A 113,912-nucleotide genomic window follows, 5' to 3' on the forward strand; every position below is an offset into this window, starting at 1 on the left:
CGGTCTCTTCGTCGTTCATCGCCATCCGGGCGAAGGTCTCGCGGATGTCCTTGGCGGCGGCGACCGGATCAGGATTGCCGTTCGGGCCTTCCGGGTTGACGTAGATCAGGCCCATCTGCACCGCGCCGAGCGCGTCGTGCAGCTGGCGCTCGCCGGAATAGCGCTCATCGCCGAGCCAGGAGCCTTCCGGACCCCAGAACAGCTCTTCGGGCTCCCAGGTGTCGGCACGGCCGCCGGCGAAGCCGAAGGTCTTGAAGCCCATCGATTCCAGCGCGACGTTGCCGGTCAGCACGTACAGGTCGGCCCACGAGATCTTGTTGCCGTATTTCTGCTTGATCGGCCACAGCAGCCGGCGCGCCTTGTCGAGATTGGCGTTGTCCGGCCACGAGTTCAGCGGCGCGAAGCGCTGCTGTCCGGCGCCGGCGCCGCCGCGGCCGTCGGTGGTGCGATAGGTGCCGGCCGAATGCCAGGCCATGCGGATCATCAGACCGCCGTAGTGGCCGAAATCCGCCGGCCACCAGTCCTGCGAATCGGTCATCAGCGCGTGCAGATCCTTGATCACCGCGTCGAGATCGAGGCTTTCGAATTCCTTGGCGTAGTCGAACGCCTTGCCCAGCGGGTCGGACAGGGTCGAATTACGATGGAGCATGTTGATGTCGAGCTGCTCCGGCCACCAGTCGCGATTCCTGTGCCCCCGCGAGCCGCCGCCGTGCGGAAACGGGCATTTGCCGCCCTGATCGTCTGTCTTTGCGTCCATGTTTCTCTCCGTCGTCGCCTGTCAGTGTCGTCGCGTCGTTCAAAAGTATGATGACAATCTGAATGGATGATCCAGAACGCCGCGGACGGGGGGGCGTCCGCGGCATCTCTTCCTGGGGTGATGTTGTTGTGTTGGCCGATATGACCGCGCGACCTGCGGGCCCCGGCGATCGCAGACTGGAACAGTTCTTCGATAAGGTCCAGTCGAATTGATTTTACGCATTGATCAGTTTATCTGATCGGCGATGGTGACCCTCCGACAGCTCCGCTACCTTTCCGCCCTCGCCCGCCACGGCCATTTCGGCCGCGCCGCCGAATCCTGCGCGGTGACCCAGCCGGCGCTGTCGATGCAGATCGCCGAATTGGAGCGGACGCTGGGGGTGAAAGTGGTCGAACGCCGCCCCGGCGAGGTGTTTTTGACCGAAATCGGCCGGGAAATCGCCCGCCGCGGCGACGATCTGCTGACCGCGTCGCGCGATCTGGTCGATTTCGCCCGCCACCGCGCCCAGCCGCTGACCGGCCGACTGACGCTCGGCGTGATCCCGTCGCTGGCGCCCTATCTGCTGCCGAAGGTGCTGCCGCTGCTGCAGCGGCGTTTTCCCGAGCTGCGACTGGAGCTGCGCGAGAGCCAGACGCGGCAACTGGTCACGGATATCGGCAGCGGCGCGCTCGACGCCGCGCTGCTGGCGCTGCCGGCCGGCAACCGCGACCTCGACGCGATCGCGCTGTTCGACGACGTCTTCCTGCTGGCGGTGCCGGCCGACGATCCGCGGCCGGAGAGCGCGACGGTGACGGTCGACGAGATCGACCAGTCGCGGCTGATCCTGCTCGAGGACGGCCATTGCCTGCGCGACCAGGCGCTGGCGTTCTGCGCCACCGGGCGCAATCGCGCGATCAATCTGGGCGGCGCCGGCACCGCGACGTTCGGCGCCTCGAGTCTCACCACGGTGATCCAGATGGTCGCCGCCGGCTACGGCGTGACGTTGATCCCGCAGATCGCCGCCGAGATCGAACGACGCGATGCGAGAGTGAAGTTCCTGCAACTGCGACGGCCGCAACCCGGCCGCAGCATCGGTCTGGCGTTCCGCAAGACCTCGCCACGCCGCCAGGATTTCGAGGCGCTCGGCGACGTCGTGACGGAAGGAGTGAGCGGCAAGGCGGCCAGGGAGGAAGCGCCGGCGTGAGCGCAGTGCTGGAGCAGGCTCGACGCTGTTTCCACACGCGAAGCCGGTGTGTACCCGCGAGCCGCTCTCCACTTCGCGCGACAGCGCCCGGTCAGGAGGCCGCGATCGCCGCGGCCTCGGTGGCGGCGCGCTGCATCCCCGACGACATCTCGCCGGTCACCGTGCTCTGCTCCTCGACCGCCGCGGCCGTCGAGGTGACGTATTCGCTGACGTTCTGAATCGCCGCCTTGATCTTGCCCAGCGCGCCGACCACGTCGCCGGAAATGCCGTTGAGGTTCTCGATCTCCGCGCCGATCCGGTCGGTCGCCTGCTTGGCCTGATTGGCGAGATTCTTCACTTCGCCGGCGACCACCGCGAAGCCGCGGCCGGCTTCTCCGGCGCGGGCCGATTCGATGGTGGCGTTGAGCGCCAGCAGATTGATCTGCCCGGTGATGTTGCTGATCAGTTCGACGATCCCGCTCATCGCCTGGGCGGCTTCATTCAGCCGGTGGGCCTGACCGTCGGCGGCATCGACCTCGCTGACGGCGGTCAGCGCCGTCTCCCGCGACTTCGTCATCGCCTCGGAAATTTCCCGCACCGACGCATTCAATTCCTCGGCGCCGGCTGCGACCGATTCCATCATCGCGCGGACTCGTTCGTTGCCGATCCGCACCAGCACCTGACGCGTGGTGTCGGTGGCGTATTTCACCACCTTGAATGGCTTGCCGTTGAGATCCAGGATCGGGTTGTAGGAGGCCTGGATCCAGACTTCCCGGCCGCCCTTGCCGATCCGCTTGTACTCCGCGGCCTGATACTTGCCGGCCGCAAGCTCTGCCCAGAACGTGCTATAGGCCGCGGCGTCGCGCTCGGCGGGCTCGACGAACATGCTGTGATGTTTGCCCTTGATGTCGGCGAGGTTGTAACCCAGCACTTTCAGGAAATTGGCGTTGGCGTCCAGAATGGTGCCGTCGATCCCGAACTCGATCACCGCCTGAGACTTGCCGATCGCGTCGATCTGGCCGGCGAGGTCCGCGGTCTTGAGCTTCTGCCCGGTGACGTCGGTGGCGAATTTGACGACCTTGAACGGCTTGCCCTTGTCGTCGAGGATCGGGTTGTAGGAGGCGAGAATCCAGATTTCGCGTCCGCCTTTCCCGATCCGCTTGTATTCGGCCGCGAGGTAGTCACCGCGATTGAGGCTCGCCCAGAATTCGCGATAGGCGGGACTGTCGCAGAAGGCCGACTCGACGAACATGCTGTGATGCTTGCCCGTGATCTCGTCGAGCTCGTAGCCGAGCGCCTGCAGGAAGTTTTTGTTCGCCGTCAGGATCGTGCCGTCCATCGCGAATTCGATCACCGCCTGGGAACGGCCGATCGCCTGCATCTTGCCGAAATCCTCCATGCTGCGGCGCTTCGCTGCGGTGATGTCGGTGGCATACTTCACCACGCAGAGGGGCTTTCCGTCGTTACCGAGCACCGGATTATACGATGCCTGAATCCAGATCTCGCGGGCGCCTTTGGCAATCCGCTTGAACTCTCCAGCCTGATACGTCCCGGCCTGGAGATCGGCCCAAAACCGGCGATAGGCATCGGTCCGGGTCTCTTCCGGATCGACGAACATGCGGTGATGCTTGCCCTTGATCTCGGCGAGGGAGTAGCCCAGCGCTTCGAGAAACTTCTCGTTCGCGCCCAGCACCGTGCCGTCGAGATTGAATTCGATCATCGCCTGCGAGCGGTTCATCGCCTCCATGATCGCCGTGGAAGAAGGAGAACTGCCGGCGCGCCTGAAGAACGAAAACATCGAAGAAAAAACCCTTGTTGAGGACGACGGCCAGGCGGCGAGCGCACCGGCTGCAGCCAATGGTGATATCGAACTGCGATGTTCACCGTGGCAATCAAGCGTTAATGTTCGACTAGCTCCGCACAGTCAGACAACGATCAATTCTCGCAAGCGCATCTCGACGATAGATGTCATCGCTTGTGGCCGGATGATCGACGCAATCGACAACTCAACTCATGGATGCAGCCTGACCGACAAGTCGCTGCGATGACGCAGGATCGAATCAGCAAGCTGGATCCAATGGATCAATCGCCGATCCCGCGACGACTGCGAGTAGTATGTTGTACTTTCGCCAGCCGCGTTAATTCGAAAGCAAACTCCGCACTCGTTTTACGAGCGTCGGCGCCGACGCGCGGCCGACGGGACTCCATCCGACTGGTGCGGGAAAGTGACGCACCCGAAAAGCAAATGTGAAGACTCGGGCCGCTCGGCTCCGATCTCGCTGAACGGTTCGGCGCGGAGATCTTCCGAGCGAGCGCGATCCATTCGAACTGCTGCGGCGGCGAGTTGCAAAGAAAAGGGGCGACCTTTCGGCCGCCCCCTCCAACACATATCAGCGACAGGGCCCGTTCGGGCCGCAGCCGTCGAACTACTCGCCGGCGGCCTGCGCCGGGGCTTCGTCTTCGGCCTTCGCTTCGGCCTTCTGCTTGGCCTCGAGGTCTTCGCCGGTGTCCTGATCGACGACCTTCATCGACAGCCGGGTCTTGCCGCGATCGTCGAAGCCGAGCAGCTTGACCTTGACCTTGTCGCCTTCCTTGACGACGTCGGAGGTCTTCTGCACGCGGCCGGCGGCGAGCTGGCTGATGTGCACGAGGCCGTCCTTGGCGCCGAAGAAGTTCACGAAGGCGCCGAACTCCATCACCTTGACGACGGTGCCTTCGTAGATCTCGCCGACTTCCGGATCGGAAGCGATCGACTTGATCCACTTGATCGCGGCCTTGATCGACTCGCCGTCCGACGAGGCGACCTTGACGGTGCCGTCGTCCTCGATGTTGACCTTGGCGCCGGTCTTCTCGACGATCTCGCGGATCACCTTGCCGCCGGTGCCGATCACTTCACGGATCTTGTCGGTCGGGATCTTGAAGGTCTCGATCCGCGGCGCGTGTTCGCCGAGCTCGGCGCGGGCGCGGTCGAGCGCCTTGGACATCTCACCCAGGATGTGGATGCGGCCGTCCTTGGCCTGGCCGAGCGCCACCTTCATGATCTCTTCGGTGATGCCGGCGATCTTGATGTCCATCTGCAGCGAGGTGACGCCCTGCTCGGTGCCGGCCACCTTGAAGTCCATGTCGCCGAGATGATCCTCGTCGCCGAGGATGTCGGACAGCACCGCGAAGCGCTCACCCTCGAGAATCAGGCCCATCGCGATGCCCGCGGTCGGCCGCTTCAGCGGCACGCCGGCATCCATCAGCGCCAGCGAGGCGCCGCACACCGACGCCATCGAGGACGAACCGTTCGACTCGGTGATCTCGGAGACGACGCGGATGGTGTAGGGGAACTCGTGATGCGGCGGCAGCACCGGACGGATCGCACGCCACGCCAGCTTGCCGTGGCCGATCTCGCGGCGCTTGGTACCACCGAGGCGGCCGGTCTCGCCGACCGAGTAAGGAGGGAAGTTGTAATGCAGCAGGAACGTCTCTTTGTACGTTCCGGCCAGCGAGTCGACATACTGCTCGTCCTCGCCGGTGCCGAGCGTGGTGACCACCAGCGCCTGGGTCTCACCGCGGGTGAACAGCGCCGAACCGTGGGCGCGCGGCAGCACGCCGGCTTCGGCGATGATGCTGCGGACCGTCTTGGAATCGCGGCCGTCGATGCGCTTGCCGGTGTCGAGGATGTTCCAGCGAACGATCTTGGCCTCGAGCTCCTTGAACACGCCGGCGATGCGGAGCTTGTCGTATTTCGGCTCCTGGCCTTCCGGGAAGAAGTGCGCGATCGCCTTCTCCTTGACCTTGCCGACCGCAGCGTAGCGCTCCTGCTTGACCGCAATCGCGTAGGCGGCGCGCAGCTCCTGCTCGACCAGGCCGAGCATTTCCTTCTCGATCGCCGAATCATCGACGACGTTGAGTTCGCGCGGCTCCTTGGCGGCCTTCTCGGCGAGCGCGATGATCGCGTCGATCACCGGCTGGAAGTGACGGTGACCGAACATCACCGCACCGAGCATGATCTCTTCCGACAGCTCCTTGGCTTCGGATTCGACCATCAACACCGCGTCCGACGTGCCGGCGACGACCAGATCGAGCTGGGTCTCGGGCATCTCGTCGAGCACCGGGTTGAGCACATATTCATCATTGATGAAGCCGACGCGGGCGGCGCCGATCGGGCCCTTGAACGGCGCGCCGGACAGCGTCAGCGCGGCCGAGGAGGCGACCAGCGCCAGAATGTCCGGATCGTTCTCCATGTCGTGGGACAGGACGGTGACGATCACCTGGGTCTCGTTGCGCCAGCCATCGGCGAACAACGGACGGATCGGACGGTCGATCAGGCGGGAGACCAGCGTCTCCTTCTCGGTCGGGCGCCCCTCGCGCTTGAAGTAACCGCCGGGGATGCGGCCGGCCGCGTAGGTCTTTTCCTGATAGTCGACGGTCAGTGGCAGGAAGTCGACGCCTTCGCGCGGCGTCTTGGCGGCGACCACGGTGGCGAGCACGACGGTCTCGCCATAGGTGGCGACGACGGCGCCGTCAGCCTGGCGGGCGACCTTGCCGGTCTCGAGCTTGAGCGGACGCCCACCCCAATCGATTTCGACGGAATGCTTATTGAACATCGGGTGTTTCTTTCATCGGTTTCCGAGAAGACCGGACGCCAAATACCAAAAGACCATGCGCAAGATTGCGGGACGCTGGCGACCAAACGGTGCGAGCAGCGTCCTGCGATCCTGCCATGGTCTTGTGGTGGAGAATGGCGCTCGGTCCTCCCGGGTGCGGGATCGAGACCTCTTGGTCTCCGACCCGCGGGCGGGCCACACGGCCCGTTTACGGCCCAGCCGCCGGATGCGGCTGAGCAAACACACAGGCGAACTCACTGCGCCTGTGTGGACGGTTCGGCCGGACGCGTCGGTTGGAAGCGGCGATCCGCTCCCCGACCGCGCCGGCGGGACGCGACTGCGATCAGCGACGGATGTTGTGCTTCTCGAGCAGCGCCTTGTAACGCGCCTCGTCCTTCTTCTTGACGTAGTCAAGCAGCGAACGGCGCGTCGACACCAGCTTCAACAGCCCGCGACGCGAGTGGTTGTCCTTGGTGTGGGTTTTGAAATGCGCGGTGAGGTTGACGATGCGTTCCGACAGGATCGCGACCTGAACCTCGGGCGAGCCGGTATCGCCGGCCTTGTTGGCATTACCTTGGATGACTTCCGCTTTGCGTTCTGCGGTAATCGACATCGTCAGAGACTTTCCTTGCGAGCCGAACTGGCTGTCAGTCCGGAGAGGTTGAACACACGCTTGGGGATGAGTTCGCCATTGCCGAGCTCGGCGAGGGCCAGAAGCCGGCCTGCCACCGTGACATAGACAGTGCCGCTAGAAATGGGCGCATCCCGTCCGCGCAACAAAACGGCCTGGCCCCGATGGAGCCTTGCCGCATCAGCCCGTGTGACGGCCAGTGCCGGGATGTCGTCCAGCGCGGTCTCAACGGGCAAAAGCGCGTCGGCGAGGCTACCCTCGCCTGACGCGGCTCTATCGCACAAAGCCTGCAGTTGTTCCAGCGGAATCATGTCCGCCTCGTCGAACGGCCCGACCAGGGTCCGGCGCAGCGCGCAGATATGGCCGTAGCAGCCGAGCAACCGGCCCATGTCGCGCGCCAGCGCCCGCACATAGGTTCCCTTGCCGCATTCCGCCTCGAACACCGACTTGCCGCTATCATCATGTTTGACAAGGCTTAATTCGTGAATCTCGACCGGCCGCGGAACCAGCGGCACAATTTCGCCGTCGCGCGCCATGTCGTAGGCGCGCTCGCCCGCGATCTTGATTGCGGAATATTGCGGCGGGGTCTGCTCGATCAGGCCGGTGAACTGCGGCAGCAGCGCCCGGATCGCCTCCGGGGTCGGGCGGAGGTCGCTCGCCTGCGTCACCTTGCCCTCGGTGTCGTCGGTGTCGCGCTCCTCACCCCACGCCACGGTGAAGCGGTAGCGCTTGCGGCCGTCCATCACGAACGGCACCGTCTTGGTGGCTTCGCCCATCGCGATCGGCAGCCCGCCGGAGGCGAGCGGATCGAGGGTGCCGGCATGGCCGGCGCGCTTGGCCGAGAACAGCCGCTTCACCACGGCGACCGCATGGGTCGAGGTCATGCCGATCGGCTTGTCGAGCACCACCCAGCCGTGGACGTCGCGCTTGTCGCGGCGCGGCTGCTTCTTGTTGCCGTCCTTGCCGCGGGCGGTGTTGCGCGGATCGTTGTTGTCACGCGGCTTGCGGAGTTGCGCGGAAGAGGGAGCGTCGTCGCCGGCGTGCTGCACGTCTTGCGGAGCGAGCGTGTCGGCGGAGGTGGTCATCGTCATCAGTCCTGGTCCGAATCGGGTTCGAGGTCTTTCTGCACCGCAGGCGTGCGCAGCAGCTTTTCGATCCGCTCGGCCTCGGCGAAACGTTCGTCGATGCGGAAGCGGATCTCGGGGGCGTATTTCAGATTGACGCGCCGCGCGACCTCGCCGCGCAGGAAGCGCTTGTGCTGCTCGAGCGCGGCGATCACCAGCTTCTCGTCGCGGCCGCCGAGCGGCATCACATAGACGGTGGCGAGTTTCAGGTCGGGCGACATCCGCACTTCGGGCACGGTGATCAGATGGGTTTCCAGCACCGGATCGTGCACGCCGCCCTGGGCGAGGATCTCGGCCACCGCGTGACGGACCAATTCGCCGACGCGAAGCTTGCGCGGCGACTCGCTCTGGCCGGTGGGTTTCTGATGGCGCGACATGATCGTCTCTCAAAACTGTCGTCATGCCCGCGCGGGTCGCGGGCATTCACGTCTTTGATACGGAAAAGCAAGGCGTGGATGGCCGGGCAAACGACGCCGTTCTTCAAACGGCGATGCCCGGCCATGACGCCTCATTTCTAGAAGCTCAGAGCTCGGCTGTAAGAATTGGACTTACAGCGAGCGCTGGATGGTCTCGACGCGGTAGCATTCGATGACGTCGCCGGCGCGCATGTCGGTGTAGTTCTCGAACGCCATGCCGCATTCCTGACCCGACTGCACTTCCTTCACTTCGTCCTTGAAGCGCTTCAGGGTCGACAGCTTGCCTTCGTGCACCACGACGTTGTCGCGGATCAGGCGGACATTGGCGCCGCGCTCGACGGTGCCGTCGGTGACGCGGCAACCGGCGACCTTGCCGACCTTGGAGATGTTGAAGATCTCCAGGATCTGCGCGTTGCCGAGCATGGTTTCGCGCAGGGTCGGCGCGAGCAGGCCGCTCATCGCCTTCTTCACGTCATCCACGAGGTCGTAGATGATGTTGTAGTAGCGGATCTCGATGCCGTTGCGCTTGGCGGCCGCGGCCGCCTCCTTGTTGGCGCGGACCGAGAAGCCGAGGATGACGGCGCTGAAGCCTTCGGCCAGCGTGACGTCGCTCTCCGAGATGCCGCCGACGCCGGCATGCAGGATACGCGCGGCGACCTCGTCGGTGCCGAGCTTCTCCAGCGAGCCGAGGATCGCTTCGAGCGAGCCCTGCACGTCCGCCTTGACGATCAGCGGGAAGTCCTTGCGGCCGGTGGTCTTGAGCTGGCTCATCATCTGCTCGAGCGAACCGCGCATTCCGACGATGGAGGCGGCCTTCTCGCGCTTCTGATGCGCACGATAGCTGGTGACCTGGCGGGCGCGGGCTTCGTTCTCGACCACGGCGAGACGATCGCCGGCTTCCGGCGGACCGTTGAAGCCGAGCACCTCGACCGGGACCGAGGGACCGGCAAAGTCCACGTTGTCGCCCTGATCGGAGATCAGCGCGCGGACGCGGCCCATCTCGGCGCCGGCGACGATGATGTCGCCGACCTTCAGCGTGCCGCGCTGGACCAGCACGGTCGCGACCGGACCACGGCCGCGATCGAGCTTGGCTTCGATCACGGTGCCTTCGGCCGGACGGGATTCGTTGGTCTTGAGGTCGAGCAGTTCGGCCTGCAGCGCGATCATCTCAAGCAGCTTGTCGAGATTGGTCTTGTTCTTGGCCGAGACCTCGACGTCGACGACGTCGCCGCCGAGCGATTCCACCTGCACGTTGTACTGTAGCAGCTCGGTGCGGACGCGCTCCGGCTTGGCGTCGGGCTTGTCGATCTTGTTGATCGCCACGATGATCGGCACGCCGGCCGCCTTGGCGTGATTGATCGCCTCGACGGTCTGCGGCATCACGCCGTCGTCGGCGGCGACCACCAGGATCACGATGTCGGTGACCTTGGCGCCGCGGGCGCGCATCGCGGTGAACGCGGCGTGGCCGGGGGTGTCGATGAAGGTGATCTTGGTGCCGGTCTCCGGCGAGGTCACCTGATAGGCGCCGATATGCTGCGTGATGCCGCCGGCTTCGCCGGACACCACATTGGCGTGGCGCAACGCGTCGAGCAGCGAGGTCTTGCCGTGGTCGACGTGGCCCATCACGGTCACCACCGGCGAACGCGGCTCGGTGTCGGTGGAATTGTCGACCACATCGAACAGGCCCTCTTCGACGTCGGACGCGGCGACGCGCTTGACGGTGTGGCCCAGTTCTTCGGCGATCAGCTGCGCAGTGTCGGCGTCGATCACGTCGTTGATCTTGTGCATCGCGCCCTGCTTCATCAGCATGCGGATGACGTCCACCGCCCGCTCCGACATGCGGTTGGCGAGCTCCTGGATCGAGATGGCTTCCGGGACGATGACTTCACGCACCAGTTTTTCTTTCGGCTCGTTCGAGGCGTGGCCCTTCAGGCGCTGGGTGCGGCGGCGGAACGAGGCGATCGAACGCTCGCGGACGTCGTCGGCGGTCAGCGCCGTGACCAGCGTGAGGCGGCCGCGCTGTTTCGACGCGCCGGGCTTGGCGGCGGGCTGCTTCGGCGGGGGCGCCGGACGGGCGGGGCCGCCGCCGGGGCCACGGCGGACCATGCGCGGCGCCTCGTCGTCGTCGCCGGCTTCGGCGGCGACCGCCGGCGGGCGCGTCGTCGTGGTCACCGGCGCGCGCGGCGCGGTGGTGGTGCTGGTGGAGGCGGGCCGGCCGTCAGCCGGCTTCTTGGCAGGCTCGGTCTCGCCGAAACGCTTCTTGGCCTCGGTCTCGGCCTTGCGCTTGGTTTCTTCTTCGTGGCGGTGACGCTCTTCCTCGGCCTTGCGGCGCACTTCGGCGGCTTCGCGTTCGGCCTTGTCGATCAGTTCCTGGGCGGCGCGGCGCTGCGCCTCGATCTCGGCTAGACGACGTTCCTCGACCTCGCGCACCCGCGCGTCGGCGAGCGCGGTGGCGCGGGCGCTGCGCTCGTCCTCGGTCAGGGTCCTGAGCACCATGCCGCTGCGCGCCTGCTGCTGCGGCGACGGGCGGGGCTGCTGCCGCGCGGGCGCGGCGGGCGCAGGCGTCGGCTTCTTGACGACCTCGGGCGCGGCCGCCGCCGGCTCGGCCGGGCCATCGCCGCCGGCGCGACGCTTGCCGCGTTTTTCGACCACCACCTGCTTGCTACGGCCGTGGCTGAAGCTCTGGCGCACGACGCCCTGCTCGACGCGCGGCTTCAGCGTCAAGGTCTTGGTCGGCATCGACAGAGTCTTGTCGCCAGGAGTTTTCGTATCAACCATTCAGTCGTCCCAATCTCTCAACGTTGTGCGCGTTCGCACAGACTTCGTCAGCAGCTTCTTCGTCAGCAGCGTCTACGTCAGCAGCGTCTTTCGGCGTGTTGATCGGCGTTCCAGCAATAGCCTCAGCGGCATCGCCGTCGTCCACCAGCCGGTATCGGACCAGAATCTGGCAGCGCGACAGGAATGTTTGTCCGGCCGGGCCCGCAAGCACGGCAGCATGTATCACATTTGACCGCCCCAATGCCAAATCCAATTCTTCGGAGTTGAGCACTGTGATGACGGGAAAATCACGCAACCCGGTCTCATTCCCGTCAATTTGGCGGGAAACCGCGTCGAGCTTGCGAATTCCATCGGCGGCGCCGTCGGCGGCATGGATCATCGCCACCGCCTCGCGACTTTTCAGTGCAGAGCTGACCTTGCCGAAACCAGAGACCACCTGGCGGGCCTTGGCGGCGATCGCCAACGCGTCGCAGGCCGATTGCACCAGCAGCCGCTCGATGTCGGCGGCCAGGGTCGGCCCGGCCTTGACGTCGCGCTTGAAGCCTCGGGCGAACAGCTTGCGGCGCACCGCCTGCTCGACCATCGCCCGCGATGCCGTGATCCAGAGACCGCGGCCGGGCAGTTTGCGCTTCAGGTCGGCGACCACCTCGCCGGTCGGCGCGACGACGAACCGGATCAGCTCGCCGGTCGGCCGCACCTGCCGCGAAACTGCGCACATCCGCTCGGTCGCGGACTTTTTGGTCCGCGGTCCGTCGTCGAGATCTGCAGCATCGGCGGCAGCAAACATATGGTCGACAGGCCTTTCACGGCTCTGGAGCAGAATGACTTATCTTCAAATCGTCATCCTGCTCTCGCTTGTTCGTTTGAGCATGGTCTTGTCCGAAAACCGGCGTCCATTTTCGGGATCATGCTCTAGACACATCGGCCCGGATCGCAAGGCGCGGGCGGTTTACTCCGCCGCGCCTTCGGTCTCCGCACCGGCGTCCTCGCCCTTGTCGGCAGTCTGGGCGAGTTCTTCCTCGGTGATCCAGCCGGCCTTGACGCGGGCCTGCATGATCAGATGTTCGGCGTCGTCGCGCGTCATCTCGACGCCGTCGAGAATGCCAGCATACTTCACCGGCTCGGCGCCTTCCTTGCGCTCGGTCCAGCCGACCAGATCGTCGGTGGCGCAGCCGGCCAGATCCTCGACCGTCTTGACGTCGCCCTCGCCGAGCTTGACCAGCATCTTCGAGGTAACGCCGGGGACGTCCTTGAGCGCGTCCTCGACGCCGAGTTCCTGCCGCCGCGCTTCCAGCTCGGTCTCGACGCGGTCGAGATATTCGGCGGCGCGGGCCTGCAATTCGGTCGCGGTTTCCTCGTCGAAACCTTCGATCGAGGCCAGTTCGCGGATATCGACCATCGCCAGTTCCTCGACCGAGGTGAAGCCTTCGGAGGCGAGCAGCTGGCCGACCACTTCGTCGACGTTCAACGCTTCCATGAACACCCGGGTCGAATTCTCGAAATCGGCCTGGCGGCGCTCGGATTCCTCGGTCTCGGTCAGAATGTCGATGTCCCAGCCGGTGAGCTGCGACGCCAGACGGACGTTCTGGCCGCGACGACCGATCGCAAGGGATAGTTGGTTATTGGTGTCCGGAACGACAACCTCGATCCGCTCGCGGTCTTCGTCGATCACGACTTTCGAGACTTCCGCCGGGGCCAGCGCGTTGACCACGAAGGTTGCGATGTCGGGCGACCACGGGATGATGTCGATCTTCTCGCCCTGCAGCTCGTTGACCACCGCCTGGACGCGCGAACCGCGCATACCGACGCAGGCGCCGACCGGATCGACCGAGCTGTCGCGCGACACCACGCCGATTTTGGCGCGCGAGCCGGGATCGCGGGCGACCGCCTTGATCTCGACGATGCCGTCGTAGATTTCCGGCACTTCCTGCTGAAACAGCTTCGCCATGAATTGCGGGTGGGTGCGCGACAGGAAGATCTGCGGGCCGCGGGTCTCGCGGCGGACGTCGAAGATGTAGGCGCGGACGCGGTCGCCGTTGCGGAACGATTCGCGCGGCAGCATCTCGTCGCGGCGCACGATCGCCTCGCCGCGGCCGAGATCGACGATCACGCTGCCGTATTCGACGCGCTTGACGACACCGTTGACGACGTCGCCGATGCGGTCCTTGAACTCCATGTATTGCCGGTCGCGCTCGGCCTCGCGCACCTTCTGCACGATCACCTGCTTGGCCGACTGCGCGGCGATGCGGCCGTATTCCAGCGGCGGCAGCGTGTCGGCGATGGTGTCGCCGATCTGCGCGCCGGGATTGGCGCGCTGCGCGTCCTTCAGCGAAATCTGGTTGGCGGCGTTCTCGACCTTATCGACGACCAGCATGTGGCGCGACAGCCGCAGCTCGCCCTTCTTGGCGTCGATCTCGGCGTGAACGTCGGTCTCCGAGCCGTAGCGGGCGCGCGCGGCCTTGGCGATCGCGTCTTCCATCGCCGCGATCACGATGCCGCGGTCGATCGATTTCTCCCGCGCTACCGCGTCGGCGATCTGCAGCAATTCAAGCTTGTTGGCGCTGACGGCCATGGTCAGTCTCCCTCGGACAGGTCGGTGTCGCCACGCCGCAACCTGTCGGCGGCGAGACGGTGTTGCTTGGTGTTCTTCGGCTTGGGCTTGGCGTCCGGCTTGACCACCGGCTTTGTCAGCGGCTTGGGCTTCGGCGCGCTGCTCTTTTTCGGATCGCTGCGCTTGGCGTGCGGCGGCGGCGGCGGCGCGAGCCCGAGGCTCTGCTTCAGCTCGCGTTCGGCCTGCTTGCCGCGGCGCATCGATTCCGCGACCAATTCGTCGGTCAGCACCAGCCGCGCGTCGCCGATGTCGTGCATCGGCAGCAGCACCAGCGGGTCTTCGTCCTTGGTCACACCCTCGCGCTGGATGCGGATCGCATCGCCCTCGACGCCGTCCAGCAGGCCGCGATAGCGCTTGCGGCCCTGATGCGGAACCGCCATCTCGATCTTGACCAGATGGCCGCTGTAGCGGGCGAAATCCGAGCTGCGGACCAGCGGCCGGTCGATCCCGGGCGACGAAATCTCCAGCCGATAGGCGCGGTCGATCGGATCGGTGACGTCGAGCACCGGCGACAGCGCCCGCGAGACTGCCTCGCAATCGTCGATCAGCATGGTGCCGTCGGGCCGCTCGGCCATGATCTGCACGGTGCAGCCGGCCTCGCCCGATACTTTGATGCGCACCAGCCGGTAGCCCATCGCCTGCAGCACGGGCTCTGCGACCGCGGCGAAACGCGCAGCAACGCCGGGCTCGACCACCAGGCGCGGCTCGGCAAGCGTATCGGGGACGACGGGATCTGCGATCGGATCGGTCATAGGCGGTCGGGTGAGCTTTCGCGATCGGGTAACAAAAAAGAGCGGGTCCCGGGGGGCCCACTCTCGATACGCGGTCGTATGAGAATTTCTTGAGTGGCCTTGATATAGCGGTTTTCCGGCCAAGCGGCAAGGGCCGCCCGCCGCCGCCGCACCAGGCGCGATCCGCGGGGCTCGCCGCCGGCCGGGCGCGAAGGGAACCCGTTGCTGCCTAACTGTTCGTTCATGCGACAGATTTAGGGTGTCGTCGACCGCCGAATGCGGTCTCGTCAAGGAACAGGATGTCCGCCGCCCTTCTGCTCGCACCCGAACTGGACGACGTCGTCGGCCATGGCGATGCCGCGCGGCGCGCCGATGCCGTGCGGCGGATCGCCGACCTGTTCGTGCAAGGCGCGATGAATTTCAACGCCGAACATGTCGCGGTGTTCGACGGCGTCCTGGTGCGACTGATACCCGACACCGACGGCGATCTGCGCGGCGAGCTGGCGCGGCGGTTCTGCTCGCTCAGCAACGCGCCGCCGACGCTGATTGAGCAATTGGCGCAGGATGAGGACATCGGCGTTGCCGGGCCGCTGTTGCGACGCTCGACGCAGATCACCGACGACGCGCTGGTGGAGCTCGCCGAAGTGCGCGGCCAGACCCATCTGATGGCGATCTCCGAGCGGCCGGCGATCTCGCCGCCGGTCACCGACGTGATCGTCCGCCGTGGCGATCGCGACGTGTTGCGGATGGTCGCGGTGAATGCCGGCGCGGCGTTTTCAGCCTTTGGCTTCAGCGGCCTGATCCGCCGCGCGGCACAGGACGGCGTGCTGGCCGTCGCCGTCGGCGTGCGTGACGACCTGTCGTTGCCGCGGTTGAAAGATCTGCTGGCGTCCTCGAGCGAACCGGTGCGCCGGAAGCTGTTCGAAACGGCGTCGCCGAGCGCCCGAATCGCGATCAACCGCGCGCTGCGCGAACTCACCGGCGAGCCGATGCAGCCGTCGGTGAAGCGCGACTTTGCGCCGGCGCAACGCGCGATCGTGGCGCTGCATAATGCCGGCGGCCTCACCGAGCAGGCGCTGCTCAGCTTCGCCCGGGCATTCCAATACGAGGAAACGGTGGCGGCGCTGTCGGCGATGTCCGGCGTGCGGATCACGACGCTCGACCCGTTGATGGCGGGCGAACGCCACGACCCGATGCTGATGCTCGGCAAGGCGCTCGGCCTCGACTGGACCACGGTGCGCGCGATGATCGGGCTGCGGCGTGGGCCGGACCGGATGCCGTCCTCGCCCGACGTCGAGGAGGCGCGGCAGAATTTCGAACGGCTGGCGCCCTCGACCGCACATCAGGTGGTCGGCTTCTGGAAAATGCGACAGGCGATGAACTGAGCCCGTGATCATGCCGCGTCGCGCGGCGCGACCAGAGCATGATTATTTCCGAAAACCGGCATCCACTTTCGGGATGATGCGCGTCTCCGAACCAAAACACTCATTCGGCGCCGGCATTACGCGAAAAGCGCATCAGGCGGCGATGCGGCGGAAGCGCAGATAGCTGGCGCGTCGGCCCTCGCGCTCGGCTTTGCGACCGTAGCGCGTCATCGTGTAGCCCGACCACGGCTTGCGCCAATCGTCGGCGCGCTCGGCGGTCCAATCGAATTCAGGCGCGCGCAGCAGATGCGCCAGCGTCCATGCATTGTAGCTGTCGATGTCGCTGACGAATCGAAACTCGCCGCCATCGATCAACGCCCGCGCCATCGCGCCGATCATCGAATCCTGCACGAAACGCCGCTTCCAGTGCCGACGCTTCGGCCACGGGTCCGGGTGTATCAAATCGATACGCTTCAACGCGCGCGCCGGAAGCCACGCCATCAGTTCCGCGGCGTCGCCGGCGAATAATCTGATATTGCGAATATTCTGATCTTCGATGCGGGCCAGAATCTTGGCCATGCCGTTGACGTAAGGCTCGGCGCCGATGAAGCCGATCTCCGGATGCGCCAGCGCCTCGGCGATCAGATGCTCGCCGCCGCCGAAACCGATTTCGAAACGCACGGCTTCGACCGGCGTATCGAACAGCTCTGCGAGCGTCTCGGGTGCGGGCAGCTCGATATCGAGCGCGAGATGCGGCAGCAGATTGTCGACCAGATCGGCCTGATGCGCGCGAAGCTTGTGACCCTTGCGCCGCCCAAAGAACGAGCCCTGATGATGAACCGTTTCATTCATGTCGATGAACACTTGTTTATGTCGGCCCAGAACGGAACACTTGGTCTGAACGCGACGATCAATAGTGATCATATATCAGCCAGCTTAGCGTGCAGGGCCGGAATTTACTCAACCTACAAAATATGATCGCCGCGAGCCAAGGCGCTGAACTACTCAGCACGGCATCGCGGCGTTAGGGATTTACCGAGCCTATCGGTCGTCGGCCGGCTCACGCGCGGCGATCTGCTCGACCAGATCGACGATGCTGCGGCGAAGCTTGGCATCGGAAATCTTGGTGAAGGCGCGCGTCAGCGCCAGTCCTTCGGAAGTCGCGAGAAAGTCCGAAACATACGACGGAGACGGCGCTTCGCTGAAACCGTTAGCGTTGGCGAGGCCGCCGCTCGGGCCGCCTTCGAACAGAAACGACACCGGCACCTGGAGAATTTCCGAGATCTGCTGAATCCGGCTGGCGCCGACGCGATTGGTGCCCTTCTCGTATTTCTGAACTTGCTGGAAGGTCAGCCCCAATGCTTCGCCGAGTTTTTCCTGACTCATGCCAAGCATGATGCGCCGCATGCGCACGCGGCTGCCGACGTATTTGTCAACAGGATTGGGCGCTTTGGTCGACATCTCAGTTACTCCTCAAGGCACGTGCATACGCGAACGGCAAGCGAATGCGGATTGGAATACGCCTTAAATATCGGAGCCGTCAAATGTCTTCGGATGCCGGCGTTAATATACGCCAATAGATGAACGCAATTTACGTACGTGCGAATTTCGTCGAACTTAATCTCTGGTTGCGCGGCCGTTTTGCGTACTATCACCGGGGTGGTGCTCGTCTTCGTAATAGTACAAGCGTCATGGAAAGCGCAACAAGAACAGCAGCAGGAACATCGCCCACGCGCGCGTAAACGGTCGGCGCGATTTGTGACGGCAGACTCGCGTCGAGCACGCCTTCGACGCCGAGATCGAGCCGTCCGACGATCCGTCCCACCGGATCGATCACCGCAGATATCCCGGTATTCGCGGCCCTCACCAGCGGCAGCCCCTGTTCGACAGCGCGCATTCGCGCCTGCTGCAGATGCTGATAGGGACCGGTGGAGACGCCGAACCAGCCGTCATTGGTGAGATTTAGAATCCACCCGGGACGCGAGCCGCGAATCTCGATCTCATCGGGGAAGATCGCTTCGTAACAAATCAGCGGCAACAGCGGCGGCGCCTTCGGTAGGTCGATATTCTGCCGCTTCACGCCGGGGAGAAATCCGCCCTGCACCTTGGTGAGTTGCACGAAGCCGATCTTCTCCATGAGATTCTGAAACGGCAGAAACTCGCCGAACGGCACCAGATGAAGCTTGTCGTAGACGGCGAGAATCGAACCGTCGTGATCGATCGCATAGATCGAGTTGTAGGCGCGGGTGATGCGGCGGCCCGGCGGCATCTCCGGGGGCCTCACCGCGCCGGTCAGCAGAATGGTGCCTTTCGGCAACAGTTCGGCGATTTGCGCCATCGCATCGGCTTCGCGCGTGAGGAAAAACGGAAAAGCTGATTCCGGCCAGATCAACAGCGTGGCATCGCGCACGCCGGTGGAACCGGGCCCGGTGGAGCGATCCGACAACGTGAGGTATTTCTGCATCACTTCAGCCTTAGCGGCGTAGTTGAAGCGCCGATCCTGTTGCACATCGGGCTGCATGATCCGCAACCGCACCCCTTCGACCAGCCGCGTCGGCGTGATCTGCAACCGGACGCTACCGTACACCGCCATCGCGATCAGCAGGCCGAGCGCGGCGGTGGGCGCGAGCCAGCGGCGGCGAGTATCGGCGCCGTCGTCGAACAGCGTCGCGGGGCTGGCGAAGATCGCCACCGCCAGCAGGGTCAGGCCCCAGATTCCGATCAGCGAGACGCTCTGCGCCAGCGCCAGCGGTTCGGTGAGCGCATAGCCGAACGCATTCCACGGAAAGCCGGTCAGCAGGTGTCCGCGCAGCCATTCGCCGATCGTCAGACTGACCGCGAGCGCGAGCACACGGACCGCGCCCCGCCCCCATAACAGCCGCGCCAGCGCGAAGCCGAGCGCGGTGAACAGCGCCAGATAGGCCGGTAGTCCGCAGATCGCGACCGGCAGCAGCCACGCGAAGGTCTGGGCGTCGACCAGGAAGGCGTAGCCGATCCAGTACAGTCCCGGGACGAAGTAACCGAAACCGAACCACCAGCCGCTCAGCGCCGCGGCGGGCACACCGCGCCATCTGCCGGCGCCGGCGCCGTCGATCAGCCACACCGCCACCGGGAAAGTGACGAACAGGATCGGCCAGGCGTTGAACGGCGCCATCGCCAGCGACGACAGCGCACCGGCGACGAAGGCGATGGCTGCACGCTTCCAGCCCCATGCGAGGATGATGCTCGACGCGACCAGGCTCGGCAGATTCGGCAATTTCACGTCGTGCTCGCTCACTCGCCGGGCGGCGAAGGATTCGGATTGGTCGTATCGGTGGGCGCAGTTGCAGGCTGATCGGACGCCGGTTCGCGCCGGCGCGTCTCACGCGGCCGCGCGACGGCGCGTTCCTTGCGGATGCCGATGCGCAGCCGCTTGACGCGGCGCGGGTCGGCGTCCAGCACCTCGATCTCGAAATTACCGGGGCCGGAAATCACTTCGCCGCGCACCGGCAGGCGGCCGACGTGATTGACCAGATAGCCGCCGAGCGTCTCGACGTCCTCGCCGGCCTCGCCGGTCACAAAGTCGTCACCGATCATCACGCTCGCATCCTCGAGGCTGGTGCGCGCATCGGCGATGAACGAGCCGTCGGGCTGCCGCACGATCGAGGGTGGCTCGGCGCTGTCGTGCTCATCATCGATCTCGCCGACGATCTGTTCGACGATGTCCTCGATCGACACCAGGCCGTCGGTGCCGCCATATTCGTCGACCACCAGCGCGAGATGGATCCGCGCCGCCTGCATCTGCGCGAGCAGATCGATCGCCCGCATCGACGGCGGCACGTACAACAATTTGCGGATGATGCCGGTCTCGGTGAGCGGCATCTTCAGATCGATCGCGCGCAGATCGAGCCCGGCCGGCAGCGTCTTCTTACGCTTGGCCACGGTCTGCGGCGCGACCTTGGCCTTCGCGGTCATGAACGCGACGAGATCGCGGATGTGGACCAGGCCGACCGGATCGTCGAGCGTCTCGTTGTAGACCACGAGGCGGGAATGCGCCGCGCCCTCGAACAGACTCATTAGTTCGCCGAGCGGAATCTCCTGCTTGATCGCGACGATGTCGGCGCGATGCACCATCACGTCGGCGATCCGGCGCTCGTGCAGCCCGAGGATGTTGCGCAGCATGGTGCGCTCGAGCGCGGTGAAGCCGGTGTCGTCGGGCGGGCTGGTATCGAGCACGACCTGCAGATCGTCGCGCACCGAGCCGGGCTTCCACCCGAACAGCGAGCGGATCGCGCGGATCAGCCAGGCGCCGGCCACCGGCCGGAGTACCTCGCCCTGATGCACCACCGCCGGCAATTGCTGCCGGCTTAAGTCCTGCTCCGCTGGTTGCGCTGCGTTCTGCGTACTGTCGCCGTCCGGCATGTCAGCTCACCCGATCCTGATCAGCATAGGGATCCGGAATACCCAGACCCGCGAGAATGCTGCGCTCGGTGGATTCCATCGTTTCGGCCTCGGCGTCGGTCTCGTGATCGTAGCCGACCAGATGCAGAAAGCCATGGACCGCGAGATGGCTGAGATGATCAGCGAACGGCTTGCCCTCGTCGTCGGCTTCGCGGCGCACCGTCTGATACGCGATCGCGATGTCGCCGAGCATCTGCGGCGCACCGCCGGAGTCCTGACAGGCATCCTGATAGTCGGGCTGCGGCGCCGGAAACGACAAGACGTTGGTCGGCTTGTCGATGCCGCGATAGGACGCGTTGAGCGCGCGGACGCCGTCGTCGTCGGTGAGCATGACCGCAAGCTCGGCGTCGCCGGTGTCGGCGTCGATCATCGTCGCCGCGGCTTCGATCGCGCGCAGCACGACGGATTCGGCGGAGGCCTCGGCTTGCCAGCAATCGGCGGCAATCACGACCTCGGTGGCGGGAATGGCTGAACTACTCATCGGCTCGAAACTACTGTCCCGAGCCGCCCCGATGCAATCGGAACGGCCCCCGGCGTTGGATTGTGGCATCAGGCTGCGCCGCCCGCCGGCTTCGGCGGGGCCCCCTCATAGGCGGCGACGATCCGCGCCACCAATTCGTGGCGAATGACGTCCTCCGCGGTGAACTTCACCTGGGCGATGCCCTCGACGCCCGACAACAGCCGCACCGCCTCGGACAAACCCGAGGTCTGGCCGTTCGGCAGATCGACCTGGCTCGGATCGCCGGTGACGATCATACGACTGTTCTCGCCGAGCCGGGTGAGAAACATCTTCATCTGCATCGAGGTGGTATTCTGAGCCTCGTCGAGGATGATCGCGGCGTTGGTCAGGGTGCGGCCGCGCATGAAAGCCAGCGGCGCGATCTCGATCTCGTTGGTCTGCAGCGCGCGCTCGACGATGCGCGAATCCATCAGATCGTACAGCGCGTCGTAGATCGGGCGTAAGTAAGGATCGACCTTCTCGCGCAGATCGCCCGGCAGAAAGCCGAGCCGCTCGCCGGCCTCGACCGCCGGGCGGGTCAGGATGATCTTGTCGACCTCCTTGCGCTCGAACAATTGCGCGGCATGGGCGACCGCCAGCCAGGTCTTGCCGGTGCCGGCTGGCCCGACGCCGAACACCAGCTCGTGGCGCTTCAGCGCGCGGATGTAGGAATCCTGCGCCGCGGTGCGCGCCCGAACCGGGCGCTTGCGCAGGTTGATCGCCTCGAACGCGCCCGCCGCCGGCTTGCTGTCGAACTCGAACAGCGAGCCCTGCGCGATCACCGCGCGGATCGCGCCGTCGACATCGCCCTGGCTGAGATCACTGCCCGACACCGCCTGGGCGTACAGCGTCTCCAGCACCCGTCGCGCGGCGTCGCAGCTCTCGCGCGCGCCCGCGATGGTGATGTGGTTGCCACGCGAATCCACCACCACGGCGAGCCTGCGCTCGATCTGGGCGAGGTTCTGGCCATACGGCCCGACCAGCGCCGAGGCGGCGCGGTTGTCGTCGAAGGCGACGACCACTTGGGTCTCGGGCGGGGTCTGGCTGTCGCGTTCGAGCTTGCGGCGGGAAATCAGCGAGGACGAATCCGATGCGCTTTTTGCCAAGGGGCTCAGGCTCCAGTGGCGGCCAAAGGACGAGCATGCTGCGGCGGCTTGGCCGCCAGTTCGCCGAGCAGGCTGTAACGCTCGAGGCTATCGACCCGGACCGGAAGGATCTGCCCGACGAGGCTGTCGGGCGCCATCCCGGGACCTAGAAACATCGGGCCTGGAAACACATGGGCGGGCTGCAGATAGGCGGTGCGGCCGACGATCTGGCCCGGCTTGCGGCCGGCGCGCTCGAACAGCACATCCACGGTCTGGCCGATCGCCGCCTTGTTGAAGGCCGATTGCTGACTGTCGATCAATTGCTGGAGCCGCTCCAAACGCTCATCCATCACCGCTGCGGGCACCATCTCCTGCATGTCCGCCGCGGGCGTGCCGGGCCGCGGCGAATATTTGAACGAATATGCGCCAGCGTAACCGATTTGTGTGACCAGTGCGAGGGTGGCGACGAAATCCGCCTCGGTCTCGCCCGGGAACCCAACGATAAAATCCGATGAGAAGGCGATCTGCGGCCGCGCCGCACGGAACCGGTCGATCACCCGGCGATAATCGGCGGCGGTGTGCTTGCGGTTCATGGCGGCCAGAATCGGGTCCGATCCGGACTGCACCGGCAGATGCACGAACGGCATCAGCGCGTCGAGGTCGCGATGCGCTTCGATCAGCTCGTCATCGACGTCGTTGGGATGGCTGGTGGAATAACGCAGCCGGACGATGCCCGGCACGGCGGCGAGCCGGCTCAGCAGGCGGCCGAGCGTCCAGGCGCGGCCGTCCGGCCCCTCGCCATGATAGGCGTTGACGTTCTGGCCGATCAGCGTGATCTCGCGGACGCCGTTGTCGGCGAGGCGCTTGACGTCGTCGATGATCGCCGACACCGGGCGCGAGACTTCGGCGCCGCGGGTGTAGGGCACCACGCAGAAGGTGCAAAACTTGTCGCAGCCCTCCTGCACGGTGACGAAAGCCGAAATGCCGCGGGCACGGATGGTTTCCGGCCGCGGCTGCGGCAGGAAACCGAATTTGTCCTCGACCGGAAATTCGGTTTCGAGCGCGCGGCCGGTCTCTTCGGCGCGCGCCAGAAGCTGCGGCAGATGGTGATAGCTCTGCGGCCCGACCACGACGTCGACCACGGGGGCGCGGCGGACGATCTCCTCGCCCTCCGCCTGCGCAACGCAGCCGGCGACCGCGATCTGCATCCGGCGGCCGGAACTTGCCGCCTCGTCGCGCGCCAGACGCAGCCGGCCGAGCTCCGAATACACCTTCTCGGAGGCCTTCTCGCGAATGTGGCAGGTGTTGAGGATCACCAGATCGGCGTCGTCCACCGTCGCGGTCTCGACAAAGCCCTCGGGCGCCAGCACGTCCACCATGCGCTGGGCATCGTAGACATTCATCTGACAACCATAGGACTTGATGTGCAGCTTGCGCGGCGGGGCCATGACAACCGTGGTTTGAGGATGAGGATCGCCCTGCCTTACAGGCGAAAGCCGGCGAAATCCAGCCGGCGGCGCCGACGCGACCAACAAATGAGTAATTTTATATAATAAAATCAGATAATTGCCGCATATCATCAAAGATCACGGAAGCCCCCGCCGCGCGCAGGCGGGCGTCCATCCCCGGCAGGCAATGGCTGCCGCCGACGAAGCCCAGCGCCGTCATCCCGGCCGCCCTGGCGCCGAGGATGCCCGGGACGCTGTCCTCGATCACCACGCAGCGCGACGGCGGCACGCCCATCTGCCGCGCCGCATGAAGAAACAGATCCGGCGCCGGCTTGCCGTGGGCGACCTGCTCGGCAGAAAACAAGTTCGGCGCAAAGCGCCGATACAGGCCGGTGCGGTTCAGTGCGAAAGCGATGCGCTCCAGCGTGCCGCTGGAGGCGACGCAGACCGGCTGCGTGAGCGCGTCGAGCGCGGCGGTGATATGCGGAATCGGTTCAAGGCTCTCGGCGAAGCTGCGCAGGACGTCGGCGACTAACTGGGCTTCGAGGTCGTCGCTGAAGACGCGGCCGAGTTCGGCCTCGATCTCGCGCCGGGCCTCACGGCTGGACCGGCCGAGAAAGCGTTCGGCGACCTGTTCGGTGGTGATCGGATAGCCGTGGCGGGTCAGCGTCTCGGCGTGAACGCGGCAGGAAATCACTTCGCTATCGACCAGGACGCCGTCGCAATCGAAGATAACGAGGTCGGGCCTCATGCGGGTCCGCAAAATATCAGCGCGCGACGCGACAAGGCTGCGCGGCGATGACGCCCCGCAGCCGATCGTTTCGAGATGAAGGGATGGGACCGGCTCAGGTCTTGTCGTCGTCGAGCGGGACGCAATACAGTTCGAGCCGATGGTCGACCAGCCTGTAGCCGAGCTTGCGGGCGATCTCGGCCTGCAGCTTCTCGATCTCTTCGTTGGTGAACTCGATCACTTTGCCGTCGCGCAGATTGATCAGATGATCATGATGGCTGTCGCGCATCTGCTCGTAGCGGGCACGGCCTTCGCGGAAATCGTGCCGCTCGATGATGCCGGCGTCCTCGAACAGCTTGACGGTGCGGTACACGGTCGAGATCGAGATCTTGTCGTCGACGGCGACGCAGCGGGTGTAGAGTTCCTCCACGTCCGGATGATCGACCGCCTCTGCGAGGACCCGTGCAATCACGCGACGCTGTTCCGTCATGCGCATACCGGTGGCGGCGCAGCGGGCTTCGATTTCAGTAGCCTTCAATTCGGACATCGGGCGTCAACGCTTGTTGGAATTGGACGGAGCGACGAGCACTTGTGCCATCGCGCGGAAACTAGGACAAGTCGCGACGCATTATCAATGCGTTCAATTGCTCGCCGTCGGGCTGCCGGTAGTAGCGCTCGCGGCGCCCGACAATTTCGAAACCGGAGCGCTGATAGAGACGCCGCGCCGGCTGGTTGTTTTCCTCGACCTCGAGAAACACTTTGGCGACACCGCGGCCGGCGAGATGACCGAGATGCGTCAGTAACAGCTCTCGCGACAAACCCCGACCCCGGTAACCGGAGGCCACCGCGACGGAGAGTATCTCGGCTTCATCCGCCCCGAATCGGGAGGCGATGAAACCGATGATCCTACGTCCCATACGCAATCGGTGCACCAGCGTGTTGCGCTGGCTCAAAAGGTCGGCGAACTCCTCTTCGCTCCAGCCGCTGTGGAACGACGCGGCGTGGAGCTGCGCCAGCTTCGGGCTGTCGCTCAGCGTCGCGGGTTCGACCAGGGCGTCGGCGTAACCCCAGAATTCGGCCAACCATGTCATCATCGGCTCAGTGTCATGCGGCGGGCTGTTGCGACCGCGCCAGCGCATCGGCCTGCGGCCTGGCGTCCGGCGCGCGCAGATAGAACGGCCGCGCAGGCGCGGTTTCGGGATTCGCGGCGGCGCCGAGCCAGGCGACCCACAGGATATCCGGGGCCGGCTGCTGATCGATCAGCGGCGCCGGCGGAGTCAGCGCCGGCCAGCGCGCGGCGAGCAGCCCCGCCGCATTGCCGACCAGCCGTGGCGCGCCATGGCGGACCGCCTCCAGCGCCTCGGCGATCGGTGCAACGCGCGGCCGCACCAGGCGGGTGCCGTTGCCGCTGACGAGTTGATAGTAGACCTGATCGTGCCGCGCATCGATCGCCGACAGGATCGGCGTGTCGTCGCGCTCGCTGACCAGCGGCGCCGCAAAAGCCGACAAGGTGGTGAGCCCGACCACCGGCTTGCCGGCGGCGAGTGCGATGCCACGCGCCGCTGACAGCCCGACCCGCAGCCCGGTAAAACTACCAGGTCCGGTGGTAACCGCGATGCGATCGAGATCGGCAAAGCCGATTCCGGAGGACTGCATCACGCGGCCGAGCAAAGGCATCAGCGCCTCGGCATGGCCGCGCTGCATCGGCTGCGACTCGCGCGCGAGCAGCCGATTGACATCGGTGTCAAGCACCGCTGCGGCGCAGGCGTCGAGCGCAGTATCGATGGCGAGGATCAACATTTGCCTAGTATATCAGCAATGCGACCGGCGCGTCATGGCCTGGCGGACACGATCGACAGAGATTCGCTGGCAACGTCACGCATGGCGCGATGCACCATGCGGTCCGTCAGGCAGCGCGCGGAGATCAGGTCAGACCGGTCGGACTTCGACCACTTCCGGCACGAAGTGCTTCAGCAGGTTCTGGATGCCGTGCTGCAGCGTCGCTGTCGACGACGGACAGCCCGAACATGCGCCCTTCATGGCCAGATAGACGACGCCGTCCTTGAAGCCGCGGAAGGTGATGTCGCCGCCGTCATTGGCGACCGCGGGGCGCACCCTTGTTTCGATCAGATCCTTGATGATCTCGACCGTCTCGGCGTCGCGCTCGGCGAAGAATTCGTCCTCATCGGTCTCGTCGCCGTCGACCCGTCCGTCCGCCATGATCGGCGCGCCGGACATGTAGTGCTCCATGATCGCGCCGAGGATCGCCGGCTTGAGGTGCTGCCAGTCGCCGGCGCCGTCCTTGGTGACGGTGACGAAATCGCTGCCGTAGAATACCCCGCTGACGCCTTCGACCTCGAACAGCCGTTCGGCCAGAGGCGAGCGCGCCGCCTGCTTGCGGTCGGTGAATTCCATCGTGCCGCTGTCGAGCACGACGCGGCCGGGAATGAACTTCAGGGTGGCGGGATTCGGCGTGGGTTCGGTCTGGATGAACATGCAAGGTCTCCGTCGTCGCCGGTTCAAGGCCGGTGCGTGGGTTGTGTGTAGCAGATGGCGTCGCGGAACGCACGATCAAGCCGATGAGCCAAAAGTGGAACAGGCTTTCAGCCTGAAACAATTCAATTTTTCGAGTTGGCCGGCCGCTCCTTCAGCTCAGCGCGTCGATGTCGTCGTCGGTCAGGCCGGACGCCACCATCACCACCGGAACCGGGAACGAGCCGAGATGGCGGACCATCGCGGTGACGATCGGGCCCGGGCCTTCCGGGCCGTCGCCGGCCGCGAGCACGAGCGTGGTGATGTCGACGTCGCTCTCGATCACCTTGCGGACCTGCGCGATGGTGTCGCCCTCGCGGATCACCCGTTCGGGGGTGATCCCGGCGACGCCGTTGGCGCGGCCGGAGGCGCGGTCGAGCGCCTGCTCGGCGATCTCGATCGCCTCGGCGCGCATCACATCGGCAACCCCGAGCCATTGCTGGTTCTGGTCGAGGATCTCGATCACCCGCAGCATCACCACGCCGCCGCCGACCCGCACCGCCCAGCGGCTGGCATAGTACACCGCGCGATCCCATTCGGCGGTGTCGTCGACGATCACCAGACATTTCGGCCGGTGATCCGGCCGGTAGCTTTGTCGCTGCGTTGACATGAGCCCCCATGATCAAGCGCGCGCCCGCGCGGCGCGTCCATGCTGCCACGGCGGCGCGGCAATGGACAAGCGGCAGCGTCAATGCGCTCAACGACGTACGCCAGCGCACGGCGCAGTCATCCCGAGGCGAGCGCAGCGCGCCTCAAGGATGACGCAGCAAGCCCGGCGAATGCCGCGTTAGCGCTTCCGCACCATGCCCATGATGTCTTTCACGCCCACCATGGTCTCGGCGGCGATCACACGGGCGCGGTCGCTACCCGAAGCCAGCACGCTATCGACATAGCCGTGGTCGGCCGACAGCCGCTTCATCTCGCCGGCGATCGGCGACAGTTTCTCGACCGCGAGATCGACCAGGCTCGATTTGAACGCCGAGAACTGCGCGCCGCCGAATTCGGCGAGCACGTCGGTCTTCGGCTTGCCGGCCAGCGCCGCGTAGATACCGACCAGATTGTCGGCCTCGGGCCGGGTCTCCAGCCCCTTCTCCTCGGACGGCAGCGGCTCCGGATCGGTCTTCGCTTTCCGGATCTTCTGCGCGATCGCGTCGGCGTCGTCGGTGAGGTTGATACGCGAATAGTCGGACGGGTCGGACTTCGACATCTTCTTGGTGCCGTCGCGCAGGCTCATCACCCGCGTCGCGGGGCCGGTGATCACCGGCTCCGGCATCGGGAAGTAACTGTCGCCGAGCCCCTGCGCCGCGATCGACTCCGCGAAGTCGTTGTTGAACTTCTGGGCGATGTCGCGGGTCAGTTCCAGATGCTGCTTCTGGTCCTCGCCGACCGGCACATGGGTGGCGCGGTAGACCAGAATGTCGGACGCCATCAGCACCGGGTAGTCATATAGTCCAATGGAGGCGTTCTCACGGTCCTTGCCGGCCTTCTCCTTGAACTGGGTCATGCGGTTGAGCCAGCCGAGACGGGCGACGCAGTTGAACACCCAGGCGAGTTCGGCGTGCTCGGCGACCTGGCTCTGGTTGAAGATGATGTGCTTGTTCGGGTCGATGCCGGCCGCGATGAACGCCGCGGTGACTTCGCGGGTGTTGCGGCGCAGCTCGTCGGGTCCGCCCCAGACCGTCACCGGAACGGTGATCGCGTGCAGATCGACCACGCAATAGATGCAGTTGTGAGTCTCCTGCAGCTTCACGAAATTCACGATCGCACCGAGGTAGTTGCCGAGATGCAGATTGCCGGTCGGCTGGACCCCGGAGAAAACCCGTTGAGTGGTCATGTTCAGTTCCTGCGCGTGATCGAACGGCGCCGCTCCGATCGCGGAATTCGGCGCGCCGTCCATTGACACGGGCAGGCTAGCCACGCAAGCCGCGCGGCCGCCGCAGCGCCCCCAGCGCCGCGGCCGGGCGCACCACCCCGAACAGGATCAGCAGCGCGGCGTAGATGATCAGGCCGCCGGCGATCAGGACGCCGAGCACGGCGGCCTGCGCCAGCGTCGAGGCCTCGGCGACCAGCGGGAGCACGAAACCGGCCTTCAGCCATAGCAGACCGCCCATCGCGCCGGCCGCAAGCACGATCAGCGCGACGCGGCGGCGCGCGGCCGGATCGATCGCGACGCCGAAGCGGGCGAGGCCACGCCCGAGCAGCAGGGCAGCATTGCTCCAGGCGCCGAGCGCGATCGCGGCGGCGACGCCGCTTGCGCCATACAGCCGCCCGAGCAGCAGCGCGGCGGCGAGCGCGACGCCGAGCGCGACAAGCGTGGCGAACAGCGGCGTGCTGGTGTCCTCGCGGGCGAAGAACGCCGCCGACCAGGTCTTGGCGAGCACCTGCGCCGGCAGGCCGAGCGCCAGCAGCCCCAGCGCCAGCGCGGTCGCCGCGGTGTCGGAGGCCGTGAACGCGCCATGCTCGAACAGCACGCGCACGATCGGCTCGCGCAGCACGATCAGCCCGAGCATCGCCGGCAGCGCCACGCCGATCGCAAGCTCGAGCCCGCGCGAAGCCGCGTCCGACAACGCGGCGCGATCGTTGCCGCGCACCGCGCGCGCCAGTTCCGGCACCAGCACAGCGCCCATCGCCACGCCGACAATGCCGAGCGGCAGCTCGATCAGCCGGTTGGCGAAATACAGCCACGACACCGCAGACGGTTTCGACGACGCCACGATCGCGCCGACCACGATCAAGAGCTGCGGCCCGGAATTGGCGATCATGCCGGGGATCGCCTTGGCGAAGAACGCCCGCATCGACGGATCGAACGACGCTCGCAACGGCGTCGCCAGCCGTTCGCCGCGGCCGTTGAAGACAACAATACCGAGCTGCATCAGTCCGGCGACGCCGATGGTGGCGGACAGGATCAGCGCGGCCTGGGTGTCATTGGCGTGCCAGAGTAACAGCGCCGCGGTGACGACGATCAGCGCGACGTTGAACAGCAGCGGCGAGAACGCGGTCAGGCCGACTTTGCCCTGCGCGTTGAACAGCCCCATCATCACCGCGACCGGACCGGCGAACGCCAGATAAGGCAGCATCAGCCGCGCATCGCGCGTCGCCATCAGCAGCGTCGGATGGCCGACGAAACCCGGCGCCAGCAGCGCGATCAGCAGCGGCATGAACACGCCGAGCAACAGCGCCAGCAGCAGCGTCGCCAGCGCCACGGTGCCGAGCAGCCTTCCGGCATAGGCCGCAGCCGCCACCGCGCCATTGTGCTCGCGCACCCGCAACCACGCCGGCACCAGCGCCGCATTGAGCGCGCCTTCGGTGAGCAGCCGCCGCGCCACATTGACGAGCTGAAACGCCAGCAGGAATGCGTCGGCGACGACGCCCGCGCCGAGCAGCGCCGCGACCAGCGCATCGCGAACGAATCCCAACAGGCGCGACGACAGCGTTCCGGCGGAGACGGTGAGGATGGGACGGATCATGCGAAGCTTATAGCTTGATTGGCGCGCGCGGGGGCTTTGTCCGGCCTGGTCTCGTGGTTGATTGTAAAGGCGGTGGTCATGTTGGCCGGCGAAGCCTCCAACGCCCACCGTCATGGCCGGGCTCGACCATCTGGGAATGTCCCGCGCTTGCCGCCTCAGGGCCGAACGTGATAGGCCGGCGCGCCTTCGCGCAGCCGGCGATGCACCGGTTTTGTCCCGCAATATTGCGGATTCCCCGTCCCTCGCCGCAACGGAATCGATCTCGATGAGCTCAGCCCAATACGACGTCCTCGGCATCGGCAATGCGATCTTCGACGTGCTGGTGCGCACCGAGGACGACTTCCTGGTCCGTCACGGCATGGCCAAAGGCGGCATGGCGCTGATCGACGAGGCCCGCGCCGCGGCGATCTACGCCGACATGGGGATGGCCACCGAGATTTCCGGCGGCTCCGCCGCCAACACCATCGTCGGCCTCGCCTCGTTCGGCGCGCGCGCCGTCTATGTCGGCAAGGTCAAGGACGACCAGATCGGCAAGCTCTACAGTCACGACATCCGCGCCGCCGGCGTGACGTTCGACACCAGGCCGGCGTCGGACGGCCCCGCCACCGGCTGCTCCTACATTCTGGTGACGCCGGACGGCGAGCGCACCATGAACACCTATCTCGGCGCGGCGCAGGATCTGGGACCGGCCGACATCGACGAAGCGCAGATCGCGGCGGCGGCGATTACCTATCTGGAAGGCTATCTGTGGGACCCGCCGCAGGCCAAGGAGGCCTTCCTCAAGGCGTCGAAGATCGCGCACGGCGCCGGCCGCAAGGTGGCGCTGACGCTGTCGGATTCGTTCTGCGTCGACCGCTATCGCGGCGAATTCATCGAACTGATGCGCTCCCGCACCGTCGACCTGATCTTCGCCAACGAGTCCGAGCTGCACTCGCTGTATCAGACTTCGGATTTCGACACTGCGCTGAAGCAGCTCGCGCTGGATGTTCCGCTCGGCGTCGTCACCCGCAGCGAGAAAGGCTGCGCGGTGGTCGAGGAAAACAACATCACGCTGGTGCCGGCGGCGAAGATCGACACGCTGGTCGACACCACCGGCGCGGGCGATCTGTTCGCCGCGGGCTTCCTGTTCGGACTGGTCCGTAACGCCGGCTACGAGAACGCCGGCCGGCTCGCCGCGCTGGCCGCCGCCGAAGTGATCCAGCACATCGGCGCCCGGCCGCAGGTGTCGCTGAAGGAGCTGGCGCAGCAGCACGGGCTGCCGGTGTAAGCAACAACTCTCCCCCGAGTCGTTCCGGGGCGCGGGCGCAAGCTCGCGACCCCGGACTCTCTCTCCGCAGAACAGTTCGGGATTCCGTGTTCGCGCTTCGCGCGCCCCGGAATGACGTCGAAACTCTTTACGACGTGCGAAGACAGATCACGCCGTCTTCGCCGCCACCAGCCCGAGCTTGGACTCGACCTTCTCGCGCATCACGAATTTCTGGATCTTGCCGGTCACCGTCATCGGAAACTCGTCGACGAATTCGATGTAGCGCGGGATCTTGTTGTGGGCGATCTGGCCCTGACAAAAGGCGCGGATTTCGTCGGCAGTGAGCTTTTCGCCGGATCGGACGCGGACCCAGGCGCATAGTTCCTCGCCGTAGCGATGATCGGCGACGCCGAAAATCTGGACGTCCTGGATCTTGGGGTGGCGATACAGGAATTCCTCGATCTCGCGCGGATACAGATTTTCGCCGCCGCGGATCACCATGTCCTTGATGCGGCCGACGATGTTGCAGAAGCCTTCGTCGTCGATCACCGCGAGATCGCCGGTGTGCATCCAGCCGGTGCGGTCGAGCACATCGGCGGTCTTTTCCGCCTCGTCCCAATAGCCGAGCATGATGCTGTAGCCGCGGGTGCAGAGTTCGCCGCGCTGCCCGCGCGGCACGATCCGGCCTTCGAGATCGACCACCTTGACCTCGACATGCGGATGGATGCGGCCGACCGTCGAGACCCGCCGCTGTTCCGGATCGTCGACCGCGCTCTGGAAGCTGACCGGGCTGGTTTCGGTCATCCCATAGGCGATCGTGACCTCGCGCATGTTCATCTGGTCGTTGACGCGACGCATCACCTCGACCGGGCACGGCGCGCCCGCCATGATGCCGGTGCGCAGCGACGACAGGTCGAAACTCGCGAACTCCGGATGGTCGAGCTCGGCGATGAACATCGTCGGCACGCCGTACAGCGCCGTACATTTCTCCCGGGACGCGGTCTGCAGCGTAGCGAGCGGATCGAAGCCCTCGCCCGGATACACCATGGTGGCGCCGCTGGTGACCGCGGCGAGATTGCCCATCACCATGCCGAAGCAGTGATACAGCGGCACCGGAATGCAGATCCGGTCCTGCTCGGTGAGCTTCATCGCGCGGCCGACGAAGTAACCGTTGTTGAGGATGTTGTGATGCGTCAGCGTCACGCCCTTGGGCGAGCCGGTGGTGCCGCTGGTGAACTGAATGTTGACCGCGTCGTCGAATTGCAGCCTGTCGGCGAGCGCGGCAAGCGCCTCGCGATGGCGCGCACCGCCCATCTGCGCGAGGTCGTCGAAGGCGACGGCGCCGGGGCATGTCGGGCCGCCGATCTGAATCACCGCGCGCAGATGCGGCAGCTTCGCCGATTGCAGCGCGCCGGGCTGCGATTGCGACAGCTCGGGGATCAGCGTGTTCAGCATCTCCATATAGGCGGAGGTCTTGAAGGCCGTGGCGGTGACCAGCGCCGCGCAGCCGACCTTGGCAAGCGCGAATTCAAGCTCGCTCAGCCGATAGGCCGGATTGATGGTCACGAGGATCAGCCCGGCCTTGGCGGCGGCGAATTGCGTCAGCGTCCATTCCGGCCGGTTCATCGACCAGATGCCGATGCGGGCGCCGCGCTCGAGCCCGAGGGCGAGGAAGCCCGCGGCCAGCGCATCGACGCACTCGGCGAATTCGCGCCAGGTCCAGCGGGTGTCGTGGCTCGGCGACACCAGCGCCTCGCGATCCGGCCACCGCTGCGCCGCGAGATCGAGCGCCTGCCCGATGGTGATGCCGAGAAGCGGCGCGTCGGAAACGCCGCACACATAGCTCGGAGCTTTGTCGGTCACGTCCTTGGTCCCTCGCCCTTCACCGGACCTGATCGGCCGGCTCATTTGTCTTGGTCGAAACGCGATATCAAAACGATCGTCGCGCCGCCGGCGGAGCTTGTCGAGCCCCGCCGGCGGCTTCTACGACGAAGGTCATGCCGCCTTTTTGCCGGCGTCGAGGCCGGCATAGACGCCGCGCTCGAAGCCGGCGAAGGCTTCGAGGCATTTACCGTCGGCGAACGGCAGCACCTGCATCAGGATCACGCCGCAGACGTCACGCGTGGGATCAATCCAGTAATAGGTATTGGCGAGACCGGCCCAGGCCAGGCTGCCGGCGCTGCGGCCTTCCGGCGTCGTCGCGGTATTGATCAGGAAGCTCAGCCCCCATTTCTTGTCCATGCCGGGATAGAGGTCGACGTCGTTGGTGGCGAACGGGATTACCGAATTCAGCCTGGTGACGTTGAGATCGCCGATGTGATTCTGGCCCATCAACGCCACGGTCTCCGGCTTCAGCACCTGGTTGCCGTTGCCGCGCCCCTTGTTCAAAATCATCCGGGTGAATTTGAGGTAGTCGGCAGCGGTGCCGTATAGCCCGCCGCCGCCCATGATGAATTCGGGCTCCTGTTCGACTTCAAACTCAATCGGCGCCAGCGTTCCGTCCGCGCCACGCGAATGGACCGCGACCAGCCGCTCGCGCTGCGCGTCAGTGATCCGGAAACCGGTATCGCTCATACCCAGCGGAGCCAGGATATGGTCGCGCAAATAGGCGTCGAGCCGCTCGCCGCTCGCCGCCTCGACCACCCGGCCGACGAAATCGATGCTGATGCCGTATTCCCAGCGCGCGCCGGGGTCTGACATGATCGGCACCTTCAGCGCCGCTTCGCGGCAGCGCAGCACGCCGGGGATGTCGTACCGCTCCATGTACTTCACCATATCGCCGTTCCACATGTCGTAGCAGAAGCCGGCGGTATGGGTGAGCAGTTGCCGCAGCGTAATCGGGGCGTTCGCCGGCCGTGTGATCGGGTTGCCGCTGGCATCGAAGCCATCCAGCACCAGCGGCTCGGCGAGGTCGGGCAGCACTTTGCCGATCGGTTCGTCCAGCGAGAGCTTGCCCTGCTCGACCAGTTGCATCGCCGCTGCTGAGGTGATCGCCTTCGTCATCGACGCGATCCAGAACACGCTGTCGGTCGTCATCGGCTGCGGTTTCGACAGATCGCGTTTGCCGAACGCGCCTTCGTACAACACCTCCGTAGAACTGCCCGCCACCGCAACTACGCCGGGGATGTCCCCGCGCTCGCAACTCTGTTGCAACAACTGGTCGATGTTCGCTCTGCTTTGCACGTCTGACTTCCCGGTTTGTTATCGAAGCTGGCATTGTTCCGCCGGGGAACGGGGCAAGCAAGGCGATAGATCGCTAGCGCGACAAAGTCGCGCATCTTGAAAGACAACGCCGCGTCGCGTGTTGCGGCGATTCAACGGAGGGAACGAAAGCAGGGGGAGAGTCGTTCAAACTGCGGCCGCAGTCACCATGAGATCCGTTCTCAAAGCCGACTGTTGCCGAGAGCGCGTTGAACGGCGCGACGGACCGGCGGCGGAGAGCGAACGAGATGATCCCATCCTGGAGCGCGTGGAAGCGCTACCCCCAAGCCGGTCGCGGCAACATCGAGGCGCCGATCAGCCCCGGAGTCTACGAGATCCGCAACGCCAATGACGGCTCGCTGGTCGGCTTCGAGGCCGTCGACAATCTGGCGATGGCGCTGGCGCGGCTGCAGGTCGGGCCGAAGCGGCTCGGCGGATGGTTCGGACGACGCGCGCCGGCGGCGGCGCCCGAGCTCGAGTACCGCGTCTGCGCCACCACCACGCGCGCCCACGCTCGCGCCGCGGCCGAGCACATGATCAATCGTCGCGAGACCTGGTTCAGCCGCGCCGCCTGAGCACCCCGCATTGCGAAAACAATTCGCGACGTCCTGCGCCGATCGCCTCACACGTCGATGTGACGATGCGCGGTCGGTGCGAAGCGCGTGAGATGCCCCTATACTTCCTCCGAAGCCGGGACCTGATCTGCTAAGGCCCCCGCGCGCGCCCGAGATCAAACTCCGGAGAAGGTGATCCAATGTCCCCGACCACTGCCGCCCGCAAATCCGATGCCGCCTCCTCGCTGCGCGACCGTCTGAAAGACCCGTCGCTGCTGCGCGAACAGTGCTTCATCGATGGCGCCTGGATCGGCGCGGGCGCCACCGTGGTGACCAATCCGGCCAATGGGCAGGAACTCGGCAAGGTGCCGAAGATGGGGGCGGATGAGACGACGCAGGCGGTCGAGGCGGCCGCGCGCGCGTTTCCGGCCTGGGCCAAGCTCACCGCCAAGCAGCGCTCCAACATTCTGCGCAAATGGTTCGAGCTGATCGTCGCCCATCGCGAGGACCTGGCGCTGATCCTGACCTCCGAACAGGGCAAGCCGCTGGCCGAAGCGCTCGGCGAGGTCGACATCGGCGCGGCCTATGTCGAGTTCTTCGCCGAGGAAGCGCGCCGGGTCTATGGTGAGACCATCCCGACGCAACGCGCGGACGCAAGGCTGATCGCGATCAAGCAGCCGATCGGGGTCTGCGGCGCGATCACGCCATGGAACTTCCCGAATTCGATGATCACCCGCAAAGTGTCGCCGGCGCTGGCCGCCGGCTGCCCGGTGGTGCTGAAGCCCGCCAACGAAACCCCGTTCAGCGCGCTGGCGCTGGCGGCGTTGGCCGAAAAGGCCGGCGTGCCGAAAGGCGTGTTCAGTGTCGTCACCGGCCATGCGTCGGCGATCGGCAAGGTGTTGTGCGAGCATCCGGCGGTGCGCTTCGTCGGCTTCACCGGCTCCACCGAAGTCGGCAAGATCCTGTACCAGCAGGCCGCCGTCGGGGTGAAGAAGCTCGGTCTCGAACTCGGCGGTAACGCGCCGTTCATCGTGTTCGACGATGCCGACATCGACGCCGCGGTAGAAGGCGCGATGGTCTCGAAATATCGCAACATGGGCCAGACCTGCGTCTGCGCCAACCGCATCTACGTCCAGGACAGCGTCTATGATGCGTTCGTCGACAAGCTCGCCGCGAAGGTCTCGGCGATGAAGATCGGCGACGGCGCCGAACCGGGCGTGACGCAGGGCCCGCTGATCAACGAAGCCGCGGTCGAGAAGACCGAGAACCATATCGCGGACGCGGTGGCGCACGGCGCCAAGGTGATCGTCGGCGGCAAGCGCCACGCGCTCGGCGGCACCTTCTTCGAACCGACCGTGCTGGCGAATGTGCGGCCGGATGCGCTGGTGGCGCATGAGGAGACGTTCGGCCCGTTGGCGCCGGTGTTCCGCTTCAAGGACGAAGCCGAAGTCATCCGGCTCGCCAACAACTCGCCGTTCGGTCTGGCGAGCTACTTCTACGCCCGCGACATCGGCCGGGTGTGGCGCGTCGCCGAAGCGCTGGAGAGCGGCATGGTCGGCGTCAATTCCGGCCTGATCACCACCGAAGTCGCCCCGTTCGGCGGCGTCAAGGAAAGTGGCCTCGGCCGCGAAGGCTCGCATCACGGCATGGAAGAATATGTCGAGATCAAATACGTGATGATGGCGGGGATCTAAGCGAGCCGACGCTTGTTCGACCGTCATCCTGAGATGCGCGCTCTTGCGCGCCTCGAAGGATGGCGTGTTCTCTTCACACGAACCGGTAACCACTTCGCCCGAAAACGCCATCACCGTGTGAGGACTAGTCGCGCGCGGTATCTGCGCGCCCTCAAGCCGCCCCTACTGCCGCAGCATGATCAGCGGATCGGCGGTGTCGGGGGTCTTGCGCCATTGCGCGTTGTCGTCGGCTTCGAACCGCCAGATTTCGCCGGTGGGCGCGGTCAGCAGCAGCGCGCCGCGCTCCAGCCGCCACGTCGTCGGCCCGAAGCCGGCGACCGGCGGCTCGCAGCGCGGCTTGAGAAAGGCCTGGAAATTGTCCGGCGTCGACGCCTCGTTGTTGGTCAGCGTCAGGCTGCAGATCGGGCGGCCGCTGCCGCGGACCATCGACCAGTCGCCGATCATCTGCTCCATCGATTTGGCGAGCGAGCGGGCTGCTGCGAGGTTCTGCAGGATATAGACGCCTTCATTGGCGCGCAGACCTTCGAAGATGCCGCTCTCGACCTCGGTGAAGTCGATCACCGGGTCGCCCGCCGCGGTTTCCAGGCGGACAATGTCGAGGCCCTTCACGGTCCAGGCGGCGATGTCCCTGGTGAACGGCAACGCGGCGGCGCAGCCGGGCTCGAGTTCGAGCTTCATGCCGCGCGGCGCCGCGTCGGGCTTCAGTGTCACCACGCAGGTCTTGCTGCGCTCGGTGGTCGACAGCTCCCACTGCCCGACCATGTCCTTCTTCAGCGTCGCGGAATCCTGGGCGTGCGCCGGCGCGGCCGTCAGCAGCAATCCTAGCGCGAGCCCGACCGCGCGCATCATCTCAGCGCCCCCTCACCGGCGTTTCAGGGATCGGCGTGAGCGGCGGCTTGCCGTCGAACCACGCCTTGATGTTGTCGACCACGAGCTGATCCATCGCATTGCGCGTCACCACCGAGGCCGAGCCGATATGCGGCAGCAGGATCACGTTCTGCATCATGCGCAACTCGTCCGGCACGTTGGGCTCGTCGGCGAACACGTCGAGGCCGGCGGCCAGAATCGCGCCCGATTTGAGCGCCGCGATCAGCGCCGGTTCGTCGACCACCGAACCGCGCGCGACGTTGATCAGCACGCCGCGCGGACCCAGCGCCTGCAGCACCTCGGCGTTGATCAGCCTGGCGGTCGACGCGCCTCCCGGGATGATCACGATCAGCGTGTCGACGTCCTTCGCCATCGCGATCAGGTCGGGATAGTGCTGATAGCTCACCCCGGCCGCCGGATTGCGCGCGTGGTACACCACCGGCACCCGCGAGGCGTCGAGCCGCCTCGCGATCGCCTGACCGATCCGGCCCATGCCGATCAGTCCGACCTTGCGATCGCGCAGCGAGCCGACGCTGAGCGGATAGGGCTGGGTCAGCCACGATCCGGAGCGGACATATTTGTCGGCGCGGACGAATTCGCGCAGCGTCGCGATCAGCAGGCCGAGCGCGGTGTCGGCCACTTCTTCGGTCAGAACGTCGGGGGTGTTGGTGACGACGACGTCGTGCTCTGCCGCCCAGCCGGAATCGATGTGGTCGTAGCCGACGCCGAACGAGGACACGATCTCGAGTTTCGGATAGCGCGCCAGCACCGACGAGTTGGTCGGCACCAGGCCGGTGACCGCGACGCCGCGGATGCGCGCCCGGATGTCGTCGGTCAGCCGGTCGAGATCGCCCGGCTGCTCGCATTTGTGCAGCCCATATTGCTCGGGAAAGCCATCATTGATGACCGGCTTGCTCGGCCCGTAGATCAACAGATCGATCTTGTCGGTCGCCCCTGCTTCCCCCGCCATCAATTGTCCTTTCCCAGCGCGCTTTCATGCCAGCGCCGCAGCAACAGATGCGAGACCAGCGCGAGCAGCAGATAAATGACAATGCCCGCCGCCGAGAGCAACAGCAATGCCGCGAACATGCGGGGAATGTTGAGCCGGTAGCCGGATTCCGCAATCCGGTAGGCGAGGCCGGAGCCGGCGCCCGCGGAGCCGGCGGCGATCTCCGCCACCACCGCGCCGATCAGCGACAGCCCGCCCGCAATGCGCAGGCCGCCGAGAATGTAGGGCAACGCCGCCGGCAATTTCAGCCGCAGCAGCGTCTGCAACGGCGACGCGCCATACAGCCGGAACAGACCGGCGAGGTTGCGATCGACCGAGTTGAGCCCGAGCGTGGTGTTGGCGAGCACCGGAAAGAACGCCACGATCCAGGCGCAGACCACCACCGCGGTTTCCTGCGGCAGATAGATCAGCAGCAGTGGCGCGATCGCGATCACCGGCGTCACCTGCAGCACCACCGCATAAGGGAACAGCGAGTATTCCACCCATCGCGACTGGTTGAACAGCAGCGCCAGCGCGACGCCGCCGAAGGCTGCGGCGAGGAAACCTTTCAGCGTGGTCCACAGCGTGGCCAGCAGCGAGACCGACAGGATCGGCCAATCCGCGACCAGCGTCTGCCAGACCAGACCCGGACCCGGCAGCACGTAAGGCGGAATCTGGTTGATCCGCACCACCAGATCCCAGACCGCGACGCCGGCGGCGAGGACCACGAATGGCAGCAATACCCGCAACCAGCTCGCCGCGCTGATGCGCGGCGGCCGCGGCCCGGTCGGCGCGCGGCCGCTCATGCGCGGACCTGCGCCGCGCTGGCGTCGGCCAGCGCGCGGGAGACGTCGCGGCATTGCGCGGCATAGCCGGTCGAGGTGCGGAACTCGGCGCCGCGCGGCTCGGGCGCCTCGATCCGGAATTCCGCCGCGATCCTTCCCGGCCGCGGCGACATCACCACGACGCGTTGCGACAGATACACCGACTCGAACACCGAATGGGTGACGAACAGGATGGTCTTGCCGAGGTCGCGCCACAGCGCCAGGAGATCGTCGTTGAGCCGGAAGCGGGTGATCTCGTCGAGCGCGGCGAACGGCTCGTCCATCAGCAGGATGTCCGGATCGGTCACCAGCGCGCGCGCCAGCGACACCCGCATCTTCATACCGCCGGAGAGTTCGCGCGGATAGGCCTCGGCGAAATCCGAGAGCTCGACCCGCGCCAGCGCGGCGTCGACGTGACGCGCGATCTCGGCGGCAGGCGCATGTGCGATCTTGAGCGGCAGGCCGACATTGGCGCGGACGCTGCTCCACGGCATCAGCGTCGGCTCCTGAAACACGAAACCGATCGCGTGCCCGCCGGGTCGCCGCGTCGCCTCACCGGCGACCCGCACGCTGCCGGACGACGGCCTCGCCAGCCCAGCGATCAGCCGCAGCGCTGTCGACTTGCCGCAGCCGGAGGACCCGAGCAGCGAGACGAATTCGCCCCGGCCGATGTCGAGATCGATCGGTCCCAGCGCTTCGACACCGCCGCGATAGACCTTGGTCGCCGCATGCAGGCGGATCGCGCAAGCTGCGGCCGGGCCGTCGAGATCGGGCGACGAGGACAGGGCCATGCCGCCGGCGCTACCTGCTCGGCCGCAGATCGACGCCGACGCCCTTGTTGGTGAATTGCAGCGTATAGGCCTGGCGGAAATCGAGATCGCGCTTCACCACGCCGGCGCGCGACATCTTGTCGAAGAAGCTGGCGTAGCGCTCGTCGCTCATCGCGCCGATGCCGTTGCGCAGCGTGTCGCCGGAATCGACAATGCCGTACTCCTTCATCTTGGCGACCGAATAGGCCAGCATCTCGTCGGTCATCTCCGGATTGAGCGACTTGATCAGCGCGTTGCCGGCGGCGTTGTCGCCGTACAGATAGTTGTACCAGCCGATCATCGAGGCGTCGACGAAGCGCTGGATCATGTCGGGGTTCTTGTCGATCAGGTCGCGCCGGGTCTCGATCAGCGTCGAGTAACCGTCGAGGCCGTAATCGGCGAGCAGCAGCACGCTCGGCTTGAACTTCGCTTTCTGCTCGATCACGAACGGCTCGGAAGTGACATAGCCCTGCATCGCGGCGTTGCGATCGACGATGAAGGGCTGCGGGTTCGAGGTGTAGGGCTTCACCTTGGCTTCGTTGAAGCCGTATTCGGATTTCAGCCACTGGAAGTAGCTGGCGATGCCTTCCTTGGAGACAAACAGCGTCAGACGTTTCAGGTCGTCGAGCTGTCCGACCTTGGATTCCGGATGCGTCAGGAACACCTGCGGATCCTTCTGGAACACCGCGGCGATCGCCACCACCGGTACGTTGTTGGCGACGGCGTCGAACGATTGCAGCGTGTTCGCGGTCATGAAGAAGTCGAGCTTGCCGGCGAGCAGCAAGGCGCGATTGTTGACGTTGGGTCCGCCCGGCACGATCGTCACGTTGAGGCCGTAGGTCTTGTAGGTGCCGTCGGCGACCGCCTGGAAGAACCCGCCATGCTCGCCCTCGGCGACCCAATTGGTGCCGAACGACACCTTATCGAAGCCGCCTTCCGGCACTTTGCGGACCGGCTGCACCACCGGCGGGGGGGGGCTTCTTCGGCGGCGGCGGCGGCGCAGGCTTTTCCACCGGCTTTTCCGGAGCCGGCGGCGGCGAAGCGTGGACCGGCACGGCCAGCAGAGCTACGGCGACGGCCCCGGTTAACGCTCGCAGCAGGAAGGCGGGGGTCATGATTGGACTCCGTCGTTCGTTTTGGCCCATGATGGGAGCAGCGAGGCGGCGCAGGTTCGTCCGGTCGAGGATTGATAGCGAAACAATGCGGGCATTTGAACCTTTGATGCGGGCGGCTGCCGCCCCCCCGGAACGCGCCCAAGACACACGCCGATGACCAGGCTCCCGCCCCGCGACTGGACCGAGATCCGCTGGCCGGAGATCGGCGACGCCGACCCGGCGCGCTGGATCGCAGTGCTTCCGCTCGCCGCCACCGAACAGCACGGCCCTCATCTGCCGCTCGGCACCGACGTGATGATCGCGCGAGCCTATCTGGCGCGGGTGCACGAGCTGTTACCGGCGGAGCTGCCGGTGAGTTTCCTGCCGCTGCAGCCGATCGGGCTGTCGACCGAGCATCTGGCGTTCCCCGGCACGCTGACGCTGGGAACCGAGACCGCGCTGCGGCTGTGGACCGAGATCGGCGACAGCGTCGCGCGCGCGGGCGTGCGCAAGCTGGTGATGGTGACCAGCCATGGCGGCAACAGCGCGGCCATGAGTCTGGTGGCGCAAGAGCTGCGAGCGCGGCACGCGATGCTGGCCGTCACCACCGGCTGGGCGCGATTCGGCCTGCCGGACGGTTTGTTCGCGGACGACGAACTGCGTCACGGCATCCATGGCGGCGCGGTCGAGACCTCGATCATGCTGGCGCACGCGCCGCAGCAGGTGCGCACCGACAGGATCGCCGACTTCCGGCCCGCCACCGCGGCGATGGAGCATGAGTTCCGCTGGTTGTCGGCGCAGCGGCCGGCGCCATTCGCCTGGGCTGCACAGGACCTGCATCCGAGCGGCGCGATCGGCGACGCGACGGCGGCTTCGGCCGACAAGGGCCGGAAGGCGCTCGATCACGGCGCCCGCGCCTTCTGCGAGCTGCTGGCTGACGTCGATCGCTTCGACCTCGCGACACTCCGGCCCGCTCCCCGACCCTGATCCCCGAGCCTGATCCCGGTTGTTGCCAGCTCAGGACGACGGCGGCCTGAGGCTCAAAGACTGATCCTCACAGCGCCGCGGCAAAGGTTTCGGCGCGGGCCATTGCCCAGGCTTGCTTGAAACGTGGATCGTCGGTGCCGTCGAGCAGCTCGCCCGGACGCAGCGTCGGATAGAGTTGCGCGAACGACACCACGACGGACGACGACGTCCGCTGCGAGAAGTGGTGTGGGCCGATCTCCTGCGGATGGTCGAGCCCCGCCGCCGCGACCAGTTCGGCCAGCGCGTGCAGCGTGGCATGGTGATAGTTGAACACCCGGTCGACCTTCTGCGTCACCACCAGCGCGCGATAGCGCGACGGCTCCTGCGTGGTCACGCCGGTCGGGCAGCGGTCGGTGTGGCAGCTCAGCGACTGGATGCAGCCGAGCGCGAACATGAAGCCGCGCGCCGAATTGCACCAGTCGGCGCCGAGCGCCATCGCGCGCGCCATGTCGAAAGCGGTGGCGACCTTGCCCGCGGCGCCGATCTTGATCCGGTCGCGCATGCCGATGCCGATCAGCGCATTGTGCACGAAGTTGACGCCCTCACGCATCGGCATCCCGAGATGATCCATGAACTCCAGCGGCGCCGCGCCGGTGCCGCCCTCGTTGCCGTCGACGACGATGAAGTCCGGGGTGATTCCGGTCGCCAGCATCGCCTTGCAGATCGCGAGAAACTCCCACGGATGGCCGATGCACAGCTTGAAGCCGGTCGGCTTGCCGCCCGACAGACGCCGCATCTCGGCGATGAAGCGCAGCATCTCGACCGGGGTCGAAAACGCCTTGTGAAAAGGCGGCGAGATGCAATCCTCGTCCATCGCCACCCCGCGGATCCGCGAAATCTCTTCGGACACCTTCGCGGCCGGCAGCACGCCGCCATGGCCGGGCTTGGCGCCCTGGCTGACCTTCAGCTCGACCATCTTGATCTGGTCGTCGGTGGCGAGGCGGGCGAAGGCGTCGGGATCGAACTGACCGTCACGGGTGCGGCAGCCGAAATAGCCGGAGCCGATTTCCCAGATCAGGTCGCCGCCGTGCTCGCGGTGATAGGGGCTGACGCCGCCTTCGCCGGTGTCGTGCGCGAAGCCGCCCTTCTTGGCGCCGGCGTTCAGCGCCCGCACCGCATTCGGGCTGAGCGCGCCGAAACTCATCGCCGAGATGTTGAACATCGAGGCGGAATACGGCTTTGCGCAATCCGGCCCGCCGATGGTGATGCGAAAACGCTCCTCGGCGTGCGGGCGTGGCGCGACCGAGTGGTGCATCCACTCGTAACCGTCGCCATAGACGTCCTCCTGGGTGCCGAACGGCCGCTTGTCGAGCACCATCTTGGCGCGCTGATAGATCAGGGCGCGGGTGTCGCGGCTGAACGGCTTGCCGTCCTTCTCGCTCTCGAAGAAATATTGCCGCATCTCGGGGCGGATTTCCTCGAGCAGAAACCGCAGATGCGCCGAGATCGGATAGTTGCGCAGCACCGCATGATTCTTCTGCAGCAGGTCCCGCACGCCGAGCAGCGTCAGCGCGCCGAACACCAATGCCAGGGTCAGCATCACGCCGAACAGGCTGGTGTGAAAATCGGTGATCGCGATCGAGGCGAACAGCGCGGTGAGCACGGCGCAGATCGTGAGGGCGATGAAGCGCGGTGAGAAAGGAAGCAGAATCGTTTCCATGCAATCCCCGCGAGCCGGGCGGAGCCCCGGCCTGTTGTTGTGCGCCGGCCGCACCGCGAACGCGGCGCACCGGGCGCGTTCTATAACATGCCGATCGCGGCGCGATAACGGCGGCGGCTCGGCTGGATCACGCCTCGGTGATCCGCTAGGTTGCGGCCACGAGTCGCCGGAGGATCGCCGCGCGACGGGCCGGAGCCCCATGCCGCAACTGCAGGATTTTCGAACCGGGAAGCCGGCGTTCTATCCCGATCAGGCGATCTACGCCGAATATGCCTGCGCGCGGCTCGGCCTCCGCTTCAGCGAACGCGACGGCGGCACCGGCCTGTTGTTCGCCGTCGCCTCGGGGACGAAGGAAATCTGCTTCGGCGGCGGGCGTTGCTCGTATTATCCGCAGAACAACGCCACCGCAGCATCGCTCGCGACCGACAAATATCTCGCCAATGCGCTGCTGGAACGCGCCGGCGTGGCGACGCTCGGCGGCCGCTATTTCTTCCTGCACGACCGCCACCGCGCGCTGCGACCGCCCGGGCACGAACGCAACGATGCGCTGGATTATCTCGCAGCGCAGGGCGGCCACGCCTTCGCCAAGCCGCTGACCGGCTCGCGCGGCGACTTTGCGCGGCCGATCGAGAGCGCCGCGGCGCTGGCCTCCTATCTCGACGACGTCGCGCGCTATTACGATTCCGTGCTGATCCAGCCCTATGCCTCAGGCCACGAGTATCGCGTGTTCGTGGTCGACGGCGAAGCGCTGTACACCGCGCGAAAGCTGCCGCCGGCGGTGATCGGCGACGGCGTCCGCAGCCTGCGTGAGCTGCTGCACGAACACGACCGCGCGTTGCGCGACCGCGGATTGTCGGGCGCGAGCGGCGACGATCCGTCGCTCGATCACGTGCCCGCGGCCGGCGAGCGGCGCGACATCGCGGGCCGGATGAATCTCAGCGTCGGCGGCGCGATGGTGATGGAGGAGGCCGGCGCGCCGGCGATCGCAGGCGCCCGAGCCGCGACGCGCGCGCTCGGCCTGCGGCTCGGCGCGGTCGATCTGTTCGTCGATCCGGACGCGCGCGACGACGTGCGGGTGATCGAGGTGAATTCCAATCCCGCGATCCGCTTTCTCGAAAGCTGCGGCCGCGACGATCTGATCGTCGCGATCTGGCGTCACAGTCTCACCGCAGCAGGATTGTTGTAGATGTTCGATCTTCCGAAATACGGCGAAGGGATTTGTCTCGCGCGGCTGGCCGTGCTGCTCGATCGGCTCGGCGTCGATCGCGCGCGGCTGCAGCGCATCGCCGTCGCGGTCTGCGGCTCCAACGGCAAGGGCTCGACCGCGGCGTTCACCGCCAGCATCGGTCGCGCTCACGGCCTGCGCACCGGGCTGTTCACCTCGCCGCATTTGTATCGCTTCAACGAACGCTTCCAGATCGACGGCGCGCCGATCCCCGACGATGCGCTGAGGCGGCTGCTGGAGCGCGTGACAAAGGCCATCGCGGAGGTGGGAGAAGCCCGCGGCGAGCAGTTCGGCGCATTCGAGGCGCAGTTCGCGCTGGCGTGTTTGTACTTCCAGGACAATGCCTGCGACTTCGCGGTGTTCGAGGCCGGGATCGGCGGCCGCTACGATCCGGTGCGCCTGCTCGGCGCGCGCGTGAGCTGCGTCACCTCGGTCGATCTCGAACACGTGGCGCTGCTCGGCCATTCGATCGAGCTGATCGCCTCCGACAAGAGCGACGCCTGCGCGGCCGGCGGCGTCATTGTCTATGGCGAGAATTGCCGGCCATTGCACGACCATCTCGCTGAATACAATCGCAACCGCGACGTCGCCGCGCTGTTCATCGGCGACGAGATCGGCATCGGCAGCGTCAGCATCGCGGATGCGCGGCAGCGCTTCGATCTGCGCATCGCAGATCACACTTACGTGGCGCTCGAAACCTCGCTGCTCGGCCCGTTCCAGGTCAACAACGCCGCGATCGCGGCGTCGCTGTTCGCGCTATGGCTGCGGCACAGCGGCACCGACCACGATCCGGCGCGGCTCGATGCTGCGATCCGGAGCGGCCTGCGCGATGCGCGATGGCCGGGACGGCTGGAGACGATCAGCACAGAGCCGCTGACGGTGATCGACGTCGGCCACACTCCTGATGGCATCCGGCAGGCGCTGGCGGGACTTCGCGCGGCGCATGGCGAGAGCGGATGGATTCTGGTGCTCGGCGCATCGCGCGACAAGAACGCCGCCGAGATCGTCGCGGCGCTGGCGCCGTCCTTCGACGCCATCGTCTGCAGCTCGGCGCATCACAAGGGCGCGCCCGCCGAAGTCATCGCGGAAGCCGCGCGCGCGGCGAATCCGCGCGCCGAGATCGTCACGGCTGCGACCGTAGCCGACGCCGTGCGCGAGGCGCGCGTGCTGGCCGAACGGCTCGACGCCCGGATCTACGTCGCAGGCGGATTGTTTCTCGCGATCGAATTCGCCGCCGTGACGCGAGGCGGACGCGCCGAGGATCTTCGGTTCTTCTGAGCGCGGTGATTTGAACGTTGCGCGCAGCCGAGACGCCGACTAGCGTCCGCGCCAAACGCGACAACATCGTTCAGGGAGAGAAACATGACCGCCGTCAACCGCCAGGTTCTGCTGATCGCGAAACCGAAGGAGAAGCTCGCGGCCGAGCATTTCCGCATGGCGGAAGCGGCGGTGCCGGAGCCGAAGGACGGCGAGGCGCTGGTGAAGGTGCGCTACATTTCGCTCGACGCCGCCAACCGCGCCTGGATGCAGGGCGCGACCTATCGGGCCGCGGTCGAGACCGACAGCGTGATGCCGGGCGGCGGCATCGCCGAAGTGGTGAGTTCCAACGCGCCCGGGCTGTCGCCCGGCGACATCGTATTCGCCGACACCGGCTGGCAGGACTATGCGGCGCTGCCGGCCAAACATCTCACCAAACTGCCGAAGGTCGAGCCGCTGACGCATCTGCTCAGCGTCTACGGCATCGCGGGCCTCACCGCTTATTTCGGCCTGCTCGATGTCGGCAAGCCTGTGGCCGGCGAGACCGTGGTGGTCTCCGCCGCTGCCGGTTCGGTGGGCTCGATCGTCGGACAGATCGCCAAGATCAAGGGCTGCCGCGTCGTCGGCATCGCCGGCGGCCAGGCGAAGTGCGACTGGCTGGTGAACGAACTCGGCTTCGACGCCGCGGTCGACTACAAGGACGGCGCACTGTTCAAGGCGCTGCGCGCCGCGGCACCGAACGGCATCGACGTGTATTTCGACAATGTCGGCGGCGACATCCTCGAAGCCTGCCTGCCGCAGATGAACCTGCGCGGACGCATCGCCTGCTGCGGCGCAGTCTCGCAATACGACCGCACGCCTTCGGCGACCGGCCCGCGTGGCGTGCCCGGCCTGATCGTCGTGAAGCGGCTGATCATGCAGGGCTTCATCGTGATGGATTACATGGATCGCCGCGACGCGGCGGTCGCCGAGCTGCAGGGCTGGGTCGCGAGCGGCAGGCTGAAGGTACAGGAAGACGTCATCGACGGACTCGAGAACACCCCGCAGGCCTTGATCGGGCTTCTAGCCGGCGAGAATCGCGGTAAGCGGATGGTGAAGGTGTGAGACGCCCCGGGCTCGATCGTACGGAGTGATCAGGGTTGGCGACCGTCGGTCTCAGCGCTTGATTTTCCAATGAGACCGAAATCGCTCGATTTCCGGGTGCCGTCCGAAACGGCGAAGCCTTCGGCGCTCAGTCCGCGACGCAGCAATTCGCGCACAGCGGCAGCGCGGCTCGGCATGTGGCGACTGAATCGCCAGAGGTCCAAGGCATGATACTCGTCTTCGGTCAGCATGATCTGAAGACGCTCTCCACGGGGAATCGACACCATGGCGCTCACCATCATCGTCTCGGGCAAAAAGCAAATATTGCTCAAAATGCCTAATCTCGCTACCTTACTCGTAGTTGGCATATTGCTGCAATCGCTTCCTCGGCGGCTCCAGCAAATATGCCTGAGAGTGACCCTTTAAGGTCACTTGTTACCATTGAGTTGAAGTCATTATTTGCGCTTGCTTCTGCAAATCAGTCAAGACAGCGAACTGCTGAAACTGAATAAAACGCTGTAATTACAAATTGTTACGAGATAATTTATGTTTCAATATCCGGTTGATGGGCGTAGTCCATTGATCAGGAGTTTTGCCATGGCCATTACTACTCGCACCTTCGATTGCCGACTTTGCGCCGCCATGATGTGTGAGGGCGCCGACAAAATTGCGAAAACATCGAAAACGATCAGCGGCCTCGCGCGCCTGCGCGCGTGAGGCATTTTAGTCTTCGCGCGGCATCGCGCGAAGGTTGCGTTTTTCCGTGGACTTTCTCCATGTCAGAGCAGGGTATCGATCGCACCAGTCATCCGCGTCCTGAGACCCAACAGGACCCGGTCCCGACCTACAGGGCCTACACGATTGGCCCGGCGGGACACATCATCGCGTCGACTCTGTTGCCCGACTGCACCGACGATCTGGCCGCAATCAATGCTGCAAGGCGAATGTTCAGGGGCTACGTCGTGGAAGTGTGGGACCGCGCGCGATTCATCACCAAAATCCAGCGAAGCGGAGATGCGTGAAGGCCGGCATTTCGTTCAAGATCGTCCCGAAGGCACCGCGCGATCGCCGGCGGGGATCCTGTATCGTCAGCTCGCCAGATACGGCGGCCGTCGCGACGACGACCTGTCGTCGCGAAGCGCTCGGGCGGTTCTATCCTATTGCGGAGATTGGCGATCCCGGGATGACTCGAACATCCGACCTACGGTTTAGGAAACCGCCGCTCTATCCGGCTGAGCTACGGGACCGGCCGGCCGCGGCGCGCCGCGGCGGTCTGGATTCCCCATAGCAGAGGGGCCGACGGATCGCCACCCCGGAATCGGACGCCGTTCGGCCCCGAGCCGAGCGGCTGCTCAGGGCTTCGCCGGCGCGCGCGGGGCGCGCGTCGTCACCGCCGTTGCAACCCGACGCTGGCCGATCCCAACCGATTAGTCCGCAGTGAACCGCCGTTGCCTTGTTCTTGTCATCGGCGGGTCCTATCTGACTCTCGTCGGTGAGACGCCGCCCTGTTGCGGCGCAGCCGGCCTACGAAATCCAGACGGTTCACACGGAGGTGACGATGGGCTTGCTCGATATCCTCAACGGTATGCAGAACGGCCCGCGCGGCCCCGCCGACCCGAACGACAAGAGCGGCGGGATGTCCAAGTTCACCATGGCGATCCTCGCGCTGCTTGCCTACAAGGCCTACAAACACGTGACGGCTCCCGATGCGCCGGCGTCCGTCGGCCACGGGCGTCCGACGTCGGTGCCGCAATCGCCGAACACGATGCCCTCGCGGAACACCATCAATGCCGGGATGCCCGGCGGCGGGCTCAGCGACATGCTCAAGGGCGGCCTCGGCGGCTTGCTCGCCGGCGGCGCGGCAGGCACCATCCTGTCCGGCGGCCTCGGCGACCTGATGAAACAGTTCCAGACCAACGGCCTCGGCGACGCTGCGGATTCCTGGGTCGGTCGCGGCGAGAACAAACAGATCGGCCCGAACGATCTCGCCAATGCGCTGGGCGCCGACAGGCTCGAGATGCTGACCCAGCAGACCGGAATGTCGCGCGAGGAGTTACTCGACGGCCTCAGCCAGCAATTGCCGGGCGTGATCGATCAGCTCACGCCGGACGGCCGGCTCCCGACCGAGGACGAAGCCTCGCGCTGGATCTGATCGGCTACACCTGTTTGTCGACATGAGCGTTTCGGAAAGGACATTTGCCCATGACTGGTATCCTCTGGATCATCCTGGTCGGCTTCATCGCCGGCATTATCGCGCGTTTCCTCTCACCCGGACCGAACAACCCGCAGGGTTTTCTGCTGACCACGGTGCTGGGCATCGTCGGAGCGTTCCTCGCCACGGCGATCGGCCAGGCGATCGGCCATTACGGCCCCAACCAGGGCGCGGGCTTCATCACCGCAACAATCGGCGCGGTGCTGGTGCTGTTCATCTGGAACCGGCTGGTGGCGCGACGGGTGCTATCCGATCCCGGCAATCGCTAGATGTGAGCTTTTCCGGTTCCGAGTAAGTCGAAACTGACGCGTTTTCGACACGCGGACCGGTTTTCACTTCGTTCGAAAACGCCCTATCGTGTAGTTCGGCTCTGATCGATCATCGCGATCGCTCACCCACAAACGGCCCGGCTGATCACCGGGCCGTTTGCTTGGGTCCGGACACGTCGGCTCAGCCGAGATGCATACCGGCGTCCATCCGGACCAGCTCGCCGGTCATGCTGCTGGATTTCGGCGATGCGAGGAAGCACACCAGTTCGGCGATATCCTCCGGGCTCGACGCGATCTTCAGCGGCACCTTGGCGACCACCATGTCGCGTACCTGCTGCGCGGCATCGGCGCCGCGACCCTTGGTGAACCATGGCGTGTCGATGTAACCCGGGCAGATCGCGTTGACGCGGATCGAGGGCGCCAGCGCGCGCGAGAGCGACAACGTCATGGTGTTCAGCGCGCCCTTGCTGGCCGCATAGGCGATCGAGGAGCCGATGCCGCTGGTGCCGGCGACCGACGATACGTTGACCACCGCCGACGAACGGCCCGCGGCTTTCGCGCCGGCCACGAGCAGCGCGCGCGCGGCGCGCACCATCTGATACGGGCCGATGGTGTTCACCGCATAGATCCGCTGGAAATCCTCCGCCGATAACTGATCGAGCAGGTGATGCGCGACGTGCTTGGTGATGCCGGCATTGTTGATCAGCGCGTCGAGCCCGCCCCAATGCGCGGCGGCTTCGACGATACGCTTGCAATCGTCGTCTTTGGCGACGTCGCCCTGCACCACCACCACCTCGGCTGCGCCGGCCTTGCGGCAATCCTCGGCGGTCGTCTCGGCGTCTTTCTGGCTGGACGAATAATTGATCACGAGCCGCGCGCCGTCCCGCGCCAGGATCTTCGCCGTCGCAGCGCCGAGGCCGGACGCCGACCCTGTCACGATCACATTCAATCCAGCCTTCGCCATCTCTGCTCCCCATGTCTGTTTTGCGCGCGCCTCGCCGCGTGCTGCACCATATAAGCTGCGAAGCCGCGAGCAAGCCGGCTAAGCCCGCTCTGCGGAATAAGCCGGCACGCACACCATGCTGTCGTCGCAGGTCGCTCCGCGGCGGCGGCGCTTGTCATCGCATCGGCTTTTCCGCATCATGCCGCGTAGCAACAATGCAGCACCCTGGGCCTGGCGATTCGCCGGTTGTAACGGAAGTGTGCGGCTACGGGGAACGCTGTGACGGAGACTACCGACAACATCGTCGTCGAGACTGCCGAGAAGATCTTCGCCGATCTGGCCGACGCGCAAACCATCAATGCGAGCAAGGACGGAAGCTGGCGCGCGCCGCTGTGGCGGGCGCTGAGCGAATCCGGGCTGCCGCTGTCGTGGGTGCCGGAAGCGTGCGACGGTTCCGGCGCGAGCCTCGCCGAAGGCTTCGCGGTGCTGAACGCCGCGGGCCGGGCCGGCCTCGCTGCGCCGCTCGCCGAGACGATGCTTGCGGGCTGGCTGCTGGCGCAGGCAAGCATCGCCTCGCCCGAGGGCGCGATGACGATCGCACCCGTTCATCCGAAGGATCGCATCACGCTCAACGCCGACGGCACGCTGTCCGGCCGCGCCCGCGGCGTGCCGTTCGCGCGGGACGCGAAATTCATCGCGGTGCTGGCGCAGCGCAGTGACGGCGCATCGATCGCGCTGGTCGACGCCTCGACTTGCCGGATCGATCATGGCCTCGCGCTCGGCGGCGATCCGTCCGACACCGTGACGTTCGACAAGGTGTCGCCGCTGAAGCTCGCGGCTGCGCCGCAGGGCTTCGATGCGACCGCATTGCTGCTGATCGGCTCGGTGGCGCGCAGCCTGCAGATCGCGGGCGCGCTGGAGACGATGCTCGAAATCAGCGTGCGCTACTCCAACGAGCGCGTCGCGTTCGAGAAGAAGATCTCGAAATTCCAGGCGGTGCAGCACAATCTGGCGAAGCTCGCCGGCGAGACCTCGGCGGCGCTGGCGGCCGCGACCTCGGCGGCCGATACGCTCGCCAACGCGACCGCATTCGACGATGCGGTGATGCTGGAAGCCGCCGCCGCCAAGATCCGCTGCGCCGAAGCGGCCGAGAAGGGCGCGGCGATCGCCCATCAGGTATTTGGTGCGATCGGCTTCACCAGCGAGCATATCCTGCATCGCTACTCGCTGCGCGCGCTCGCCTGGCGCGACGATTTCGGCAACGAGAGTCATTGGGCGGTCGAGCTCGGCCGCATGGTGGCCAGGCGCGGCGCCGACGATCTGTGGCCGCTGGTCGCTTCGCGCTGACCGCATCAACACGACGAGAACCGCGATGACCGCCGCCCTCCGTTTCGATCCGATCCGCCTGCCGCCCGTCTGCGAGGAGCTGCGCAAGGAAGTCCGCGCCTTCCTCGCCGAGGAAATCGCCGCCGGCACCTTCGATCCGCACAAGCCGCAGCGCGAGGATTCCGACGCGCCGGAATTCTCCCGCCGGGTCGGCGAGCGCGGCTGGCTCGGCATGACCTGGCCGAAGCAATATGGCGGCCACGAGCGCACGTTTCTGGAGCGCTACGTCGTCACCGAGGAAATGCGCGTCGCCAATGCGCCGACGCGGCGGTTCTTCGTCGCCGATCGGCAGAGCGGCCCGGTGCTGCTGAAATACGCGCCCGAGCACATCAAGATGGACATCCTGCCGCGGATCTGCCGCGGCGAATTGTGCTTCGCGATCGGGATGAGCGAGCCGAATTCCGGCTCCGATCTGTTCGCCGCCAAGACCAAAGCGACCAAAACCGACGGCGGCTATCTGATCAACGGCTCGAAGATCTGGACCACGTCGGCGCATATCGCCGACTACATGATCGCGATCTTCCGAACCTCGCCGTCGACCAAGGAGAACCGCCGCCACGGCCTGACCCAGTTCCTGGTCAACATGAAAACGCCGGGCATCAAGGTCAATCCGATCGCGCAGATCACCGGGCAGCACGAATTCAACGAGGTGGTGTTCACCGACGCCTTCGTGCCGGACGATCATGTGCTCGGCGAGATCGATGGCGCCTGGAAACAGGCCACCTCCGAACTCGCCTTCGAGCGCTCCGGGCCGGAACGCTTTCTCGAGACCTATTACGTGCTGACCGAGCTGGTGCGCGCGCTCGGGCCCGATCCGGATATGCGCGGCGCCGAGGGCATCGGCCGGCTGGTGGCGCAGCTGCACACCATGCGGCGGATGTCGGTGTCGGTCGCCGGCATGTTGCAGGCCGGCAAGGAGCCGGTGGTCGAAGCCTCGATCGTGAAAGACATCGGCACGGTCTGGGAACAGCAGCTGCCGCACCGCGTGCGCGAACTCGCAGCCTTCGTCGACAGTGAAGCGTCGAACCATGCCACACTCGACGAGCTGACGGCGTTCGCCACCAAGGTCGCGCCGAAGCTGACCATCCAGGGCGGCACCACGGAGGTGCTGCGCGGCATCATCGCGCGCGGGCTCGGCCTGCGCTAAAGCTTTGTCGAGCGAAGTGAACCCGGCTCGCGTGAAGAAAACGCGTCAGAACAAAAATCAGAGCTCCGGTTCTGATCCGATCAGAACCGGAAAAGCTCCAAGGCGCGGCGCGTTCGCGCAGCAAGACATTTATCGAGGACAGACCATGACCAACTACACGGATATCGCCGTCGAGACCAACGGCCACGTCGCCCTGATCGAAATCCGGCGCCCGCCGCTGAACTTCTTCGACATTTCGCTGATCCAGCAGATCGCCGACGCGCTCGACGCCATCGACGCCGATCCAGAGATGCGCGCCACGGTGCTGGCCGCGCAGGGCAAGGCGTTCTGCGCCGGGGCCAATTTCGGCGATTCGGCGCAGCAGGCCGGCGATCCGCAAGCGGCGAAGGGCGATCCGGCCGACAGCCTCGGCCAGATCGGCCATCTCTACTACGAAGCGGTGCGGATCTTCCGCGCCAAGAAGCCGATCGTCGCCGCGGTGCACGGCGCTGCGATCGGCGGCGGGCTCGGCCTCGCGGTGTCGGCGGATTTCCGCGTCACCTGCCCCGAAGCGCGGTTCGCGGCGAACTTCACCAAGCTCGGCTTTCATCCCGGTTTCGGTCTGACGGTGACGCTCCCGGAGCTGATCGGCCGTAACAATGCCGAGCTGATGTTCTACACTTCGCGCCGGGTCACCGGCGAAGACGCGGTGAAGATGGGTCTCGCCAACGAGCTGGTGCCGCTCAACGAAGTCCGCAGCGCCGCGCTCAAGCTCGCGCGTGAGATCGCCGAATGCGCGCCGCTCGGCCTGCTCTCGACCCGCGCGACGATGCGTGCCACGCTCGCCGACCGGGTGATGGAAGCGACCAAGCACGAACTCGCCGAACAGACGCGGCTGCGCGCGACCGAAGATTTCAGGGAAGGCATCAAGGCCACCGAAGAACGCCGCATCGCGCACTTCAAGGGGCGCTAACTTCACTGGGTCGTCATTCCGGGGCACGCGCGCAGCGCGTGAACCCGGAATGACGGGGGTTGTTAGTTGGAGAGTCTGAACGCCACTCCCGCGAGTGTGAAGCCGTCGCCGGTTATCGCGACGCCTTGGGACTGCGCCGCTTCGCGAATTTTCGTCGGATCGGCGACCTTGAACGTTAGCGCCGTCAGCGCCTCGCTGTCGCCTTTGACGAAGCGGAGTGTCGCGTTCGGCACTTGCAGCTCCGCGACGCCCTCTGCGCCATTCGTCACCGGCAGTTCGAGGATGCGGCCCCAATGCGCCGCGAGGTCGTCCGGATCGGGGCTCTGCAGCTCGACCGCCGTCAGCGCTTGCGTCACGTCGGTGCGGATCGCCTTGTGCCACTCCGGCCCGGCGGGCGAATAGGGACCGCGGACATTATCGCTGCCGGTAGTGTGATTGAGCTCGATAAAGGCGGCGCGGCAATCGCGCGGATGCAGTTGCACGCCGTGATACGGCGCGTGATCGATCACATTGGCGGTGCGGACGCCGAGCGATGCGGCGTGACGGCCCCGCGCGTCGGGATCGTCACAGCAGAAGATCGCCATGTAGCCGCCATGGCCGCCGGTCTTTTCCAGGAAGCGCCCGGCGGCGGTGCCCGCCCGTGTCGGCGCAACGATCTCCAGCAGCGTGGCATCGACCGGCAGCAGGACGTTCTCGAGCCCATATTTGCCGACATGCGGATCGCGATAGCAGACCTCGAGACCCATGATCGCCGCGAGGCGCGACGTCGCGGGTTCGAGGCTTTCGGCGACGAGGCAGATCTGGCGCAACCGGAGAAACGGCGCCATCGTCAGCGGCCCTGGAACGACGGCGCGCGCTTCTCGACAAAGGCGCTTGCTGCTTCCTTGTGGTCGGCGGTCTCGGCGCAGCGCGAATGATGCAGCGCCTCGGCGTCGAAACAGGCTTCCAGCGACAGATGCTCGGCGTTGTTGATGTTGGTCTTGATGTAGCCGAGCGTCACGCTCGGCCCCTGCGCCAGCGACAGCGCCAGCTCACGCGCGGCGCTCTCGACATCGGCATCCGGCACGACGCGGCTGACGATGCCGAGCGCATGCGCCTCCTGCGCGGTGAGCACCGGTGAGGTCAGATACAGCTCGCGCGCTTTCGCCGCGCCGATCAGATGCGTCAGGAAATAGGTGCCGCCGAAATCGCCCGACAATCCGACCTTGGCGAAGGCGGTGGTGATCTTGGCGGACGCGCCCGCGACGCGCAGGTCGCAGGCCAGCGCGATCGACAGGCCGGCGCCGGCTGCCGCGCCATCGATCTGCGCCACCACCGGCTTCGGCATCTGATGCAGGATGCGCGACACTTCCATGCCGCGTCGCAGATTGGCGACCTTGGCTTCGAGCGGCGCCGGCGCACCCGCCGCGGCCATCGACTTGACGTCGCCGCCGACGCAGAAGGTGCCGCCGGCGCCCTTGAGCAACACCGCACGAACCTCCGGATCGTCCGCCGCGCGCCGCGCCGCATCGACCAATCCCCGGATCAGTTCCTGGTTCAGCGCATTGCGCCGATCCGGCCGGTTCATGGTGATCGTCAGAAGACCCTGGTCGAGCTGCTGCAAGACGATGTCGGTCATGTCGGAAACTCCTTCTTGTTGTTCGCCGGCACCGACGGCGTCTGAGGGCGTTCCCCGGATCCTGCGCAGCGCGCCGCGTTTGCGGCGTGGTGCGCTGCTGATCCGGGGTCCCGGTGACTGCTTCAGATGTAAACCGGGGTCCCGGTTCTGCGGAGCGGCACTTCGTGCCGCACCGCGCCCGGGACACAGCGCTTTGCTACTTCTTCACCAGCGGACAGCGCGACTCCGACAGCGGCTGGAACGCCTGATCGCCGGGGACGGTGGCGAGCAGTTTGTAGTTGTCCCAGCGGCCTTTGGATTCCGACGGCTTCTTGATCTCGAACAGATACATGTCGTGCACCATCCGGCCGTCCTCGCGGATCCGGCCGTTCTTGGCGAAGAAGTCGTTGATCGGCGTTTCCTTCATCTTCTTCATCACCGCGGCGGCGTCGGTGGTGCCGGCGGCTTTGACTGCCTGCAGATAGTGCATCGTCTCGGAGTACAGGCCGGCCTGCACCGAGGTCGGCACCCGCTTGGTGCGCTCCATGAAGCGCTTCGAGAACGCACGGGTATCGTCATTGAGATCCCAATAGAAGGCTTCCGCCAGAATCAGGCCTTGCGCGGTGTCCAGCCCGACGCTGTCGATGTCTGAAATGAAGGCGAGCAACGGCGACAGCTTCTGGCCGCCTTTGGCGATGCCGAATTCAGCGGCTTGCTTGATCGCGTTGATCGTGTCGCCGCCCGCATTGGCGAGGCCGACCACCTTGGCCTTGGAGCTCTGCGCCTGCAGCAGGAACGAGGAAAAATCCGAGGTGTTGATCGGATGTTTGACGTTGCCCAGCACCTTGCCGCCCGATGCCTTGATGACGTTGGAGGTGTCGCGCTCGAGATCCTGCCCGAAGGCGTAGTCGGCGGACAGGAAGAACCAGCTATCGAGTCCCTGCTTCACCGCCGCAAGACCCGTGGTGTTGGCCTGAGCGAAGGTGTCGAACACGTAGTGCACGGTGTACGGACCGCAGGCCTCGTTGCTGAGACGGATCGAACCTGGTCCCGAGAACATGATGATCTTGCCGCGAGCCTTGGCGATCTCGGCGGCCGCGAGCGCGGTCGCGGAGGCGGCGACATCGATGATTGCCTCGACGCCTTGATTGTCGAGCATATCGCGCGCGATGTTGGCGGAGAGATCCGCCTTGTTGAGATGATCGGCAACGACGATCTCGATCTTGCGACCGAGGACGGTGCCGCCGAAATCCTCCACCGCCATCTTGGCCGCGGCCTCGCTACCCGGGCCGGTGATATCGGCGTAGAGACCCGACATGTCGAGGATCGCGCCGAGTTTCAGCGGCGGCTGCGATTGCGCCTGCGCGGCCGAGATCGCGGTGATCGACAGACAGGCAAAAAGTGCGGTGCGGATAGCTTTCACGTGGTCCCTCCCTGACCGGCGCCGATTTCATCACGGGCTTCTGGTCCTGGTGCGATCATGCCGCATCGCCTGCGCAGCGGCAAGCGATGCGGTTTTCCGTCGAGTGGAATGCGCTTGCTTGATCGCAGAGTGCTTAGTAAGCGAATAGTTGCAAGCCGTCGGAGACGCGCGCAGGTCGATCGTCTCGCGGCGGTGCTAACGGCGGGCTCACGCGATGACCGCGACGACGAATAACGCACGGGGGCGTGGAGGTCTCGCCGCAATGGTCAGCGGCGGGGTTCTGTTGTTCGTCCCCGGCGTCTTGTTCGCTGGTTGTCCGGATCTGCCGCGTCAAGGCGAAGGCGTCGTCGCCGCGATCGACGACGGGCGCAGTCTTCGCTTGCAGGACGGCCGCGAAATCAGGCTTGCAGGGATCGAGCTGGAGCTGTCGCGACAGGCCGAGGCGAAGGCCGCGTTGGCGTCGCTCGCAAGCGGTCGCGTCATCACGCTCCGCGGCGTCGACGATGCGCCGGACCGTTATGGCCGGCAGCCGGCTTTCGTCTTCACCGACGATGAGACGAGGCCGTTGCAGATCAGGCTGCTCGAAGCCGGTCATGCGCTGGTGGGAACCGGCATTGCGCAGGCCGACTGCCGCGGCGAGTTGCTGGCCGCGGAATCCTCGGCCAAGATTGCGCGACGTGGCCTCTGGGCAGAGCCATCAGCCCTCAAAAACGCCGGAAATCCCGGCGATATCATGTCCCGGGTCGGGCGTTTCACGGTGATCGAAGGCAGGGTTTTGTCGGTCCGGGAGGCCGGCGGAACGATCTATCTGAACTTCGGCCGGCGCTGGACTCAGGACTTTGCCGTGACTATTTCAAGGCGCATATTGGGGTCTTTCGAGGCTGCGGGTATTGCGCCCAAGTCCTTGGAGAACAAGCGAATACGCGTTCGCGGTTGGGTCGAGCGGCGCTCCGGCCCCCAGATCCGAATTCGCGAGGTGGGACAGATCGAAGTGCCGGGTGCGCCATAGCGCCCGCAGAGAGTCATCGTGTGATCGGATCCGAGGGACGGCGCAGCATCTGGAGGAGCCGCCACTGGCTGGCTGTGCCGCTTCTCGGCAGCGCGCTGGCGCTGGCCGGCTGCGGCGATTTCCGTCGCTTCGAGACCGCGTCGGCCCCCGCGAGCGCGCCTGCCGTAAAACCGGCGCGCCCTGCCGTGCAATCGCCGACCGCGGAGCGCGAGCACGAGCGCATCCTCGCGACCTATGGCGGCGCCTATGACGATCCCCGGCTCGAGGCGCTGATCGGCAGCACGGTCAATCGGCTGGTGGCCGCATCCGACCGTCCCGACCTCACCTACAAGGTGACGATTCTGAATTCCGGCGCGGTGAACGCCTTCGCGCTGCCGACCGGCCAGCTCTACGTCACCCGCGGGCTGGTCGCGCTCGCCAGCGACACCTCGGAATTATCGTCGGTGCTGTCGCACGAAATGGCGCATGTGCTCGCCAAGCACGCCGCGATCCGTGAGGACCAGGCGCGCCAGGCGGCGCTGGTGACGCGCGTCGTCACCGACATGGGCAACGATCCGGACATGACCGCGCTGGCGCTCGCCAAGACCAAGCTGTCATTGGCGAGCTTCTCGCGGCAGCAGGAGCTCGAGGCGGACGGCATCGGCGTCGGCATTTCGGCGCGCGCCCAGTTCGATCCTTACGGCGCCTCGCGATTCCTCACCGCGATGGAGCGCAACGCGGCGCTGAAGGCCAGCCGCGGCGATCCGCGCTCGCAGGACTTCCTGTCGTCGCATCCGGCGACACCGGAGCGGGTGCGCAACGCGCAGAACAATGCCCGGCAATACGCGTCGCCGGAGCAGAACGCCAAGGGCGAGCGCGACCGCGAGACCTATCTCAACGCGATCGACAATCTCGTCTATGGCGAAGACCCGAGCGAAGGCTTCGTGCGCGGGCGGCGCTTCCTGCATCCGAAGCTCGGCTTCACCTTCCAGGTGCCGGAGGCCTTCACGCTCGACAACACCGCGCAGGCGGTGATCGGCGTCCGCGAAGGCGGCAGCCAGGCGATGCGATTCGACGTCGTCCGGGTGCCCGCAGAGCAGTCGCTCGCCGACTATCTCAATTCCGGCTGGATGGAGAATGTCGACAAGAGTTCCACTGAGGAATTGAGCATCAGCGGCTTCCCGACGGCGTCGGTGATGGCGCGCGGCGATCAGTGGCAGTTCAAGGTGTACGCGCTGCGGTTCGGCAGCGACGTCTATCGCTTCATCTTCGCCACCCGGCAGAAATCGGCCGAGAGCGAGCGCAACGCGCGCGATACGGTGAGTTCATTTCGCCGGCTGACGCTCGATGAGATCCAGGCGGCGCGGCCGCTGCGGATCAAGGTGATCACCGTGCAGCCGGGTGACACGGTGGAATCGCTGTCGCACCGGATGGCCGGCGTCGATCGCCCGCTCGAACGCTTCCGGGTGCTGAACGGGCTCGACGCCAGCGCCACGGTGAAGCCGCGCGACCTCGTCAAGATCGTGGTCGACTGATCCGGCGCGCCCCCTGCGCGCGCCAATCAGCTGCGGAGGCCTGACGGCGCAGATCGAGAGCGTCGCTTCTGATTCGATCAGAACCGAAATAGCTCCAAGGCCTCAAAATCTGAGGCCACAAAAAAGGCCCGGCTCGCGCCGGGCCTGAATTGTTCAACAGTGTGGGACCGTATCTCGGAAAGATACGGACGACGGCCGGTCAGGCCGCTTCGTCGGTCACCGCATCGTCGGTGTCGACATCGCCATCGGCATCGCCTTCAGCGTCCACCTCGGCCTTGGCGCCGCGACGCGGGCTCTTGGCGAGCTGGCCCTCGACTTCCTTGACCGCTTCGGTCTCGGTGACCTGCTGAACCACAGCGATTTCGCGCGACAGCCGATCGAGCGCTGCTTCATACAGCTGGCGTTCGCTGTAGGACTGCTCGGGCTGAGATTCCGAACGGAACAGGTCACGCACCACTTCGGCAATCGCGACGATATCGCCGGAATTGATCTTGGCTTCGTATTCCTGGGCGCGGCGCGACCACATCGTCCGCTTGACGCGGGCGCGGCCCTTCAGGGTCTCGAGCGCCTTCTTCACCAGCGCCGGATCGGACAGCTTGCGCATCCCGACATTGGCGACCTTGGCGGTCGGCACCCGCAACGTCATCTTGTCCTTGATGAAGTTGATGACGAACAGTTCGAGCTTGGCGCCCGCGATTTCCTGCTCCTCGATTGCCAGAATCTGGCCGACGCCATGGGCCGGATAGACCACGAATTCGCCCGCCTTGAAGCCCTGACGCTGGGTCACGGCCTTCTTCGGCTCCTCGACCTTCGGCGGCGCCGCCGGCTTGGCAGCCACGGGCTTGCCTTCCGGCTTCGCGACAGCCGCCTTCGGCGCCTCAGGAGCCTTGGCTACCGGCTTCGCCGTCGACTTGGCCGAAGCGGTCTTGGAAGCGTCCGCCGGAGCGGCAGTTTTCGCAGTCTTGGATGGCATTTCACTTCTTTTGTTTTTCGAGGACTTGAGGGCCGATGCCTTGGAGGCCGAAGCCTTCGCGGCAGAGCCCTTAGCGGTTGTAACCTTGGCGGCGCTTGCCTTCCCGGCAGTCACCTTCGCAGCGGCGGCCTTGCCGGCAGAGGCCTTCGACGTAGAGGCCTTGGATGCGGAGGCCTTGGACACTGACGACTTCGAACCAACGGCCTTCGTAGCGGAGGCCTTCGTAGCGGAGGCTTTGGAAACGGGGCTCTTGGAAGACGAGGCCTTTGAACCGGAGGCCTTGGAAGCAGGGGACTTGACGCTCCGGGTGTCCTTGGCAGAAATTCGAGACTGGCTCTTGGTCGCGCTGCGGTTTGCCGCAGCGGCATGCTTGGCACGCTTCGAAGAAACACTCATTTTACGCGTTTTCTGTGACACAGCCTGCGCGTGGAATCGCCACGCCCCTGTTCGTTGTTTTTGACGGGACCCCTTCCCGGCCGCGAAAACGGCGTGCCGAGTTTCTAGAATGTGCCAAATATAGCACATTTCCCGCAAAAATCAATGATTTATGACGAATCCTCCCGGCTCCTTACGGAACCAGGACGACTGATCATCAACAGGGTAAATCCGGCTGGGAAAAACGCTTACCGGTATCTTTGCCGCGAAGCTAGTCGAGCCTCAATCGCCGGTGCCCGGTTCCGGGGAAAAGAACTTCTCGAACTTCCCTTCCATGCCCTCGTACTGCTTGGCGTCGCCCGGGGCTTCTTTTTTCTGGGTGAGGTTGGGCCAGCTCTTGGCGTATTCCGTATTCAGCTCAAGCCACTTCTCGAGCCCCGGCTCAGTATCCGGCTTGATCGCATCGGCCGGGCATTCCGGCTCGCAGACGCCGCAGTCGATGCACTCATCCGGATGAATGACGAGCATGTTGTCGCCCTCGTAGAAGCAATCGACGGGGCAGACTTCAACGCAATCGGTGTATTTGCACTTGATGCAGTTTTCAGTGACGACGTAAGTCATCCCAAGGCTCCGGAGAGGTTCTAATTTTGAGTGTTTGCGTACCGCAGGACTTCCACAGCCGCAAGTGAAGATGCCTAGTCTCGCGGCACCGAGAGATCGGCATAAAGTCCAGTGACCGAGGCGGCATCGCCGCGGCGCTCTGTGAATCCAACCACCTTCAGCACCCGCACACCACGATCTAGCGCAATCGTTACGACGTCGCCGGCTTTGATCGCATGTCCGGGCGACTTCTCGCGCGCGCCATTGATGCGGACGTGACCGCTTTCCACCAAGGCCGCCGCGGCGCTGCGGGCGCGCACCACCCGCGCGTGCCACAGCCATTTATCGAGACGCTGACGCTCCACGCATCACCATCGGATCAACCGCGGGCCGCGCAGTGACGCTTAGTCCTTGCGGCCGGCGGAGAGTTGCTCCTTGAGCGCCGCGAGCTTCGCGAACGGGGAGTTCGGATCGATCGGCCGATCGCGCTCGCGCGGCGGCGCGCTGGAATGCACCTGCCGATGCGATCCGCCGCCCTGGTTGTCGCGGCCGCCCTTCGGCCCGCCCTTGAACTTGTCCTGGGACTTGTCGCGACCCTTGAAGCGTTCGCGGGACGGACGCCCCTCGCCGGCAGCCTCACTGCGCGGCGCACCTTGCCCCTCGCCCTCGCGGCGGTCGCGGCGAACATCGCCGCCCTTGCGGTCACCCCGCCGCCCGCCACGATCCGGACGATCGCCGCGCTTGGCCTCGCCGGCTTCGCCTTCCGGGGCAGCGGCCTGGCCGGCCTGCGGCGGACGATGGCGCTGACGATTGCGATCAGGCCGGGCGCGATGCTCGTCCGAGCGGCCACCCGGACGCCAGACCTCGACCATCTCGGGCTGAGCGGGTGCGGCACTCTCGACAGCCGGCGCAGCGCCGTCCGTATTGTCGGTGGTGGTGGCGTCGACGGCCGGCGCATCGGATGCAGCCGCTTCGGCAGTTGCCTCCTGCGCTGTGTCGGTCGCAGCAAGCTCCGCCTCCGGCACGGCGGCCGAATCCGGCTGCGATTCCACCGGCGACGATTCCGACGCGTCTGCTGCCGGCTCCGGCGCGGCTTGTTCGCTCGCCGCAACAGGCTGCGCCGCATCATTCGTCAGGTCAGCGACGTCGTCGGTCTCGGCAGCAACCGCCGGCTCAAACGCAATCGCGCCGGCAAGAATGGCGTGATCTTCGGCCGACAAGCCGGTTTCGGCCGAATCAGCCGAGGGAGCCTCGGGCGCAGCGTCCGGCAACTTTGCCGGCGCAGTGGTCGACGGCGGCAGCGCCGGCCGCTTCTCCATGCGATAGCCGAGCGCGCGCAGAATCGAGGCGAAGTCTTCGCCGGCGGAGCCGGTCAGCGAGGTCATCGACTGGGTGACGACGAAGCTGCGGCCGTCGAACGCGCCCGCCGGCTTCTCGCCTTGGGCGCCTTCGCGCCAGGCCAGCGCCGGGCGGATCAGATCGGCAAGCCGCTCAAGGATATCGACGCGCACGGCGCGCTCGCCGCACAGCCGGTAACCGAGCGTGCGGTAGGCGTCGCGATCGAGCGCCTTGTCGGCGGGGAATGAAGTGCGGCCGCTGCTGGCGAGATGCTGCGCGCTGGACAGCGCCGACATGTCGACATCGTCCAGCTTCTGCGCCCAGAGCAGCGAGGCGAGCGCACGCGCCGCCGGCTTCAGCAGCGATGGGACATAGATGTGATAGGCGCCGAACCGCACGCCGTATTTGCGCAGCGTCGCCCGCGACGGCTGGTCGAGGTCCTTCATCTCGGCCGCGATCTTGGCGCGTTCGATCACGCCCAGCGACTCGATCAACTGGAAGGCGATGCCGCGGCCGATGCCGGTGATATCCTCGGCCTTGGACAGCTCGAACAGCGGTCCGAGAATCTTCTCGATATGGGTCTTGAGCCAGAGATCGAGCCGGGTTTGCACTGCTTCGCGCGATGCGCCGGCCAGACGATCGTCGGCAATGATGCGCAGCCGCGGCCGCAGCACCTCGTCGGAGCCGACCAGCCGCCCCACCGCGTCGCCGGTCCAGCGCACAGTGCCGTCCGAGGTCAGCAGAAACTGCTCGTCGGGCGCGCCGGAGAGCTTCTCGGCACGGGAGTCGATTTCGCCCGCCAGAGCCTTCTGCGCAGTCGCCTGCAAGGCCTTCGCATCAGAGCCAGCTTCGGCTGCGTCGGGTGCAAATGTGAAGCCGTCGAGACGACCGATCACATGTCCCTCGACGATCACTTCGCCGGTCTTACCAATTTCCGTATTCAACATCGTGTTTTCCCGCAGGCGGCGCATCAATACACTGGTCCGACGATCTACGAAACGCTCCGTGAGGCGTTCGTGCAACGCATCTGACAATTTATTTTCGATGTCGCGTGAAATGCCTTGCCAGTGTTCAGGATCGGCCAACCAGTCGACCCGGTTGGCGACGAAAGTCCATGTCCGGATCTGCGCGATCCGTGCCGAAAGCGTATCGATGCCGCCATCGATCCGGTCGGCCTGCTCGACCTGGGCGCCGAACCAGTCATCCGGAATCCGGCCTTTCTGCATCAAAAAGCGATACAGCGTCGTTACCAATTCGGCGTGGGCCGCCGGCGCGATCTTGCGATAATCCGGGACCTGACAGACCTCCCATAGCCGCTCCACCGCTGCCGCGCCATGCGCCATGTCGCGCACATCGCCGTCGCGGGCGGCATGGTCGAGCACCCGCAGATCCTCGGCGGCCGGCGCGCGGGTCAGCGCATCGTGCCGCGGCGTCTCGGCCAGCGACACCTGCAGCGCGGCGATCGAGGCGAAATCGAGCTCGGAATTCCGCCATTGTAGCGTCTTTACCGCGTCAAAGGTATGATTTTGCAGTGCATTGACCAGTTCGGGCTCGAACGGCGCGCAGCGCCCGGTGGTGCCGAAGGTGCCATCGCGGGTGGCGCGACCGGCGCGGCCGGCGATCTGGGCGAATTCCGACGGGTTGAGCCTTCGAAACTGGTAGCCGTCGAATTTACGGTCGGAGGCGAACGCGACGTGATCGACATCGAGGTTGAGCCCCATGCCGATCGCGTCGGTGGCGACCAGATAATCGACGTCGCCCGACTGGAACATCGCCACCTGGGCATTGCGGGTGCGCGGCGACAGCGAACCCAGCACCACCGCAGCGCCGCCGTGCTGGCGCTTGATCAACTCGGCGATGGCGTAGACCTCGTCGGCCGAGAACGCGACGATCGCGGTGCGGCGCGGCTGCCGCGTCAGCTTGCGGTCGCCGGCGAATTCGAGCTGCGACAGCCGCGGCCGGGTGACGATGCTGGCGCCCGGCAGCAGCCGTTCGATGATCGGCCGCATCGTCGCAGCGCCGAGCAGCAGCGTTTCGTCGCGACCGCGGCGGCGCAGGAGACGATCGGTGAAGACATGACCGCGCTCGAGATCGGCGGCAATCTGCACCTCGTCCACCGCCAGAAACGAGACGTCGAGATCGCGCGGCATCGCCTCGACGGTCGAGACCCAGAACCGCGCCTTCGGCGGCTTGATCTTCTCCTCGCCGGTGACCAGCGCCACCGCGTCCGGACCGACCCGATCGACGATCTTGTTATAGACCTCGCGGGCCAACAGCCGCAGCGGCAGGCCGATCAGCCCGGAGGGATGCGCCACCATCCGTTCGATCGCCAGATGGGTCTTGCCGGTATTGGTCGGGCCGAGCACCGCGGTGACGCCGGCGCCCGGCGCCCGGTCATTGGTAAACGGCGCGGAGAATGATCGAGGCATTTTCGCTGGATTTCTGCGTCGCTGCGGTCAGTTGTGTGTCACATTGCGACGCCGCAGCGCACGCTGGTTAAGGTGTGGAACGAGTCCCGAACGAAACGCGGCCGAATCGCAGACTCGATGATTCCGGATCCTCCCGGCCCCAATATCTCGATGCGCTTCAGAGAAAGCGACACCAGATCAGGTAATTCTGCGAAACGCCAGGTCCCGACCCGGGTCGAATCCTCATATGTCATGCGTTCCGTGATTCCGGCGGGAGTCAACTGGATTCGAAGCCGGGCGAGGCCGAAGCCCCGCTCTGGTCGCTCGCCTGAGGTCTCGCGGCGCTGGAGCTTTTCCGTTCTGATAGAATCAGAACCGAAGCTCTGACTTTTTGTTCTGACGCGTTTTCTTCACGCGAACCGGTTTCCACTTCGCTCGAAAACGCTCTATTGGGTCCGCGAAACGGATTTCGGCGGGGTGGCCTTTGTGACGAACTGGGTCGCCTGCAGCACTGCGTTGCCAAGGGGGGTCGGAATCTTCAGCCTGAACGGCACCAACATCCGGGTTCCGGCGATCGGGGCCAGCCAAACCTCCATGCCGCGCTGCTCGACGAGATATTTGATCGCAGCGCGATCCGGAATGTAGCCGGACACCGGGGTAAAATAGATCCCGCAGACCAGCACCGGGCCTTGATAGCCCTTCTCCGCTTTCACCGTTTCGATGCGCTTGTAGTCCATCCGCAGATCGTAGCGCATCCGACCGTCGAAGATCGGCGTCGAAACCCGGCACGAATCCGGACTGATCAGGTCGCCGACGCCGGGCACGCGCAGGATCGAGCCGGTCATCGGATCGACCACGCCGCGACGGTGCGCCTCGGTCACCGGGATGCGGTCCGCGTCGTGCGGCTGCTCCGGCTCGATCGAGGACTCCTTCACGTTGCCGTTCGCCAGCGTGATCCGGATGGTTTCGGTCTTCTTGGCGCTGGTGGTGGTCGCCATGTAGTTCATCGGCGAGAATTGGCCGTTGACGAGGCGGCCCTGCGCTTCGCCGCTGCCATTGCCGCGCGAAAAAGCCTGGAGCACGCCCGACGTCGCGCCGTTGGCTGCGGCGGCGTAGCCGTCGTCGGTAATTTCGATCACCCATCCGCCCTTGCCGACTTCGATGCCGGCGAGCGTCGCCTCGTAGCGGGCGTCGAGCTTGCCCTGCGCGGCAGCCCGGTCGAGCGGCGCGATCGACGCGAGCCCGATCGTCAGAAGTCCGGCAATGAGGCCTGGCATCAGCGATGCATGAGCCTGCCGACGGGAGGGACGACTGACGGGAATGTTCACTAACGCTGGTCCTGCCTGCGGCAAAGAGCTCGCCGCTTCAACCGAGCTTGTCTCTTCGCGAACCGATCCAATACCATCATTTCGGAACCGAATGCGTCGTTTATATGATTGTAGATCGTTGATCGGCCGGGACAAAACAATGCCCGGGCGAATTCCCAAGGTTCCATTCGACCGCCTGAATCCGCTTTGAAGTCCGCTCCAGCTTGACGCTGGGCGCGAGCCCGCTTATAGGTCCGCGGTTCCTGAAATGGACGTTGATTGAACCCCTGCGCCAGCCTGTGCGCCGGCGGGGGATGACAGAGGATTTTCGCCATGTCCCGGCGCTGCGAACTGACCGCCAAGGGTGTCCAGACCGGCCACAAGGTCAGCCACTCGAACATCAAGACCAAGCGGCGCTTTCTGCCCAATCTGGTCAACGTCACCTTCCTGTCGGACGCGCTCGGCCGTCCGGTGCGGCTGCGGGTGTCGACCAACGCGCTGAAAAGCGTCGACCACCGCGGTGGTTTGGACGCGTTTCTGGCGAAGGCGAGCATCGCCGAACTGTCGCCGAAGGCGGCTGAGCTGAAGCGCGCGATCGCCAAGAAGAAGGCGGGCGAGCCGGCCGCGGTCGCCAGCTGATTCTTTTCAGCACTCGACATTGATCGAACGGCCGGGTTCACGCCCGGCCGTATTCGTTTGCGCGCGGCGTTAGATCGTGATCTTTTCCGAAGATCGCTATCCAGTTTTTTCGTGGTCATCAGGCGCTTTGATCTCCGGGCATCACCCGAGGACCATTCATTAGTCGAATCACGTATTTTACCGAGGTGACGGGTCAGCCGGACAAAAGCACAACCCGTTGAATAGGCCGATCGGTCAGAACAACTATGCCCCGGATACCGCGCCCGATCTGGATTCGTTGGGACCGCGATGCCCCCGCATCGAAGCGGGCGCGATGAAGCTGTCCACGCGCCTGACGCTGGCGATGGTCGCGCTGGTTCTTGTGACCACAGCAGTGCTCGGCTTCTTGAACTATCGCAGCATCGTCGAACTGGTGATGCCGCGCGCGCTGAAGCAGTTGCAGACCCACGCGCAGCTCAATGCGTTGTTGATGGATGCGCATCTGCGCGGCGCCCGGGCGGACGCTGTGAGTGCGCAGGCGTCCAGCACTCTGCGCGACTTGCTGTCGAACCGGCCCAAAGCCGCGGAGGCGCCGGGCGAGCCGGTGCCGGAATGGCGACGGCGCATCGAGGCGCGCTTCGCCGCGGAACTGGTCGCAAAGCCGACCTACGCCATTCTGCGTATCATTGGCCCCGAGGACGGTGGCCGCGAACTGGTCCGGGTCGATCGCCTGGGACCGAATGGCGGGATTCGCGCAGTGCCGGTATCGCAACTGACGCGGCGCGGCGACCGCAGCTACGTCCGGGAAGGACTGGCGCTTCCGCCGCACGACGTCGCTGTCTCCAAGATCGAACTGAACAGAAACGAGACCGGACTCGAGATCCCCTACGTTGCTACGATGCGAACGATGGCGCCGATCGACGCGCCCGACGGCACGCGCCTCGGCGTGCTGGTGATCAACACCAACCTGAGCGAGAACCTCGAACGGGTCCGCGACAGCGTCACCCGCGGAAACCTGATCTACATCGTCAACGCCGCAGGCGACTATCTCCTGCACCCCGATCGCTCGCGCGAATTCGGCTTCGATCGCGGCACTCCCAGCCGCATCCAGGATGACTTCCCTGCGTTCGCCGCCCTGCTGGACGGCAAGGATGAAGCGCCGCGGGTGATGGAGAGCAGCACCGGACAACGCTTCGGCGTCGGCTGGGATTGGGTGCGGCTCGCCGACGGACCGAGGGTCGGCGTGATCGAAATGCGCAACTATGCATCGCTGACCTCGGTGCCGAGAGCCGTGCGTGACGCGACGCTGACGGGCGGCGCGGCCGCAATTCTGGTGGCGATGCTGATGGCCGTGCCGCTGGCGCGATCTTTGACCCGACCGCTGGTCCGGATCACCAGATCGGTTCAGGCTTTCGCGCGGGGAGAAAAGTTCGAACTCACGCCCGGCGGAAGCCAGGAGATCAATCTGCTGGCCGACGCCTTCTCCCAGATGACCCACGAAGCAAATCGCAAGGCGATCGCCCTTGCGGCGGAGGTGGAGGAGCGCACCCGCATCGCAGGGGTGTTGCAGAACACCATCGACATCATGGTCGATCCGGTGCTGGTCGTGGACGCGCGGGGCACCGTCATCCTCACCAATCCGGCCGCCTGCGAGATGTTCGGCTCGCTGGCCGGCATCAGCATCCTCAACACCACACGCTCGTTCGATCGCTTCAGCCCCGACGGCAAGCCGCTGACGCCCGACAAGTCAGCATTGCTGCGCGCGTTTCTCGGCGAGACCATCGAGAATTTCGAGTTCATCGTGCAGCCGATCGGCTCCGCGCGGCGATCCTATCTGACCGCCAATGGTCGACCGCTGCGCGGCGAGACCGGTCAGATCCAGGGCGCGGTGATGGTGTATCACGACATCACCAAGACCAAGAAAGCCGAGGAGGCGCTGCGCCGCAGCGAACAGATGGCGCGAGCCATCGTCGATACCGCGCTCGACGCCTTCGTGCAGGTTGACGCGCTCGGGACGATCACCGAGTGGAGCCCGCACGCGGAGCTGGTGCTGGGCTGGCGACGCAGCGAAGCGATCGGCCGCAACGTCTTCCAGTTACTGATTCCGGCCGACCAGCTCGAACGGCGGACTGAAGAATTCAAGCGGTTCGCCTCGTCGCTCGGCCGCGACAGCAGCGGTTTCCGGGTCGAGATCGAGGTGCTCCACCAGGACGGAACGCCGACTCCGATCGAAGTGGCGATGACCGCGCTGTATCGCGACGGCAGCTTCGTCATCAATGCCTTCCTGCGTAACCTCACCGAGCAGATCGCGTTCGAGGAACAGCTCCGGCAATCGCAGAAGATGGAGTCGATCGGTCAGCTCACCGGCGGCATCGCGCACGACTTCAACAACATGTTGACGGTGATCACCGGCACCATCGACATCATCAGCGACGGTGTCGCCGATCAGCCGCATCTCGCCACGATCGCCAAGTTGATCAGCGAGGCCGCCGACCGCGGCGCGGAGCTGACCCGGCTACTGCTCGCCTTCGCCCGCAAGCAGCCGCTGCGGCCTGACGAGACCGACGTCAACGCGCTGGTGGCCGGTCTGCAGAGCCTGCTGCGGCCGACGCTCGGTGAACAGATCGAGATCGAGACCAGTTTCGACGACGGCGCGTGGCCGATCTATGTCGATCGTGGTCAGCTCGAATCGGCGCTGGTCAATCTCGCGGTCAATGCACGCGACGCGATGCCGAACGGCGGCAAGCTGACGATCGAGACCTGCAACATCGTCGTCGATCAGGAGCTCGCCAAGCGGTTCGGCAACGTCGAAAGCGGGTCCTACGTGATGATCGCGATCAGCGATTCCGGCTGCGGCATCCCCGATGCGATCCGCGGCAAGGTGTTCGATCCGTTCTTCACCACCAAGGAGGTCGGCAAGGGCACCGGGCTCGGTCTCAGCATGGTCTACGGCTTCATCAAACAATCCGGCGGCCACATCACGTTGTACAGTGAAGTCGGCCTCGGCACCACGTTCCGGCTGTATCTGCCGCGCGCCAGCACTGAAAACGAACGCGAAGCGGCGACGTCATCCGAACAAGGCGCTGTCGGTGGTACGGAAACAATCCTGGTGGTCGAGGACGACGCCATGGTGCGCAGTTACGTCAACGCACAGCTCAAGAGCCTCGGCTATACGGCGCTGTCGGTCGGCAACGCCACCGCCGCGCTGTCGATCAGCGACAGTGGCGCCGAATTTGATCTGCTGTTCACCGACGTGGTGATGCCCGGGCCCTATAATGGCGTGCAACTGGCGGCGGAGATGAGCAAACGGCGGCCCGGGCTGAAGGTGCTGTTCACATCCGGTTACTCGGAAAATGCGCTGATTTACAACGACCGACTCGATCCGGATATTCTGCTGCTGTCGAAGCCATATCGGCGGGCCGATCTTGCCCGCATGATTCGCCTGGCGCTGAACTCGACCGTCGGGTCCGAAGTCATCCAGAACGCCGCGGACGAGCACTTGAAGAACGAGCGGGTGGACGACAATGTCGAGCGATCGAGCGTCCGGCCGCTGTAGAGCACGATAACCGGCAAGCAGACGCCGGAACGACGGGACACCGGTTCGCGTGAAGCAAACGCGTCAGAACATCCGCTGGAGCCGCGCTTCAATCCTCGACGAGGGTGAACTGCAACAGCAACGTCCGCTGCAGCATCGAAAAATTGTCGTCCGAGACCAGCGTCAGCACGGTGGCGCCGGACGCGTCGAGATGCGCGTCGATGCCTTCCATGTTGTCGATCTCGTGGCCCAGATCGGCGTTGAAAAGCGCGGGGCCGTCGACGATCGCGCCGGGCGTCAGCGTCGACAGCGCGATCCGCCTGATCCGGATGTGCACGCCGTGGATCCAGGAGAACTTGCGCTCGAGGATCAGCAATTGGCCCGATGGTAGCAGCATCGCATCGCTGATGTCGAAATCCTCGGTGCGGCGAACCGCGAACTGGCCAGGGGTTTTTCCGCCGATCAGAAAGCCGATGACGTTACGATCGGCGTCGAGACCACGCTCGGAGATCGCAATCAGCGTGCCGGCGAGCGGCTGGCCCTTCGGCACCGCCACCAGCGATTCGATGCCCTTGTTGTTCGGCAATTTGCGCAGCGCCGGCGGCACCGCGATCGGCTGCCCCAGCGCCCGAACGCCGTCGCGGCCGAAGTCGAACTTCACGATCTGGTTGACGCGTTCGAAGCCGACATAGGCTGTGCCGCCGTCGAATGCGAGCGATTCGCTGTCGTACCATTTGCGCCGCGTCAGCGGCTGTCCGTCGGGGCCGAGCAACGGCGCCGCCTCGACGTCGGCGAGCCCGGTCATCTCGGCGCCGCTGTACACGATGCGGCCGGTGATCCAGGCGCCGCGGTCATTGATCGCGACGAAGCGCTCGCCCTTCGGATCGAGCTTCAGCCCCGACAGGCCGCCGAAGCCGCGGAACGGCGAGGTCAGCACCAGCCCGCTGCGAAACTGCAGCGCGCCGAACCGCCGGCCGGCGCGGTCGCGGAGATCAAAGGATTCGATCGGCCGCGCCCGCACCTCGATGCGCTGGGGCGCCGGGGTGGAGAATTCCTCCGGATCGAAGCGCTGCGCCTGGCTCTGCGCCAGCGCAGGGTGCGCCGCGAAAGCGAGACCCGCGGCGAGTGCGACGACGCGGCGGCGGCTGAGCAACCGCCCCGCTGCGGCCCCGCCGTCGCCAGTGGTCACGAATGCAGCCGGCGACGGCGCCCCGGACCGGCGGGCGCATCCGCGGTTTCGCTGAACAGTTCGGCGAGCTTCTCGGTGATCGCGCCGCCGAGTTCTTCGGCGTCGACGATCGTCACCGCGCGGCGATAATAGCGGGTGACATCGTGACCGATGCCGATCGCAATCAGCTCGACCGGCGAACGGGTTTCGATCTCCTCGATGATGTGGCGCAAATGGCGTTCGAGGTAGTTGCCGGGGTTGACCGACAGCGTCGAATCGTCGACCGGCGCGCCGTCCGAGATCATCATCAGGATCTTGCGCTGTTCGGAGCGTCCGAGCAGCCGCTTGTGCGCCCAGTCCAGCGCCTCGCCGTCGATGTTCTCCTTCAGCAGCCCCTCGCGCATCATCAGGCCGAGATTCTTTCGCGCGCGGCGCCACGGTGCGTCAGCGGATTTGTAGATGATGTGGCGCAGATCGTTGAGGCGGCCGGGGGTCGCCGGCTTGCCGGCCGCGAGCCACGCCTCGCGCGACTGCCCGCCCTTCCAGGCGCGGGTGGTGAAGCCGAGAATCTCCACCTTGACGCCGCAGCGCTCCAACGTGCGCGCCAGAATGTCGGCGCAGGTCGCCGCCACCGTGATCGGCCGCCCGCGCATCGAGCCGGAATTGTCCAGCAGCAGCGTCACCACGGTGTCGCGGAAGGTCGCTTCCTTCTCGCTCATGAACGACAGCGGATGGAACGGGTCGGTGACCACGCGCGACAGCCGCGCCGGATCGAGGATGCCTTCCTCGAGATCGAAATCCCAGGCGCGATTCTGCTGCGCCATCAAACGCCGCTGCAGCCGGTTGGCGAGCCGGGCGACGATGCCCTGCAGATGCGCGAGCTGCTTGTCGAGATAGCTCCGCAGCCGCTCCAGCTCGTCGTGGTCGCACAGATCCTCGGCCGCGATGACTTCGTCGAATTTCGGCGCGAAGGCGTGATATTCCGGCCCGCGCGGCTCGTTGGCGCCGCGGTTGTTCGGGCGCGTCGCCTCACCGGGCGTGTCGTCCTCGCCGACCTCGGAATCGTCGAAGGTGTCGGACGCGGACGCCTGCGCACTTTCCATTGCGCTGTCGCTCATCTCGTCGCTGGTCGCCTCGGCCTGCTCGGCGCTCATCTCCTGCGCGGCTTCGCTCTCCGGCGTGCCTTCGGCGCCAGACTGATCGTTCTCGCCTTCCTGCTTGTCGTCCTGGTTCTCGTCCTCCTCGGACTCGGTATCGCGGTCGTCGCCGAGTTCGAGGGCCTCGAGCAGATCGTGGATGGCGTCGCCGAACTTGCTCTGGTTCTCGGCGAAGCGCTCGAGCTGATCGAGCCGCGGCCCGATCTTGTCATCCAGCACCGGCCGCCACAGATCGACCAGCTTTCGCGCCGCCGGAGGTGGCGCGAGCCCGGTCAGGCGCTCGCGGACCAGCATCGCCAGCGCATCGGCCAACGGCGCGTCGGCGCGCTCGGTGATCTCGTCGAACTTGCCGCGGTGGAAGTGATCGTCGAGCATCGCGGTGAGGTTCTTGGCGACGCCGGCCATCCGCCGCGCGCCGAGCGCTTCGACGCGGGCCTGCTCGACCGCTTCGAACACGCCGCGCGCCTGCGGATTGCCCGGCATCAGCTTGCGATGCACTTTCGGATCGTGACAGGCGAGCTTGAGCGCGATCGAATCGGCGTGTCCCCGCACGATCGCGGCGTCGCGCTTGCTCATCTTGCGCGCCGGCTCGGGCAGACGCGCCTTGCCGGGCGCAAGACCCGGCCGCTCGGCGGCGAAGGTGACTTCCAGCTCCGGCGACTTGGCGATCGCGCGCAGGCAGGACGTCACCGCGCGCTTGAACGGCTCGGTCGGCGCTTCCTTCGATCCGGTGCGGAATTTGCTGTTGGTCGTCATCGCAGCGTGGACCTCGTTTCCTTCTCCCGTTGTGGGAGAAGGTGGCGCGGACCACGTCCGTGCCGGATGAGGGGGTCTTCTAGCAAGGGGCGTCACCCCTCACCCGCCTTCGCCTGGCGAAGGCGCCCTCTCCCGCAAGGGAGAGGGAAGCAGCTCAGCTCATTGCGACATTGACCGAGCTTTCCGGCAGCTCGGCGTTGAAGCAGCGCTGATAGAACTCCGCCACCAGCGGGCGCTCCAGCTCGTCGCATTTGTTGAGGAAGGTGACGCGGAACGCGAAGCCGATGTCGCCGAAGATTTCGGCGTTCTCCGACCAGGTGATCACCGTGCGCGGGCTCATCACCGTCGACAGATCGCCATTGGCGAAAGCGTTACGGGTGAGGTCGGCGAGCCGCACCATCTTGTTGACGATCTCGCGCCCTTCCGCGTTGCGATAGTGCCGGGCCTTGGCCAGCACGATCTCGACTTCCTCGTCATGCGGCAGATAGTTCAGCGTGGTGACGATCGACCAGCGGTCCATCTGGCCCTGGTTGATCTGCTGGGTGCCATGATACAGGCCAGACGTGTCGCCGAGGCCGATCGTGTTGGCGGTCGAGAACAGCCGGAACGCCGGATGCGGCTTGATCACTTTGTTCTGATCGAGCAGCGTGAGCCGGCCGGAGACTTCCAGCACCCGCTGGATCACGAACATCACGTCCGGGCGGCCGGCGTCGTATTCGTCGAACACCAGCGCCACATTGTGCTGCAGCGCCCAAGGCAGGATGCCGTCGCGGAATTCCGTGACCTGCTTGCCGTCCCGCACCACGATCGAGTCCTTGCCGACAAGGTCGATACGGCTGATGTGGCTGTCGAGATTGACCCGGACGCAGGGCCAGTTCAGCCGGGCGGCGACCTGCTCGATATGGGTCGATTTGCCGGTGCCGTGAAAGCCGGTGACCATGACGCGGCGATTCCTGGCGAAGCCGGCGAGGATCGCGAGCGTGGTGGCGCGGTCGAAACGATAGTCGCTGTCGACATCCGGCACATGCGGATCGGCCTCCGAAAAGGCTGGAACTTCAAGGTCACTGTCGATGCCGAAGACCTGCCGGACCGACACCTTCATGTCGGGCAGGCCGGTGATCTCCTGGGCTCTGGTCGTGGCGGCGGTCATCAATCCTCCGTGGTCCCGGACGCGCCCGAAACCCGATCTATAGTGGTGGATGCGGTTGAGTGCGGATTTAAACCTAGCAGAGAGCCGCGATTGGCAGAAGCCCACTGCACGATCAAAGTTCCGTCGATGTTTCATTGAGATAGGCGTCAGAGGCGATTTTTGAAAGGCTGCGTTGCGAAACCCGGAGGCGGATGCCGCCCCGGTTTCGCCGCCGCGGGCGCCGATGCAACCTTTCGTCAGCCGTCTTGTCGTTAGGCTGGTCCCGTCAACAACCCGTATCCGGCTCCGGAGTGCACCGGTGGATGCCTTTACCGGATCCCTGATCGCGTTCGCCTCAGCCCATCGTGGGCTGGCCTATCTGACGCTGTTTCTCGCCGCCTTGCTGGAAGCCGTGCGGTGCTCGGCTCGGTGGTGCCGGGCTCGACCATCATCCTGGCGCTCAGCGCGCTGATTCCCGACGGGCAACTCGATCTGATCGGCGTGCTCGCGGCGGCGGCGGCCGGCGCCGTGCTCGGCGACGGCGCGGCCTATTGGCTCGGGCATCGCGAGCAGCGGAGGATCCTGTCCGCCTGGCCGTTGTCAGCTTGTCCGGAGTTCCGACGCGTTTTCGTGACGCGAACCGGCATCCACGAAAACGCTATAGCATGAGGGTCGGATGAGGGATGACGTCCAGCTCAGGCGCGGACCACGGTCTTCAAGTAATTATACGCCTTGATGATCTCGATCAGGCGATCCTCGGTCGAGCGGTCGCCGCCATTGGCGTCGGGATGATGCTGCTTGACCAGCGCCTTGTACTTCGCCTTGACGATGTCGAGCGTCGCGTCGCCGTCGAGCCCCATCACCTGCAGCGCCTTGCGCTCGGCGTTGAACACCTTGCGCGGCTCGGACTTGGTCTGCTCGGCCGACGGATCCGGCCCGCGCCGCCAGCGGCTGCGGCCGTTGAACTCGTTGATCACTTCGAACGGATCGGCGGCGCCGGCGAGATCCTCGGGGTTCTTGGTCCGGCTCTTGGCGCCGTTCTGGCCCATCTTCCAGGTCGGGCGATGCCCGGTCAGCGCGTCCTTCTGATAGCGCGCCACCGCGTCGGCATTCATGCCTTCGAAGAAGTTGTAGCCCTGATTGTATTCGCGGACGTGATTCAGGCAGAAGTGCCAGTAATCCTTCTCCAGACCGCGGCCCTTCGGGGCGCGATGCGCGCCGCGATTGGCGCAGCCCGGCGCGTCGCACATGATCACCTGCTCGCGCGCAGCCTCCCGCGCCGCCTCTGCCTTGGTCGGCTTGACGCGGATCTTGTCGAAGAATTTGGACGAGTCGATTGCCATGCGTGACTTTGACTACGCCCCGCGCTGAGCTTCAAGTCTTGACATTATCAGCGAGCCCCGGGTTGATGGTTGCAACGGGATAGGAAACGAACGAACGGGCGGGACATGGGCGTCAAGGACACTCTCACACAGAAGTTGCGCGAAGCTTTCACGCCGGAAAGCCTCGACGTGATCGACGAATCAAACTTGCACGAAGGTCATGCCGGCCATTCCGGCCGCGGTGAGTCGCACTTCCGGGTCAATATCGTGTCGGACGCATTCGCCGGCAAGAGCCGGATCGACCGCCACCGCATGATCAACGAGCTGCTGGCCGCGGAACTCAAGGGCGGGCTCCACGCTTTGGCGGTCAAGGCGAAGGCGCCGGGCGAGGCGTAAAGCGGGCAACGCCAGCGCTCGTGGGCGACAACGCCGCTTGCCTACGGCACCGGACCGATTCGCGCGATCTTTCCCTTCTTCTTGTCGGCCGCCTCGGCTTCCGTCTCGCGCGGAACCGGCACGATGCGCAGCGCGGTGATGCGATTGCGCTCGCGGCGCAGCACGCGGAAGCGGAAGCCGTGGAAGGTGAAGCTCTGGCCGCGGTCCGGAATCGAGCGCGCCTCGTGGATCACCAGGCCGGCGATCGTGGTCGCCTCCTCGTCCGGCAGGTTCCAGTCCATCGCGCGGTTGAGATCGCGGATCGGCACCGAGCCGTCCACCACCACCGAGCCGTCGGGCTGGGTGCGGACGCCGGCCACCACGATGTCGTGCTCGTCGGAGATGTCGCCGACGATCTCCTCGAGGATATCCTCGAGCGTCACCATGCCTTCGACTTCGCCGTATTCGTCGACCACCAGCGCGAAGTGAGTCTTGCGTGAGCGGAACGCCTTGAGCTGCTCCGACACCAGTCGCATCTCCGGCACGAACCACGGCGGCAGCGCGATCTTGGTGACGTCGATATTGCTCGCGTCGCCCTCGGCCGCGCGCATCGCGCGCAGCAGATCCTTGGCGTGAAGGACGCCGATGATGTTCTCCGGCTTCTCGCGCCACAGCGGAATCCGCGTGTACTCGGTCGCCAGCACCTCGCGCACCAATTCTTCCGGCGGCAGATCGGCGTTGACCATCACCATCTCGGTGCGGTGGACCATCACGTCCGAGACCTGCAATTCGCTGAGATCGAGCAGGCCGCCGAACATGTCGCGGTCGTGCTTGGCGACGCCGCCTTCGTGATGAATGAGTTCGACCGCGCCGCGCAGCCGCTCGGTCGCCGTCAGCAGCGACTGGTGGGCGCCGACCTTCACGCCCATCAGCCGCATCAGGACGCGAACAAGCGCCTCGATCACCGTGAGCAGCGGACCGAGCACCAGCACCATCGCCCGCATCGGCTTCGCCACCAGCAGCGCGAAGCGGTCCGGCGCGTTGATGGCGATGGTCTTCGGCAGCACCTCGGCGAAGATCACCACCAGCACGGTCATCACCGCAGTGGCGTAGAGCACGCCGAGCTCGCCGAACCACGCGGTGAACAGGCCGGTCGCCAGCGCCGATGCGCCGATGTTGAAGATGTTGTTGCCGAGCAGCAGCGCGCCGATCATCCGCTCGCGCACGGCGAGCAGCCGGCCGACGATCCCGGCGTTGCGACTGCCCTGCTTCGCCAGCCGCATCATGTTGGCGCGCGAGGCCGCGGTCAGCGCGGTCTCGCTGGCGGAGAAGAACGCCGAGCCGAACAGACACGCGATCACGATGCCGAACGTCAACCAGTCCATGACGTCGGGTTCGCTCACGACGCGCGCGCGAGCTGCCGGGCGAGGAAGTCGCGAACCGGCGCCGGCTCGACGTCGTTGGCGATCACCGCGCGGCCGATTCCCTCCATCAGGATGAAGGTGAGCTGACCGCGCTTGACCTTCTTGTCCTGCGTCATCCGCGCCAGCAGCGCGTCGGCGTCGGCGAGGCCCTCTTGGGCGAAGCCGGCGATGTCCTGCAGCCGCGTCGGCAACCCGACCTCGGCGAGATGATGCTGCAGCCGCAGCGCATCGGCCTCCGGCATCATGCCGCGCTCGGCGGAGAATTGCGCCGCCAGCACCATGCCGATCGCCACGCCCTCGCCGTGAAACAGCCGGTCGGAGAATCCGGTGGCGGCTTCCAGCGCATGACCGAAGGTGTGACCGAGATTGAGCAGCGCGCGCTCGCCGTTCTCGCGCTCGTCGCGCGCCACGATCGCCGCTTTCGCCCGGCACGAGGTGGCGATGGCGTGCTCGCGCGCCGGGCCGCCGCGGACGATCTCGGCGTGGTTGGCTTCGAGCCAGGCGAAGAACGCCTCGTCGCCGAGCGCGCCGTATTTCGCCACTTCGGCGTAGCCGGCGCGAAACTGCCGCGGCGACAGCGTGTCGAGGACGGCGGTGTCGGCGATCACCAGCACCGGTTGATGGAACGCGCCGAGCAGGTTCTTGCCCTGCGGCGAGTTGATGCCGGTCTTGCCGCCGACCGAGGAATCGACCTGCGCCAGAAGCGAGGTCGGCACCTGCACGAAATCGACGCCGCGGCGCACGATCGCCGAAGCAAAGCCGGCGAGATCGCCGACCACGCCGCCGCCGAGCGCGATCACCAGATCGTTGCGCTCGATCTTCGCGGCGATCAGCGCCTCGGCGACTTGTTCGAGCCCCGCATAGGTCTTGGAGCTTTCGCCTTCGCCGACCACGATCCGCTGATGCGCGACGCCGGCCTTGTCGAGCACCGCCTCGGCCTGCGCCAGCCAGTGCTGCGCCACGGTGCGATCGGTGACGATCGCGGTGCGCGCGCCGGGCCGCAGCTTGGCGATCCGCTCGCCGAGCGTGCCCAGCACGTCGCGGCCGATCACGATGTCATAGGCGCGATCGCCGAGGGCGACGTCGACGGTGATCGGGGCGGAATGATTCAGCGGCGCGGTCATGGGGTCTCGCTCAGGGTTGGCGCAGCGGCGCTGCACAGATAGCCGTGCAACGCCGCAACGCATTCATCGACGATCTTCTCGTGCGGCACGTCGCGCGACGCGATGGTGAGGTCGGCGCTGCGATACACCGGATAGCGCTCATCGATCAGCCGGGCGATGGTCCCGGCGGGATCCGGCGTCTTGAGCAGCGGCCGATCGGCGCGACGCTTCACCCGCCGCAGGATCACGTCGGCGTCGGCTTCGAGCCACAGCGACACCGCTTTGTCGCGGATCCGGTCGCGGGTTTCCTCGCGCATGAAGGCGCCGCCGCCGGTCGCCAGAACCTTGGCGCCGCCGTCGAGCAGCCGCGCGATCACCCGCGCCTCGCCGTCGCGGAAATGCGGCTCGCCGTGAGTGTCGAAAATCTCCGGGATGGTCATCGCCGCGGCGGACTCGATCTCGGTGTCGGCGTCGAGAAACGGCAGCCCGAGCCGCAGCGCCAGACGGCGGCCGACGGTCGACTTGCCGGCGCCCATCATGCCGATCAGCACGACCGCGCGCTCGCCCAGCGCCGCGACGATTTCGGCTTCCTGGGACCGGGCGGCGTCGGCCGGCGGTGCGATTTCAGACATTCGGAACACCCGTAGGCTTTGGGCTTGGGCTCGGGATCGGCCTGGGCTCGGAAGGGCCAGCTATACTACTGCGGTTGCTGCAGTTGCCAGAGTCTCTTGCCACGCGCCGGCGAACATGGTCCATCGTCGGCCATCATCCGGTTCCTTGCCGTTCCACCGCCGCCGAGATCAGCGAAATGCCTACCTTGTTCCGCTTTCTGTCGGTCGTTGCGGTGATTGGTGGTATCATCTACGGGACGATCTTCGCGCTCGCCAATTTCGTCAGCCCGAAGTCGCGGGAAATGACCGTGGTCGTGCCGGCGGATAAATTTCTCAAGAAATAGCGGTTAGCCTCGGTCGCATGCGAAGACCGCGAAGCAAGCCAAGTTCCTCCGTTCAGTCGTCAGTCCAGGCTTTGGCGGCCGAGCCCGCCAACCGGGAGACCGCGCCGCTGCGGCCGGCCTCCTATTCGGACGCAGGGCTCAGCGAGCTGTTCCTCGACATGATCGCCGCCGAGCAAGGCGCGTCCGCCAACACCATCGACGCCTATCGACGCGACCTCGCCGACCTGTCGGATTATTTGACCCGAAGCCGCAAAAGCATCGCCTCCGCCGACACCGAAGCGCTGCGCGGTTATCTGGCCGATCTGGATGCGCGCGGCTTCAAATCGTCAAGCGTGGCGCGGCGGCTGTCGGCGATGCGACATCTGTTCCGTTTCCTGTTGAGCGAGCGGATCAGGGTCGACGATCCGGCCGCGATCCTGTCCGGACCGAAACGCGGGCGCGGCCTGCCGAAAGTGCTGTCGATCGCCGATGTCGATCGTCTGCTCGGCTATGCGCGGCAGCAGGCCGAGGCCGCGGACGGTGCTGGCGGCGTGCGCGCGGCGCGGCTGTATTGCCTGCTCGAGGTGCTTTACGCGACCGGGCTGCGCGTCTCCGAACTCGTGTCGCTGCCCTCGTCGGCGGCGCGGGGCGACGCGCGGATGATCGTGGTCCGCGGCAAGGGCGACAAGGAGCGGCTGGTGCCGCTCAATCACAGCGCGAAGCAGGCGATGACGCGCTATCTGGCGACCGCAGCTGCAGCCGAAAAGGCCGCAGCGACCGCCCCCAAGGCCGGCGCCAAAGGCTCGAAATGGCTGTTCCCGTCTTTCGGCGAGAGCGGGCATCTGACCCGGCAGCATTTCGCGCGCGATCTCAAGGATCTGGCCGGACGCGCGGGGCTTTCGCCGCGACTGGTCAGTCCGCACGTGCTGCGGCACGCCTTCGCCAGCCATCTGCTGCATAACGGCGCCGATTTGCGGATCGTGCAGACCCTGCTCGGCCATAGCGACATTTCCACCACGCAGATCTACACCCATGTGGTCGAGGATCGTCTGAAGAGCCTGGTGCGCGACCTGCACCCGCTGGCGGAAGGCTGAACCGCCAAACGTCGCGGACGCGAGGTGATTGCAACAGTCGCGGGCCTGATTCTTTTGCCTAAGGCGCCGTGCGGCCCAGCCGCTTGACTTGATCGGCGGTTGGCTCGAAAAGCCGGTGCTGGGCCGATAACGGCCACCGCAGCCCTCCCCATGTCCCTGGTCATGTCAGAGCCCATGCGCAGCTATCTCGATTTCGAAAAGCCGGTCGCGGAACTCGATTCCAAGATTGACGAGTTGCGCACGCTGGCGGCGTCCGGCAGCGACATCCACGAGGAAGTCTCGCGCATCGAGGAAAAGGCCGCGCAAGCGCTGAACGAGCTCTATGCGGCGCTGACCCCGTGGCAGAAGACCCAGGTCGCGCGGCATCCGCAGCGGCCGCATTGCGTCGACTACATCCAAGGACTGATCACCGAATTCACTCCTCTGGCCGGCGACCGCAAGTTCGGCGAGGACGAGGCGCTGATCGGCGGGTTCGGCCGATTCCGCGGCGAGAGCATCTGCGTTCTCGGCCAGGAGAAGGGCTCCTCGACCGAGACCCGCCTCAAGCACAATTTCGGCATGGCGCGGCCCGAGGGCTATCGCAAGGCGGTCCGGCTGATGGAAATGGCCGACCGCTTCGGCATCCCGGTGCTGTCGCTGGTCGACACCGCCGGCGCCTATCCGGGCATCGGCGCCGAGGAGCGCGGCCAGGCGGAGGCGATCGCGCGCTCGACCGACGCCTGCCTGCAGCTCGGCGTTCCCAATGTCGCCGTGGTGATCGGCGAAGGCGGCTCCGGCGGCGCGATCGCGATTGCCACCGCCAACAAGGTGCTGATGCTCGAGCATGCGATCTACAGCGTGATCTCCCCGGAGGCCGCCTCCTCGATCCTGTGGCGGGACGGCACCAAGGCGCAGGAAGCCGCCAATTCGATGAAGATCACCGCGCAGGACCTGCTGAGGTTCGGTGTGATCGACCAGATCCTGGCCGAGCCGAAGGGCGGCGCCCACCGCGACCCTGAGGCAATGATCGCGACCACCGGCGACGCCATCGCGGCGGCCTTCGCCGAACTCAACGGCCTCGATTCCAGCACGGTCCGCAACAAGCGCCGGCAGAAATTCCTCGAGATCGGCCGCAAGCTGGGCTGATCCAGCTCGTTGTTCTGACTGGTTTTATTCAGACGGACGAGCCGGCTTTCGCGGGAAGGCGCGATCGACGCCGCACCGGGCGGCGCCGTTGGCAGTTTGCTAACCATCCCACCGACCATCCTCCAAACCCATCAGCTCGGCCGCAGTTTCGCCGCGGGACCACGATTTATCGTTCCTTGACCACGTCAGGCAGGTCGCCGGCGCCGCGGCCCGATCGGCTTGCGAGGGTCCGGGCTTAAGGATAATCTTTCACCAGTGCAGGATGCGTCGGACTCCGGCGGGATCAACCTGCGCTTCTTGGTAAATTCGCGCGATAAAGTTTGAGCCAGATCGGCCGGACACGATCGCGTCAGAGCGACGGACTGAGCTGCTCGAATGTGGGGTGCAGGTTTGCCGGTCGTCTGGGGAGCTTCGCTGTGACAAGAACTCCGCTGCTGCGTGCGCTGCTGGCTTCGGCTGCGATCGCGGCGAGTTCATTGCTGGCCGGCTGCAACAGCGATCAGATGTCGCTCGCCACCAACGCCAAGGCCAACCAGCCGGTGCCGCCCAAGCTCGTCGCCGAGATGCAGGCCAAGAACATGGATCTGCAATCGCCGATCCTGGTCCGGCTGTTCAAGCAGGAGGCCGAGCTCGAGGTCTGGAAACAGGACCGCACCGGCGTCTTCACGCTGCTGAAGAGCTATCCGATCTGCCGCTGGTCCGGCGATCTCGGCCCCAAGGTGCGCGAGGGCGACCGCCAGGCGCCGGAGGGGTTCTATGCGATCTCGCCCGGCCAGATGAATCCGCAGTCGTCTTACTATCTGTCGTTCAACACCGGCTATCCGAACGCGTTCGACAAGTCGCTCGGCCGCACCGGCTCGCAGCTGATGGTGCACGGCGATTGTTCGTCGCGCGGCTGCTACGCGATGACCGACGAGCAGATCGCCGAGATCTACTCGCTGGGGCGCGAGTCGTTCTTCGGCGGCCAGCGCGCATTCCAGCTGCAGGCCTATCCCTTCAAGATGACCCCGGTGAATTTCGCCAAGCATCGCAACAACCCGAACATGCCGTTCTGGAAGATGCTGAAGGAAGGCTATGATCATTTCGAGGTGACGCGGCAGGAGCCGAAGGTCGACTTCTGCGAACATAAATACGTGTTCGACGCCGCGCCGCCGCCCGGTTCTTCGAAGCCGCTGGCGTTCAATGCCTCCGCCAAGTGCCCGGCCTATTCGGTGCCCGCCGACATTGCCGATGCAGTGCGGGAAAAGGACCAGAAGGACCAGACCAAGCTCGCCGAACTGATCTCCAAGGGCACGCCGGTGGCCCGGCTGCGCACCGGCATCGACGGCGGCATGCACCAGGTATTCGCCGCCAAGATTCCCGACGGCTCGACCGGCCTGTCCGAAGTCGACGACAGTTCGTCAGTGGCGCTCGCGGCATTCGACCGCGCGCCCGGCACCATCCCGCCGACCGTCAATCCGCCGCGGCGGCCGTCCGACGGTCTGCTGCAGAAGGCGACAGAGACCACCTCGGTCGCAGCCGCGCCGGCAACGTCGACATCAAACCCGCCTGCGCGCGTCGCCTCGGCCTCGAAAGACGATATCGGCGGGTTGCTGTCCGGCTTGAGCCGAAGGGGCGGAAGCGGCGAGATCACGTCCTCCACGGCGCCGACGCCGTCCTCGCCGACGCAGGCCACCGCGCGGCGCAACGAGCCGACGCCAGCGCCGCCACGTCCGCACGCCACAGTGCCGAAGTCGGCCGACACCAAGCAGGCCGCCGCCAAGCCGCAACTCAAGCCGGCGGTCGAACTCAACGGCGCGACCGCGGCAAAGCCGACGACGACCGGCACGATCTCGGGCGCGGCGCCGGTGGTGTCGTCGAATAATTTCGAAGGCCGGTTCTCCGCCTTCCGCTGAGACGGCCGCCTCTTCCCGCAAACCCTCACTTCGTCATTCAGGGGCGCTCGCGTAGCGAGCGAGCCCGGAATCCATACTCCCTCGGGTCATTGTTTGCAGCGCGGCGCTGGCAAGCTGTGCCGGCTCGCGAGTCCAGGGGTTATAGATTCCGGGCTCGCGCTACGCGCGCCCGGAATGACGAACTTTGTGGCTGCGAGTGTTGTCGGTGTGCGTAGCAGCGCCGCGCTATGCGCGTGGTGGCGGCCTCGAAGCATGGGACCGCAAGCGCCCGTTGCCGCATCCTTCGAGGCGCGCAAGAGCGCGCACCTCAAGGATGACGCAAGCTCTGTGGCGACGGCGAGACAAGGCGACGGGCTGTCAGATCGGCCGTCGCCCCCGCCTTACGCGTACCTGCCGTGGCAGTGCTTGTACTTCTTGCCGGAGCCGCAGGGGCAATCCTCGTTGCGGCCGACCTTGCCCCAGCTTTCGGGGCGGTTGGGATCGCGCTCGGACTTCTCGACAGTGTCGGCCGGCGCCAGCGAGACGTTGGCGAACTGCATCTCGTCCTCGCCGGTGTTGGGGTCCAGTTTGTGAGCCTCCATCGGCGGCAGCTCCCGCGGCTGCTCCGGCGGAATGATCTCGACCCGCATCAGCTGCGCGGTCACCGCCTCGCGCAGGTGCGCGCTCATCTCCTGGAAGAGGTTGAACGCTTCCGACTTGTATTCCTGCAGCGGATCGCGCTGGCCGTAGCCGCGCAGGCCGATCACCTGGCGCAGATGGTCGAGCATCACCAGATGCTCGCGCCACAGATGGTCGAGGGTCTGCAGCAGGATGCTCTTCTCAGCGTAGCGCATCACGTCGGGGCCCCATTGCGCCACCTTCGCCGCCATGTGCTCGTCGAACACCTTCTCGAGCCGCACCAGCAACTCCTCGTCGGCGATGCCTTCTTCCTTGGCCCATTCGTCGACCGGGATGTCGAGGCCGACGACGCGGTTCAGCTCTTCCTTGAGGCCGGCGACGTCCCACTGTTCGGCATAGGCGTGCTCGGGCACATGCTTGGAGACCAGATCCTCGATGAAGGTGTGACGCATGTCGGTGACGGTCTCGACCACGCTGTCTTCCTTCATCAGCTCGATACGCTGATCGAAGATCACCTTGCGCTGGTCGTTCTGGACGTCGTCGAACTTCAGCAGGTTCTTACGAATGTCGAAGTTGCGCGCCTCGACCTTCTGCTGCGCCTTCTCCAGCGCCTTGTTGATCCAGGGATGGATGATCGCCTCGCCTTCCTTCAGGCCGAGGCGGGTCAGCATGGTGTCGAGCTTGCCGGAGCCGAAGATCCGCATCAGATCGTCTTCCAGCGACAGGAAGAACTTGGAGCGGCCCGGATCGCCCTGACGGCCGGAGCGGCCGCGCAGCTGATTGTCGATGCGGCGGCTCTCGTGGCGCTCGGAGCCGATGATGTACAGGCCGCCCGGGCGCTTCGCGGTCTTGGCGGGCTTGTTGCCCTTGGCGGGCTCGATCTCGACCTCGTCCTCGGCATTGAGCACGATCTGACGGAAGCGCTCGATGTCGGCCTTGATCTGCTCGATCCGCGCGGCCTTCTCGGCCTCGTCGGTGATGTCGGCGGTCTCCTGCTGGATGCGCATTTCCAGCGAACCGCCGAGTTTGATGTCGGTGCCGCGGCCGGCCATGTTGGTGGCGATGGTGATCGCGCCCGGCACGCCGGCTTCGGCGACGATATAGGCCTCCTGCTCGTGGAAGCGCGCGTTCAGCACCGCGAACAGCTTCGCCGGCTTGCCGGCGCGGGCCGCCGCGTAGAGCTTCTCCAGCGCCTTGGGGTCGCCGAAGTCGATCTGCTTGTAGCCGCTCTTGAGCAGGACGTCGGCCAGAACTTCGGATTTCTCGATCGAGGCGGTGCCGACCAGGACAGGCTGCAGGCGCTTGTTGGCGCGCTCGACCTCTGCGAGGATCGCCGCGTATTTCTCGGTCTGGGTGCGATACACCTCGTCGTCTTCATCGAGACGGGCGATCGTCACATTGGTCGGGATCTCGACCACTTCGAGCTTGTAGATGTCGTAGAACTCGTCGGCTTCGGTCGCAGCGGTGCCGGTCATGCCGGCGAGCTTGCCGTACATCCGGAAGTAGTTCTGGAAGGTGATCGAGGCCAGCGTCTGGTTTTCCGGCTGGACGGTGACGTGCTCCTTGGCTTCCAGCGCCTGGTGCAGGCCTTCCGAATAGCGTCGGCCCTGCATCATGCGGCCGGTGAACTCGTCGATGATCACCACTTCGTCGTTGCGGACGATGTAGTCCTTGTCACGCTGGAACAAAGTGTGCGCGCGCAGCGCCTGGTTGATGTGGTGCACCACCGAGACGTTCTCGATGTCGTACAGCGACTCACCCTTGAGCTGGCCGGCGTCACGCAGCAGCGTCTCGATCTTCTCCATGCCGGCTTCGGTCAACGCCACGGAGCGCTGCTTCTCGTCGACGTCGTAATCCGACTTGTCGAGGCGCGGGATGAAAGTGTCGATGGTGTTGTAGAACTCGGAGCGGTCGTCGAGCGGACCGGAGATGATCAGCGGGGTGCGCGCCTCGTCGATCAGGATCGAGTCGACTTCGTCGACGATGGCGAAGAAATGGCCGCGCTGGGCCATGTCCTCGAGCCGGTACTTCATGTTGTCGCGCAGATAGTCGAAGCCGTATTCGTTGTTGGTGCCGTAAGTGATGTCGCAGGCATAGGCCTTCTGGCGCTGGCTGTCGTCGAGCCCGTGCACGATCACGCCGGTCGACATGCCGAGGAAGGCGTAGATCTGACCCATCCAGCCGGCGTCGCGGCTGGCAAGGTAATCGTTGACGGTGACGACGTGAACGCCCTTGCCGGCGAGCGCGTTGAGATAGCAGGCGAGCGTCGCGACCAGCGTCTTACCTTCGCCGGTCTTCATCTCGGCGATGTCGCCCTCGTGCAGCACCATGCCGCCGATCAGCTGCACGTCGAAATGGCGCTGGCCGAGCGTGCGCTTGGCGGCTTCGCGGACCGTGGCGAAAGCGGGGATCAGCAGATCGTCCAAGGTCTTGCCGGCGGCGAGTTCGGCGCGGAACTGATCGGTGCGGGCGCGCAGCGCCTCGTCCGACAGCGCGGCGACGTCCGGCTCGAGCGCGTTGATCGCGGCGACCCGAGCCTGATAGGCCTTGATCCTGCGATCGTTCGAAGAGCCGAAGAGTTTGCGGGCGAACGCGCCGATCATACCAGCTTCCTGTCCTTGCGATGTGACTTCGCAGATTTTGTGCCGTTCACCCGAGCCACTATCAACTCATCGTGACGCCCAGCCGCCTATCGGGATACAGGCGCAGACGCGAAATGATTGGCAATCCAGCAATCCGAGGGCCGGCGGCCGGGCCATCGCCGTCTGACGACCTTGATACCCGTGCCAGTGGCGGCAGAGATATGGCTGGGGTGGGGGGTTGTCAACGCGCCGCCCCTTCAGGGATTTCATCATTTTGACAGAGTTTTCACGTTGCCAAGGCGGCGTGATTGGGTGACTGTCCCGCCGCCCCCGACACCCCGGCTTTCAGAACAAGGATTTTCCATGACCCCTGCGTCATCCGCAGCCATATCGGCCCTGCGCTCTGGCTTCATCAGCGCGGCCGCGACCGGTTGTCTCGCTTTTGCATTGCTCGCGAGCCCGATGGCGCACGCCGAGGATGCCAATCCGGTGCTTGCGAAGGTGAACGGCGCTGAAATCCGTCAGAGCGACGTCGCCCTCGCCGAGGAAGAACTCGGCCCGAGCCTGGCGCAGATGGACCCGGCGACCAAAAAGGAAAACGTGCTGGCGTTTCTGATCGACATGAAGATCGTCGCCAAGGCTGCCGAGGACAAGAAGATCGCCGACCGCGCCGAATTCAAGAAGCGGCTCGAATTCGCCCGCAACCGCCTGCTGATGGACGATCTGCTCGCGGTCGAGGGCAAGAACGCCACCACCAACGACGCGATGAAGAAGGTCTATGAGGACGCCGCCAAGCAGATCTCCGGCGAGCAGGAAGTCCACGCCCGCCACATCCTGGTCGAGTCCGAGGACGACGCCAAGGCGGTCGCCGAGGAATTGAAGAAGGGCGCCGACTTCGCCGAACTGGCGAAGAAGAAGTCCAAGGATCCGGGCGCGTCCGACGGCGGCGATCTCGGCTTCTTCACCAAGGAGCAGATGGTGCCGGAATTCTCCGCTGTGGCGTTCGCGATGGAGCCGGGCAAGATTTCGGACCCGGTGAAGAGCCAGTTCGGCTGGCACATCATCAAGGTCGAGGAGAAGCGCAGCCGCAAGCCGCCGACCTTCGATCAGGTCAAGCCGCAGATCGAGCAATACGTCACCCGCAAGGCGCAGGCGGACTATGTCGCGCAGCTCCGCCAGGCCGCCAAGGTCGAGCGGCTGGACAAGCCGGCCGAGCCGGCGGCGGCCCCCGCCGATGCCGCAAAGCCCGCCGACCCGGCCAAGGCCCCGGCGAAAAAGTAAGCTTTGTCAAAGACCTGAGTGGTTTCAATGGCCGGGCTTGTCCCGGCCATTGTGCGTTCAGGACCTCGCTTACAGCGTTTTGGGGCGAGGTCGATCCCGGTTCGCGTCAAGAAGACGCGTCAGAACATCAGTGTTCTTATTCTGATCATGCGCCAGGATGAAGTGGCGCCTGTTGCGCCCGCAGGCGGTTGTCTGCGTTCCGCACCGTTACTCCGCGGCCTGCAGGCGGGCGGATTTCTTGCGGGGCGCGATCCAGAATGCGTTGGGGCGTTCGAACAGGAAGGTGGCGCCGCTCAGCATCGCCAGCCGCCAGATGACCAGCGCGCCGACCACGCCGATGATCGTGACCAGCAGCGCGATCATGCCGGTGCCGAGGAAGCCGGCGAATTTCAGCAGCAGCGTTCGCGACACCGCCATCGGCAGGAAGAACGCCAGATAGATCACGATCGAGTGCTCGCCGCAGAAGCGCAGTCCGTCGAGCCAGCGCTTCTCGGCCAGGAGGGTTCCGGCGGCGATGATCGCGCAGGCGCCGGCAAGCCCGAGCAGCAGCGACAGCAGCGGCCATTCGCTGACGCCTGTGTGCACCAGCGCGGCGTTGATCGCGGCCCATATTGCAAGACCGATCAGCGCCAGCGCCGGCCGCGCCCGCGCGGCGTCGGAGAACGCGAATACGCGGCTGGCAAACAGATAGCCGGTGTAGAAGTAGAAGAACCGCGCGCAGAACTCGTCGATCACCATCCAGCCGGTTGCGACGTGCAGCGATTCCAGCAGCGCCGCGATCGCCCAGATCAGCAGCGGCGGCGCGCGCCGCGTCGCCTTGGTGACGACGAAGAAGATCGGCAGCAGATAGATGAACCACAGCGTGCCGAACGGATCGATGAATGACAGCGCGTAGAGTTTGACGACGCCGGCCCAACCGATCTCGGCGGCGAAGGACGGCGCCTTGAAGGCGAACTGGATCGTCACCCACAGCACGTAGAAGTACGCGAAATGCACCACCTTGCGGTCCAGATAGGTGCGCCAGTCACGGTCGATCACCACCGCGAGGAACAGGCCGGAGAGCAGGAAGAAGTCCGGCATCCGGAACGGTTTGGCGAACTCGACCACCAGATGCATGAAGCCGGTCTCGCCGGCCGCGGCCTCGACGCCCAGCACCGAATGCATCATCACCACCATGATGATGCAGATGCCCTTGGCGTAGTCGACCCAGTCGACGCGGTCGCCGTGCATGCGGGCCGGGACATGTGTGCCGTTTGCGGTCATCATCGTTCCTGTCTGGTGCGGCGCGCGCGTATCATCGCTGGTATCGGTTGCATTATTCTTTCCGCGATCAATGAATATGCCGGTTCCGTCTCGTTCCGGCCGGCGCGTCGTTTTGCGGCGACCATGCGAGTCTGTTAACCATCGCCGCGCTTCACGCCTCGAGATGCCCTTGTCCCGCTCCTTCGACACGCCCCTCCCGATCGACGACGCGCTCGCCGACCTCACCTGCGCACTCGCGGGGAACAGCACCGCCGTGCTGGTCGCGCCGCCCGGCGCCGGCAAGACCACGCGGGTGCCGCTGGCGCTGCTCGACCAGCCGTGGCTCGGGACCAAAAAGATCATCATGCTGGAGCCGCGGCGGATCGCGGCCCGCGCCAGCGCTGAACGGATGGCGAAGACATTGGGCGAGAGAGCCGGCGAGACCGTCGGCTATCGTGTCCGGTTCGGCTCGAAAATCTCTCGTGCGACACGGATCGAGGTGGTCACCGAGGGCATCTTCACCCGGCAGATCCTCGACGATCCGGAACTCGCCGGAATCGGCGCGGTGCTGTTCGACGAGTTTCACGAACGCTCGCTCGACGCCGATCTCGGCCTCGCTTTGGCGCGCGATGCGCAGCAGGGCCTGCGCGAGGATCTGCGCATCCTGGTGATGTCGGCGACCATCGACGGCGCGCGGGTCGCAAGGCTGCTCGGCGACGCCCCCGTGGTCGAAAGCCTTGGCCGGGCCTTTCCGGTCGAGACCCGCTATCTCGGCCGCCGATCCGACGCGCCGATGGAGCGCCAGATGGCCGAGGCGATTGCAGCGGCGTTGCGCAGCGATGCCGGTTCGGTGCTGGCGTTTCTTCCGGGTGCGGCCGAAATCCGCCGCACCGAGACGATGCTGCGCGAACGCGTCCACGATGCTGCGATCGAGATCGTGCCGCTGTTCGGCGCGCTCGACGCAGCCGTGCAGGACCGCGCGATCCAGCCGGCGCCCAAGGGTAGCCGCAAGGTGGTGCTGGCGACCTCGATCGCCGAGACCTCGCTGACGATCGAAGGCGTGCGCATCGTGGTCGATTGCGGGCTGTCGCGGGTGCCGCGTTACGAGCCCGACATCGGGCTGACCCGTCTCGAGACGGTGCGGGCCTCGCGCGCCGCGGTCGATCAGCGCCGCGGCCGCGCCGGCCGAATCGAGCCGGGCGTCTGTTACCGGCTGTGGGACGAGCCGCAGACCGCGTCGCTGCCCGCCTATACCCAGCCTGAAATCCTCAGCGCTGACCTGTCGTCATTGCTGCTCGACCTGGCGCAATGGGGGGTGACCGACCCGGCGACGCTGGCCTTCCTCGATCCGCCGCCGGCGCCGGCGATGAAGGAGGCGCGCGAGCTGCTGCGCGAGCTCGGCGCGCTCGCTGCCGACGGCCGCATCACCGACGAAGGCCGCAGCTTGCGCGCGATGGCGCTGCCGCCGCGGCTGGCGCGGATGATCGTCGACGCGGCGCGGCTCGATCATGGCGAGGAGGCGGCCGAGATCGCCGCGATCCTCACCGAGCGCGGCCTCGGCGGCGACAGCGTCGATCTCGATCATCGCCGCGATCAGTTCCGCCACGACCGCTCGCAGCGCGCGACCAGCGCCCGGCAAATGGCGCTGCGCTGGGCGGCGCAGGCTTCGTCTTCAGCCTCAGCCCCAAGCTCGGCGCCCCCTTCTCCCTCCCCCCTTGCGGGGGAGGGTCGGGGTGGGGGGGCCACGGGCGCGGCTGCGATGCGTGGCACCCCCACCCCCAACCCCTCCCCGCAAGGCGGAGGGGAATTGTCGACCGGCGTGCTGCTCGCCTTCGCGTTCCCCGATCGCGTCGCCAAGAATCGCCGCAATGGCTCGTTCGTGCTCGCCAATGGCCGTGGCGCTGCGATCGAACAAACCTCGGCGTTGGCGCGGGCACCGTATCTGGCGGTTGCGGAGCTGACAGGCACCGCGGCGCAGGGGCGCATTCTGCTGGCCGCGCCGATCACGCTCGCCGAGATCGAGCAGCATTTCGCCGGCCAGATCACCGATGCCGACGACGTCAGCTTCGATCGTGCCGCGATGGCGCTGCGGGCGCGTCGGCGGCGCGCGCTCCACGCGATCACGCTGTCGGAAGCGCCGCGGGCGCTGACGCCGTCGGCCGAGACCGCGCAGGTGCTGGCCGACGGGCTGATCGCGGCGGGTCTCGATCGTCTGCCGTGGTCGAAGCAGCTTCAGCAATGGCGCGGCCGGGTGATGTTCCTGCGCAAGGCCGAAGGCGAGCCTTGGCCCGACCTGAGTGACTCTGCGCTCGCCGAGCAGCGCGAGGATTGGCTGGTGCCGGCGTTGTTCGACAAGGCCGGGCTGAAGGACGTCTCTGCCGGTGATCTGTCGGATGCGCTGATGAACCTGCTGCCGTGGGATCTGCGCGCGCGGCTGGATCGCGAGGCGCCGACCCATTTCGAGGCGCCGACCGGCTCGCGCCTGCCGATCGACTATGAGGCCGAGCAGGGCCCGACCATCGCGGTCAGGCTGCAGGAATTGTTCGGGCTGACGTCGCACCCGTCGGTGGCGGGCGGCGCGGTGCCGCTGGTGCTGGAACTGCTGTCGCCGGCGCACCGTCCGGTGCAGGTCACGCGCGATCTGCCGGGCTTCTGGCGCGGCTCCTATGCCGCCGTGCGCGCCGATCTGCGCGGCCGCTATCCGCGCCATCCCTGGCCGGAGGACCCGGCCGGCGCACCGCCGACCCGTCGCGCCAAGCCGAAAGGCACCTGAAGTTCCGCACCCGCCATTAAGGCTTCACTCACCCTTTTGGTCAAAATAGCCGGGCGCGAAGGCTGCATCGATCGCAGCCCGCGCGGGCGCGTGGTCCAATCGTGCGGCTTATTGTTTTGTGGGTATGCGTCATGCGTAATATTATGATTTTTGCAGCTTTGATGGTGGTTCTCGGCTCGGTAATGGCCCAGCTCGCCGACCGGATGATGCCGGCGCCGGCGCAAGCCAGCGTCGCCCAGGCGACGACGGTCGGGATGTCGTCCAACGCGGGCGCCCGAAGCGTCGCGATTCCGCGCGATGCGCGCGGCCATTTCCAGACCGACGGCCGGATCGACGGCCAGCGCATCGCCTTCATGGTCGACACCGGCGCCTCGGTGGTCGCGCTGAACGAAAGATCGGCGGCGCAATTCGGCCTGCGGCCGCGGCCGGCGGAATACACAGCCCGGGTCTCCACCGCCAACGGCACGGTGAAGGCGGCGCGGGCGCGGCTCGCGATGCTCGATGTCGGCGGACTGATCGTGCGCGACGTCGACGCCATGGTACTGCCCGACGAGGCGCTGTCGGAGAACCTGCTCGGCCTGTCGTTCCTGTCGAAGCTGAGACGCTTCGAATATGCCAACGGCCAGATGGTACTGGAGCAATAGGCTTACTTGCCGCCGCGCAGCATGTCTTTCGCGGCGAGCAGTCCGCCGCCGGCGATCAGCAACGCCGCCAGCGCCAGCGTGGCGGTCGGCTGTGCGTATCCGGCGATGATCAGAAAGCCGGTGGAGAGCAGCGGCGTCGCGTAGGACGCAGCGCCCAGTACGCGAATGTCGCCACGCTTCATGCCGATGTCCCAGGCGTAGAACGCCGCGCCGACCGGGCCGATGCCGAGCGCGACGATTGCGAGCCATTGCGCCGCGCCTTGCGGCCACACCGTCGATTCGATCACGCCGTGCACCAGCGCAGCGAGCAGCGCGGTGACGAAGCAGAATCCCGCGACCGCATCGGTCGGCACCGCCTTCAGCCGCCGCGACAACACCGAATAGGCGGCCCACACGAAGGCGGCGACGAAGGCCGCGGCGAGTCCCGGCAGGTAGGCCGGCTCCAGCGCTGCCCCGTTGCCGGCGAACAGCAGAGCGGTGCCGACCAGACCGAGCAGCGCGCCGGCGATGTGATGCGGCCGCAGGCGCTCGCCCGGCAGCAGCGACGAGAACAACACGATCAGCAACGGCCACAGATAGTTCAGCAGCCCGGCCTCGGCGGGCGGCGCGAGGCGTAGCGCGAGAAAATACAACGCGTGATAGCCGAACAAGCCGCCAACGCCGACCGCCCACACCAGCGGCGGCTGACGCAACGCGCGGATCGCGCCGGGCCGCAGGATCCATCCGGTCGCCGCGGCGAGCGCGCCGATCGCGAAGGTCATCGCGGCGAGCTGAAACGGCGGGATGGTCCCGGTCGCCACGGTCAGCACCGCGAGCAGCGACCACATCAGGATCGCGGACAGGCCGATCAAGGTCGCGGCGCGCGGCGTCATCATGCGTGCGTCTTCAAGTGAGGTGCATCCCGGTTCGCGTGACGAAACGCCCCAGCATCAAAACAAAAAGCTGCGGCTCTGATGCGATCAGAACCGCAGCTTCGTCGATTTATCGTGAACCAGGCGTGGCGCCAAGCCGGGCCGGTCGGTCAGGTCATCACCTGGCCGCCGTTGATCGACAGCGTCGAGCCGGTGATGAAGCCGGAATCCTCGGCGGCGAGGAACACCACCGCGCGCGCGATCTCGTCAGCCTCGCCGAGCCGGTTGCACGGAATCAGCGGCAGGATCGCCTTCTCCAACACTTCTTTCGGCACCGCCTGCACCATCTCGGTGTTGATGTAACCGGGGCAGATCGCATTGACGGTGATGCCGCCGCGCGCATTCTCCAGCGCAAGCGCTTTGGTGAAGCCGATGTCGCCGGCTTTCGCCGCGGAATAATTGACCTGGCCGAACTGGCCCTTCTGGCCGTTGACCGACGAGATGTTGACGATGCGACCGAACTTGCGCGCGCGCATCCCCTCGATCACTTGGCGCGTCATGTTGAACAGCGAACCGAGATTGGTGTTGATCACCGCGTTCCACTGTTCGAGCGTCATCTTGTGAAATGCGCCGTCACGGGTGATGCCGGCATTGTTGACGAGAATGTCGACCGGTCCGAGATCGGCCTCGACCTGTTTCACGCCCGCCGCACAGGCCTCGAACGAACTCACATCCCACTTGTATACCGGGATACCCGTCTCGCTCTTGAATTTTTCCGCTGCCGAATCATTGCCCGCATAGGACGCTGCGACCGCATAGCCTGCCGCCTTCAGCGCCTTACTGATTGCCGCACCGATTCCGCGCGTTCCCCCTGTCACCAATGCTACACGCGCCATTTCGAAACACCTCCCGCGATTCTTCTTTTCTAGAATTCGATTGTGTCATCACGAATAAAATCTGCCCGTCGTCGAACATCAAGCAAAAACGCCCGGCAATCTGCCGGGCGTTTGAACATTCGGTGGTGCAGCGCAACTACGCAAAGATCGTGCCGCATGACGCTGCCCGTTGTTGCATCAATCGCGCGCGAGGCACATCGCGATGCCCATGCCGCCGCCGATGCAAAGCGTCGCAAGTCCCTTCTTGGCGTCGCGCTTCTGCATCTCGTGAAGCAACGTCACCAGCACGCGCGCACCGGAAGCGCCGACCGGATGCCCGATCGCGATCGCGCCGCCATTGACGTTGACCTTCGAAACATCCCAGCCGAGATCCTTGTTCACCGCGCAGGCCTGCGCCGCGAACGCTTCGTTGGCTTCGATCAAATCGAGATCGTTGATGGTCCAGCCGGCCTTCTTCAGCGCCGCGCGCGACGCCGGGATCGGGCCGGTGCCCATGATCTTGGGATCGACGCCGGCGTGAGCCCACGACACGATCCGCGCCAGCGGCGTCTTGCCTTCCTTGGCGGCCTGCTTCGCCGTCATCAGCACCACGACGGCGGCGCCGTCATTGATGCCCGAGGCCGAGCCCGCGGTGACGGTGCCGTCCTTCTCGAACGCCGGCTTCAGCTTGGCCATCGCTTCGATGGTGGCGCCGTGGCGCGGATATTCGTCGGTGTCGACGATGATGTCGCCCTTGCGGGTCTTGATCGTCACCGGCACGATCTCGTCCTTGAACTTGCCGGCCTTCTGCGCGGCCTCCGCCTTCAGCTGCGAGGCGACGGCGAACTCGTCCTGCTGCTGCCGGGTGATCTGATACTGACGCGCCACGTTCTCCGCGGTGTTGCCCATGTGATAGCCGTTGAAGGCGTCCCACAGGCCGTCCTTGATCATGGTGTCGACGAATTCGACCGCGCCCATCTTGACGCCACCGCGCAGATACTGGGCATGCGGCGCCATGCTCATCGATTCCTGACCGCCGGCGACGACGATCTCGGAGTCGCCGTTGAGCAGCGCCTGATAGCCGAGCGCGACGGTGCGCAGGCCGGAGCCGCACAATTGATTGACGCCCCAGGCCGGGCTCTCGACCGGAAGTCCTGCGGCGATCGAGGCCTGGCGCGCCGGGTTCTGGCCCTGCGCGGCGGTGAGGATCTGTCCCATGATCACTTCGGACACGCGCGCGGGCTCGATGCCGCCGCGCTCTAGTGCCGCCTTGATGGCGACGGCGCCCAGCTCGTGCGCGGGCGTAGTGGCGAAGGCGCCGTTGAAACTTCCGACAGCGGTGCGTGCAGCGCTGACGATGACGACATCGTCCGACATGGACATCTCCTGGGGCTCGGGTTGTTTGAACGATTTGTTTGGACGGCGGGTGCCGGTTAGGTCGGCCAGCGTCAGGTCTATCCTGAGAAGGCGGCACCGGCGTGTCAATCGGGACGCGGTCGATCTTGCCCATAAAGTCATGCCGGCGGCGGCGTTCGAGGCATTGAATGCCTCCCGATTAACCGCTGGCGCACAAAACGGTAGCCGAAACGCATTGGAAGTGCTTACTTTGTTGCATTGCGTCTCAGCCCCGCCGTCGGGAGCGGCGGGTTCCTTTCCTCCATGCGTGTGGGTGCCATGGCGAAATCAGACCAACCAACGACAATCAAAAAATACGCGAACCGGCGGCTCTACAACACCGGCACCAGTACTTACGTCACACTCGAAGACCTCGCGTCGATGGTGAAGGACGGCGAAGATTTTCTCGTCTACGACGCCAAGACCGGCGACGACATCACCCGCTCTGTGCTGGCGCAGATCATCTTCGAACAGGAGAACAAGGCCGGGCAAAACCTGCTACCGACGACCTTCCTGCGCCAGCTGATCCGCTTCTACGGCGACAGCATGCAGATGGTGGTGCCGAAATATCTCGAGCAGTCGATCGACTCGCTGACCCGCGATCAGGAAAAGTTTCGCAAGCAGCTGACCAGCACCTTCAGCCTGACGCCGTTCGGACCGCTGGAGGAGACCGTCCGCCGCAATATGGAGTTGTTTCAGCAGACCTTCTCGATGTTCGTTCCGATCAAGCCGAGCCACGGGCCGCAGACCGACGAAGTGGCCGTCGAGGTGACGAGCGGGGCCGACAACATCGACGACCTGCGCCGTCAGATGAAGGATATGCAGGAGCGGCTCGACCGGATGTCGCTCGATCACCCGAAGAAAGAAGAGTAGTTCAGTTCGCAACCCGCTCCCGGACCGCGGCGGCGATCGCCGCGGCCGGCACGTCCGATGGACGCTGCTGCGAGGCGAGGCCGATCAGCCGACCCTGGATATAATCGCAGCCCCACTCGCGCAGCAGCAGCGCGGATTCTTCGTCCTGCACCCATTCGGCGACAGTCTTGATGCCGAGCCGCCGCGCCAGATCGATCAGCGTCTGGACGAAGGCGCGGTCGTCCACCGAGCGCGCGATGTTCTGCACGAAGGCGCCGTCGATCTTGACGATGTCGACGCCGAGATTGCGCAGATTGCGGAACGAGGTGTAGCCGGCGCCGAAATCGTCGATCGCGATCTTCGAGCCGAATTTCTTCAGCCGGGTGACGAAGCCGCGCACTTCGTCGATGTCCTGGATCGCCACCGTTTCGGTGATCTCGACGATCAGCCGCTCGGCGACGCCGGGATGGGCCAGCATCAGCGATTCGATTCCGGCCCACCAGTCGGCGTCCATGGTGGTGTCCGGCGAGATATTGAGGCTGAGCGTCATCTGGGGCGACGCCGCCAGTTCGGCGACGACCAGTTCGAGCACCCGATGATCGACCAGCCGGATCAGCCCGAGCCGCTCCGCCACCGGCACAATGTCGGGCGCGAGCAATACCTGGCCGTCATCCTGCATCATCCGGACAAGGCATTCGTGAAACGCCGGCGCGCGCGTCGCGACGTCGACCACCGGCTCGTAGGCGAGCACGATCCGCCGCTCATTAAGCGCGGTGACGATCTCGTCGGTGACGCGGATGTTGACCCGGCGCTGGGCGTCGCGCTCGACATTCGGCCGCCACATCGAAAACGCGCCACAGCGGCGGTGCTTGGCGGCGGACAGCGCCTCCTGGGCGCGGTTGATTGCTTCCTCGGCCGTGCGGGCATGGCGCGGCGAGCTGACCGCGCCGATCGACGCCGTCACCGATACCGGGCCTGATCGGGTCGGCACGATCTCGTCGCGCACGGCGATGAGGAAACGCTCCGCCGCGACCTGGGCGTCGTCGACCGTGCAATTCTTCAGGATCAGCCCGAACTTGTTGCCGGAGAACCGGCCGAGCTGATCGCCGGAGCGCAGCCGCGCGCGGATCCGCTGGGCGATGGTGCAGATCAGTTCGTCGGCGACGTCGAACCCGAACGAATCGTTGATCCGCGCCAGATGGTCGAGCCCGATCAGCATGAAGCAGAGGCTGCTGCGGAAACGCGCTGCTTCTTCGATCGATTCGGCCAGCGCCGCGACCAGATAGGTGCGGTTGAGTTCGCCGGTGAGCGGATCGTGCTGCGAGAGCTGCAATAGCTGCTGTTCGCGGGCGTGGCGTTCGTTGTTGATCCGGACGATGCCCTCGACGGAGGCGGGCCGGCCATCGGCTCCGGGGTACCAGAAGCCGCTTTCCTCGATCCAGATGATCGGCGCCGAGGTCGCGGCGCGGACGCCGTATTCGATGCGGTACGGCACGCAGTTTTCCCCGGCTGCGGCGGCTCCGTTGAGCAGCGCGTCGGCGCGGATCGCCCGCGACGGCTCGAGCAACGAGGCGTAGCCGGCGCCGGTCGACAGCGTCTCGGCGGGAATGTCCTGAAACAGATCGGAAGCGCGGCCGGTCCAGATGATGGCGTCGGTCGCCAGATCCCAGACGAAGGCCGCTTGCCCGAGCGCGGCCAGGATCGCCGAGGGGTCGGGGCCGACCGACCGGGGCGGCGCGGAGGCGTGGTCAGACGCGGGATCGGCCGATGGCACATCTGCCTCGTTTCGGGACGGGATCAGGTGATTCTCCACCGAAGAATACGGGGCTGCACCTTGTTCAGGCTAGACCGAGATCGTTAACAATCTGGAAACCAATGCGCGGGGGCGCCCGGAACGAAGCGCTTCGAGGCGGCATATTCCTTGCGATGATACCGTTGAGGCGCTGCGAGCGTCTCGAAATGGTGCAGGTTCAGACGATGACGAAGATCTGGATCGATCAAGGCGACGACGACATTCGCGATTTCGGGGCGGACGACGACGCCGGGCCGGAGTTGATCGAGACTCTGCCGGCGCCCGTGACGCCGGTGCAGCCGCGGATGCGCTATACTGACCGGCCGGTCCGCCCGTCGTCCAACTTCATCGCGCAATTGATGGCCATCGACCGCGGCAATCCGCACCCCCGCGAAGCGCCTCGCGCGGAGCAGAATCAGGCGACGGCCGCCTATCGCTCGGCCAAGACCTATGCGGCCGGCCGGACCCGGCGGGTCTCGTGACCCGATCTCGAGGTTTTCAGCGCGGCGGCTGAACGCCCGCGGCGGCGTCTGCCGGCTGCAATCCCGGAGACTGAATCCGGGGCGACGATCCTGAGGCTTTCGCGCTTGCGACCGGCTGAGGACGATCGAGCAGCACGGCTTCGGCGATCGAGGCCGCCGAAATCGAGGCCGCTTCAGCGGTCGGAGACGGCGCCACGGGAGCTTCGGCCGGAGCAGCGGCAACCGCAGACTTCTCCGGCGACGGGGCGACCTTGGCGACGGCCCCCGAACGCGCTTGGCCGGCCGTGCGCGGCTGCGGCCGATGACGCAGTGCGATGCCGGCGAGAAAATCGACCAGCATCAAGGTCGCCAGCAGGAACACCGTGGCGTTGCCGAACTGCGGCAGCATCACGAATTCCGCAACCGTGCCGCCGAGCACCAGCAGCGACAGCAGATGGTCGGTGAGGTATTTGGCGCCGGGGCGGGCCGCCTTGATCACTTCGAACAGCAGCATCAGGACGCCGAGCGCTACCAGCATCTCGCCGGCGCTGATCGTCCAGATTGTGCCCGAGGGCAATGGGATGCGGGTGAGAGGCGCGTCGAAACCGACGCCCGGCATCAGGAAAACGACGATGTTGCAGATCGCGAGCGGGATCAGCAGCAGCGGAAAACCGATAATCGACATCGGCAAAAGCCTGTTGTTCAGAAAGACCACAAAGCAACGGGCGACCGTCCGGGCGACCGGCGGCTACTCTCTAACGCAACAGTTGGAACGAATTCGGGCGCCGGGGATGCTCACGCGGGACGATATGATCGCCCGGACGTCGCCGAGGCGACGTCTTTCCCGAGACCCTTTGATCCCGCAATCGGGGCGCGGCAGTGCCGCGCCGAACACCTGAGTCTGGCTCAGGCGTCCTTCTTCTTGATCACCTGGCGACCCTTGTACATCCCGGTCTTGAGGTCGAGATGATGCGGGCGGCGCAGTTCGCCGGAATCCTTGTCTTCAGCATAGGTCGGGCGCTTCAGCGCGTCCGCGGACCTGCGCATGCCACGCCGCGAGGGCGAAGTTTTTCTTCTCGGAACGGCCATATCAGTGATCCTTGACGGGATTGATCTCGTCGTCCACAGCGGGACGGCCCGGCGCTCGCGCGCAGGCGTAAAGCTAGGCCGGGCTTATAACGGAAGCCCTGCCGCAATGCTAGAGCGTTTTCGAGCGAAGTGAGCGCCGGTTTACGCGACCAAAGACATGGCAAACAGAGCAACCGGAGCGCCGGGCCGCCCTCAATTGCCCGACAAGGCGCTGTTTTCCCGCCAGCATTGCTGCAACTCCGCGGATCGGGCCCGCGCCACATAGGTCGCGGCCAACCGGCGCACCCCCGGCCCCGGCTTCCTTGCGCTGCGCGTGCGTGGATTGGGCAGGATCGACGCCATCAGCGCCGCCTCCTGGGCGGTGAGCTGGCCGGCTGAACGGCCGAACGCGTATTGCGCGCCGGCCTCGGCGCCGAACTGTCCGTCCGGTCCCCATTCGGCGATGTTGAGATAGAGTTCGAGAACCCGCTGTTTCGACAGCACGAGGTCGATCCAGAGCGCAAGCGGGAACTCCAGCGCCTTGCGCACCATGCTGCGACCCGGCCACAGGAACAGGTTCTTGGCGACCTGCTGGGTGATGGTGGAGCCGCCGCGGGTGGCTTCGCCGTCCTGCATGTCGTCGATCACGTCCCGGACCGAGTCCCAGTCGATGCCGCGATGGCTGCAGAACTTGGCGTCCTCGGAGGCGACCACGGTGCGCGGCAAGGCCGGTGAGATCCGCTCGATGTCGACCCATTCCCGAGTCACCGTCGCCCCGGTCAGCCAGCGCCAGATCATCAGGGTCGAGACCGGCTGGCCCGCGCCGTACAAAAGGGTCAGGACATAGGGCGCCGCGAGCAGCACCAGCACCGTCAGGATCGCGGCACGGATTGCCCTTTTCATGCCGCCCCGGTGGGAGCCGCACGGCTCTCGGCGGCGAGGATCGGAATGGCCGGCATCATTTACGCCCCTTGATGAACCGCCGCGTCGAGCGCCGAATTGACGAAGTCGGTGCCATGATGAATGGTCCGGCCGAATTTTATCTGGAGCACTTCCGAATGGCCACCGGCACTTCCACTATCGACTTCGCCAAACGGCTCGACACCACCGCCGAGGATATCGAAGCCCTGCTCGGACGGTTGCTGTCCGACGACTTGCTGCCTGACGAGATTACCCGTCCGCGCCGGCTGATGGAGGCGATCCGCTACGCGACGCTCGGCGGCGGCAAGCGGCTGCGGCCGTTTCTCGCGGTGGAAAGCGCGGCGGTGTTCGGCGTCGAGCGCGCCTCGGCGCTGCTGGTCGGCGCGGCGCTGGAATGCATCCATTGCTATTCGCTGATCCACGACGATCTGCCGGCGATGGACAACAGCGATCTGCGCCGCGGGCGGCCGACCCTGCACAAGGCCTATGACGACGCCACCGCGATCCTCGCCGGCGACGCGCTGCTGACCTTCGCGTTCGACATCATCACCCGCGACGAAGTGCATCGCGATCCCCAGGTGCGGCTCGACCTCAACCGGGTGCTGGCGCGCTGCGCCGGCCTCGGCGGCATGGTCGGCGGCCAGATCCTCGATCTCGCCGGCGAAGGCCGGTTCGGCGACCGCGAGCCGGTCGACGTCGCGCGGCTGCAGCAGATGAAGACCGGAGCGCTGCTGCGCTATGGCTGCGTCGCCGGCGCGATCCTCGGCGAAGCTCCGCCGGAGCATTATCGCGCGCTCGACGATTACGGCCGCGCGCTCGGCGAGGCGTTCCAGATCGCCGACGATCTGCTCGACGTCGAAGGCGACGCCGCGGCGCTCGGCAAGCCGGCGGGCGCCGACGCCGCGCTCGGCAAAACCACCTTCGTCACCCAGCTCGGCATCGACGGCGCCAAGCAGCGGGTGCGCGATTTGCTGGTGCGCGCCGACGAGGCGCTCGCGCCGTTCGGCGCCAAGGGCGACGTACTCCGCGCCGCCGCGCGTTTCGTCGCCGAGCGAAAAAGCTAGTTCGCACATGAGCCACGAGGCGCCAGACGATCCACGTCTGCTGCGCTTCAGAAAACTGCCGCGCGCGGTCCGGGTGGTGGTGTCCCGGCCGCGCCTGTTCATTTCGGTTGCGGTCGGATTCGTCGCGGCGCTGCTGCTGCCGGCGTCGCTGCGGCCGGTGACGCAGGCGCTGATCGGCTGGGACGTCTCGATCGTCGTGTATCTGGCGCTCGCTTTCAGCATGATGGCCCGCTGCGACGTCGACTACATCCGCCGCAATGCGGTGCTGCAGGACGATGGCCGTTTCCTGATCCTGATGGTGACGGCGACCGGCGCGTTCGCCAGCATCGCCGCGATCGTCGCCGAACTCGGCTCCGGGCATCGCGGCGCCGCGGAGCTCGCGCTCGCAACGGTGACGATCGCGCTGTCATGGGCGGCGGTGCATACGACCTTCGCGTTGCACTACGCACATGAATATTATCGCGGCGCCGAAGTCGGCGGTCTGCAGTTCCCGAGCGGCGACACGCACGAGGACGCCGACTATTGGGATTTCGTGTACTTCTCGTTCGTGATCGGGATGACCGCGCAGGTGTCCGATGTCGGCATCACCGACAAGACCATCCGCCGCACCGCGACCGCCCACGGCGTGGTGTCCTTCGTCTTCAACACCGCGCTGGTTGCACTGATGGTCAACATCGCCGCCGGCGCGATCTGACGGCGCTTTCGACGCTCGCCCCATCACCTGCCCGGAGAAGCCCGCCGGCTCGTATCACTTGACCTGATCCGGCGGTCGGGCGATGCAGGTCGTCGCCGGTCCATTCCACCAACGACATTGCGGTCTCGTGGAAGCGAAATTCCTGATCTTCCTGATCTTGCTCGCGGTGCTGGCGGGGACCGCGCTATTGGCGCGGCGTTTTCACGTAGCGCCGGCGATCCTGCTGCTGCTGGCCGGCATCGTGCTGGCGTTCATTCCCGGAATGCCCGCGATCCAGTTGCCGCCGGACCTGATCCTGCTGCTGGTGCTGCCGCCGCTGATCTATTCGGCGAGCGTCGCAATGAGCTGGCGCGAGTTCCGTTCCAACCTGCGGCCGATCGGCCTGCTGGCGATCGGCTGCGTGATCTTCACCGCCTGCGCGGTCGCGGTGGCGACGCACTATCTGCTCGGCCTGTCGTGGAGCGTCGGCTTCCTGCTCGGCGCGATCGTCGCGCCGCCCGACGTCGTTGCCCCGCTGGCGATTGCGCGCAAACTCGGCCTGCCGCGCCGGATCATCGTGGTGCTGGAGGGCGAGGGGCTGGCCAACGACGCCACCGCGCTGATCCTTTACCGCTTCGCGCTGGCCGCGATCATGACCGGTGTGTTTTCCCTGCCGAAGGCATCCGGCACCTTTGCCGCGATCATGGTCGGCGAGCTGGCGTTCGGGGTCGCCGTCGGCTGGCTCAGCCTGCGCGCCCGGCACTACGCGCGCGACCCGCAGATCGAGATCACGCTGTCGCTGCTGACGCCTTACATCGCCTACTGGATCCCGGAGCATCTCGGCGGCTCCGGCGTGATCGCCACGGTGGCGTGCGGGCTGTACATTTCGTGGAACGGGCCGCTGCTGATCCCGGCGGCGACACGGCTGCAGGGCATCTTCTTCTGGGATTTGGTGATCTATCTGATCGAGGGGCTGCTGTTCCTGCTCACCGGCTTCCAGATGCGCGCGATCCTGGAGCGATCGAAGGCGTTTCCGCTCGATGACATCGTGGCGGCGACGCTGCTGGTGGCGACGATCGTCATCGTCGCGCGTTTCCTGTGGGTGTTTCCGGCGTCCTATCTACCGCGGATTCTGAGCAAACGGCTGCGCATCAGTGATCCGTCTCCGCCGTGGCGCGCGGTGTTCGTGGTCGCCTTCACCGGCGTACGTGGCGCGGTGTCGCTCGCCACCGCTCTGGCGCTGCCGTTCACGCTGCCGGACGGCTCCGGCTTTCCCGATCGCGATCTGATCCTGTTCGTGGCCTTCGGCGTCATCCTGATCACGGTGGTCGGGCTCGGCTCGACACTGCCGGCGGTGGTGATGGCGCTCGGCGTCGCCCGCGACGGCCAGAGCGAGCACATCGCCGAACACGAAAACGAGATCGCGGCGCGGCGCGAGGCGTTGTCGGCCGCGCTCGCCTCGCTCGATGCGATGACCAATGATCGCGAATTGTCCGACGAGGTGGTGACGCTGCTACGCGCGCGACACGACATCCGCGCCAATCAGCTCCCGGCGTCGCTCGACGACGAGGCCTATGCGGTGACCGCTGATGAGCGGGCGCTGGTGCGCGAACTGATCGCGGCCGAGCGCCGTTTCATTCACGCCCAGCTCCGCGACGGCAAGATCACCGACGAAGCCCGCCGCCGGATCGAGCGCGACCTCGATCTGGAAGAAGCGAGCCTCGCCAACCGGGAGTTTCGCAAGGGAGCGCGGTGAGGCGCCTGCGCGCAGATGCTGGCCCGCAATCATCGCATCTCGAATAGTTCCTGATGGAAGCGGGCTTTCGGCAGCCCCTGCGCAATCATCGCGCCGCGCATGGCGTCGCCAAATCCGCTGGGTCCGCAAAACCAGATATCGGCCTGCTTCCAGTCCGGCACCGTGGCAGCGAGGCTCTCCAGGGTCAGGCGTCCGTCCTGCGATCCGTCTACCAGATGAAACGATATTCCGGTTTGCAGCGCGAGTTGCCTGATCGGTGCGATGAAGGCGGTGTCCGGCACGTTCGTCGCATAGAACAGGTCGACCGGCTCCGACCGGCCCACCCGCGCGAGATCCCGCAGCCGGGCGATGAACGGCGTGACGCCGACACCGCCGCCGATCCAGATCTGCCGACCGGCATCGCCGTGAAAATCGAACCGCCCATAGGGGCCTTCAACCACGACGCCCTGTCCGAGACGCAGGCTGCCAGCCAGCGAACGCGTGTAGTCGCCGAGCCCCTTGATCGTGAAAAGCAGCATCCCGTCGTTCTGCCAGGTCGAGGAAATCGTGAACGGGTGAGCGTCCTCGATATCGTCGAAATTCACGAACGCGAACTGGCCGGCCTCATGCCCGCGCCAGGCGGTTTCGAGGCGGACTCCGACGTCGAGAACCTGATTGCCTTCGTACAGGCGCAGCGTCGCAATCTTTCCCGAGGCCTGGCGGCCACTGCCGATCTTTCGGAACAGCGCAATCAACGCGGCGAGCGTGCCGGCCGCCAGCAGCAGCGCCAACACCGGACCGAGCGGCTGTGTCCAGTAGCTCCGGTCGATCAGGATGAAGGCGTGAAACACCAGAACCAGATAGACCATCGGCATCAGCCGATGGGTCTTGAAGAAGTACTTGTACGGAAAGCGCTTCCACAGCGCGAGAGCAACCAGGGCGACGAGCAGATAGAGTGCCCATTCGCCGATCTCGGCGGCAAAATCCCGCAGATCGCGAAACACATCAAAACCGGTGGGGACGTCCTTCGCGTGCGGCGGCTTCGGCGGAATCGCGAACAGCCCCAGTTCGGTGATCCATGACGGCCCCTTGCGCAGCACCCAATGCGCAAGCGCGAATCCCAGCGCCGAAAGTCCCAGCCATTTATGCAGGCGATAGAATTTGTCGAGACCGCCCAGCGGAGTCTCGAACCACACCGGCCGCGCCGCCAGGATGATGCCGACGGACATCAGACCGAGCGCCATCACGCCTGTGCCGTAGACGAGCGTGGTCCGCGTCGCCCAGAATCCCTGCGACAGCGCGCCCGGCGCCAGGCTGAGCGCCCATAGGGCGGCGAGCCCCAAGACGACCAATGCAAAGGTGGCCGTCAATCTCGTGAACTGCATGCATCGATCCAATCTGAAAAATCAGGGACGCGCATGTCTTCCGGGCTGAAGCCGGCGATGAGCGGAGATGCAGCCAACCATAGGCGCACCGCTTCGCTCGATTGGAGCAAAAATGCTCACTGCTTCGCGTCATCGTCGATCGATGGAAACGCAAACACTGGCGGATCTTTTGACGATCCGCTGCAGGGCGGTCGGCGGATTACTCCGCCGCCGGCACCATTTGCGGCGCGCCGGGCTTGGTGCCCGCGCCGTAGCGCTGCTCGATATAGTCGATCACCAGCGCCTTAAAATCGGTGGCGATCGACGGGCCGCGCAGAGTGCGGAACTTCTGGCCGTCGACGAACACCGGGGCGGCCGGGCTTTCGCCGGTGCCGGGCAGCGAGATGCCGATATTGGCGTGCTTGCTCTCGCCCGGGCCGTTGACGATGCAGCCCATCACCGCGACGTTGAGGTTCTCGACGCCGGGATAGCGGGTCTTCCAGCTGGGCATTTCCAGCCGGATGAAATCCTGGATCGAGCGGGCCAGTTCCTGGAACGTCGTCGAGGTGGTGCGGCCGCAGCCCGGGCAAGCCGCGACCAGCGGCACGAAGGTGCGGAAGCCCATCGTCTGCAGCAGTTCCTGCGCGACCTGAACTTCCAGCGTGCGATCGCCGCCGGGCTCCGGCGTGAGCGAAATCCGGATGGTGTCGCCGATGCCCTGCTGCAGCAGGATGCCGAGCGCGGCCGAGGAGGCGACGATGCCCTTCGAGCCCATGCCGGCCTCGGTCAGGCCGAGATGGATGGCGTAGTCCGAGCGCGACGCGAGGTCCTGATACACCGCGATCAGATCCTGCACCGCCGAGACCTTGGCCGACAGGATCATCTTGGTCTTCGGCAGGCCGATCTCCTCGGCGCGCGCCGCGGACAGCAGCGCCGACTGCACCATCGCCTCGCGGGTGACCGCGCGGACGTCGCGCGGCTGGGCGGAGGCGGCGTTCTCGTCCATCAGCTTGGTCAGCAGCTCCTGGTCGAGCGAGCCCCAATTGGCGCCGATCCGGACCGCCTTGTTGTTCTTGATCGCGATCTCGACGATGTCGGTGAACTGGCTGTCGCGCTTGTTCTTGAAGCCGACATTGCCCGGATTGATCCGGTATTTGTCGAGCGCCTCGGCGCAGGCCGGATAGTCGGCGAGCAGCTTGTGGCCGATGTAATGGAAATCGCCGATCAGCGGCGTGGTCAGGCCGAGCTTGCGGAGGCCGTCGCGGATGTGCGGCACGGCTGCGGCGGCCTCTTCGCGGTCGACCGTGATCCGGACCATTTCGGAACCGGCGCGGGCGAGTGCGGCGACCTGCTTGATGGTGCCTTCGACATCCGCGGTGTCGGTGTTGGTCATCGATTGCACGACGATCGGCGCACCGCCGCCGACGGCGATATCGCCGACCATGACCTGGGTGGTTTGGCGGCGCGGCGCGGGGCCGGCGACGTCGTTCTGCAGCGGATTTTCGAGCTTGTTCATGGCGTCCGGAATATCAGGTTTTTGTGACATTCAGCAATGGATCAATCGGCGCAGGAACCTCAGGCCGGGACGGCCTTGGCCGGCCGGTTGACCAGATAGAGGCCGGCGATCACCAGCAGCGCCGCAACGCCGAAGGCCGGGTTGAGCGGGTCGTGCATGATCAGATAGCCCGCCGCCACCCCGAATAAAGGGGTAATGAAGGTAAATGCCGACAATTTGCTGGCCGAATAGGTCTTGACCAGCCCGAACCAGAGCAGAAACGTCAGCCCGACCACCCAGATCGACTGGTAGGCCATCAGCGTGAGCGACAGCGGTCCGGGCATTTTGTCGATGGTTTCGCCGGAAATCAGCGCCGCCAGCAGCAGAATCGGGATCGAAATCGCCACCTGGTAGGCCAGCCCCTTCTCGGCGGGGGCCTGCTGCAGCCGGCTGGCCTTGACGATCAGGGTGGTGGCCCCCCACATCGCGCCGCCTCCGACCAGCATCAGGTCGCCGATCAGCACCGTCGCGTCGACATCGGGCTGCGGCACGCCGATCGCCAGCGCCACGCCGGCGAAGCTCAGCGCCAGCCCGGCCCATTGCAGCGTGCGCAGCCGCTCGCCGAGGAAATGGTAGGAGCCGAGCGCCACGATGAACGGCGCCGTGTACAGAAACACCACCCCGCGCGACGCCGTGGTCAGCAGCAGGCCGCGATAGATCAGAACGAATTCGATCCCGAACAACACGCCGGCGAGCAGCCCGGCCTTCAATGTGCCGTCGCGCTGAAACAGTTTCACCCCGCGCGCCCAGGCGATGATCAGGATCACGATCAGCCCGGCGATCGAGCGCATCGCAGCCTGCAGGAACGGCGGGATTTCCGGCAGCACCAGCTTCACCGCGATCTGGTTGAAGCCCCAGCTGAAGCAGCACAGCAGCATCAGCGCGATCGCGCCCGCGCTCAACGGCCGGGCGACCGCACTGCTTATGGACGACATCGGCCGGATGGTTGCGGAAGTGAAAAAACTGGTGAGAAAATCGACATTGCGCCTCCGGCTTTTCGCCGTGTTGTGGCGGGCGTGTGCGCGTGCGCGCGACGCTCCTCCCGATCCATCAAGGCGTAGACCGCGTCAGTCGGATTGGCAATGCCCGCAGACTCCGGTGATCTCCACCACCGATAGCTTCGGGGTGAAGCCGGACCCGCGCGCGGCGTCGCTGAGGCTCTGGGCCACCGCGGCCGCGGGGATCTCGCCGACCGAGCCGCAGCATTCGCATATCAGGAATGCGACCGCCGAGGCGTCGTCGTGGTCGCGTCCACAGGCCAGGAAAGCGTTGCGGCTTTCGATCCGGTGCACCAGCCCGTTCTGCATCAGGAAGTCGAGCGCGCGATAGACCGTGATCGGCGCCGGCCGCGGCATGTCCCGCGCCAGTTCGTCGATCACCTCATAGGCGCCGAGCGGACGATGGCTGGACAGCAGCGCGCGCAGCACCTGCTTCCGGATCGGGGTCAGATTCTGCGATCGGTCGGCGCAGATCCGTTCGGCGTGTTCGATGCCGTCCGCAGCGCAGCGCTCGTGGTCGTGATTCGGCGCGGGAAAGGCCGGCTTCAAAGCTGTCATCGCATCGCCTCAAGGCAGCAGCACAGATCCGCGGCCCCCGACGCGGCAGCGCCAACCGATAGTTGACTAGGTCCGCGCGCACAAGCCTCGTCGATGCCGAGCCCGGTTCCGCGCCGCGCGCAGCCATGCGCATGCCGGATCAAGCTCGGCAATGACGGCGGGCGGCGGCGCCCGCTCCTCCCCGACGAAGCGCTTAGTTCAACTTCTCGATCGCCATCGCGACGCCCTGGCCGACGCCGACGCACATCGTCGCCAGCGCCAGCCTGCCGCCGCGCTTTTCCATGCCGTGCACCGCTGTCAGCGCCAGCCGCGCGCCGCTCATGCCGAGCGGATGGCCGAGCGCGATCGCGCCGCCATGCGGGTTGACGAAATCCGCATCGTCGGCGACGCCGAGCTGACGCAGGCAGGCGATGCCCTGCGAGGCGAACGCCTCGTTGAGTTCGATCAGGTCGAAATCGCTGATCTTCAGGCCGAGCCTGTCCATCAGCTTGCGGGTCGCCGGCACCGGGCCGATGCCCATGATCCGCGGCGGCACCGCGGCCGATGCGAGGCCGAGAATGCGCGCCCGCGGCGTCAGCCCGTGTTTCTTCACCGCGGCTTCGGAGGCGACGATCATCGCCGCTGCGCCGTCATTGACGCCCGAGGCGTTGCCGGCCGTCACCGTACCGGGATTGCGCACGATCGGCTTGAGCTTGGCGAGGCCTTCCAGCGTGGTCTCCGGGCGCGGATGCTCGTCCTTGTCGACGATGATCGGCCCCGCTTTGCCGCCCGGCGCCGACACCGGCGCGATCTCCTCGGCGAAATAACCCGCGGCGATCGCCGCGCCGGCGCGCTGCTGGGAGCGGATCGCGAACGCGTCCTGGTCGGCGCGCGAGATCTGGAACTCCTCGGCGACGTTCTCGCCGGTCTCCGGCATGGCGTCGACGCCGTATTGCGCCTTCATCAGCGGATTGATGAAGCGCCAGCCGATCGTGGTGTCGAAAATCTCGGCGGAGCGCGAGAACGCCTCGGTCGCCTTGCCTTGCACGAACGGCGCCCGCGTCATCGATTCGACGCCGCCGGCGATGGCGAGATCGATCTCGCCGGCGCGGATCGCGCGGCCCGCGGCGCCGACCGCGTCGAGGCCCGAGGCGCACAGCCGGTTCAGGGTCTGGCCCGGCACCGAATCCGGCAGGCCGGCCAGCAGCGCCGCCATCCGCGCGACGTTGCGGTTGTCCTCGCCGGCCTGGTTGGCGCAGCCGAAGAACACCTCGTCCACCGCGCTCCAGTCGAGATCGGGGTGCCTGGCGATCAGCGCCTTGATCGGAACCGCGGCGAGGTCGTCGGCGCGGACCCGGGCGAGCGACCCGCCGAACCGGCCGATCGGGGTGCGCACTGCGTCGCAGACAAACACGTCGGCCATGAAACTCTCCCTTATGCTGGCGATCCGGGCTCAGTCGCCGGAATTGAGTGCGACTTTTAGGAAGCGGCTCGTGGCAGGTCAATGCACGCGGAACGCTCGGAACCTCGCGGAAACCGTGCATGGCGGCGCTCGCCCGGTAGGAAGCCGCGGCGGATTCTTGCTATGCATCGGGTCATGACCATCCGTCCCGACATTCCTCCGCAGCCCGATATCGCCGCCCCGGCCGAACCGCCGGCGCGGGTATCGCCGATGATGGAGCAGTATCACGAGATCAAGGCCGCCAATCCCGGCCTGCTGCTGTTCTACCGGATGGGCGATTTCTACGAGCTGTTCTTCGAGGACGCCGAGATCGCCTCGCGCGCGCTCGGCATCACGCTGACCAAGCGCGGCAAGCATCTCGGCGCCGACATTCCGATGTGCGGCGTGCCGGTGGAGCGGTCCGACGATTACCTGCACCGGCTGATCGCGCTGGGGCATCGCGTCGCAGTATGCGAGCAGACCGAAGACCCGGCGGCGGCGCGCGCCCGCAAGAGCGTGGTGCGCCGCGACGTGGTGCGACTGATCACGCCCGGCACGCTCACCGAAGACACGCTGCTCGACGCCCGCGCCAACAACTATCTGATGGCGATCGCGCGCACGCGCGGCTCGGCCGGCGTTGATCGCATCGGGCTCGCCTGGATCGACATTTCGACCGGTGAATTCTGCGTCACCGAATGCGCGACCGGCGAATTGTCGGCGACGCTGGCGCGGATCAACCCGAACGAGGCGATCGTCTCGGACGCGCTGTACAGCGACGCCGAACTCGGGCCGAGCCTGCGCGAACTCGCCGCGGTGACGCCCTTGACCCGCGACGTATTCGACTCGGCCACCGCCGAGCGGCGGCTGTGCGATTACTTCGCGGTGGCCACCATGGACGGCCTCGCCGCGCTGTCGCGGCTCGAGGCCGCTGCGGCCGCCGCCTGCGTCACCTATGTGGATCGCACCCAGCTCGGCAAGCGGCCGCCTTTGTCGCCGCCGGCGCGCGAGGCCGCAGGCGCCACCATGGCGATCGATCCCGCCACCCGCGCCAATCTCGAACTGACCCGCACGCTCGGCGGCGAACGCCGCGGCTCGCTGCTCGATGCGATCGACTGCACCGTCACCGCCGCCGGCTCGCGCCTTCTCGCCCAGCGGCTCGCGGCGCCGCTGACCGACGAGGCGGCGATCGCACGGCGGCTCGACGCGGTCGCGGCCTTCGTCGCGGACAGCGCGCTGCGCGAACAGATCCGCAGCGCGCTCCGCGCCGCGCCCGACATGGCGCGGGCGCTGGCGCGGCTGTCGCTCGGCCGCGGCGGGCCGCGCGATCTCGCGAGCCTGCGCGACGGCGTGAGCGCCGCCGACCAGGTCCTGGCGCAACTTTCGCAGCTCGCCCAACCGCCGCACGACATCGCCGCCGCGATGGCGGCGCTGCGGCGGCCGTCGCGCGATCTCTGCCAAGAACTCGCCCGCGCGCTCGCCGACGATCTGCCGCTGTTGAAACGCGACGGCGGATTCGTCCGCGACGGTTATGAGGCTGCGCTCGACGAGACCCGCAAGCTGCGCGACGCCTCGCGCCTCGTGGTGGCGGCGATGCAGGCGCGCTACGCCGACGAGACCGGCGTCAAAGGGCTGAAGATCCGGCACAACAACGTGCTCGGCTATTTCGTCGAAGTCACCGCGCAGCACGGCGACCGTCTGATGGCGCCGCCGCTCAACGCCACCTTCATCCATCGCCAGACGCTGGCCGGTCAGGTCCGGTTCACCACCGCCGAACTCGGCGAGATCGAGGCCAAGATCGCCAATGCGGGCGACCGCGCGCTCGGGCTCGAACTGGACATCTTCGACCGCCTCGCGGCGATGATCGACACGGCCGGCGACGATCTGCGCGCCGCGGCCCATGCGTTTGCGCTGCTCGACGTCGCGACCGCGCTGGCCAAGCTCGCCGTCTCCGATAACTACGTCCGGCCGGAAGTCGACGGGTCGCTCGCTTTCGCGATCGAAGGCGGCCGGCATCCGGTGGTCGAGCAGGCGCTCAAGCGCGCCGGCGAGCCGTTCATCGCCAATGCCTGCGACCTGTCGCCGGTCCCCCCACCCTTCCCTCCCCCGCAAGCGAGGCCTCTGCAAAACCTGACTGTTCTATCCAGATGTGATTCACTTGCGCGTAGGCGGAGGTGAACGGGATGGCGCAGGACAGTTTCATTGAG

The 113,912-nt window shown here is 65.9% G+C and carries 96 protein-coding genes, 1 tRNA gene and 2 pseudogenes (1 of these 99 only partly in view); 34 read left to right on the forward strand and 65 right to left on the reverse strand.

The genetic code is table 11. From position 1 onward, the window contains the following. Positions 1-757, reverse strand: partial view of a catalase/peroxidase HPI gene (gene katG / locus BMY71_RS02895; RefSeq protein ID WP_092681558.1) — the beginning only. The gene continues 1,442 nt to the left of window position 1, outside the view; 757 of the gene's 2,199 nt are visible here — the first part of the coding sequence; the start codon lies at positions 755-757; the stop codon falls past the left edge of the window. A 244-nt stretch (positions 758-1,001) separates the two neighbouring features. Between katG and BMY71_RS02900 the strand changes: the two genes are divergently transcribed. Further along, a complete protein-coding gene (locus BMY71_RS02900) occupies positions 1,002-1,940 on the forward strand; it encodes a LysR substrate-binding domain-containing protein (protein WP_092681560.1) in 939 nt (312 codons plus the stop codon). Between the two features lie 91 nt (positions 1,941-2,031). On the opposite strand, the gene BMY71_RS02905 is transcribed toward BMY71_RS02900, so the two are convergent. Beyond that, the gene (locus BMY71_RS02905; protein WP_092681562.1) at positions 2,032-3,717 is read right to left on the reverse strand and encodes a methyl-accepting chemotaxis protein; all 1,686 of its coding nucleotides are present in this window, start codon (positions 3,715-3,717) and stop codon (positions 2,032-2,034) included. Here BMY71_RS02905 and BMY71_RS24275 point away from each other — a divergent pair. After that, positions 3,626-3,967, forward strand: coding sequence for a hypothetical protein (locus BMY71_RS24275; RefSeq protein ID WP_175557560.1), 342 nt, complete (start codon positions 3,626-3,628; stop codon positions 3,965-3,967). The genes BMY71_RS02905 and BMY71_RS24275 overlap by 92 nt on opposite strands. 378 nt (positions 3,968-4,345) lie before the next feature. On the opposite strand, the gene pnp is transcribed toward BMY71_RS24275, so the two are convergent. From pnp to rimP, 8 genes are all read right to left on the reverse strand, one after another. Continuing rightward, positions 4,346-6,514: a polyribonucleotide nucleotidyltransferase gene (pnp, locus tag BMY71_RS02910; RefSeq protein WP_092681564.1), complete on the reverse strand. Its 2,169-nt coding sequence runs from the start codon at positions 6,512-6,514 to the stop codon at positions 4,346-4,348. 343 nt (positions 6,515-6,857) lie between these two features. After that, a complete protein-coding gene (rpsO, locus tag BMY71_RS02915; protein ID WP_011500658.1) occupies positions 6,858-7,127 on the reverse strand; it encodes a 30S ribosomal protein S15 in 270 nt (89 codons plus the stop codon). 2 nt (positions 7,128-7,129) lie between these two features. Then, positions 7,130-8,236 carry a tRNA pseudouridine(55) synthase TruB gene (gene truB / locus BMY71_RS02920; RefSeq protein ID WP_092681566.1) on the reverse strand — a complete coding sequence of 369 codons (1,107 nt, stop codon included), beginning with the start codon at positions 8,234-8,236 and terminating at the stop codon, positions 7,130-7,132. Next, the gene (gene rbfA, locus BMY71_RS02925) at positions 8,236-8,646 is read right to left on the reverse strand and encodes a 30S ribosome-binding factor RbfA (RefSeq protein ID WP_011500660.1); all 411 of its coding nucleotides are present in this window, start codon (positions 8,644-8,646) and stop codon (positions 8,236-8,238) included. Before rbfA ends, truB begins: the two co-directional genes overlap by 1 nt. Before the next feature lie 171 nt (positions 8,647-8,817). Beyond that, positions 8,818-11,463, reverse strand: coding sequence for a translation initiation factor IF-2 (gene infB, locus BMY71_RS02930; RefSeq protein ID WP_092681568.1), 2,646 nt, complete (start codon positions 11,461-11,463; stop codon positions 8,818-8,820). Then, positions 11,456-12,250, reverse strand: coding sequence for an RNA-binding protein (locus BMY71_RS02935; RefSeq protein ID WP_092681570.1), 795 nt, complete (start codon positions 12,248-12,250; stop codon positions 11,456-11,458). Before BMY71_RS02935 ends, infB begins: the two co-directional genes overlap by 8 nt. A 162-nt stretch (positions 12,251-12,412) precedes the next feature. Further along, positions 12,413-14,035, reverse strand: coding sequence for a transcription termination factor NusA (nusA, locus tag BMY71_RS02940; protein ID WP_011500663.1), 1,623 nt, complete (start codon positions 14,033-14,035; stop codon positions 12,413-12,415). 2 nt (positions 14,036-14,037) lie between these two features. Continuing rightward, positions 14,038-14,826 carry a ribosome maturation factor RimP gene (rimP, locus tag BMY71_RS02945; protein WP_011500664.1) on the reverse strand — a complete coding sequence of 263 codons (789 nt, stop codon included), beginning with the start codon at positions 14,824-14,826 and terminating at the stop codon, positions 14,038-14,040. 278 nt (positions 14,827-15,104) lie between these two features. On the opposite strand from rimP, the gene BMY71_RS02950 reads away from it, so the two are divergent. Then, positions 15,105-16,190: a DUF2336 domain-containing protein gene (locus BMY71_RS02950; protein WP_092681572.1), complete on the forward strand. Its 1,086-nt coding sequence runs from the start codon at positions 15,105-15,107 to the stop codon at positions 16,188-16,190. Between the two features lie 132 nt (positions 16,191-16,322). On the opposite strand, the gene trmB is transcribed toward BMY71_RS02950, so the two are convergent. The 15 genes from trmB to murJ all read right to left on the reverse strand — a co-directional run bounded on the left by trmB (position 16,323) and on the right by murJ (position 30,370). Continuing rightward, on the reverse strand, positions 16,323-17,021 hold the full coding sequence (gene trmB / locus BMY71_RS02955; protein ID WP_347336016.1) for a tRNA (guanosine(46)-N7)-methyltransferase TrmB: 699 nt from the start codon (positions 17,019-17,021) through the stop codon (positions 16,323-16,325). A gap of 189 nt (positions 17,022-17,210) precedes the next feature. Then, on the reverse strand, positions 17,211-17,630 hold the full coding sequence (locus tag BMY71_RS02960) for a helix-turn-helix domain-containing protein (RefSeq protein WP_011500667.1): 420 nt from the start codon (positions 17,628-17,630) through the stop codon (positions 17,211-17,213). A 190-nt stretch (positions 17,631-17,820) separates the two neighbouring features. Then, a complete protein-coding gene (lnt, locus tag BMY71_RS02965) occupies positions 17,821-19,431 on the reverse strand; it encodes an apolipoprotein N-acyltransferase (protein ID WP_092681739.1) in 1,611 nt (536 codons plus the stop codon). Positions 19,432-19,442: 11 nt separating this feature from the next. After that, on the reverse strand, positions 19,443-20,570 hold the full coding sequence (locus BMY71_RS02970; RefSeq protein ID WP_092681576.1) for a hemolysin family protein: 1,128 nt from the start codon (positions 20,568-20,570) through the stop codon (positions 19,443-19,445). 1 nt (position 20,571) lies between these two features. Next, positions 20,572-21,090: an rRNA maturation RNase YbeY gene (gene ybeY, locus BMY71_RS02975; RefSeq protein WP_092681578.1), complete on the reverse strand. Its 519-nt coding sequence runs from the start codon at positions 21,088-21,090 to the stop codon at positions 20,572-20,574. A 68-nt stretch (positions 21,091-21,158) separates the two neighbouring features. After that, positions 21,159-22,214, reverse strand: a complete 1,056-nt coding sequence (locus BMY71_RS02980; RefSeq protein WP_092681580.1) for a PhoH family protein — start codon at positions 22,212-22,214, stop codon at positions 21,159-21,161. Between the two features lie 5 nt (positions 22,215-22,219). After that, the gene (gene miaB / locus BMY71_RS02985) at positions 22,220-23,641 is read right to left on the reverse strand and encodes a tRNA (N6-isopentenyl adenosine(37)-C2)-methylthiotransferase MiaB (protein ID WP_092681582.1); all 1,422 of its coding nucleotides are present in this window, start codon (positions 23,639-23,641) and stop codon (positions 22,220-22,222) included. A gap of 97 nt (positions 23,642-23,738) precedes the next feature. Beyond that, complete coding sequence (locus BMY71_RS02990; RefSeq protein WP_092681740.1) at positions 23,739-24,392, reverse strand: HAD family hydrolase; 654 nt, start codon at positions 24,390-24,392, stop codon at positions 23,739-23,741. A 94-nt stretch (positions 24,393-24,486) separates the two neighbouring features. After that, entirely contained in the window at positions 24,487-24,918 is a 432-nt protein-coding gene (locus BMY71_RS02995) for a Fur family transcriptional regulator (protein ID WP_011500674.1), read from the reverse strand. Between the two features lie 61 nt (positions 24,919-24,979). Continuing rightward, complete coding sequence (gene rimI, locus BMY71_RS03000; RefSeq protein WP_011500675.1) at positions 24,980-25,465, reverse strand: ribosomal protein S18-alanine N-acetyltransferase; 486 nt, start codon at positions 25,463-25,465, stop codon at positions 24,980-24,982. A gap of 10 nt (positions 25,466-25,475) precedes the next feature. Beyond that, positions 25,476-26,171: a tRNA (adenosine(37)-N6)-threonylcarbamoyltransferase complex dimerization subunit type 1 TsaB gene (tsaB, locus tag BMY71_RS03005; protein ID WP_011500676.1), complete on the reverse strand. Its 696-nt coding sequence runs from the start codon at positions 26,169-26,171 to the stop codon at positions 25,476-25,478. Positions 26,172-26,300: 129 nt separating this feature from the next. Next, a complete protein-coding gene (locus tag BMY71_RS03010) occupies positions 26,301-26,867 on the reverse strand; it encodes a NifU family protein (protein WP_011500677.1) in 567 nt (188 codons plus the stop codon). Between the two features lie 151 nt (positions 26,868-27,018). After that, positions 27,019-27,513 (reverse strand): universal stress protein, encoded by a 495-nt coding sequence (locus BMY71_RS03015; RefSeq protein WP_011500678.1) that lies wholly within the window; start codon positions 27,511-27,513, stop codon positions 27,019-27,021. Positions 27,514-27,690: 177 nt separating this feature from the next. Beyond that, entirely contained in the window at positions 27,691-28,737 is a 1,047-nt protein-coding gene (gene trpS, locus BMY71_RS03020; RefSeq protein WP_011500679.1) for a tryptophan--tRNA ligase, read from the reverse strand. A 76-nt stretch (positions 28,738-28,813) separates the two neighbouring features. Next, positions 28,814-30,370: a murein biosynthesis integral membrane protein MurJ gene (gene murJ, locus BMY71_RS03025; RefSeq protein ID WP_092681584.1), complete on the reverse strand. Its 1,557-nt coding sequence runs from the start codon at positions 30,368-30,370 to the stop codon at positions 28,814-28,816. A gap of 265 nt (positions 30,371-30,635) precedes the next feature. Between murJ and BMY71_RS03030 the strand changes: the two genes are divergently transcribed. Next, positions 30,636-31,637, forward strand: a complete 1,002-nt coding sequence (locus BMY71_RS03030) for an adenosine kinase (protein WP_011500681.1) — start codon at positions 30,636-30,638, stop codon at positions 31,635-31,637. Between the two features lie 147 nt (positions 31,638-31,784). Here the strand turns inward: BMY71_RS03030 and BMY71_RS03035 are convergent, their stop codons facing one another. Continuing rightward, positions 31,785-33,479 carry an AMP-binding protein gene (locus BMY71_RS03035; protein ID WP_092681742.1) on the reverse strand — a complete coding sequence of 565 codons (1,695 nt, stop codon included), beginning with the start codon at positions 33,477-33,479 and terminating at the stop codon, positions 31,785-31,787. Positions 33,480-33,611: 132 nt separating this feature from the next. Next, on the reverse strand, positions 33,612-34,799 hold the full coding sequence (locus BMY71_RS03040; RefSeq protein ID WP_092681586.1) for a serine hydrolase domain-containing protein: 1,188 nt from the start codon (positions 34,797-34,799) through the stop codon (positions 33,612-33,614). 266 nt (positions 34,800-35,065) lie between these two features. Between BMY71_RS03040 and BMY71_RS03045 the strand changes: the two genes are divergently transcribed. Together BMY71_RS03045 and BMY71_RS03050 are read left to right on the forward strand one after the other, a co-directional pair. Further along, entirely contained in the window at positions 35,066-35,392 is a 327-nt protein-coding gene (locus BMY71_RS03045) for a hypothetical protein (RefSeq protein WP_011500684.1), read from the forward strand. 179 nt (positions 35,393-35,571) lie between these two features. After that, positions 35,572-37,065 (forward strand): NAD-dependent succinate-semialdehyde dehydrogenase, encoded by a 1,494-nt coding sequence (locus tag BMY71_RS03050; protein ID WP_092681588.1) that lies wholly within the window; start codon positions 35,572-35,574, stop codon positions 37,063-37,065. A gap of 162 nt (positions 37,066-37,227) precedes the next feature. On the opposite strand, the gene BMY71_RS03055 is transcribed toward BMY71_RS03050, so the two are convergent. From BMY71_RS03055 to BMY71_RS03075, 5 genes are read right to left on the reverse strand one after another with little or no spacing between them, the layout of a single operon-like run. Next, on the reverse strand, positions 37,228-37,914 hold the full coding sequence (locus tag BMY71_RS03055) for an AprI/Inh family metalloprotease inhibitor (protein WP_092681590.1): 687 nt from the start codon (positions 37,912-37,914) through the stop codon (positions 37,228-37,230). Between the two features lies 1 nt (position 37,915). Beyond that, positions 37,916-38,902: a 2-hydroxyacid dehydrogenase gene (locus BMY71_RS03060; RefSeq protein WP_092681592.1), complete on the reverse strand. Its 987-nt coding sequence runs from the start codon at positions 38,900-38,902 to the stop codon at positions 37,916-37,918. Then, positions 38,902-39,726: an ABC transporter permease gene (locus BMY71_RS03065; RefSeq protein WP_092681594.1), complete on the reverse strand. Its 825-nt coding sequence runs from the start codon at positions 39,724-39,726 to the stop codon at positions 38,902-38,904. The genes BMY71_RS03060 and BMY71_RS03065 overlap by 1 nt, the downstream gene beginning before the upstream one ends. After that, positions 39,723-40,535, reverse strand: a complete 813-nt coding sequence (locus BMY71_RS03070; protein ID WP_092681596.1) for an ABC transporter ATP-binding protein — start codon at positions 40,533-40,535, stop codon at positions 39,723-39,725. Before BMY71_RS03070 ends, BMY71_RS03065 begins: the two co-directional genes overlap by 4 nt. Before the next feature lie 10 nt (positions 40,536-40,545). Continuing rightward, the gene (locus BMY71_RS03075) at positions 40,546-41,517 is read right to left on the reverse strand and encodes an ABC transporter substrate-binding protein (RefSeq protein WP_244525960.1); all 972 of its coding nucleotides are present in this window, start codon (positions 41,515-41,517) and stop codon (positions 40,546-40,548) included. A 304-nt stretch (positions 41,518-41,821) separates the two neighbouring features. Between BMY71_RS03075 and BMY71_RS03080 the strand changes: the two genes are divergently transcribed. Continuing rightward, entirely contained in the window at positions 41,822-42,634 is an 813-nt protein-coding gene (locus BMY71_RS03080; RefSeq protein ID WP_011500691.1) for a creatininase family protein, read from the forward strand. A 67-nt stretch (positions 42,635-42,701) separates the two neighbouring features. On the opposite strand, the gene BMY71_RS03085 is transcribed toward BMY71_RS03080, so the two are convergent. Next, a complete protein-coding gene (locus tag BMY71_RS03085; protein WP_092681598.1) occupies positions 42,702-44,333 on the reverse strand; it encodes an FMN-binding glutamate synthase family protein in 1,632 nt (543 codons plus the stop codon). Positions 44,334-44,532: 199 nt separating this feature from the next. On the opposite strand from BMY71_RS03085, the gene BMY71_RS03090 reads away from it, so the two are divergent. The 3 genes from BMY71_RS03090 (at position 44,533) to BMY71_RS03100 (ending at position 47,919) form a co-directional block, all read left to right on the forward strand. After that, positions 44,533-45,519, forward strand: coding sequence for an ATP-grasp domain-containing protein (locus tag BMY71_RS03090; protein WP_092681600.1), 987 nt, complete (start codon positions 44,533-44,535; stop codon positions 45,517-45,519). Further along, on the forward strand, positions 45,520-46,836 hold the full coding sequence (locus BMY71_RS03095; protein WP_092681602.1) for a bifunctional folylpolyglutamate synthase/dihydrofolate synthase: 1,317 nt from the start codon (positions 45,520-45,522) through the stop codon (positions 46,834-46,836). Between the two features lie 84 nt (positions 46,837-46,920). Then, positions 46,921-47,919, forward strand: coding sequence for an NADP-dependent oxidoreductase (locus BMY71_RS03100; protein WP_092681604.1), 999 nt, complete (start codon positions 46,921-46,923; stop codon positions 47,917-47,919). A gap of 29 nt (positions 47,920-47,948) precedes the next feature. Here BMY71_RS03100 and BMY71_RS03105 read toward each other — a convergent pair whose 3' ends face one another. Further along, on the reverse strand, positions 47,949-48,185 hold the full coding sequence (locus BMY71_RS03105; protein ID WP_011500696.1) for a hypothetical protein: 237 nt from the start codon (positions 48,183-48,185) through the stop codon (positions 47,949-47,951). Between the two features lie 883 nt (positions 48,186-49,068). After that, positions 49,069-49,145, reverse strand: a tRNA-Arg gene (locus tag BMY71_RS03115). A 311-nt stretch (positions 49,146-49,456) separates the two neighbouring features. Here BMY71_RS03115 and BMY71_RS03120 point away from each other — a divergent pair. Next, positions 49,457-50,050, forward strand: a complete 594-nt coding sequence (locus BMY71_RS03120) for a YidB family protein (RefSeq protein ID WP_041805547.1) — start codon at positions 49,457-49,459, stop codon at positions 50,048-50,050. Positions 50,051-50,100: 50 nt separating this feature from the next. Further along, positions 50,101-50,379 (forward strand): GlsB/YeaQ/YmgE family stress response membrane protein, encoded by a 279-nt coding sequence (locus tag BMY71_RS03125; protein ID WP_011500698.1) that lies wholly within the window; start codon positions 50,101-50,103, stop codon positions 50,377-50,379. 181 nt (positions 50,380-50,560) lie between these two features. On the opposite strand, the gene BMY71_RS03130 is transcribed toward BMY71_RS03125, so the two are convergent. Continuing rightward, a complete protein-coding gene (locus tag BMY71_RS03130) occupies positions 50,561-51,343 on the reverse strand; it encodes an SDR family NAD(P)-dependent oxidoreductase (protein WP_011500699.1) in 783 nt (260 codons plus the stop codon). Positions 51,344-51,601: 258 nt separating this feature from the next. On the opposite strand from BMY71_RS03130, the gene BMY71_RS03135 reads away from it, so the two are divergent. The 3 genes from BMY71_RS03135 to BMY71_RS03145 all read left to right on the forward strand — a co-directional run bounded on the left by BMY71_RS03135 (position 51,602) and on the right by BMY71_RS03145 (position 54,807). Then, positions 51,602-52,669, forward strand: a complete 1,068-nt coding sequence (locus BMY71_RS03135; protein WP_092681608.1) for an acyl-CoA dehydrogenase family protein — start codon at positions 51,602-51,604, stop codon at positions 52,667-52,669. Between the two features lie 25 nt (positions 52,670-52,694). Then, entirely contained in the window at positions 52,695-53,855 is a 1,161-nt protein-coding gene (locus BMY71_RS03140; RefSeq protein ID WP_092681610.1) for an acyl-CoA dehydrogenase family protein, read from the forward strand. 145 nt (positions 53,856-54,000) lie between these two features. Then, on the forward strand, positions 54,001-54,807 hold the full coding sequence (locus BMY71_RS03145; RefSeq protein WP_011500702.1) for an enoyl-CoA hydratase/isomerase family protein: 807 nt from the start codon (positions 54,001-54,003) through the stop codon (positions 54,805-54,807). Between the two features lie 62 nt (positions 54,808-54,869). On the opposite strand, the gene BMY71_RS03150 is transcribed toward BMY71_RS03145, so the two are convergent. The 3 genes from BMY71_RS03150 to BMY71_RS03160 all read right to left on the reverse strand — a co-directional run bounded on the left by BMY71_RS03150 (position 54,870) and on the right by BMY71_RS03160 (position 57,827). Then, positions 54,870-55,634: a VOC family protein gene (locus BMY71_RS03150; protein WP_092681612.1), complete on the reverse strand. Its 765-nt coding sequence runs from the start codon at positions 55,632-55,634 to the stop codon at positions 54,870-54,872. A 2-nt stretch (positions 55,635-55,636) separates the two neighbouring features. Further along, complete coding sequence (locus BMY71_RS03155; RefSeq protein ID WP_092681614.1) at positions 55,637-56,425, reverse strand: enoyl-CoA hydratase; 789 nt, start codon at positions 56,423-56,425, stop codon at positions 55,637-55,639. 196 nt (positions 56,426-56,621) lie between these two features. Beyond that, positions 56,622-57,827 (reverse strand): ABC transporter substrate-binding protein, encoded by a 1,206-nt coding sequence (locus BMY71_RS03160; protein WP_092681616.1) that lies wholly within the window; start codon positions 57,825-57,827, stop codon positions 56,622-56,624. A 214-nt stretch (positions 57,828-58,041) separates the two neighbouring features. Here BMY71_RS03160 and BMY71_RS03165 point away from each other — a divergent pair, with 214 nt between their 5' ends. Beyond that, positions 58,042-58,836 carry a thermonuclease family protein gene (locus BMY71_RS03165; RefSeq protein WP_092681618.1) on the forward strand — a complete coding sequence of 265 codons (795 nt, stop codon included), beginning with the start codon at positions 58,042-58,044 and terminating at the stop codon, positions 58,834-58,836. 20 nt (positions 58,837-58,856) lie between these two features. After that, on the forward strand, positions 58,857-60,350 hold the full coding sequence (locus tag BMY71_RS03170) for a M48 family metalloprotease (protein ID WP_092681620.1): 1,494 nt from the start codon (positions 58,857-58,859) through the stop codon (positions 60,348-60,350). 199 nt (positions 60,351-60,549) lie between these two features. On the opposite strand, the gene BMY71_RS03175 is transcribed toward BMY71_RS03170, so the two are convergent. The 5 genes from BMY71_RS03175 to BMY71_RS03195 all read right to left on the reverse strand — a co-directional run bounded on the left by BMY71_RS03175 (position 60,550) and on the right by BMY71_RS03195 (position 67,321). Next, complete coding sequence (locus BMY71_RS03175; protein WP_244525970.1) at positions 60,550-61,437, reverse strand: CarD family transcriptional regulator; 888 nt, start codon at positions 61,435-61,437, stop codon at positions 60,550-60,552. A 543-nt stretch (positions 61,438-61,980) separates the two neighbouring features. Further along, complete coding sequence (fdxA, locus tag BMY71_RS03180) at positions 61,981-62,319, reverse strand: ferredoxin FdxA (protein ID WP_011500709.1); 339 nt, start codon at positions 62,317-62,319, stop codon at positions 61,981-61,983. Positions 62,320-62,393: 74 nt separating this feature from the next. Further along, positions 62,394-62,663 carry a S4 domain-containing protein gene (locus tag BMY71_RS03185; protein ID WP_011500710.1) on the reverse strand — a complete coding sequence of 90 codons (270 nt, stop codon included), beginning with the start codon at positions 62,661-62,663 and terminating at the stop codon, positions 62,394-62,396. A gap of 39 nt (positions 62,664-62,702) precedes the next feature. Then, positions 62,703-66,065 (reverse strand): helicase-related protein, encoded by a 3,363-nt coding sequence (locus BMY71_RS03190; RefSeq protein WP_092681622.1) that lies wholly within the window; start codon positions 66,063-66,065, stop codon positions 62,703-62,705. Positions 66,066-66,490: 425 nt separating this feature from the next. Then, positions 66,491-67,321: a DUF3108 domain-containing protein gene (locus tag BMY71_RS03195; protein WP_139202590.1), complete on the reverse strand. Its 831-nt coding sequence runs from the start codon at positions 67,319-67,321 to the stop codon at positions 66,491-66,493. Positions 67,322-67,684: 363 nt separating this feature from the next. On the opposite strand from BMY71_RS03195, the gene rpmB reads away from it, so the two are divergent. Both rpmB and BMY71_RS03205 read left to right on the forward strand, forming a co-directional pair. Then, complete coding sequence (rpmB, locus tag BMY71_RS03200; RefSeq protein ID WP_092681624.1) at positions 67,685-67,990, forward strand: 50S ribosomal protein L28; 306 nt, start codon at positions 67,685-67,687, stop codon at positions 67,988-67,990. 313 nt (positions 67,991-68,303) lie between these two features. Beyond that, a complete protein-coding gene (locus BMY71_RS03205; RefSeq protein WP_244525961.1) occupies positions 68,304-71,525 on the forward strand; it encodes a PAS domain S-box protein in 3,222 nt (1,073 codons plus the stop codon). Between the two features lie 88 nt (positions 71,526-71,613). On the opposite strand, the gene BMY71_RS03210 is transcribed toward BMY71_RS03205, so the two are convergent. From BMY71_RS03210 to cobS, 3 genes are all read right to left on the reverse strand, one after another. Next, positions 71,614-72,693 (reverse strand): esterase-like activity of phytase family protein, encoded by a 1,080-nt coding sequence (locus BMY71_RS03210; protein ID WP_175557593.1) that lies wholly within the window; start codon positions 72,691-72,693, stop codon positions 71,614-71,616. Continuing rightward, positions 72,690-74,585: a cobaltochelatase subunit CobT gene (cobT, locus tag BMY71_RS03215; RefSeq protein ID WP_011500716.1), complete on the reverse strand. Its 1,896-nt coding sequence runs from the start codon at positions 74,583-74,585 to the stop codon at positions 72,690-72,692. Before cobT ends, BMY71_RS03210 begins: the two co-directional genes overlap by 4 nt. Positions 74,586-74,739: 154 nt before the next feature. Further along, positions 74,740-75,735, reverse strand: a complete 996-nt coding sequence (gene cobS / locus BMY71_RS03220; protein WP_011500717.1) for a cobaltochelatase subunit CobS — start codon at positions 75,733-75,735, stop codon at positions 74,740-74,742. Positions 75,736-76,033: 298 nt separating this feature from the next. On the opposite strand from cobS, the pseudogene BMY71_RS03225 reads away from it, so the two are divergent. Next, positions 76,034-76,326 (forward strand): annotated as a pseudogene (locus BMY71_RS03225) (DedA family protein); the annotation flags it as partial. Positions 76,327-76,409: 83 nt separating this feature from the next. Here BMY71_RS03225 and BMY71_RS03230 read toward each other — a convergent pair. Beyond that, a complete protein-coding gene (locus BMY71_RS03230; RefSeq protein ID WP_011500718.1) occupies positions 76,410-77,057 on the reverse strand; it encodes a J domain-containing protein in 648 nt (215 codons plus the stop codon). A gap of 105 nt (positions 77,058-77,162) precedes the next feature. On the opposite strand from BMY71_RS03230, the gene BMY71_RS03235 reads away from it, so the two are divergent. Next, entirely contained in the window at positions 77,163-77,432 is a 270-nt protein-coding gene (locus BMY71_RS03235; protein ID WP_041805080.1) for a BolA family protein, read from the forward strand. Between the two features lie 41 nt (positions 77,433-77,473). Here the strand turns inward: BMY71_RS03235 and BMY71_RS03240 are convergent, their stop codons facing one another. The 3 genes from BMY71_RS03240 to BMY71_RS03250 are packed head-to-tail and all read right to left on the reverse strand — an operon-like array spanning position 77,474 to position 80,570. Beyond that, positions 77,474-78,796 (reverse strand): HlyC/CorC family transporter, encoded by a 1,323-nt coding sequence (locus tag BMY71_RS03240; protein ID WP_011500720.1) that lies wholly within the window; start codon positions 78,794-78,796, stop codon positions 77,474-77,476. 14 nt (positions 78,797-78,810) lie between these two features. Continuing rightward, complete coding sequence (gene aroB / locus BMY71_RS03245) at positions 78,811-79,959, reverse strand: 3-dehydroquinate synthase (RefSeq protein WP_092681630.1); 1,149 nt, start codon at positions 79,957-79,959, stop codon at positions 78,811-78,813. Next, positions 79,956-80,570, reverse strand: a complete 615-nt coding sequence (locus BMY71_RS03250; RefSeq protein WP_092681632.1) for a shikimate kinase — start codon at positions 80,568-80,570, stop codon at positions 79,956-79,958. Before BMY71_RS03250 ends, aroB begins: the two co-directional genes overlap by 4 nt. A 176-nt stretch (positions 80,571-80,746) precedes the next feature. Between BMY71_RS03250 and BMY71_RS03255 the strand changes: the two genes are divergently transcribed. The 4 genes from BMY71_RS03255 (at position 80,747) to BMY71_RS03270 (ending at position 84,986) form a co-directional block, all read left to right on the forward strand. Next, the gene (locus BMY71_RS03255; protein WP_011500723.1) at positions 80,747-80,893 is read left to right on the forward strand and encodes a hypothetical protein; all 147 of its coding nucleotides are present in this window, start codon (positions 80,747-80,749) and stop codon (positions 80,891-80,893) included. A 17-nt stretch (positions 80,894-80,910) separates the two neighbouring features. After that, the gene (gene xerD, locus BMY71_RS03260; protein ID WP_175557594.1) at positions 80,911-81,966 is read left to right on the forward strand and encodes a site-specific tyrosine recombinase XerD; all 1,056 of its coding nucleotides are present in this window, start codon (positions 80,911-80,913) and stop codon (positions 81,964-81,966) included. A gap of 162 nt (positions 81,967-82,128) precedes the next feature. Continuing rightward, on the forward strand, positions 82,129-83,091 hold the full coding sequence (locus BMY71_RS03265) for an acetyl-CoA carboxylase carboxyltransferase subunit alpha (RefSeq protein WP_041805554.1): 963 nt from the start codon (positions 82,129-82,131) through the stop codon (positions 83,089-83,091). A gap of 416 nt (positions 83,092-83,507) precedes the next feature. Continuing rightward, complete coding sequence (locus BMY71_RS03270; protein ID WP_092681634.1) at positions 83,508-84,986, forward strand: L,D-transpeptidase family protein; 1,479 nt, start codon at positions 83,508-83,510, stop codon at positions 84,984-84,986. Positions 84,987-85,366: 380 nt separating this feature from the next. Here BMY71_RS03270 and secA read toward each other — a convergent pair whose 3' ends face one another. Continuing rightward, complete coding sequence (gene secA / locus BMY71_RS03275; protein WP_092681636.1) at positions 85,367-88,207, reverse strand: preprotein translocase subunit SecA; 2,841 nt, start codon at positions 88,205-88,207, stop codon at positions 85,367-85,369. Positions 88,208-88,549: 342 nt separating this feature from the next. Here secA and BMY71_RS03280 point away from each other — a divergent pair, with 342 nt between their 5' ends. Further along, the gene (locus tag BMY71_RS03280; protein WP_011500728.1) at positions 88,550-89,467 is read left to right on the forward strand and encodes a peptidylprolyl isomerase; all 918 of its coding nucleotides are present in this window, start codon (positions 88,550-88,552) and stop codon (positions 89,465-89,467) included. A 207-nt stretch (positions 89,468-89,674) separates the two neighbouring features. On the opposite strand, the gene BMY71_RS03285 is transcribed toward BMY71_RS03280, so the two are convergent. After that, positions 89,675-90,730, reverse strand: a complete 1,056-nt coding sequence (locus BMY71_RS03285) for an acyltransferase family protein (protein ID WP_092681638.1) — start codon at positions 90,728-90,730, stop codon at positions 89,675-89,677. Between the two features lie 163 nt (positions 90,731-90,893). On the opposite strand from BMY71_RS03285, the gene hrpB reads away from it, so the two are divergent. Both hrpB and BMY71_RS03295 read left to right on the forward strand, forming a co-directional pair. Then, positions 90,894-93,482, forward strand: coding sequence for an ATP-dependent helicase HrpB (hrpB, locus tag BMY71_RS03290; protein ID WP_092681640.1), 2,589 nt, complete (start codon positions 90,894-90,896; stop codon positions 93,480-93,482). 131 nt (positions 93,483-93,613) lie between these two features. Continuing rightward, positions 93,614-94,126, forward strand: coding sequence for a TIGR02281 family clan AA aspartic protease (locus BMY71_RS03295; protein WP_092681642.1), 513 nt, complete (start codon positions 93,614-93,616; stop codon positions 94,124-94,126). 2 nt (positions 94,127-94,128) lie between these two features. On the opposite strand, the gene yddG is transcribed toward BMY71_RS03295, so the two are convergent. The 3 genes from yddG to BMY71_RS03310 all read right to left on the reverse strand — a co-directional run bounded on the left by yddG (position 94,129) and on the right by BMY71_RS03310 (position 97,229). Further along, positions 94,129-94,998: an aromatic amino acid exporter YddG gene (gene yddG / locus BMY71_RS03300; protein ID WP_092681746.1), complete on the reverse strand. Its 870-nt coding sequence runs from the start codon at positions 94,996-94,998 to the stop codon at positions 94,129-94,131. Between the two features lie 149 nt (positions 94,999-95,147). Then, a complete protein-coding gene (gene phbB, locus BMY71_RS03305) occupies positions 95,148-95,873 on the reverse strand; it encodes an acetoacetyl-CoA reductase (RefSeq protein ID WP_011500733.1) in 726 nt (241 codons plus the stop codon). A 177-nt stretch (positions 95,874-96,050) separates the two neighbouring features. Then, positions 96,051-97,229 (reverse strand): acetyl-CoA C-acetyltransferase, encoded by a 1,179-nt coding sequence (locus BMY71_RS03310; RefSeq protein WP_011500734.1) that lies wholly within the window; start codon positions 97,227-97,229, stop codon positions 96,051-96,053. Positions 97,230-97,526: 297 nt separating this feature from the next. Between BMY71_RS03310 and phaR the strand changes: the two genes are divergently transcribed. Continuing rightward, entirely contained in the window at positions 97,527-98,120 is a 594-nt protein-coding gene (phaR, locus tag BMY71_RS03315; protein WP_175557595.1) for a polyhydroxyalkanoate synthesis repressor PhaR, read from the forward strand. A gap of 1 nt (position 98,121) precedes the next feature. Here phaR and BMY71_RS03320 read toward each other — a convergent pair whose 3' ends face one another. Then, positions 98,122-99,873 carry a putative bifunctional diguanylate cyclase/phosphodiesterase gene (locus BMY71_RS03320; RefSeq protein ID WP_092681646.1) on the reverse strand — a complete coding sequence of 584 codons (1,752 nt, stop codon included), beginning with the start codon at positions 99,871-99,873 and terminating at the stop codon, positions 98,122-98,124. A 203-nt stretch (positions 99,874-100,076) separates the two neighbouring features. Here BMY71_RS03320 and BMY71_RS03325 point away from each other — a divergent pair, with 203 nt between their 5' ends. Then, entirely contained in the window at positions 100,077-100,373 is a 297-nt protein-coding gene (locus tag BMY71_RS03325; RefSeq protein WP_244525962.1) for a hypothetical protein, read from the forward strand. Between the two features lie 16 nt (positions 100,374-100,389). Here BMY71_RS03325 and BMY71_RS03330 read toward each other — a convergent pair whose 3' ends face one another. The 3 genes from BMY71_RS03330 to mtgA all read right to left on the reverse strand — a co-directional run bounded on the left by BMY71_RS03330 (position 100,390) and on the right by mtgA (position 102,323). Then, positions 100,390-101,037: a hypothetical protein gene (locus tag BMY71_RS03330; RefSeq protein ID WP_092681748.1), complete on the reverse strand. Its 648-nt coding sequence runs from the start codon at positions 101,035-101,037 to the stop codon at positions 100,390-100,392. A 221-nt stretch (positions 101,038-101,258) separates the two neighbouring features. Then, entirely contained in the window at positions 101,259-101,441 is a 183-nt protein-coding gene (gene rpmF / locus BMY71_RS03335) for a 50S ribosomal protein L32 (RefSeq protein ID WP_011439415.1), read from the reverse strand. A 192-nt stretch (positions 101,442-101,633) separates the two neighbouring features. Next, positions 101,634-102,323, reverse strand: a complete 690-nt coding sequence (gene mtgA / locus BMY71_RS03340) for a monofunctional biosynthetic peptidoglycan transglycosylase (RefSeq protein ID WP_092681650.1) — start codon at positions 102,321-102,323, stop codon at positions 101,634-101,636. Positions 102,324-102,478: 155 nt separating this feature from the next. Here mtgA and BMY71_RS03345 point away from each other — a divergent pair, with 155 nt between their 5' ends. The 3 genes from BMY71_RS03345 (at position 102,479) to BMY71_RS03355 (ending at position 105,834) form a co-directional block, all read left to right on the forward strand. Continuing rightward, positions 102,479-103,405: a polyprenyl synthetase family protein gene (locus BMY71_RS03345; RefSeq protein WP_092681750.1), complete on the forward strand. Its 927-nt coding sequence runs from the start codon at positions 102,479-102,481 to the stop codon at positions 103,403-103,405. A gap of 7 nt (positions 103,406-103,412) precedes the next feature. Further along, positions 103,413-104,099, forward strand: coding sequence for a DUF1345 domain-containing protein (locus BMY71_RS03350; RefSeq protein WP_092681652.1), 687 nt, complete (start codon positions 103,413-103,415; stop codon positions 104,097-104,099). An 82-nt stretch (positions 104,100-104,181) separates the two neighbouring features. Beyond that, positions 104,182-105,834, forward strand: a complete 1,653-nt coding sequence (locus tag BMY71_RS03355; RefSeq protein WP_092681654.1) for a Na+/H+ antiporter — start codon at positions 104,182-104,184, stop codon at positions 105,832-105,834. Positions 105,835-105,863: 29 nt separating this feature from the next. On the opposite strand, the gene BMY71_RS03360 is transcribed toward BMY71_RS03355, so the two are convergent. The 5 genes from BMY71_RS03360 to pcaF all read right to left on the reverse strand — a co-directional run bounded on the left by BMY71_RS03360 (position 105,864) and on the right by pcaF (position 111,690). After that, a complete protein-coding gene (locus tag BMY71_RS03360; protein ID WP_092681656.1) occupies positions 105,864-107,198 on the reverse strand; it encodes a ferredoxin reductase family protein in 1,335 nt (444 codons plus the stop codon). A 199-nt stretch (positions 107,199-107,397) separates the two neighbouring features. Continuing rightward, positions 107,398-108,693: a flavodoxin-dependent (E)-4-hydroxy-3-methylbut-2-enyl-diphosphate synthase gene (ispG, locus tag BMY71_RS03365; RefSeq protein WP_092681658.1), complete on the reverse strand. Its 1,296-nt coding sequence runs from the start codon at positions 108,691-108,693 to the stop codon at positions 107,398-107,400. A 59-nt stretch (positions 108,694-108,752) separates the two neighbouring features. Next, a complete protein-coding gene (locus BMY71_RS03370) occupies positions 108,753-109,667 on the reverse strand; it encodes a DMT family transporter (RefSeq protein WP_011500745.1) in 915 nt (304 codons plus the stop codon). 132 nt (positions 109,668-109,799) lie between these two features. Further along, positions 109,800-110,288, reverse strand: a complete 489-nt coding sequence (locus BMY71_RS03375; RefSeq protein WP_011500746.1) for a Fur family transcriptional regulator — start codon at positions 110,286-110,288, stop codon at positions 109,800-109,802. Positions 110,289-110,481: 193 nt separating this feature from the next. Further along, on the reverse strand, positions 110,482-111,690 hold the full coding sequence (gene pcaF / locus BMY71_RS03380) for a 3-oxoadipyl-CoA thiolase (protein WP_092681660.1): 1,209 nt from the start codon (positions 111,688-111,690) through the stop codon (positions 110,482-110,484). Positions 111,691-111,864: 174 nt separating this feature from the next. Here pcaF and mutS point away from each other — a divergent pair. Next, a pseudogene (gene mutS, locus BMY71_RS03385) lies at positions 111,865-113,796 on the forward strand (DNA mismatch repair protein MutS); the annotation flags it as partial. Positions 113,797-113,912: the final 116 nt, after the last annotated feature.

Origin of the sequence: Rhodopseudomonas pseudopalustris (assembly GCF_900110435.1) — a bacterium.
GTDB lineage: Bacteria > Pseudomonadota > Alphaproteobacteria > Rhizobiales > Xanthobacteraceae > Rhodopseudomonas > Rhodopseudomonas pseudopalustris.

Excerpts from the sequence above, each read along its gene's own strand:
- rpmB (WP_092681624.1), top strand. The coding sequence starts at position 67,685 with ATGTCCCGGCGCTGCGAACTGACCGCCAAGGGTGTCCAGACCGGCCAC.
- BMY71_RS02950 (WP_092681572.1), top strand. The coding sequence starts at position 15,105 with ATGTCCGCCGCCCTTCTGCTCGCACCCGAACTGGACGACGTCGTCGGC.
- BMY71_RS03360 (WP_092681656.1), bottom strand. The coding sequence starts at position 107,198 with ATGCAGTTCACGAGATTGACGGCCACCTTTGCATTGGTCGTCTTGGGG.
- BMY71_RS03105 (WP_011500696.1), bottom strand. The coding sequence starts at position 48,185 with ATGGTGTCGATTCCCCGTGGAGAGCGTCTTCAGATCATGCTGACCGAA.
- BMY71_RS03280 (WP_011500728.1), top strand. The coding sequence starts at position 88,550 with ATGACCCCTGCGTCATCCGCAGCCATATCGGCCCTGCGCTCTGGCTTC.
- BMY71_RS03085 (WP_092681598.1), bottom strand. The coding sequence starts at position 44,333 with ATGGAAACGATTCTGCTTCCTTTCTCACCGCGCTTCATCGCCCTCACG.
- BMY71_RS03190 (WP_092681622.1), bottom strand. The coding sequence starts at position 66,065 with ATGCCTCGATCATTCTCCGCGCCGTTTACCAATGACCGGGCGCCGGGC.
- BMY71_RS03325 (WP_244525962.1), top strand. The coding sequence starts at position 100,077 with ATGACGAAGATCTGGATCGATCAAGGCGACGACGACATTCGCGATTTC.
- BMY71_RS03265 (WP_041805554.1), top strand. The coding sequence starts at position 82,129 with ATGTCAGAGCCCATGCGCAGCTATCTCGATTTCGAAAAGCCGGTCGCG.
- BMY71_RS02990 (WP_092681740.1), bottom strand. The coding sequence starts at position 24,392 with ATGAGGCCCGACCTCGTTATCTTCGATTGCGACGGCGTCCTGGTCGAT.
- secA (WP_092681636.1), bottom strand. The coding sequence starts at position 88,207 with ATGATCGGCGCGTTCGCCCGCAAACTCTTCGGCTCTTCGAACGATCGC.
- BMY71_RS03375 (WP_011500746.1), bottom strand. The coding sequence starts at position 110,288 with ATGACAGCTTTGAAGCCGGCCTTTCCCGCGCCGAATCACGACCACGAG.
- yddG (WP_092681746.1), bottom strand. The coding sequence starts at position 94,998 with ATGACGCCGCGCGCCGCGACCTTGATCGGCCTGTCCGCGATCCTGATG.
- miaB (WP_092681582.1), bottom strand. The coding sequence starts at position 23,641 with ATGGCCCCGCCGCGCAAGCTGCACATCAAGTCCTATGGTTGTCAGATG.
- BMY71_RS02960 (WP_011500667.1), bottom strand. The coding sequence starts at position 17,630 with ATGTCGACCAAAGCGCCCAATCCTGTTGACAAATACGTCGGCAGCCGC.
- BMY71_RS02970 (WP_092681576.1), bottom strand. The coding sequence starts at position 20,570 with ATGCCGGACGGCGACAGTACGCAGAACGCAGCGCAACCAGCGGAGCAG.
- phbB (WP_011500733.1), bottom strand. The coding sequence starts at position 95,873 with ATGGCGCGTGTAGCATTGGTGACAGGGGGAACGCGCGGAATCGGTGCG.
- truB (WP_092681566.1), bottom strand. The coding sequence starts at position 8,236 with ATGACGATGACCACCTCCGCCGACACGCTCGCTCCGCAAGACGTGCAG.
- tsaB (WP_011500676.1), bottom strand. The coding sequence starts at position 26,171 with ATGTTGATCCTCGCCATCGATACTGCGCTCGACGCCTGCGCCGCAGCG.
- BMY71_RS03065 (WP_092681594.1), bottom strand. The coding sequence starts at position 39,726 with ATGAGCGGCCGCGCGCCGACCGGGCCGCGGCCGCCGCGCATCAGCGCG.
- cobT (WP_011500716.1), bottom strand. The coding sequence starts at position 74,585 with ATGACGACCAACAGCAAATTCCGCACCGGATCGAAGGAAGCGCCGACC.
- BMY71_RS03010 (WP_011500677.1), bottom strand. The coding sequence starts at position 26,867 with ATGTTCATCCAGACCGAACCCACGCCGAATCCCGCCACCCTGAAGTTC.
- infB (WP_092681568.1), bottom strand. The coding sequence starts at position 11,463 with ATGGTTGATACGAAAACTCCTGGCGACAAGACTCTGTCGATGCCGACC.
- mtgA (WP_092681650.1), bottom strand. The coding sequence starts at position 102,323 with ATGAAAAGGGCAATCCGTGCCGCGATCCTGACGGTGCTGGTGCTGCTC.
- BMY71_RS03155 (WP_092681614.1), bottom strand. The coding sequence starts at position 56,425 with ATGACCGACATCGTCTTGCAGCAGCTCGACCAGGGTCTTCTGACGATC.
- BMY71_RS03015 (WP_011500678.1), bottom strand. The coding sequence starts at position 27,513 with ATGTCAACGCAGCGACAAAGCTACCGGCCGGATCACCGGCCGAAATGT.
- ispG (WP_092681658.1), bottom strand. The coding sequence starts at position 108,693 with ATGAACAAGCTCGAAAATCCGCTGCAGAACGACGTCGCCGGCCCCGCG.
- cobS (WP_011500717.1), bottom strand. The coding sequence starts at position 75,735 with ATGACCGCCGCCACGACCAGAGCCCAGGAGATCACCGGCCTGCCCGAC.
- BMY71_RS03150 (WP_092681612.1), bottom strand. The coding sequence starts at position 55,634 with ATGGCGCCGTTTCTCCGGTTGCGCCAGATCTGCCTCGTCGCCGAAAGC.
- BMY71_RS03310 (WP_011500734.1), bottom strand. The coding sequence starts at position 97,229 with ATGTCGGACGATGTCGTCATCGTCAGCGCTGCACGCACCGCTGTCGGA.
- fdxA (WP_011500709.1), bottom strand. The coding sequence starts at position 62,319 with ATGACTTACGTCGTCACTGAAAACTGCATCAAGTGCAAATACACCGAT.
- BMY71_RS03205 (WP_244525961.1), top strand. The coding sequence starts at position 68,304 with ATGAAGCTGTCCACGCGCCTGACGCTGGCGATGGTCGCGCTGGTTCTT.
- rbfA (WP_011500660.1), bottom strand. The coding sequence starts at position 8,646 with ATGTCGCGCCATCAGAAACCCACCGGCCAGAGCGAGTCGCCGCGCAAG.
- aroB (WP_092681630.1), bottom strand. The coding sequence starts at position 79,959 with ATGACCGCGCCGCTGAATCATTCCGCCCCGATCACCGTCGACGTCGCC.
- rpsO (WP_011500658.1), bottom strand. The coding sequence starts at position 7,127 with ATGTCGATTACCGCAGAACGCAAAGCGGAAGTCATCCAAGGTAATGCC.
- xerD (WP_175557594.1), top strand. The coding sequence starts at position 80,911 with ATGCGAAGACCGCGAAGCAAGCCAAGTTCCTCCGTTCAGTCGTCAGTC.
- BMY71_RS03250 (WP_092681632.1), bottom strand. The coding sequence starts at position 80,570 with ATGTCTGAAATCGCACCGCCGGCCGACGCCGCCCGGTCCCAGGAAGCC.
- ybeY (WP_092681578.1), bottom strand. The coding sequence starts at position 21,090 with ATGAGTAGTTCAGCCATTCCCGCCACCGAGGTCGTGATTGCCGCCGAT.
- BMY71_RS03330 (WP_092681748.1), bottom strand. The coding sequence starts at position 101,037 with ATGTCGATTATCGGTTTTCCGCTGCTGCTGATCCCGCTCGCGATCTGC.
- BMY71_RS03080 (WP_011500691.1), top strand. The coding sequence starts at position 41,822 with ATGACCAGGCTCCCGCCCCGCGACTGGACCGAGATCCGCTGGCCGGAG.
- BMY71_RS03355 (WP_092681654.1), top strand. The coding sequence starts at position 104,182 with ATGCAGGTCGTCGCCGGTCCATTCCACCAACGACATTGCGGTCTCGTG.
- BMY71_RS03165 (WP_092681618.1), top strand. The coding sequence starts at position 58,042 with ATGACCGCGACGACGAATAACGCACGGGGGCGTGGAGGTCTCGCCGCA.
- BMY71_RS03195 (WP_139202590.1), bottom strand. The coding sequence starts at position 67,321 with ATGCCAGGCCTCATTGCCGGACTTCTGACGATCGGGCTCGCGTCGATC.
- BMY71_RS03240 (WP_011500720.1), bottom strand. The coding sequence starts at position 78,796 with ATGGACTGGTTGACGTTCGGCATCGTGATCGCGTGTCTGTTCGGCTCG.
- BMY71_RS02905 (WP_092681562.1), bottom strand. The coding sequence starts at position 3,717 with ATGTTTTCGTTCTTCAGGCGCGCCGGCAGTTCTCCTTCTTCCACGGCG.
- rimI (WP_011500675.1), bottom strand. The coding sequence starts at position 25,465 with ATGATGACATGGTTGGCCGAATTCTGGGGTTACGCCGACGCCCTGGTC.
- BMY71_RS03120 (WP_041805547.1), top strand. The coding sequence starts at position 49,457 with ATGGGCTTGCTCGATATCCTCAACGGTATGCAGAACGGCCCGCGCGGC.
- hrpB (WP_092681640.1), top strand. The coding sequence starts at position 90,894 with ATGCCCTTGTCCCGCTCCTTCGACACGCCCCTCCCGATCGACGACGCG.
- BMY71_RS03285 (WP_092681638.1), bottom strand. The coding sequence starts at position 90,730 with ATGACCGCAAACGGCACACATGTCCCGGCCCGCATGCACGGCGACCGC.
- BMY71_RS03145 (WP_011500702.1), top strand. The coding sequence starts at position 54,001 with ATGACCAACTACACGGATATCGCCGTCGAGACCAACGGCCACGTCGCC.
- BMY71_RS03060 (WP_092681592.1), bottom strand. The coding sequence starts at position 38,902 with ATGGCGGGGGAAGCAGGGGCGACCGACAAGATCGATCTGTTGATCTAC.
- BMY71_RS03235 (WP_041805080.1), top strand. The coding sequence starts at position 77,163 with ATGGGCGTCAAGGACACTCTCACACAGAAGTTGCGCGAAGCTTTCACG.
- murJ (WP_092681584.1), bottom strand. The coding sequence starts at position 30,370 with ATGATCCGTCCCATCCTCACCGTCTCCGCCGGAACGCTGTCGTCGCGC.
- BMY71_RS03345 (WP_092681750.1), top strand. The coding sequence starts at position 102,479 with ATGGCCACCGGCACTTCCACTATCGACTTCGCCAAACGGCTCGACACC.
- BMY71_RS03100 (WP_092681604.1), top strand. The coding sequence starts at position 46,921 with ATGACCGCCGTCAACCGCCAGGTTCTGCTGATCGCGAAACCGAAGGAG.
- BMY71_RS03370 (WP_011500745.1), bottom strand. The coding sequence starts at position 109,667 with ATGTCGTCCATAAGCAGTGCGGTCGCCCGGCCGTTGAGCGCGGGCGCG.
- BMY71_RS03030 (WP_011500681.1), top strand. The coding sequence starts at position 30,636 with ATGAGCTCAGCCCAATACGACGTCCTCGGCATCGGCAATGCGATCTTC.
- rpmF (WP_011439415.1), bottom strand. The coding sequence starts at position 101,441 with ATGGCCGTTCCGAGAAGAAAAACTTCGCCCTCGCGGCGTGGCATGCGC.
- rimP (WP_011500664.1), bottom strand. The coding sequence starts at position 14,826 with ATGACCGATCCGATCGCAGATCCCGTCGTCCCCGATACGCTTGCCGAG.
- BMY71_RS03125 (WP_011500698.1), top strand. The coding sequence starts at position 50,101 with ATGACTGGTATCCTCTGGATCATCCTGGTCGGCTTCATCGCCGGCATT.
- BMY71_RS03045 (WP_011500684.1), top strand. The coding sequence starts at position 35,066 with ATGATCCCATCCTGGAGCGCGTGGAAGCGCTACCCCCAAGCCGGTCGC.
- nusA (WP_011500663.1), bottom strand. The coding sequence starts at position 14,035 with ATGGCCGTCAGCGCCAACAAGCTTGAATTGCTGCAGATCGCCGACGCG.
- BMY71_RS03255 (WP_011500723.1), top strand. The coding sequence starts at position 80,747 with ATGCCTACCTTGTTCCGCTTTCTGTCGGTCGTTGCGGTGATTGGTGGT.
- trpS (WP_011500679.1), bottom strand. The coding sequence starts at position 28,737 with ATGACCACTCAACGGGTTTTCTCCGGGGTCCAGCCGACCGGCAATCTG.
- BMY71_RS03090 (WP_092681600.1), top strand. The coding sequence starts at position 44,533 with ATGCCGCAACTGCAGGATTTTCGAACCGGGAAGCCGGCGTTCTATCCC.
- BMY71_RS02935 (WP_092681570.1), bottom strand. The coding sequence starts at position 12,250 with ATGTTTGCTGCCGCCGATGCTGCAGATCTCGACGACGGACCGCGGACC.
- BMY71_RS03230 (WP_011500718.1), bottom strand. The coding sequence starts at position 77,057 with ATGGCAATCGACTCGTCCAAATTCTTCGACAAGATCCGCGTCAAGCCG.
- BMY71_RS03070 (WP_092681596.1), bottom strand. The coding sequence starts at position 40,535 with ATGGCCCTGTCCTCGTCGCCCGATCTCGACGGCCCGGCCGCAGCTTGC.
- phaR (WP_175557595.1), top strand. The coding sequence starts at position 97,527 with ATGGCGAAATCAGACCAACCAACGACAATCAAAAAATACGCGAACCGG.
- BMY71_RS03350 (WP_092681652.1), top strand. The coding sequence starts at position 103,413 with ATGAGCCACGAGGCGCCAGACGATCCACGTCTGCTGCGCTTCAGAAAA.
- BMY71_RS03140 (WP_092681610.1), top strand. The coding sequence starts at position 52,695 with ATGACCGCCGCCCTCCGTTTCGATCCGATCCGCCTGCCGCCCGTCTGC.
- pnp (WP_092681564.1), bottom strand. The coding sequence starts at position 6,514 with ATGTTCAATAAGCATTCCGTCGAAATCGATTGGGGTGGGCGTCCGCTC.
- trmB (WP_347336016.1), bottom strand. The coding sequence starts at position 17,021 with ATGAATGAAACGGTTCATCATCAGGGCTCGTTCTTTGGGCGGCGCAAG.
- BMY71_RS03130 (WP_011500699.1), bottom strand. The coding sequence starts at position 51,343 with ATGGCGAAGGCTGGATTGAATGTGATCGTGACAGGGTCGGCGTCCGGC.
- BMY71_RS03095 (WP_092681602.1), top strand. The coding sequence starts at position 45,520 with ATGTTCGATCTTCCGAAATACGGCGAAGGGATTTGTCTCGCGCGGCTG.
- BMY71_RS03055 (WP_092681590.1), bottom strand. The coding sequence starts at position 37,914 with ATGATGCGCGCGGTCGGGCTCGCGCTAGGATTGCTGCTGACGGCCGCG.
- BMY71_RS03295 (WP_092681642.1), top strand. The coding sequence starts at position 93,614 with ATGCGTAATATTATGATTTTTGCAGCTTTGATGGTGGTTCTCGGCTCG.
- BMY71_RS02900 (WP_092681560.1), top strand. The coding sequence starts at position 1,002 with ATGGTGACCCTCCGACAGCTCCGCTACCTTTCCGCCCTCGCCCGCCAC.
- pcaF (WP_092681660.1), bottom strand. The coding sequence starts at position 111,690 with ATGGCCGACGTGTTTGTCTGCGACGCAGTGCGCACCCCGATCGGCCGG.
- BMY71_RS03050 (WP_092681588.1), top strand. The coding sequence starts at position 35,572 with ATGTCCCCGACCACTGCCGCCCGCAAATCCGATGCCGCCTCCTCGCTG.
- BMY71_RS02995 (WP_011500674.1), bottom strand. The coding sequence starts at position 24,918 with ATGTCCGAATTGAAGGCTACTGAAATCGAAGCCCGCTGCGCCGCCACC.